We start from the raw sequence: 115,343 nt of genomic DNA, 5'->3' as shown, positions 1-115,343 counted from the left end.
GGCGACGTGGATACGGCAATAGTAACTTTAAAATTTGAAAACGGTGCCCTCGGCGTAATTGACAACAGCAGGAAAGCCGTCTACGGATATGACCAGAGGGTGGAAGTGTTTGGGTCGAAGGGCTGCATAACCGTGGCAAATGACACTCCCAGTTCCGCCGTTTTGAGCACATTCGACGGAGTTATTGGAGAAAAGCCGAAATATTTCTTCCTGGAAAGATATAAAGACGCCTATGTTGAGGAAATGAGGGCATTTATCGACTGCATAGAAAATGATAAAAAGCCTCCTGTCACAGGAAAAGACGGGCTGGAGCCCGTGCTTATAGGGCTTGCGGCCGGGAGGTCCCTTGCAGAGGGCAAGCCGGTAAAAATAGAGCGGTAAACCATATTTTGAATAAAAACCCGTAATTCACGGAGGTAAAATTGATGAAATTGAGTATATCCATAGCAAAGGAAGCGGGGGAAAATGCCCCGATAGTTTTGAGAGGCGGTTACCGGGAAAACATAAAAAAAGCCGCCGGAATCGGCTACGACTCGGTGGAAATACACGTAAAAGACCCAAAAAACCTTGATGTGGAAGACATATTAAAGACATGTGAAGAAAACGGCATCAATGTGTCCACATTGGGGACCGGTATGGGGTACGTACTGGACGGATTGAGCTTTACCGACACAAATAGCGATGTCAGGGAAAAAGCGGTAGAGAGGATTATCGATCATATCTATATAGCCAGAGAATTTAATGCAAAGGTCATTATCGGCTCTATGAGGGGAAAAATTCCGGATATAAAAGAATATAGAAAATATGAAGGTTATGCCCTGGAGTGCTTTAAAAGAGTTTTAGAACACGCCGAAAAAAACAACGTATACCTGGTCGTAGAGGCAATCAACCGTTATGAGACGAATTTTATAAATAACGTGCAGGAAGGGCTGGAGCTGATAAATAAATTAAATTCAAAATTCGTCAGACTTCACGTTGACACCTTTCATATGAACATCGAGGAGCCCGCTATAGAGGAAAGCATTGAATTGGCCGGAGGATTTTTGGGCCATGTGCATTTTGCCGACAGCAACCGGTGGTATCCCGGTAAAGGGCATGTAAATTTTATTAACGTATTAAAAGCCTTAAAGGGGATAGGATACGATGGCGCCATAGCCTTTGAATGTTTGCCGCTTCCCGACCAAGACCAGGCGGCGATCGGTGCGCTGGAATATATAAGAGCTTTGATGAGCGATATAAAATGAATGAACCCAGGATACGACGTCACTGATTACATTGGAAATTTAATATTTATAAACGCATGGAATGAATTTGTCCTGGCACTTACATTTACGTATAATGAAGCGGCGAGAACCGTTCCCGTAGGTATTGCAATGTTTCCGGGCCTGCACTTTGTTCCCTGGGATACTGTAGCCGCTGCGTCTGTGATGGTAACATTGCCCCCTGTAGTGATGGTTTTGATATTTCGGAACAGAGTAATAGCCGGGCTCACTGCGGGGTCCGTGAAAGGATAAAATTAGGATGACAAGCTCACAGCTTGCATCCTAATTTTTAATATGCTGTAAATATAGTTAAAAATGAGAGAAGGGTGACCGAAGTCAATTATTTTAGAATAGTTTCAATGGACTCAAGGCTTTTTTCATTTCATCCTTTATTTTTTCAAGCCCTTCTCTGGTTTTTGCTTCACACCTCACAATAAGCTCCGGGCCCGTATTGGAGCTCCGGACAAGGCCCCATCCATCGGCGAATATCACCCGGGCTCCGTCCACTTCTATCATGGGATAATTTCCCCGGAAATATTTTTTTACGGCTTCCACCTTTTGGAATTTCTCTTCGTCGGGGCAGGGCACCCGGAGTTCGGGAGTCGAATAGTAATGCGGTACATCGGCCAAAAGCTCCGATAATTTTTTACTGGAGCGAGAAAGGATTCTGAGAAGCCTTGAAGCCGCATAAAGGGCGTCGTCAAAACCGTAGTATTCATCCGCAAAGAACATGTGCCCGGACATTTCACCGGTAAATACCGCTCCAATTTCTCTCATCTTGGCCTTAATCAGCGAATGGCCGGTTTTGTAGAACATGGGATTCCCGCCCAGTTTTCGTATTTCCTCCACCAGGGCCTGGGAGCATTTTACTTCCACTATGGCTGTAGCGCCGGGGTGTTTCGGCAGTATTTCCCGCCAGAAGAGAATCATAAGCATATCCCCGAAGATGACGTTTCCTCTGTCATCGACCACGCCTATGCGGTCTCCGTCACCGTCGAAGCCGATTCCCACGTCCAGGTTTTCCTTTAATACAAGGTCTTTCAGGTCACTGAGGTTTTCAGGTTTTACGGGGTCGGGAAAATGGTTGGGAAAATTCGGGTCGGAAGTGCAGTAAATGGGATAAACATCCACTCCCAGCCGTGTAAAAAGTTTTTCCGCAAACAAAGAAGCAGTGCCGTTGCCGCAGTCCACTCCCACCCGGAGTCTTTTGGAGAGGTGGATTCTGTCGCATATCATGGATATGTAATCTTCCGTCGGGTCCTGATATGAGAGTTTTCCCTTTCCCGAAGCGAAAACGCCTTTTTCCATCATGACCCTGAGGTTCTGGATATCGTCGCCGTACAGAGTCCCGGGACCGAACCCCACTTTAAACCCGTTGAATTGCGGCGGGTTGTGGCTGGCGGTCACCATGATTCCGGGATTGATATTATACCGTATGCGTGAGTAATAGAATACGGGCGTTACGACCGTCCCCAGGTCCACCACATCACATCCGGTGGTCAGGAGGCCTTCTATCAGGGCCTGTTTGAGGGCTGGGGAGGATGCACGGTTGTCGCTGCCCACCACAACTTTTTTTTCACCTTTATCAAGCGCAAAGGTACCAAAGGCTCTGCCCAGAGTATTTGCCACCTCTTCGTTCAGGTCCTCGCCCACAACCCCCCTTATGTCGTACTGGCGAAATATATGGGGATTTATGGTTCCCATGATAACACCTCCGGTAATTACTTGAGTTTATTATTTGCGTTTTTTGTATTCATTATCGACGAAATCTAAAAACTTCTGTGTGGAGGATGTCACTTCCAGATGTACATAAAAATGGATAAGAGTATTTCCGTAAATATAAGTATGATTACCATCCATTCAAGACGAGTCCCTCTTTTTGCATGTGCAAGACCTGTAAAGACTTCTGTGATGTCCAGGAGGGTTTCGGTTTTATGGCGGATTTTCTCATACCTGTCTTCCAGTTCGAACAAATCTTCCAGTTCGGTGTAGAGGTTTTGATTTTCTTCGCTGATCCAGGTTATATTGGGTCTGTCGAGCAACATCACGTAAGAAATGGTATTGTATTTGAACCCAAGTATTTTTCCCGACACCTTTGCAAGTTTTTCATCGGAAATGTTCAAATGCCCCTTTTGCAAAAAGTATATTATGTCTTCGATTTCGTCCAAAAGTTCGTTTATACCGAACTCTATCCGGTCGAGGGCGGCGGACTTCGCCAGGATCACAGAGATAATTTCCACGTAAAATTCTTTTAACTCAGGAGCCACCATGCTGTTATAGTTTACGGAAAACTCTTCTTGCGGTCTTATCTCAAGGCTGTAGTCGTCGAAAAAATCGAAAGTGGCATTCACAAGCTCCTTTTCGTTCTTTTTTAGATAATCCACAAGATCGGCCATTTCGTGATGCTCAAAATTCAAAAATACTATGGTACCGAAAGAAAAAATATAGGCATATTTTCCTTCGGGTATCTTAATGATGCCGCTTAATTGCTGAGGTGATAAAATCAAAGGTTCATCCCACTGGAACTTTTTCTCAAAACCGAAGTGCCTGGCCACATGATTTAAATTTATTTCGTTGCAGAGTGATACGGACTTAAATTTGATTGAATTCAAAATAATCATGCCTCCGATAGTAAATTATACCATAAACAGCGCACCGTTCACAAGTCGAGCGTATATGCGACGGTGGTTTGAAGTGGTATAATGATATAATGGTAATAATCACGCGAATGAAGGGATGTCTTATGAAAGCAGTGATCTTTGCAGGTGGTGATATAAAGAATTACGACGCCGTAAAAAGGCATTTGGCCGGGGCAGATATAATTATATGCGCCGACGGCGGCGTCTACCATGCCTTTCAAATGGGATTAAAACCCGGCGCTGTTGTGGGAGACATGGATTCCATATCACGCGACGACCTAAGGACAATAGAGGCCATGAAAATTGAGAGGATAAAATTCCCTCCGGAAAAGGATTTCACCGATACGGAACTGGCACTGGAGATTGCACTGCAAAAGGGGGCTTCGGAAGCAGTAATACTTGCGGGGGTGGGGGACAGGCCCGACCACAGCCTGGCCAACATGTTGCTGTTGGTGAATTTTAAAAAAAGAGGCCTGGAGGTAAAGATGGCTGGGGAAAACTGGGAGATGTTTCTGATCCAGGGCGAAAAAGAAATTTCAGGGCAGAAGGGGGATTTGCTGTCTTTAATTCCTCTGGGTGCCGAAGCGGAGGAGATAGAGACCGTGGGGCTTTACTATCCCCTGAAAAAAGAGACCCTCCCCCTGGGGTCCTCCAGAGGGATCAGCAACGTATTTTTGGGGGAAAAAGCGACTGTAAAAGTGAGGCGCGGTCTTCTTTTAGGGGTTAAGCTGAATATGAATCAGAAGCAAAACATGTAATCCTACTGGTGTACTACCACGCCCGCAACCTTTTGCCCGCGCTGTAAGCGAAGCTCCCGTTTTTATATGCCTCCCACCGCGAGGTGGAAATGAACACTCCGGTTTCCAGCCCCCCGCGGATTTCCGGGTAGGTGCCGCCGGCCGAAGCTATGACTGTCCCTCCCGTAGCGGCGGAAAGCTTTTTAGAAAAATTCCCCGCCAGATTGCAGCCGAACATCAGTATTTGAGAGTCGACGGAAAATATAATTTCTCCCTTCTGTATTCTTGCTGCCAGATTACCGACATAGGCCGCGCGGTTTGTGTCATGAGGTCCCGGTTCGTCGTAAAACCCGCTCCAGTTGGTCATTATGATGCCCCGGGGGTAGGAGTGACTGAATATCTTGACAATGTGTATAAGGCCGCGGCTGCGCGAAAGCTCTGAGAGCAGATTTAAAAATTCCCGCCCGTCACGGGGCTTGATAACAATATGCCCGGTCCTTTCGGCCCTGTAGTCAAAGGCCGCCTCGTTGCCGTAACCCTGGGCCGACACGGCAATGGCGATTCGCGGCGACATATATGGCCCCCCTCTGATGGTGTTATATAATTATATTATTTACGGCAGCATCTGGTTGGTATTAAATTATGGATTAAAAAAATACGTTTTTCCTGCAGGCCCTGCGGCTATTTTTCCCCGGCGGCTATCAGCGCCGCGCCAAGAGCGCCCACTATTTGCGGCTCAAAGGGTATTATGATTTGCTCCCCTATACGGTGCTGGATTTCCGAAACCACACCGCGGTTTTTGGCGACTCCGCCTGTCATCATGTATTTTCCGCACCTTCCTATTCTGTCTAAAAGTGAAACCGCCCTTGACGCCGCCGACCTGTGCAGGCCCCTTATGATATCGTTTTTATCTTTGTTCCGGGCTATCAGGGAAATTACCTCCGATTCCGCAAAAACGGTGCACATGCTGCTTATCACTATATCCTCTTTAAAATCTGTGATTTCCCTTGCCATATCCTCAATGGAAACCTCCAGGGCCCTGGCCATAACCTCCAGAAATCTCCCGGTCCCCGCAGAGCACTTGTCATTCATGACAAAGTCCGTCACGTTCCCGGTATCGTCCAGCCTGATCACCTTGCTGTCCTGCCCGCCGATGTCGATTACGGTTCTCACACCCCTATCTAAATAGAAAGCGCCCCTGCCGTGGCAGGTTATCTCGGTAACGGATTTATCCGAAAAGGGAATACTTATCCTGCCGTAGCCGGTAGAAACCGCATAAGCAATATCTTCTTCTTTTAAATTGGCCTTTTTTAGTGCTATACGGTAAGCTTCCCGGGCGCTCTCCAGCGCCCTTGCACCGGTAGGCACGATTGAATAGGAGATTATATTTTTATTTTCATCTATTATTACCACATTGGTGGAAGTGGACCCGCTGTCAATGCCGGCAAAATAGCCGCTTTTTACAGGATGGGCGGTGGACTTTTTGGCGCCGATGGATTCTAAAAAGGCGTCTACTCTGGTCAGGACCTGCCCGCTGTTTGAATCCGAATAGTCGGTTTCTATTTTCAATATGGGAATATTCGAAGAGTTTTTTAGGGATGCGTACTCAAAGGAATAAAAATCGCAGAATTTAATTGTGTTGTATATTATTCCCTTTAAATTAAAATCATCTAAAAAGTTCAATCTATCCTCCGCCATCCTCATGCATGGACTGGAATTCAAAAGCGCTTTTGCATAGCTGAAAATCAGGTCGTCCTCCTGGTCAACTTTTGAAAGCCTGTTTGTGCCGGTACACGTTAAATTCACCACATCCAGATTGCACCTTTTTTTTATGTTTTCTATAACCTCATGGTTTAATCTGGCTCCCAAAACCGCAACGCATTCGCTCGTGTGAGCATTTTGCATTTTGTACTCCGCCAAAATCTCTTTAAACTTATCAAGATCAAACTTTTTGCCCGTGTAGGCTTCATAAGCCCCTATGAAATGAAGCAGTTCCCTGTGAAAAAGGCTGTAGGCGCTTTCTGTCATCTTTCTGGGCAGGTCGATTATATGTATGAATTTTACCCTCCCTTTTAATATGTCGTATAGTCTTCTTATGCTGTCACAGCAATTTACCAGGATGATTTCGTTTATATTTTTTTCAATTACCTCCTCTAAAGTCGCCTTCATAAAGCTGCACATATTGGGATGGGTTAGACTCATGGCTCTTTCGACGGACTTTACCTCTGGCTCTATCCTGCACACTTCCTCACCGAAAGCTCTGATTATTTCAACGGGAGTATATTTGCATACATATCCTGTCATTCTGTCACCTTCTCTTAATAATCTCAAGAAATGCTTCAAGCCTTGTCTTTAACTGGCCATGCTGATTGTTTCTCTTGTCTATTACATCACCGTCAACCGCCAGGAAAGGAATATTTCTTCTTTTGAAATAATCCTTCAACAACCCCGCCCCTCCGATGGACTGCTTGCAGCCCCAGTGGCAGAACTGAATTATGCCGTCGGGTTCTATCCTGTCAATTATATTTGAAAGGGCTTCAATTTTTCTTTCAATGCTGCCGTTGTACACATTTAAAATCATCTTTTTTGCAATGCCTTCAAAAGGGTCACCGTATTCCACTTCATCCAGAAAATCATAGTTTAAGTCGCATCCGAGGATGTGAAACTCTTTACCGAAATTGAAGCATTCTTTAAAACTCTCTTCAAACAGCGGCGGCAGGTGAATAAAAAATATACCGCCACCGTTTCTCACAGGCGCCCTCTTAATGTCAGCCGTCAGCATTTTATAAAATTTGAGGGTGTCTTCCCTGCCCAAAAAAACATGAGAAGTGAACAGCATGTAAAGCTCAAAGGTCATGGTTGAATTCAGACACCTTTGTCTCAAATTTTCAATATACTCGTTTATCAATGCTTTCGTCTGATTTTCCCGGATCACTATTTCTCTTAATTTGTCTATATCCAGTTTTCTGTCAAAAACTTCTTCGACTAAAACGGCCATTTCTTTAAGCTGTTTTTTCACATACTCCAGGGAGTCCCGGTTATATTCACAGGGGATATCGATTATGTAAAGAGGGATATCGTATTTCTCCGACAGGTACCTGAAAGTGTTTATGTTTGCATCGCAGATCATAGAAGTGGTTATGGCCATCTTCGGCTTTTTCAAAATATTAAGCTCTCCGGAACCCAGAAACGCCTTGTGAAAACTGCAAAGAGTGTTTGATATTCCGGCCGATTCGGCTTTGTCTATAAGGGCGTCTTCTATCAGAAATCCCGACATGAAGGAAGAATAGGCTTCGATGAAGAGGGGCTGTACATCCATGGCGTGCAGGAATTCGGTGGGGGCAAAAATATTGACCCATGCTGAATTTTGCGGCCAGATCAGCGGTTCCCTTATGTTTTTCAAGCAAAGTTTATTCAGGTATTGCAACGACTTGGGCAATTTTCTGTCGGGGAAGAGGGTCACATACCTGTAAGCCGCGTCAAGCCCGAATTTGATAAGCTTTGAAGTCCGGTCGGGTTTATCCAGGTTTTTCTTGATTATATTGCTGTAAGTTTTTATCAAATCCATAATGACACCTCAAGAAAATATTATATTAACGCCATTTTTTGTCAATATATTATTGGATTTAGTGGCCATTAAATTTAAATTAATTTTTGTATTATTATAAACCGTTTTAAGAAAAACAGGCCAAGTTATCTGCAAAAAAATGGAACTGTTAGAAATAATTTCTGACAAATATTTTTTATAACATATTATAACATTTTATAACAAATTAAAAACCAATTTGTCCCATTTTATCCCGATCAAACAAAAAAATATAAGACATGGCATGAAATTTGCTTATCTATATTTATCCAGTGGCATAAAGTCAAAAAATCAAGGGGAGGTAAAACTATGTTAAAAAAAATCCTTGCAATTTTGTTAGTCTCACTCTTATCGCTGTCGCTGCTGGCTGGATGCGGAGGTGGAAAACAGCAGTCTGAATCAACTCAAACAGATCAAAACAGCCAGAGCGGCGGTGAAAGTCAAGATCAGATAAGCATTAGAGTAGGACATGTTCTGGCTCCAACTCATCCATATCAACTCGGTCTGGAGAAATTTGCGGAACTGGTGAGTCAGAAAACCAATGGGAAGGTAAAAGTGGAGGTCTTCCACAGTTCCCAGCTGGGCAACGAAAGGGACATGGTTGAAGGTTTACAACTGGGTACTCTTGAGATGACGCTTGTTTCGACAGCTCCTCTGTCGAGCTTTACGAAGAAGTTTTTTGTATTTGACTTACCATTCATTTTCAAAGATACCGCGTCTGCCAGAGCGGTGGTCGACGGCCCTGTAGGAACACAGCTGCTCGACAGTTTAAAGGATCAGGGCATTATAGGGCTTACATATTTTGAAAACGGGTTCAGACATGTTACCAATAACAAGAAACCCATAGAAAAACCCGAAGATCTTAAAGGAATGAAAATAAGAACAATGGAAAACCCCGTGCACATGGCAACATTTAAAGTGCTGGGTGCGGACCCCACACCGATGGCCTTTGGTGAGCTGTTTACGGCTCTCCAGCAGGGGACAATAGACGGCCAGGAAAATCCTCTGCCGATAATTGAGACATCAAAATTCTATGAAGTGCAAAAGTACTTATCTTTAACCGGTCACTTCTATGCACCGGCGCCTCTTCTCATAAGCAGGAGCTTTTTCGAGAGCTTAAGTCCCGATGTGCAAAATGCCATAAAAGAGGCCGCCGTGGAAGCCGGGGATTATGAGAGAAAATTGCTGGATGATATGAACGCAAAACTCGAGAATGAATTGCAGCAAAAGGGCATGAAAATTAACAAACCTGACAAAGAAGCCTTTGTCAACGCGGTTCAGCCGGTGTACAAGCAATTTGAGGGCGACATAACACCGGAGCTCATAAAGCAGGTCATAGATGCCCAGAAGTAAGCGGAAGGCAGGTGAGCGCCTGCCTTCTCTATTAGAGGTACGGAGGTTTTCAGAGATGGAAAAAGTCAGTAAAATTTTCAATAACATAGAAGAGTTTCTGGTGGTCATACTGCTCTCCATAATGACCGTGGTGGTTTTCTGGCAGGTTATATGCAGGTTTGTGTTGAAGGTTTCCCTTCCCTGGTCGGAAGAGCTATCCCGGTATGTGCTGGTTTGGGCATCGTTTTTGGGCGCCAGCATCGGAGTGAAAAGGGGGGCTCATATAGGGGTGGAAGCGTTCACCATGATTTTACCGGAAAAATTGAAAAGATTTGTCCAGTATCTCGCAATTATCTTAAGTATAATTTTTTGCCTCATAGTTTTTAAAGAAAGTTTGGGCATTATCCAAAAACAGATAGTCAACGATCAGGTTTCGCCGGCCATGCGGATACCAATGTGGTGGGCCTATTCGGCGATTCCGACAGGAATGCTCTTAATGGCAATCAGATTTCTTCAAATAATGGTGAGGATTTCCAGACCTTCAGCAAGGGAGGCTAAATAGGATATGACCGGGATACTTTTTGGGAGTTTTGCGGTTCTTGCAATCATAGGGCTCCCGATAGCAGTGGTACTGGGACTTTCTTCGATTCTGGCGCTGTCGACATACAGCAAGATACCCCTGATGGTTGTCGCCCAGAGAATGTTTACTGCAACGGATTCTTTTCCCCTGATGGCAATACCGTTTTTTATGATGGCCGGGGCCCTTATGGAAACGGGCGGTATTTCAAGGAGGCTGATAAATCTCGCAAATAAAATCGTAGGAGGTTTACCTGGAGGGCTTGCACTCGTCGGTATAGTTACCTGCATGTTTTTTGCAGCAATTTCGGGCTCGGGGCCGGCCACAGTGGCGGCGATTGGCTCGATACTCATTCCGGCAATGGTAGATGCGGGGTATGATATCGGATTTGCGGCTGCGGTTATGGCAGCTGCGGGCGCAATAGGCGTTATCATTCCTCCGAGCATCCCTATGGTAACTTACGGTGTGGTCGGAGGGGTTTCCATTGGTTCAATTTTTCTGGGCGGCTTCGGTTCCGGTATAGTAGTGGGCCTGTCGCTTCTGATTGTGTCATACCTTATATCTAAAAAAAGAGGATACCGGGGCAGTGAAAAACGTTCTTCGTTTATAGATTTGCTCAAAGCCATAAAGGATGCCTTCTGGGCGCTTCTGATGCCGATTATCATTCTCGGCGGAATATACGGCGGCATATTTACCCCGACCGAGGCGGCTGCGGTAGCGGTAGTATATGGATTTCTGGTGGGCTTCCTCATTTACAGGGAGTTAAAAATAAAGGACCTGCCGAAAATATTTGTAAATACGGCTGTAAGCACCTCGGTGGTAATGTTCATAATAGCGACGGCCCAGGTGTTCGGCTGGATAATGACAAGCCAGCGCATTCCGGAAGCAATAGCCCAAGGTTTTATCAATCTTTCCAGCAATCCCTATGTGATACTTCTGCTTGTAAACATCCTTCTCCTGATCGTGGGCTGTTTCATGGAAACAAATGCAGCCATAATAATCCTTGCACCGATATTTATTCCCCTGATGATCAAAATCGGGGTGGACCCCATATTGTTCGGCATCATCATGGTGGTGAACCTCGCCATCGGTATGGTGACTCCCCCTCTGGGCGTGAATTTATTCGTGGCATGCGGAATCGGCAAATTGACTTTAGAGCGCATATCAAAAGCAGTGGTACCATTTATTCTGGCCATGGTTGCGGCGCTGATGCTGATAACATATATTCCCGACATATCAATGTTTCTGCCCCGAATGTTGATGGGCGGTAAGTAGGGAAGGTGATTTTTTTGAACATACCCAGAGTTTGCAGGATAAGACAGAAATTTAATACTGATAAGATAGAAAACATAGAGGAAGAAATACACAGGCAGTTTTCGGCAATTCGAGTTCAGGACATTGTAAAGCCCGGTATGAGGATAGCTGTTACCGCCGGCAGCAGAGGGATTGCCAACATACAAAAAATAATCCGGACTGTCTGCGAATATCTTAAATCATTTGGCGCAGAGCCTTTTATAGTACCTTCGATGGGAAGTCACGGGGGTGCCACGGCAGAGGGTCAGGTAAGAGTTCTTGAAAAGCTGGGGATTACCGAAAAATCTGTGGGCGCGCCTGTTCTATCCAGCATGGAGGTAGTGGAGTTAGGCCAGACATCGAAGGGCGTTAAGGTCTACATGGATAAAATAGCGTATAATTCCGACGGAATAGTCGTGGTCAACAGGGTAAAACCCCATACGGACTTTAGCGGTGAGATAGAAAGCGGTCTTTTAAAAATGATAGCGGTGGGTCTGGGCAAGCACAAGGGATGTTCGGCGATGCACGCAGGCGGCCTTGCCGCTACGATACCCGAAGCGGCAGGCGTGGCGTTAAATAAAGCACCTATTCTTTTCGGCCTGGCCATTCTGGAAAACTCCAGAGATGAGACTTATAAACTGAAAGCCTTACTTCCCTCAGATTTTGAAAGAGAGGAAAAACTTCTTTTAAAGGAAGCAAAGACCCTTGTGCCAAAACTTCCGGTAGAAGAGCTGGATGTTCTCGTAGTGCAGAAGATAGGGAAAATGTACAGCGGCACAGGGATGGATACCAAGGTGATCGGGCGTATCAGGGTTTTTGGAGAAAAAGAGCCTGAATTTCCCAGGATAAATAAAATAATTGCGCTGGATCTGGATGAAAATTCCTATGGAAACGCCCTGGGGATAGGCCTTGCTGATATAACCACCCGGCGACTTTTTGACAGGATAGACTTTGATGTAACTTATGCCAATATCATTCCCACCACATATTTGGAAAGAGGCAAAATTCCTGTTATCATGCCAGACGACCGTGAAGCCATTAAAACCGCATTAAAGACCATAGGAAACCTCCACCCCGAAGAGGTGAAACTCGGCATAATTAAAAACACCCTTCACCTTGAAGAACTCTATTTAACAAGAGCGGCTATCAGTCAGGTGAAAAATAGGTCGGATATTGAAATTTTGGAGGAAGATTTGGAGCTGGAATTTGACGAAAATAACAGACTTAAATTAATATGGGGAGGCGATGATTTTGAAGTTGATGCACACTAGCTTGCCGGAATTCAAATTGAAGATGCAGTCCGCCGTGTTAAAACAGTCGCCCAGCAAAGTCCTGGAAATCAAAGGGATAGAAAACCTGAAATCGGCAAAAATGCAGTCTTTGAGGACCGGCAGGATTGAATTTGCCGTGGAAGAGATTTCGAAAGACAGAGACATAGAAAAGGTTGAGGTTATCGTAATGCCGAGAGTCCCCGAAACCATGCATACGGTGATTGTAAAGGGCATAGATAAGGACGGCAACCCCAGGCGGGCCATTCTAGAGGTGATAAATATCATTCACCCCACGGAAGAAGTGGAACTGGCCGGCATAAAGGATATAGAAGACAGAAGGCCTCCAATAGGAAGGCACTAGAGGGGGGGATAATATGGGAGAGTTAGTGGTTCGATTTATTAAACAGGGGACGGGGCCAAAACAGGGCACCCCCATCAACATAGTCTTCGTGGATAAAAATGATATAGAGGCGGCGGGCACCAACATAGAAGAAGCCATTCACGCCATAGCAAAAGTTGTAGACGGTCCGGTAGGGATTAATGTATTTGACATGAACGCTGTAACCACGACCAGTGACGGTGTAATGGTTGAGGGAGCAATTATAGCTATGGCCGCGGGTGACATTGGAACTGTGCATAAAGAATTCGGGATCCTTTACATGGAGGAAATGCCGGTCACCCCGGAATTAATAAATGAGGAGCCGCACCTTTTACAGTGGGAAAAGTATTATAAAGGCAGGAAGCTTTTCCGGGGCCCGAACCCCGCCAAAAAGTTGATACCCGTTCACAATGCGGTGATGACAGGCAGGGCCATAAACAATAATTCTGCCACCGAAATGATGAATGCGGTTACCATGGAGGAAATACTGCTGCCCATACTCGGCCAGCTGCAGATTATGAAAGACGAGGCCGTTGTTTTTGGCCTGACGGGTGAGGTCATATCCGTCGGCATAGGGATGACTGTGGCGGAAAAGTTTGGCAGGGTTTTCCCCACCCGCCAGTTTAGGGCGGGGGATTCCGCACATGGTTCGGGAGAGTACGCGAAAACACTAAAAGCAAATATTCCGTGCATTGTCGCTCCGAAAAAAGTGCTTGCAAAGTATATCTTGCAGGCTCTGAAAGCGGGTATGATACCAGGCTTACATCTGGGATGTTCCCCTGCGGTCCTGGCTGTAGCAAAGGCGTACGGCTCCCCTGTGGCGGTTGATAATATCACTGAAAAAGCCAGAGTAGAACTGAAAAGTGTTGGAATTGACATCGAACGGTTCAATACCGTCGGTGAGCCGATGAGTGAAGAAAAAATTTTAGAAAAAGCAGACGAAATAATCCCGGGAGTGGTTGAGCCGGTTTTAATTGACTCTAAAAAGATAGTGACTAAATTGAAATTATATGTTTAAATTTAAATTGAGGTGAACGACTTTTGGGCGGCAGCCGTGTGATAGTTTATGTCGATAAGACAATTGTGAAGATAACCGGTATAAAAGTAAAAGGATTAAAACCTTTTGAGCTGGAACTGGCGGTAAAGAATCTAATTAACAGGCCCGTTCGGGTAATAGGCGTAACGGCGGATTCCGTTGAAATGGACATATACGGCCTTGCGCCGGAAGCTATATATAAAGATGAAAAGGGAATAATTAAGGCTGTTTCCACGGTTTCCGGTATCACGGCTGGTGATGTCATGAGAATTGACTCGGCAGAAAAGTCTGTTGAAGTTTCGGTAGAAGAAATTCCCAAAGGCGAATATAACGGCTGCGCAAGGGAAAGGTGGTTGGAACTTGATAGAAAAAGCCGTAATAATCCCAACGGGAGATGAGATATTAAGCGGGACGGTGTTGGATACTAACAGCCCTGCGATAATGAGCATCATACTTGAAAAATTTCCGGAATGTGAAGTAAAGCGGGAAAAACCGGTAATAGATAAGGAAAGCGATATTATACAGAGATTAGAAAAAGTTTTACAGGAAAAGCCTGATTTAATAATTTTAATTGGAGGCACCGGAGGGGGCCGCAGATACATTCCTACATTAGCCGGTGACTTTACCCACACTGCCCTTATGAAGGCTTTGCCCAGGGCCTCTTACAGAGAACTGTTCGGTTCCAACGGGCATTTGTGGTCCAGATTAACTTGCGGAGAAAAATCGGGATGCATTGTAGCCAATGTCCCCGGCCCTTACATAGAAGCGACTGAAGCGACCCGGGCTTTGATAGAATGTATTGGCAATGAGGTTAAGGACGTGGAAATCCTTGTTGAAGAGGTCTCAAAAGCAGTCAGAAAACAATATTCAGCCGGAGGACATGATATATGAATCTTGCAAGTTTTATATTTAAATCTGAAACTCTGGATGGATATCCTGTGATAGTCGCAGGTATCTGTCCATTTTATTTTATTACAGAGGCTAAAGAAGAGTTGAATAATGCAATCAAAAATTTCCGGCTAGACAGAGTAAACGACGGCTTGGAACTTGATTATAGCCTTGCGCAGTATATCTGCCCTAAAGCCCCCGAACATATCTTGGCTCTTGGCGTAACCATTTCTGTTCCGGGGATAAAGGGGCCTGCGGGGGGAATAATAGGGAACCCCAGAAAAATCATTTCGTCGGCTGACGGTTTTAGTGAGTATATAGGAAACAACCTCAGCCTCGCAGCATATCCGGGAGGGCCTGGCGTTGTAATTGAAGGTAATCCGGAAGAGGCGGCACGTATCTTGGATCTTGCCCAGGCCGGCACGGGCGACATAAAAACATTGCTTCAAATGGCAATGAAAATAATTGATCTTTCTATTCCTAATGGTATCATTGTTTCGGATGGCAGCGATGTAAACGGTAAGGGATGCGCTGCCGCCATAAACGGCAATAAAATAGAATTTTATGTTTTAACTTAGAGGTGAAAGCAGTGAGGACCAAATTCAGCAAAGATGAAGAATTAATCATGCTTCATACAATACTCGATAATTTACGTGAAGGTATAAACGTAGTTGACGAAAAAGGGACACTGCTTTTTGTAAACAAAGCCTCGGCCTGCTACGCCCATTCCACCGTGCAAGGCATGGTGGGGGAACATATAAGTAAATTTTATCCGAAAGCTGCTCTTATAGAAGTGCTGAAGACTAAAAAACCTCTTTTGGACGTGAAGATAGAACACGACGACGGCAGGAAATACATAGTCAATGCTGTACCTTTAATAATTAACGACCAGTTTAGAGGCGGTGTGGCTACCTTCAGAGATGTGACGGAAATAGAAGAGCTGAGCCAGAAACTTGAATCACTGGAAATAGAACTTGCTTTAAGTAAAGTAAACGATGCCTTCGAACCAATTATAGGTAAAAATGGAAGCCTGAGGGACGCCGTAATAAAAGCACAGCGTGCCATAGGTTCGCTGGGAGGGCCCAGACATGCGGTAATAGTGGGCGAGTCGGGCACAGGTAAAACGATGTTCGTAAAAGCCATGTATTATTTCGCAAAAAAGATAGGGGTTTTAAGCCCGGATGCACCGTTTATAGAAGTTAATTGCGCTCAATTTACAAATCCGGATATCGCTGCAATAGAAATTTTTGGTTCTGAAAAGGGAGCTTTTACGGGGGCAGTAGAGAAAAGAGGATTACTGGAGCTTGCCAATGGAGGCATGTTTTTTCTGGACGAAGCCCATGCGCTGGAGCATTACCAGACTATGTTGCTCAAGGCGCTGGAGACGGGAAAGATCAGAAGAATAGGCGGGCGAAAAGAAATAGATATTGATGTAATCATAGTGGCTGCTTCTACAAAAAATTTGAAAAATGTGTTGCTTCCGGAACTTTATCAGAGATTGGCCCAGTATGAAATTAAATTGCCGCCTTTACGAGAGAGGCCGTTATCTGAAAAAGAACAATTGCTAAAATGTTTCAAGGAAAATTACGAAAAGAGAGCATATGAAAGATACAAAATAAAATTAAAGGTGAATTTCTCCAACGCCGCAAAGGGAATTTTACTGAACGCCTATTATCCGAGAAACATAAGGCAATTCAGAGATATAGTCAATGCCAGTATCGATGCCGCCGTACCCATCATAAGCGATGTAAACAGCAGATCGGAAGTTTCTGCACTGATCGACGTCGACAATATACCGTTTGATCTTTTAGAATGTGAAGACAGGTGTGAAAACGAGGAACTGGAACCGGGCCATATAATTTCAGAGAATGTTGAAAATGACGAAGAAGTTCTTCAAAAAATCATTTTGTGCTTGCGAAAAAAAGGCCTGGGGCCGAGAAAAATATCCAACATTTTGAAGGAAAAGGGATTTAAAATCGAATATTATCAGGTCGCATACAAATTAAAAAAGCTGCATATTGAATAGATTTGTTTGAAATTTTAATCTTATTTCCGGCGCTTCCCGGTGTGTGCATTGCATTGAGTTTTTTTATTAGAGGAACCCCTGGTTCATCCTTACCTCGGCCGCCAGCCTGTGCGCCATTAAGCCTTCCAGCCTGGCGAGGCGACTGGCAAGCGGGGCCAGAAGTCGCGCCCCTTCTTTTGAGATTTTCTGATAACTTGCCACCTTTACGAAGGTTCCCACCCATACTCCCCCGGTATAGCGGGAGGCCTGCATGGTTGGCAGAATGTGGTTGGTACCCGATACGTAATCCCCAAAAACCTCCGCGGCAAAGCTGCCGATGAAGAGTGAACCATAATTGACCAGTTTGTCAATAATCTCGGCCGGATTCGCCACATGCAATTCCAGATGCTCGGGCGCAATCTCATTGGAGAGGGCCGCCGCTTCCTCCAGGGAATCCGCAAGGATGATTTCCCCGTTGTCTTCCCAGGCCTTCCGGGCGACGGCGGCGGTTTCAAGGGTGGAGAGGAAATCGTCAACCGCCTTCATTACCCTTTCAGCCAGACCTTCGTCGGTGCAGATCAGTATTCCCCGGGCCTGTGGGTCGTGTTCCGACTGTGCCAGCAGGTCGGCGGCAATAAAGCGGGGATTGGCGGAAGAGTCGGCTATTACCAGCACCTCGCTGGGGCCGGCCAGAAAATCAATTCCCACCATGCCGCTCACCTGTCGCTTGGCTTCGGTGACCCACTGATTGCCGGGGCCCACTATGATGTCCACCGGAGCTATGCTTTCGGTGCCGAAAGTCAGGGCTCCAATGGCATGGGCCCCGCCCATGCAGTAAATTTCGTGGGCGCCGGCCATATCCATGGCAACCAGCGTGGCCGGATGTATGCTGCCGGTGTTTTTATCGGGCGGGGAGCAGGCGGCTATCCTTTTTACCCCGGCCACCCTGGCAGGAATAATGGACATAAGAGCAGAAGAAGGCAGGGGGTAGCGCCCTCCGGGCACATAAGCGGCGCAGGAGGACACGGGGATTATGCGGTGCCCGAGAATAACGCCGGGAGAGATTTCTTCTTCCACGGGAGAGATGGAGTTTTTCTGAATCCGAGCGAATTTTTCAATTCTTTCGGCAGCCCGTTTCAGGTCATTTATAACCTCCGGGTCCACAATCTTATAGGCCCTGTTGATTTCATCTTTTGATATTTTTACATCGTTCCCGTTATATCCGTCAAACCGCCCGCAAAATTCAAGCAAGGCCTTATGGCCTTTTTGCCGTATCTCGAGAAGTATCTGTGAAACCCTTTCTTTTACCTCAAAAATGTCTTCCGCCGGCTTTCCGGCCGATTTTTTTATGTACTTTAACACCGTTGAATTACCTCCGATTGCATGAATTTTTTTGGGTTGATAATCCGGCATTAATATTAATAATACTAATAATACTAAAGCTGCCGGATAATTACCGGTATTGTATTCATTTTATCTTTTTTTGACGGAAATTTAAAGGTCCGGGTGTGGGGAATTCAAAAAAATGATGACAAAAAAGGCCGGCATGTACAATGGCGATGTCTTACCATTGATATACCGGCCGAAAAAAGCGTTCACAGTCCGGTCACATCACGGGGTACGTTCAGGTTCGCCTTTAGACTGGGCCTCTTTTAATACAGGCAGCCAGCGGAAAAATTCTTCCACCGCCTTTGTGCCTAATATGGGCACGTGCCTGGGTGCCGCTCCGGGCTCGGGGACGACCTTATAATCCTCCGGCGGGAAGGCGAAGTAGTGACAGTGATTCTCTTCATACACCCAGTATGGATAATATCCTTCGGCGTCGTACCACTTTCCCCATCCCTGGGAATCCGTTTCCTCGGGGTCGTTGGCAACAAAATATTCTTTTTGTTTTAAGATAGCTGTGAGTTTTTTTAAGTCCACATAAAATGGCAGCTTTATTCGGACCTTGTCATCGGCTATCTCATAGGGATATGTTTCCGCACCCCTGATAATTTCGCCTTTTGTGGCATCGATAACGCGCATAAAATCACCCCATCAATCGTGCTTTTTTTGGCAAGCTGTTACCACCCCTGAAAGGAGCTGGGAAGAACAGTTCGTTTTTTCTATTTTTTGTTACTTAAATAAAATTTAATCTGGTATTTTTTCGGCAGGATAAATGTTAAAAAATATAGAATTAGATATATAATTTCGCTAAGACTTAATAATCAGCTCATGAAGGGGAATACTTATGCTTTCAATGGACGATGTTTTATCTATAATAGACGCCATCCGCGACGGGATAATCGCCATTGACAGGGACGAGAAAATAACCATTTTGAACCGGTCGGCGGAGAAATTGCTTAAGCTCGACAGAAAAGCGGCAATGGGGAAAAAAGTCTCCGAAACCGTTCCCAATACCAGGCTGCATATCATCTTAAAATCCGGAAAATCCGAATTAAATCAGTTTCAGCAGATAGATGATGTCACCATAGTAACCAACCGCATGCCGGTATTCGACAGGTCGGGCCGTGTAACGGGGGCGGTGGCGATTTTTAAGGACATGACAGAGGTCAAAAATCTTGCCGAACAGGTTACGAATTTAAAGGAAATTCAGAGCATGCTGGAGGCCATAATAAATTCCACGCAGGACGCCATATCGGTTGTTGACATCCAGGGCCGGGGAATTTTGATAAACACGGCTTACACAAAACTCATCGGGCTTACAAAAGAAGACGTGATAGGGAAGCCGGCTACGGTGGATATAGCCGAGGGGGAGAGCGTGCATTACCGGGTGCTCCAGACGGGAAAGCCTCTCAAGGGGATTCCCATGAAAGCCGGCCCGAACAAAAAGGAGGTCGTGGTGGATGCGGCGCCTATCATAGTCGGGGGACGTCTCAGGGGCAGCGTTGCCGTGGTCCACGATGTCTCTGAAATTAAAAGGCTCACCGAAGAACTGGAACTGGTAAGACGCAGGATTCGCCACCTGGAGGCGAAATATACCTTTGACGACATAATTGGCCAGAGCAGGGCCATAAGAGAGGCGGTGGAGGCGGCAAAAAACGCCGCGGCCACCAGCGCCACGGTGCTTTTGAGAGGGGAAAGCGGCACCGGCAAGGAGCTCTTTGCCCATGCCATTCACAATGAAAGCGAAAGGTGCCACAAGCAGTTTATCAGAGTGAACTGCTCAGCCCTTACCGACAGCCTTCTGGGCAGCGAGCTGTTCGGTTATGCCGACGGGGCATTTACCGGCGCCAGGCGCGGGGGGCGTAAGGGGCTGTTCGAAGAAGCCGACGGAGGAACCATTTTTCTCGATGAAATAGGCGAAATCAGTCTGAATCACCAGGCCATGCTGCTCCGGGTGCTGAATGAAAAGGAAATCATCCGGGTGGGGGAGTCCAAGCCGATCCCGGTGGATGTGAGAATTATAGCAGCCACAAATACCGACCTCGAAAAAGCCGTGGAGGAGGGGAAATTCAGGCGGGACCTTTACTTCCGCCTGAGTGTAATACCCATATACATCCCCGCTCTAAGGGAAAGGAAAGAGGACATACCCCTGTTAATCACCCATTTGATAAAGAAATACAATCAGGAATACGGCAGAGCCGTGGAGGCCATATCCGCGGGGGCTCTTGAAATCCTCACAGCCTATGACTGGCCGGGAAATATCAGGGAGCTGGAAAACGTCATTGGCCGGGCCATGATAAACATGAGATTTGGAGAGGTTTTAATAGAAAAGAAGCACATACCCCGCCTTTATGTTGAAACTCCGGAATTAAGATTCAGGCCGCACCACCAGACCGGGGTTTTTAAGCCGCTGAAAGAACTGCTGGCCGAAGCCGAGCGGGAGGCGTTGAAGAACGCCATGGAAAGGGCGAGCGGCAATAGAACCGAAGCGGCGAAGCTGCTGGGGATTTCAGTGAGAAACCTTTTTTACAAGCTGGAAAAATATAACCTGTGGTAATATTCTGGTTTCTATTTTTGGTATCCGCTGTTCATGGAGGGCATGAAAATTTTTGCATGCAACAATTTGCACATACTGAAAAGACTTGCAGGTGAACACCACAGAAAAGGCCGTTTAAACGGCCTTTTTTATTCTTTTTAAGGAGGCACGAGATTTGCATAATTTTATTAACGGACGCCGTAAGTAAATCTCGGGTTTAAATGAAGTTTTAACATCGAATAGCATCAGGGAGGTGATGCGATGATATGTTTTTTTAACCAAATTGCAGAAAAAGCCCGGGCGCTCAAACCGAAGGTCATAGCCGTGGCCTGTGCAGAAGATCCGGACGTTTTGAAGGCCGTAAAAAAATGCGGGGAGTTTATGCCGGTAAGTGGGATTCTGGTAGGTTCCAGAAAAAAGATGGAGCCGCTCTTAGAATCCATGGATATGAATCTTTCGACCGTCGAGGTTGTCGATGAAGAGGACAGTCGTAAAGCTGTAAGCACGGCCGTGGATCTTGTGTGGCAGGGCCGGGCTCAAATGCTTATGAAGGGCCTTGTCTCCACTAAAGACTTTTTAAAGGGAATAGTTTCCGGCGACAAAGCTTTAACCGGAGGAAACCTTTTAAGCCATGTCGCCGTATTTGAAGTGCCGGGCCGGGAAAAACTCCTGCTGGTGAGCGATGCAGCAATGAATCTCAGTCCTGATGTTTCTATGAAATATGCAATTTTGAAAAACAGCCTGAAGGCGGCCGGCTGCCTTGGCATAAAAAATCCGAAGGTGGCGGTGCTGTCGGCGGTGGAGGCCGTAAACCCGGCCATTCCATCCACCGTTGACGCCGCAGTCCTGAGCAAGATGGCCCAGAGGGACAACCTGGAGGCCGTTGTGGACGGTCCCCTGGCGCTGGATGTGGCCGTGTCGGGAGAAGCTCTGGATCACAAGGGAATAATGTCCCCGGTGAGAGGAGATGCGGACATCCTGCTGGTGCCGGACCTGGTGAGCGGCAATATCTTATACAAATCCCTGGTGTATTTTGCAAGGGCGAAGGCGGCCGGGGTTGTGGTGGGAGCCCGTGTGCCGGTGGTGCTCACATCCAGGGCCGATTCCTATGAAAGCAAAATTTATTCCATAGCCATGGGGATGCTCATGGGTGAAGACAATTAATTGAGGGGGAGATTTTATATGGAACTGTTAAAGGAAATGTACAATAAAGGTCACGAGGAGGTGGTCTTTTGCAGCGATCCTTCGTCAGGATTAAAGGCCGTTATAGCCATACACAGCACCGTTTTAGGCCCGGCCCTCGGGGGCCTCAGGATGTGGAACTATTCCAGCGAAGAAGAGGCCCTTTATGATGTGCTGCGCCTTTCCAGGGGAATGACTTACAAAAACGCCGCCATGGGTTTGAACCTGGGCGGCGGGAAAGCCGTTATCATAGGCGATCCCCATAAAGACAAGTCTCCTGAGCTTTTCATGGCCTTCGGCAGATTCGTGGAAAGCCTGGGGGGTAGGTACATCACCGCGGAAGACGTGGGCACCTGCGAAGAGGATATGAGCTATATTGCCCGGGAGACATCACATGTGGTTGGCCTGGCGGGAAGGAGCGGCAACCCCTCGCCGGTGACGGCTTACGGAGTGTTCCTTGGGATAAAGGCGGCGGCAGAATGGGTTTTTGGCAGCGATGACCTGAAGGGCAGAAAAGTAGCCGTCCAGGGCCTGGGGCACGTGGGAATGGAACTCGCCCGGCTGCTGGTGGAGGCGGGGGCGCATGTGACGGCGACGGACATTTACCCTGACAGGGTAAAGGAAGCCCGGGAGAACTTTAATATAAAAACTGTTGGACCGGATGAAATTTACGAAGTGCCCTGTGATATTTTTTCTCCCTGTGCCCTTGGAGCAGTAATTAATGAAAACACCGTGGACCGCTTGAGATGTAAAATCGTGGCCGGTGCGGCCAACAACCAGTTGAAAGACGAGAGCTTCGCCAGAAGGCTTATGGAACGGGGCATCCTGTATGCGCCGGATTACATCGTCAACGGCGGCGGGGTGATAAACGTAGCCGAAGAGCTGTCTGGTACGCCCTACAGCATTGAAAGGGTGTTTAAAAAACTTACCATAATACCCGCGAGATTAAAAGAGGTGTTTTCCTGCTCCGCCGCAAAAGGCGTAACCACCGCCGAAGCCGCGGATATCGTCACCGAAAAGAGGTTTGAGAAGGTGGCGGTATAAAAATATTTTTCACAATAGAGGAGAGGGGGCATTTATGGAGAATAACTTATATGCCGTTCTGGCCATAAATCCCGGTTCCACCTCTACAAAGGTGGCCGTATATGAAGATGTAAGGCCTGTTTTTGTGGAGAAGATATATCATTCGGTTGAAGAATTAAAGATATACGTAAATGTTATGTCACAGTACAACTTCAGGAAAAAATTGATACTGAAGACCCTTGCGGAAAAAAATTACGACATCAAAAAGCTCCGCGCGGTGGCAGGACGGGGAGGTCTTATGAGGCCGGTGGAAGGCGGGACATATGTCGTTGATGAATGCATGCTGGAAGACCTCAAAAGCTGCCGATTTGGGGAACATGCGTCAAACCTTGGGGCGGTCCTGGCATACGAAATCGGCAATGAACTGGGCATACCGGCTTATGTGGTGGACCCTGTGGTGGTAGACGAAATGGAGCCCATGGCAAAAATAACCGGCATCCCGGAAATCCTGCGCCGAAGCGTATTTCACGCCCTTAACCAGAAGGCCGTGGCCAGGAAAGCGGCGGCTTTGCTGGGCAAAAGATATGAGGAAATTAACATCATAGTGGCTCATCTGGGGGGCGGCATTACGGTGGGGGCCCACAGGAGAGGCAGGGTGGTGGATGTAAACAACGGCCTGGACGGAGAGGGACCCTTTTCTCCCGAAAGGGCCGGAAGGTTACCGGCACTGGAAGTTGCAAAAATGTGCCTCACAAAAAATCTCAATCTGTCCGCAATAAAGAGGATGCTCGCCGGTGGCGGCGGCCTTGTGGCCCATCTGGGTACCAGCGATGCGAAAACCGTGCGGGAGATGATCAACAGCGGCGATACAAAAGCAGGATTGGTGTTTGAAGCCATGGCTTACCATGTGGCCCGGGAAATTGGGGCCTGCGCCGCGGCCCTCTCCGGAAAGGTGGATGCCATCGCCCTGACGGGGGGCCTGGCTTATGATGAGCAATTTGTGGAATGGATTAAAGAGCGAGTGGCCTTTATAGCGGACGTTTACGTATTCCCGGGGGAAGACGAACTGGAGGCTCTGGCTCAAGGAGCGCTGAGGGTACTGAAGGGGTTGGAGGAGGCTAAAATTTACGAAAAGTGCGGTGCGGAAGCGGTATCTTTCTAAAGTTTATTTGGAGGAGGGGGGCTTCATTTGAACAGATTGATGATCGACAAAGACCGGTGTAAAGGGTGCGGGCTTTGCGTGACCGTATGTCCAGCAAAAATACTGTATCTTGATAACTCTGCGGTAAACGCGCTGGGCTATCATCCGGTGGCGGCCAATGACGGCTGCATTGCCTGCGGATTTTGTTCCACCATATGCCCGGACGTGGTTTTTGCCATATACAGGGATGTAAAGGAGGGCGAAGCGGTTGGAAAAGGTGCTGATGAAGGGTAATGAGGCACTGGCGGAGGCGGCCCTGAGGGCCGGGTGCCGCTGTTTTTTCGGCTACCCCATAACCCCTCAGAGCGAGCTGCCGGCATATCTGGCCCGGGAAATGCCTAAAAGGGGAGGCGTTTTCCTGCAGGCCGAAAGCGAGGTGGCGGCCATAAACATGGTCTACGGCGCCGCCGGAGCCGGCGCCCGGGTTATGACTTCCTCTTCAAGCCCCGGCATAAGCCTGAAACAGGAAGGAATTTCCTACCTGTGCGGGGCGGAACTGCCCTGCGTAATAGTAAACATAATGAGAGGCGGGCCGGGGCTGGGGGATATCCAGCCGGCTCAATCCGATTACTTTCAGGCTACGCGCGGAGGGGGACACGGGGACTACAGGACCATAGTGCTGGCACCCGCCTCCGTGCAGGAACTCGTCGACCTGGTGTATGATGCCTTTGACCTGGCGGATATTTACAGGAATCCGGTCATGATATTGGGAGACGGAATTTTAGGCCAGATGATGGAGCCTGTGGTGTTTAAAGAAAGGCCCCAAAGGCAGCTTCCTCCCAAGACCTGGGCTACCACGGGGATGAAAGGGAGAGACCGGAACATAATAAATTCCCTCTACCTGGACCCCGTTAAACTGGAAGAACACAACCTTAAGCTTCAGAAAAAGTACACACAAATAGAGGAGAATGAATGTCGCTTTGAAGTAATAGACGGCGACGATGCGGAGTACTTTGTGGTGGCCTACGGGATATGCGCCCGCATTGCCTTTTCGGCCGTAGAAAGAGCCCGGCAGGAGGGCTTAAAGGTGGGGCTTATAAGGCCCATAACGCTGTGGCCCTACCCGAAAAAGGCCTTTGAAGATGTAATCGAAAGGGCAAAAGGCTTCCTGACCGTGGAACTTTCACTGGGCCAGATGGTAGAAGATGTAAAACTATCGGTAAATGGGCGCTCACCCGTGTACTTTTACGGCAGGACCGGCGGCCTGGTGCCTTCCGCCGAAGAGATATACCGGGAGATTGTGAAAATGATAGGAGGTGCCCGGAGTGAAAGTGGTTTTTGAAAGGCCCAAGTCCCTGCTGCCGGCCGGGACCCATTACTGTCCCGGGTGCGGCCACGGCATAGTGCACCGCATGGTGGCCGAGGTGATGGACGAACTGGGGATCCGGGACAGAACCATAGGCGTCGCCCCGGTGGGGTGCTCGGTCCTGGCTTACAATTACTTAAACTGCGACATGCAGCAGGCCGCCCACGGCAGAGCTCCGGCGGTGGCTACCGGCATCAAGAGGGTATTGCCCGAAAGCATAGTCTTTGCCTACCAGGGGGACGGGGATCTGGCCTCCATAGGCACCGCCGAAATAGTTCACGCGGCGGCCCGGGGAGAGAACATCACGGTGATCTTTATAAACAACGCCGTATACGGCATGACCGGGGGCCAGATGGCGCCGACAACGCTAATAGGCCAGAAGACCGAGACAACCCCCTGGGGCAGGGACCCGGAGCTTGCCGGTTATCCCGTAAAAGTGTGCGAAATGCTGTCGGTTCTTGATGGGCCGGCGTTTATTGCCAGAGCGGCTCTTGCCGATGTAAAGAGCATTTTAAAGGCAAAAGCCTTTATTAAAAAAGCCTTTGAAATGCAAATGGAAAAACGCGGTTTTACCCTGGTGGAAATCCTTTCGCCATGCCCCACCAATTGGGGTATGACGCCCCAGGAGGCCGTGAAGTGGGTAAACGACAGAATGACGGCCCAGTTCCCGCCGGGCGTTTTTAAAAAGCCGGAGGAGGTGTCGGTGTGAAACTGGAAGTAATAATGGCCGGGTTTGGCGGTCAGGGTATAATGCTGATGGGCGAGATCCTGGCTCACGCGGCGATGACGGAGGGAAGGGAGGTTTCCTGGATTCCCTCCTACGGGCCGGAAATGAGGGGAGGTACCGCCAACTGCATGGTGGTGATTTCCGACAGGAGAATTCCGTCGCCGCTCATATCTTCTCCCGATGTCCTGGTGGCCATGAACAAGCCCTCCATGGAAAAGTTCTCTCCCACTGTAAAGCCTGGGGGGCTTGTCATCCTGAACAGATCCATGATTGACGCTGCTTTGGACCGCAGGGACGTGGAGATTCTTGAAGTCGATGCCGGCAAAATAGCCGAAGAAATGGGCAATATTAAAGCGGCCAACATGGTGGCTCTGGGAGCTCTTGTTGGGAAAGCGGGCATGGTCAATCCCAAAACCGTGCTGAACTCTATAGATTATTTCCTGCCCGCTCACCGCAAGTCGCTTTACGAGGTCAATGAAAAAGCCTTTTTAAAAGGCGTGGATATGATGGTAAGGCAAAATAAATAAAATTGATTTTAGTTTGAAAAGTCGCTTCCGGTGGTTGTGACGACCTAAGTGCTAAGCCAGAATGACCCGGCGCATAGCCGGGATTTTTTGCTTCAGTATAAGACTTCCGCCCAGGGGTAACGGGGTGTTATAATTATTCTTAAAGAGGCGCTCATCCGTCTGCAGCTGAAGGACTGAATTGATAAAATTTTTTGAGGGCAGTCTAAATTCCGGTTTCGCCAAAAGGAGGGATTCTTTTGAAAGTATTTTCGGTGTACGGTGAAACAAAATCAGTGGTGGCTGCGGTTGCCGGGAATATTGTCAGAGAGCTGGCGGGTCGGGGCTTCACGGTGGGTTACATAAGAGACGCGGCCGGCGAAAGAGATCGTAATGATGGGACGCGCCGGAAGGTAGAAGCTTTTGAAAAGGCCGCCTGCGCGGAGATCGTGTGCGTGCGGGACGGCGGGCAAACGAAAGTGACTTTTTCCAGAGAACTCCCCCTTGATGAGATTTTAAATTTTTACCATCAGGATTATGTGGTGCTGGAAGGATTTGGTCATGCGGCGGTCCCGGGCATCCTGTGCGCCGCGGCACCCGGCGATATCCCCGAAGCGATGGAAGATACGGTGTTTGCCATCTCCGGCCCTATCGCGGGCACGATAAAAGAATACAGGGGCCTACCGGTGGTGGATGCCTTCGGCGATATCAAATCTCTTGTGGATATCGTTGAGGAGAAGGTGTTTGAAAAACTTCCAGGAACAGGCCGAGAAGATAAGTGCGGCCTGTGCGGGAAGACCTGCCGCCGGATGGCCGCAGACATAGTGAAGGGAAGGGCGAGAAGGCAAGACTGCCGGGCATCGGGGGATTTTATTGAAGTGAAGATAAACGGAAAATCCCTTGAGATGATGCCTTTCGTGAAAAATACAGTTACATCGGTAATTAAAGGGCTTCTGTGCCAGTTAAAGGGATATGAAGAGGGTGATATATCTATCAATATCAGGAAAGAATAAAGCGTTCCGACCCGATGGTCGGGATAGCGGGACGGCGCTAAAAGAACTGGAGGGTGATTATATTAATGCTCGAACAGTGCCGGATTTGTCCCAGAAGTTGCAGGGTTAACAGAATAAAGGGTGAACAGGGGGCCTGCGGTGCTTCCGGCAATGTGGTCGTAGCCAGGGCCTTCGCCCATATGTGGGAGGAACCGTGCATCAGCGGCACCAGGGGCTCGGGGACGGTATTTTTTACAGGTTGCAACATGAAGTGCGTGTTTTGCCAGAATTTTAAAATCAGCCAGGAGGGTTTCGGCAAAGCCGTTACCGTGGATGAACTTGCCGGTATATTCCTGAGGTTGCAGGATAGGGGGGTTCACAACATAAACCTGGTCACTCCCACCATTTACACACTGCAGATAGCCGAAGCCGTTAAAAGAGCAAAAAAACGGGGCCTTGAAATTCCCGTAGTATGGAACTCCAACGCCTATGAAAACGCCGAAGCGTTAAAACATCTTTCGGGGCTGGTAAATGTTTACCTGCCCGATCTGAAATATTTTGACGACACCCTGGCTTTAAAGTATTCCGGGGCTCCAAACTATTTTAAAAACGCCACCCGCGCAATAATGGAGATGTTTGCGCAGGTGGGCGAACCGGAGTTTGACGATGAGGGGATAATCAAAAAGGGCCTGATAATAAGGCACCTGGTGCTGCCCGGGCAAAAGGAAGATTCCAAAAAAATACTCCGGTGGATAAGTGAACACCTGCCAAAAGGTGTCTATATAAGCCTGATGTCCCAGTATTTTCCCTGCTATAAGGCGGAAAGCCGCCCGGAAATAAACCGGATGCTTTCCGAGGAGGAATATGAAGAGGTGATTGAATACTTCTTTAAACTGGGCCTGGAAAATGGGTTTGTCCAGGAAGAAGGAGCCGCTTCCCGGGAGTTCGTGCCCGAGTTCAATTTAGAGGGTGTTTAAATTTTTCTCAGGGATTTATAATAACCTTTAGAGCCCTGCCACTGGAAGCCAGCTCAAAGGCATCTTGATAATCGGTTAAGGGGAAAGATTTTGAAATCAATAGGTTCGTATCAATTCTTCCCTGAGCGATTAGATTCAACACCTTTTTCATGTGGACCACCGTAGAATCGGATGTGCCGTGCACAAAAAGCTCCCTGTAATGAATGATATTGCTGTCAATGGCAATGGTTGAACGGTCTTTTGGGAGCCCGCCGAAGAAATTAACCCTGCCTCTCTTCGCGGCCGCCGAAAGGGCCTGCACCTGGGCTTCTCCCGACGGAGCCGCCACAATTATAACATCCGCGCCCCGACCGCCGGTTTCTTCCATGACAACTTTGACAAAATCTTCCTTCCCCGAGTCCACCACCCTGTCGACGGCTTTTATCTTTCGGGCCATTTCCAGGCGTTCCGGCGAGATTTCGGCCATTACGACCTTTGAGGCGCCCAGGATTTTGGCCATCATGGCATGAGCCGCTCCGACCGGTCCGGCGCCGATCACAGCCACCACGTCCTGTAGCCCAACCCGGGAAAGCTCCTGACCGTTCAGCACGCAGGAGATGGGCTCAACTATACTTGCCTGTTCAAAGCTCACGTTTTCCGGGATAGGGATGACTCCGCCCGTGCGCACCATCTTTTCCGGCACCGCCACGTATTCGGCGAAGCTGCCGTCGTACTGATAGGAAAGGGCAGCCTTGCGGTCGCAGAGGTTGGGCAGCCCCCGGAGGCAGTAATCGCAAGCGCCGCAGGGCACCGTGACGGAAAGCAGAACCCGGTCGCCAATTTGAAAGCCTTCCACACCTTCGCCTATTTCCACTATTTCGCCGGCGGCCTCATGGCCCAGGACTCGAGGCAATGTCATGCCGTGCGAAGACCCTCCCGCCCTGATGTTTCTCAGGTCGCTGCCGCATATGGCACAGGCCCGCACCCTCACCAGGATTCCGCCTTTTGGAGCTGAGGGCTCCGGTATATCTTCCAGCCTTAAATCATTTTTTCCGTAAAGCCTGAGAGCCAGCATGGAATCACTCCCCAAATCATATTATCCAAAAAAATCACTATCATGCTTTATTATTGCTGCCGCAGAGGTAAATCTTGTTTTTCGCCACCTCTTTTACCAGTTCCAGTGACTTTTTCAAAAGTTCGTGGGGGGAAGAGTGTTCGGGGAATTTCGGCAAGGATTCTTTAATACCTCTGTAGAAAGCCATGCGAAGTTCTGTGCAGATGTTTACTTTGGATATCCCGGCGGCAATGGCCGCTCTCATCTGGTCGTCGGGCGTCAAAGACCCGCCGTGGATTACCAGAGGGGTCCCGGTCACTCCGGCTATCTGTTTAAGCCTTGGAATATCCAGGTGAGGCTTGAATTTATAGGGCCCGTGGGCTGTGCCGATGGCCACAGCCAGGGCGTCGACGCCGGTTTTTTCCACGAAAAGCCGGACTTCTTCGGGTACCGTTAAAAAATTCTTGACGTCTTCTTCGGAATCTGACAGCCCGACTCCCACGTGGCCCAGCTCCGCTTCGACGCTGACTCCTGCGGCATGAGCGAATCTAACCACCCGGGATGTCTCTTCAATATTCCTTTCCAGTGGGAGGGTGGAGGCGTCTATCATGACCGAATTAAATCCAAGGTGAATAAATCTCGCCACCGTATCGAGGTCCTTTCCGTGGTCAAGGTGCAGGCAAATCGGGATTCTGGATGACATGGCCGCCTCTTTCATCATGGGCGCCATGTAGCGAAGATATCCACCTTCCATATCGGCGTCGAGGATCATGATTATGACGGGAGATTTTTCTTCCTCGGCGGCTTCCACCACAGCCTTGAAAGTTTCAAGGTTGAATACGTCGAAAGCCGGGACGGCATACCCCTTTTTGCGCGTATCCGAAAGGATTTCTCTTAAAGACGCGAGCATGGCTGTAACCCCTTTCATAAAAGTAAATTTTGCTGAACAATTGCTCGACTCTGTGAAAAAATTTCACATCGTACTATAAATTCGCCGTGACGATTTAAAAATCCTTTTTTTAAGATTGAAATATTTAAACATTGGACTTTTTGACGGGATATTAGTTATAATATAAATAGAAATAATTTACAAAAGAATCGAAAGGAGATATATAAATTGAAAGATCCCAGGCTAGAGAAACTGGCTCATCTGCTGCTCCATTATTCGGTGGAGCTGAAGGAAAGGGACAGGGTCCTCATCGAAGCGGGACCTGGCGAAGCGCCGCTGGTAAAGGAGCTTATCCGCGAGGCCTACAGGATGGGTGCCGTTCCTTTCTTTTCAATCGACATGCAGGAACTCCAGAGGGAGCTCTTGATGGGTATCGATGAAGAAGCTCTGAAAATGATGGCAAAATACGATTCCCGGCGCATGAAGGATATGGACGCTTACATAGGCATAAGGGGCGGCGACAACGTGGCCGAGCTCGCCGATGTGCCGCAGGAAAAGAAAGCGTTATACATGCGGCTGTACACAAAACCGGTTCACGGTGACATACGGGTGCCCCATACCCGGTGGTGTGTGCTGCGCTACCCCAATCCCTCCATGGCTCAACTGGCCGATACCAGCACAGAGGCTTTTGAGGATTTTTATTTTGACGTCTGCTGCATGGATTATGCCAGGATGTCACGGGCTATGGAACCCCTTGTGGACATAATGAATGCCACGAAAAAGGTGCATATAAAGGGGCCTGGTACCGACCTTACCTTTTCCATAGAGGGCATTCCGGCCGTAAAATGCGACGGCAAGAAGAATATCCCCGACGGGGAGGTATTTACCGCGCCGGTAAGGGATTCAGTTAACGGGGTTATTACCTATAACACCCCTGCCGTTTACCAGGGGTTCACCTTTGAAAACATAAGGTTTGAATTCAAAGACGGTAAAATCGTCAAAGCCACCGCCAACGATACCGAACGCATAAACAAAATTCTGGACACCGACGTCGGAGCCCGCTATATAGGAGAGTTTTCCTTCGGATTGAACCCCCGTATCTTAAAGCCCATGAAGGATACGCTGTTTGATGAAAAGATAGCCGGCAGCATTCATTTCACACCGGGCAGGTGTTACGACGAGTGCAGCAATGGAAACAAATCCGCCATCCACTGGGACCTGGTATATATCCAGAGGCCCGAATACGGCGGAGGGGAAATCTGGTTTGACGGCCGCTTGATAAGAAAAGACGGCGTTTTCATACCCGAGGAATTGCAACAATTGAATCCCGAGAATCTGGTGTAAAGGAGGGAAGTCCGGCCCGGTAAAACGGCGTGATTGCAGGCGCCCTTTTTAGGACCGGGAACCGAATAAACCGTGCTGATAAATGATATTTTGCCCGGCGTTAAAAAAATAAAGAGTATGTGGCCTGCAGCTTTCATCCCCATGGGATGGGATTTGATAAAGATAGTATCCGTTTTTACCAGCAGATATCTGGGATACAATCTTTACCTTGATAAGTCTGCGGGCAGCATTTTGGTTGAATTAGGCGGCTTCAACCTTCGAGTTTTAATTCCCGCTTCCCTTCCTTCCATTCAGCAGATGGGGCTGCTTAAAGTTTTGGGAGAAAGCCCCTCGACGTTTAACAGGTCATGGGCCGGGATAACGGCCTACGCGGCCTTTTTGTTTTTGGGGGGGCTGCTTACCGCCGGATACCTGGGCCTGTTGAAAGATGGGATAAGAAACCGATCCGTGCGCCTGAAGACTTTTTTTCAGTTTTCCTGGTATTACGGGCCGAGGATGTTTTTAATACTGGCGCTGGAAAGTCTGGGACTCACCCTGCTGGGGGTTTTCGGCGACGGTGGATGGTTGAAGATGCTGGAGGCCTTTCTGGGGTTATTGTTTATGCTGACCCCTTATATTGTTGTAATGGAGGATTACGGGGTGGTTGAGGCGGTTGTGGCCGCACCGGCGATCCTGCTCAAGCATATAGGGCGTTTTTCTTCGATTCTGGTTGAGGTTGCCGTGATTTCTACGGTGTCTTCAGCGGCTTTTGTCTCGCTTGGAGGCCGGGCATGGATCCCGGCGGTGGCGGTCTGGCCTTTTATCGGTACGGTGCTTGTCTACGATATAATGCTTTTTTTTCACAATGTGGCCATGAAAGATCCTCTTGATGAAAGGCCCAGAGAATATTTAAGGGGATACGGTCAGTCTTTTTTAAAAACCCTTATAATTTTCCTGGCCCTGATCGTGATTGCCGGTCTCCCCACGGCACTATCCAAAAGCCGGTATTTCGGTGCTCTTTTGCCATGGCACAAACCGGTGATTCAAAAACAGGGTTATGTCTATCAAACCGGGGGCGGTCTGGTTTTATCGAGAAACAATAATTTGTCCAGAGCAAAAATAATAATTGACACCTTATCGCCCCGCCCCGATGACATACTTTACACAAAGCCGGGGGTCATCCGGGGGAAGGGGAGACTCATCACAGCCTTCAAGCCCATCTATTTTACGTTTGAACTGACACGGATTCCCACAGAGAAAGAAGTCGTATACGGCCTGCAAAACGGCGGCAAGGTGGAAGCCACCGACGGCATCTGGGGCAATCCCGTGGAAAGGGGCATGATACTGGTCATAGGGGGCGGCCTGGACCGCCTGTCCGGGGTGATATACGACAAGAGGGATTATTCGGAATTCAACACACTCTGGTCGCCGGATAAAGATTCAATTTTCCTGGGGCCCACCGGAAATAAAAAAGACCTGTATGGTTTCTATGCGGCGGGAAAATTGCCCCCAACTCCCGTGGAGTTCCAGTGGATTTACAACAAAGCCGTCCCGGTTCCGGCGGAAGGTGAAAAAGATCCCCTCCACATCATGCAAAAGTTAAATGTGGCTTTTGAGTCGCTGGACCTGGATATGCTTTTGAATATGATGTATTATGTGAACGATTTGAAACCGCAAAATGTGCTTGAAATCCTCGAAAAAAGGTTCTCCAGGATAAGGTGGAACATGAAAGCAAAGGGACTTCAAAATTGGGAGGATAATGTCAGGTCGGATGTAAGCTACTATCAGGCCTCCGCAGAGAAGATAGTGGTGTTGGGGGATTACTATTACTTGAGAGACAAACTTGGATTTCGGGCAGAAATATATAAAATCGGCGGCAGGTGGAAGATTACTAAAATGGTCATCGAATAGCTTTTCTTTAATCATCTTCAAATATATTTTCCGCCAGCTTCCGGATTTCAGTCTTCCGCCTTAGGGTTTCTCTTTCGTCCACGCTCATTTTATTCAGGTCAATCACGTCTCCTTCCCGGGCTTTTTCAGGGAGAAGGCTTTTTTTAATGTTAAGTATTTTGCCGTCATCCCTCTGGACGACGGCGAAATCCCCTTCGAACCTGTCGATTACGGCAAACATAAAATCCCACCTTCATACATTAATGCCTGTAAACACCCACGGCGGAACCGGCGCGGCAAGCCGACCCATATTTATCGTATCGTGGAAATTTTTATCCTCTGGCCGTCGCTGGAAAAAAGCAGATTCCCGTTGTCGGCGGTGGTGTAGACTTTGACCCCGTGGGCGGCCAGGCGCCGCATCGTCTCCCTGTGGGGATGGCCGTAATCGTTGTTCCTGCCCACGCTGATGACGGCGTATTCCGGTGATACGGCCGAAAGAAACTCCTCGGAAGTTCCGGAACTGCTGCCGTGGTGGGCCACTTTCAAAACGTCGGCCCGCAGGTCGTAACGCTTCTTAAGCATTTCTTGTTCAGAAAGCTTTTCGGCATCGCCGGTGAAAAGAAAGGATGTGTCTTTATACGTAATTTTTATCACTATGCTGTAATTGTTTAATTCATCGTAACGGCTGCTGTTGGGCGCCAGGATATCCGCCTTTAAGCCTTCTTCCAACGGTATGGACATCCCGCCCCTGGCGGCGGTAATTTTCAGATTCTTTTTTTCCGCCGCCCGGAGTACGTCTTTGAAGGTCCTGGTAGTGGTGGTTACTTTCGGCATGTAGATTTTTTCGATGTCAAAGGCTTCAATGACGTCGTCCATGCCGCCTATGTGGTCTTCATGAGGATGGGTGCCCACCAGCACGTCCAGATTTTTTACTCCATAACTTTTTAAAAAATTTACGACAGTTTTCCCGTCGTCATTGTTACCCGCATCGATGAGCATGGTTTTTCCGCCGGGCAGCTTTATTAGAATGCTGTCGGCCTGCCCCACATCTAAAAAACTTACCTGCAATACACCGGTGGCATCGGCCGGAGTGGAGTCCTGCGGCGGGGAATTACCCGGATAACCGGGAGCGGGTGCAATCCCTCCGTTTTCCCGGAGGGACTGCGCATGCCGCGGCTCGCCCTGATATGAACAGGCGGCGATGGACAACAGCATGAAAATTATCAAAAAGAGAAAACTCAGGTTCCTGCAATTTGAAAGTCGCTGCATTTGTCAAATTCTCCCGGTATTTTGATTGTTTTTATGCCACTATTTTAACAGAATCGGCGCCGCCGGGCAAGACTTTCTAACTTCACGTATTTTTAATCCCAGCAGGACCTCCCGTCGGTGGTTATGCATTTGCCGCCGTCATCTCTGCGCTCGTAAGCGTCGCAGTAGGTGCCTTCTTTTGACGTGCAGCCGGGCCTTATGGCGTTTACCATAACGCTTTCCGCACGGCATTCGTTGTCTTTATTATTTTTGCATGTTGACACATTGCATTTTATATTTGCCATAAAATCGCCCTCCGTAAAATATAATATTTTTGTACCATCTATATTTAGTATTCCAACATCTTTATCAAATACACCGGTTTCATACGCACGGCTTTAAATTATAATTGAAATTCTGCTATAATTGAAATTCTGCAGCTGCAAGGATTGTTGAAGTTAATTGGCGATTTAAAATGCTATCGGGGAGGAATTCCAGCCTTTTTGTAGAATAAAACATAAAAAGGGTGACAATTTATGGTTGGGAACAATTCATTGACCCAGGCCGGGACCGCAATGCAGTTTTGAAATAAATGGAAAGTAGAAATCCGCGCAAATCCAGATGGGGTGGAGATCTTGAAAAAAATCAATTTGAAAGACATAATAAAAAGCATGAATCTGGAGGTCCTGGTGGATCCGGGTTTGGAGGCGCCGGTCATATCCGTTTCGGACCTGAATCGCCCCGGCCTGGAACTGGCCGGTTTTTTCGACCATTTTGCGTTTGAAAGGATACAGATTCTCGGCATGACCGAAATCCACTTTTTGGAGAGACTTCCGCCGGAAGTGCGCCGGGAGCGGCTGGAAAAACTGCTTTCCTATAACGTGCCCTGCGTCATTGTGACAAGAAAACTCAAGCCTCCGGCAGAACTTATTTCCCTTGGCAGAAAATATGAAAGATGGATTCTCACCACTCCCCAGGCCACCACCAGGTTCATAAGCCAGCTGACCGATTATCTGGAAAGTGAAATGGCGCCAAGGACCACATTACACGGTGTGCTGGTGGATATATATGGGGTGGGGGTACTTCTTCTGGGAGAAAGCGGTATAGGCAAGAGCGAGACCGCAGTGGAACTCATTAAGCGGGGACACCGGCTGGTGGCCGACGACGCCGTAGAAATAAAACAGGTGGCCAAAGATGTGCTCATTGGCACCGCTCCCGAACTCATCAGGTATTATCTGGAGGTTAGGGGACTGGGGGTCATCGATGTGAAAACGATTTTCGGTGCCGGCGCCGTCAGAGATGACATAAAGATAGAAATGGTAATAGAGCTGGTCGAATGGGAAAAATATAAGGAGACGGATAGGCTGGGGCTGGAGGATGAAAAGATAAAAATACTCGATTCATATCTACCCAAAAAGACCATTCCCATACGGCCGGGCCGCAACCTGGCGGCCATACTGGAGGTGGCCGCCATGGACCATCGCCTGAAAGACATGGGCTATAATGCGGCCCTGCAATTCAGCAAGAGACTTTATAGCACAATAAATAAAAAATAAATCCTGGGAGGGGTAAACATGTTGGATGATTTGCCACGCATAAGAGAACTGGATAAGGGCGGGATGCTGGATCTCATTTACCGCCTTCCAGACCACTGCGAGGAGGCCCTGAAAATCGCCGGGGAGTCAGTGAGGGGCCTTCGATTTCACAATATAGTGAATGTGGTCATCACCGGCCTTGGCGGTTCAGCCATAGGCGGCGATCTTGTGAGGATGATAATCCAGGACAAAGCCACGGTCCCCATCATTGTAAACAGGGATTACAATCTCCCGGCCTTTGTGGATGAAAAGACCCTGGTCATTGCTTCAAGCTACTCGGGAAATACCGAGGAGACACTCGCGGCTTACGATGAGGCCGTAAAGAAAAAGGCCAAAGTTGTGGTCATAACCACCGGAGGAGAACTTAAGAAAAAGGCTCTTTCCGGCGAAGTGCCGGTGATAACCATTCCCGGAGGCCTTCCTCCCAGGGCGGCCCTGGGTTATTCCTTTTTTCCGCTGCTGGTGGTCCTTGAAGAGCAGGGCATTGTAAGCAGGAGGTATTTTGATGCGGGAGGGGTTATCAGGCTTTTAAGAGAAACAAGAGAACATCTCCGCCCGGAAATACCCGAAAAGGATAATCCCGCAAAGCAACTGGCGAGAAAACTTTTCGGCAGGCTGCCGATAATATACGGTTCCTCCGGGACCACCGAGGTTGTGGCGGTAAGATGGAAAGGCCAGTTCAATGAAAACGCCAAGCACCCGGCTTATCATAACGTTTTCCCGGAACTCAACCACAACGAGATAATGGGTTTTGAAGGCGACAAGAGTTTGCTGAGAGTGATGGAAATAGTTATACTTAGGTCCCCGGATGAAAACGAACGAATAAACAGGCGAATACAAATTACTCTGGATTTAATCAAGGAGAGGGTGAGCGGCGTCACCGAAATATGGCCCCGGGGTGAGACCCCTCTTGAAAGAATGTGGTACCAGATAATGTTTGGGGATTATGTGAGCGCTTATCTTGCGATCTTAAACCAGAAGGATCCTACCGAAATAGGCTCCATTAACATTTTAAAGGAGAGGTTGAAAAGCTGATATAGGGGTGGTTTGTTTGATTTTTGAAGTGGATACCCACTGCCACACCGTTGCCAGCGGGCATGCCTACAGCACAATCATGGAAAACGCCCGGGAAGCGGCCAGGAAAGGGCTCAGGATGATAGCCATTACGGATCATGGTCCCGCCCTTCCGGGTGGGCCGCATTATTATCATTTCGGGAATATAAAGGTGGTTCCCAGGCAGATAGAGGGAGTATATGTATTAAGGGGCATTGAAGCTAATATAATGGATTTTGACGGCACGCTGGATCTGCAGGAAGCCTATTTAAAAACCCTGGATATAGTCCTGGCGGGTTTTCATACTTACTGCTTCCCCGGCGGAAGTGTGGAAGACAACACCCGCGCGGCCATAGAAGCCATGAAAAACCCGTATGTGGACATACTGGTTCACCCGGGGAACCCCGAATTTCCCATAGACATAGACAGGGTTGTGGAGGCGGCGGTGGAATACAACGTTTACATAGAAATCAACAACAGTTCCTTTACCGTGAGCCGCCGGGGAAGTGAGGAAAACTGCCTGTTAATTGCTAAAAAAGCAGCCGAATTGGGGGCAGGGATTGCGGTGGGGAGCGACGCCCATATATGTTGCGATGTGGGTAATTTTGATAAAGCCGTAGAGATTATAAAACAGGCGGGAGTATCTTATAAGAATATATTAAATACTTCAATGGAGAAGGTGATATCTTTTTTGAAATCTAAAGGAAGGGAGTTTGCTCCCGGCTGCAAATCCGGGGTAAAAATTTAATTTTTCAAGGGGGGTTTTTTTCATGCCAGCGATTGTTTACTTGAACGGACAAAGGATGGAATACGAAAATGCAAAAGTCTCCGTGGAAGATCGGGGATTCCAGTTCGGAGACGGTATTTACGAAGTGGTGAGAGTTTACGGGGGCAGGTTTTTTTACCTTGACAGGCACCTGGCAAGATTAAAAAAAGGTGCCGATGAGATTTATATGCACCTGGACTTCGGCCTGGATAACCTTGAAAGGGTGTGCCGCCAGGCCGTAAAGGAAAGCGGGTACAACAACGCGTCGGTATATATTCAGGTCACCAGGGGGGCTGCTGAGCGCCAGCACGCGTTTCCCGAAGGCACTTCCTGCACCTGGGTAGTAATCGTGAGAGAAGCCAGAGGACAGGCCGAAGAATTTTATGAAAACGGGGTTATGGCCATAACTGTCCCGGACGAACGCTGGACCAGGTGCAACATAAAAACGGTTCAGCTTCTGGCAAACTCCATTGCAAAGGAAAAAGCCAGGAAGGCGGGAGCTTATGAGGCTATATTCCACAGGGGCGGCTGTGTCACCGAAGCCTCCAGCAGCAATGTCTTTATAGTGAGAAATAAAAAGCTGTTGACACATCCCGCCAATAATTTGATACTGCACGGCATAACCCGAAGCGTGGTGCTCGAAATAGCCGGGGACAACCGGATAGATTTTTCTGAAGAGGTTTTTTCACTGCAGGACCTTTTTGATGCCGATGAGGTGTTTGTGTCGGGGACGATGACCGAAGTGATGCCCGTTGTCAAGGTGGACGGCAAGATTATCGGGGACGGTGTGCCCGGAGAGATTACAAGAGTGATCATGAAGAATTTTAAGAGATTGACCGAGACCGTCGACTGTTAAATGCTTAATCTATCATAAAGTTAAATATAAAATAATATAGATAGGGTAAAAGGTCTATTTGGAGGGGATATGTGTGTGCCGGCGGCCTTTTGCCCTATTTTTGTGCATGGCGCTCATGCTGCTGTCAGCAGTTTATTTTACAGCTTGCGGTATAAATAAACAGGATGTAAAAGAGGAAAAAGAAGAAACATGGAAGGGAGTTATAACACTGTGGGATTTTCCGCGATGGCCTGATAAAAACGGCAACCGGTTCGGGTGGATTGAAAAAAAGATTGCGGAATTCGAAAGATCCCATCCGGGCGTTTTTATTCACCTTCGAAAGCTAAAATGGGAATACGGCATGATAGAACTGAGGGCGGCGGCCTCCACGGGAACCTACCCGGATATAGCCCCGGTGGCGTCGGATTTCGATTTCATTGCAGGCGGTTACCTGGAGCCGCTGGATGAGTTTTTCAGTGAATCGGAGCTTTCAAAATATGATCCAAAGGCTCTGGAGGCGGTGACGTATCAGGGTAGAATCTACGGTTATCCCTGGTTTATGACTACCCACGGGCTTTTTTTAAATTTGGACTCCTTTAAGGGCAGAGGTGCGGCCATCCCGCAGGACGGCAGGTGGACTTATGACGAATTCGTTCGGGCCCTTCAAAAACTAACTTATAAAACCAAAAGGGATAAAGAGGTTTATTACGGCTTCAATCTGTATTTATCTCCCGGCAGCTATCAGATATGGGGGTTCTTGACCATGGATGGGGCAAAAATATTTGACGAAGACGGAAATTTTGCCTTAAACAGCCCCGAAGGAGTTTCCGCCCTTTCCAAAATGGTTGACCTGGCCGCAAAATACAGGGTGGTGCCCGAGGAAGAATACGGCGCTATTGACGAAAACGCGGTATGGGGGGACTTTGCCGAAAAGAGGAAAATAGCCGTCTACCCCGCTGGTTCCTGGGCCGTAAAGATACTGGCCGACAGGCAAAAGGCGGAGAAAGGGTTTGAATTTGAGGTGGCCCATTATCCGAAGGGGCAAAGAGAGCCCGTAAACTTTGCACTGGTATCGGGTTATGCTATTTTTAAGCGTGGGGATAATGCCAGAAAAGCCGCCTGCGCGGAGTTTTTGCGCTTTATCACCTCGGAGAAGGAGCAGGAGGCCCTTGCCGATTACGGCGTTTTCCCCGCGCGTATTGAAGCACAGCAAAAGGTTGTTTCTGACCCATACATGAAAAGAATGAAGGAAATTCTTGACGCTTCCCGGGTCCCCCCTAAAATTGAAAATTGGCACGGGGTTGATGAAGCGGTGACCGCCCAGGTGAGGCAGGCCCTGCTTCGAAAAAAAACCCCCTCCCAGGCTCTGGAGGACGCGGCCCGTGAGGTGGAAAAAATACTGGCTGGCAACAAAAAATCTGTGCGGCCAATGGAGCTTAACTAAAAAATATTCAGCGCTTTGTCAAAATCCGCTGTTCCGCTCTGGCGGTAATAGTAAGCGGTAATATTATCATTATCTACATCGGTGATGACGGCTTCTATCTGGAATTTACCGCCTTCTTTTATTACATGGGGGCCCGATGCCTCCAGATGCCCACGGTCTCATATTTTTCCCTCCTCGTCGACCTGAAGCAATTTATACCCGCCGAGGACCAGGTGTTCCACAATTTATATTTTCAACAATTTTTGTTATATTCCTTTAAAATTCGCTCGCATCGCGTAAATTTTATAAGGCTCAGGGCGGAAAAATACACCAGACATTGGGTATTATATAGGTAGTATATATTGCGGATATTGCAAGGTTGGAGAGGGATAATTATGGTCTTTAAAGAAAACGAATTTTTTGACGAGATAATAATGGGCTCTCCCAAAATTATAAACGGCATCACGTTTATACCTCTAATGAATGTAACTTTCGGTTGTTTTGATAGTTTCAGCTTTGGATTCGGCTGTTGCATTTCTCCCAGGGCCTTTATCGTAATAGACCGGGATGAGAAGATAAGCTTTTACAACCTGATATCCGGTGAAAATCCTTTGGACATACTGAAAAATATAAGCTAAAATATTTTTCGGGCATACATATATATATAATTAGATAAAGGAACTTCCGAAGATTGTCTTTAAATTTTAGCAGGAAATGTCGTTAATAATATAGAAATAAACTTATCTGGATGTTTTAAATCTTTTCAGACTGGAAGAAGGGAAGATATTATGGACCTGGTAAGGATATACAATGAATTGAAAAATATGTTGTCCGAAGACCGGATTAAAATAAAAGAACCGCTGAAAAACCATACTTCCTTTCGCATTGGAGGCCCCGCCGATATTCTGATTTTGCCGGTAGATGTTGAAGAGGTAAGAAAAGCAGTAATGCTTTTCAAAAAAGAAAATATCCCCTTTTTTGTGATGGGGAATGGAACAAACCTTCTGGTAAAAGACAGGGGGATTAGAGGGGCGGTGATAAAACTTGCTCAAAACTTTAACGATATAGAAGTGGAGAATAATATTTTACGGTGTAAGGCGGGAGTGCCCCTGTCGGTTGCGGCCAGGGCGGCGCAGGAAAATAGTCTGAGCGGCCTTGAATTTGCGAGCGGCATACCCGGCACCGTGGGAGGGGCCGTGGTTATGAACGCTGGAGCCTACGGCGGAGAAATGGCGGATGTTGTAAGTAAAGTCAAAGTCCTGGACATGGACGGGAACGTATACGAGATGTCAAAAAACGAACTGGAGTACTCATACCGCCGCTGTGTCCTTCAAAGAGGAGATAGAATTCTGCTTGAAATAGAGATGGAGCTGAAACCCGGAAACCCCGATGAGATAAAAATGAAAATGGAGGATTATCTCACCTGGAGAAAGGAGAAGCAGCCCTTAAACTTTCCCAGTGCCGGCAGTGCTTTTAAAAGGCCGCCGGGGAACTTTGCGGGTCGCCTCATCGAAAAGGCCGGCCTTAAAGGTTACAGGATTGGAGGAGCCATGGTATCGGACCTGCATGCCGGTTTTATTGTAAATGTGGATAACGCCACCTGTGAGGATGTACTTAAATTAATAAGCCATATCCAAAAAGTGATAAAAGATAAATTTGATGTGGACCTGGAGCTTGAAATACAAATCAAGGGCGAATAGCAAAAGGAGGCATTTAAATTGATCGTCGGGCTGGATATGGGGGGAACCCATACCGATGCGGTAATCATTGACAGGGGAGAGATAGTAAACACCGCTAAAAATCCTACCGACCGCTCCAATTTGGTGGATACTATCAGTGACACCCTGGATGATCTTCTTCACTCAATAAATCCCTCTGAAATAGAGCGGATAAACCTGAGTACCACCGTCTCCACCAATGCCATTGTGGAAGAAAAAACTGCGCCTGTGGGTATGATAATAGAAAGCGGTCCGGGCATTGACCCCGGCTTTTTGGCGTGCGGCCAGGAAAATGCTTTTATAGGAGGGTATATTGACCACAGGGGGAGGGAAGTAAAAGGATTCAGTCAGGGTGAAATAGAGGATGCCGTAAGGCGTTTCAAACAAAAGGACATACAGGCCGCCGCGGTAGTTGCCAAATATTCGGTGAGGAATCCTTTGCATGAAATAAAAATATACAAGCTCCTTGAAGACAAATTTTTCCCCGTCACCATGGGGCATACCATTTCCGGAAAATTGAATTTCCCGAGGCGGGTTTTCACCTCATACCTCAATTCCGCCGTTTACCGGTCTTTTTCTCAATTTTCCCGGAGCATAAGGGAGGTCCTCGCAAAGAAAAATATTAAGGCGCCCGTCTATGTTTTAAAAGCAGACGGAGGCACCATGAGCCTGGAAACGGGGGAGCAATTTCCGGTTAACACCATATTGTCGGGGCCCGCAGCCAGTTTGATGGGTTCATGCGCTTTATATCCCGTTTCCGGTGACGCCATTTTGCTGGATGTAGGCGGCACCACTACGGATATTTCCTTTTTAGCCGACGGGGTACCACTGTTCGAGCCTCTGGGGATAAAAATAGGGCGTTATCCGACCCTGGTCAGATCCATCTTCAGCGTCTCCATCGGCCTCGGCGGAGACAGCAGCATCAGCGTCACGCAGGGGGACCTCTCCATAGGGCCCCGGCGGGAGGGCTCTCCCATGGCTTTAGGCGGTCCAAAACCCACTCCCAGCGACGCCATGATAGTGCTGGGGCTTTTAGATTTTGGGAACAGAGAAAGGGCCTTTTCGGCCATGGAGGAAGTGGGACGCGGGCTGGGGCTTGACCCGAAAGCTGCTGCCGAAAAAGTATATGACAGGATGGGGGAAATAATAAAAGAAACCGTAGAATGCCTCATCCGTGAGATAAACAGCAAACCGGTCTATACCGTAAGAGAGCTTTTGTACGGCAAAAAGATGAAGCCCCGATCCATAACCGTGATCGGCGGCCCGGCCAGAGCCCTGATCCCGGTCCTCGAAAAGAAATTCGATATTCCGTGTAATGCCCCCCAAAATTATGAGGTGGCCAATGCGGTGGGGGCTGCTTTAGCAAGGACCACCGCGGAGATAACTCTGCTTGTGGACACTGAGCAGGGAATTGTGTCCGTGCCTGAAATGGGCGTGTATAGAAAGATAGATAGGAGTTTCAATCTGGAGAGGGCCCGGCGGTTAGCATTAGAATTACTGCATGAAAGTGCTAAAAGGCAGGGAGCGGATAGTTTGGAAATAGAACCCGATATAACGGAAGAGCAGAGTTACAACATGGTAAGGGGTTTTTATACGGTGGGCAGAAACATGAGGATAAAAGCCCAGATGAAACCCGGGCTATTATACAAAATACGAGGTGTGGAAAATGCTGAGGGCTAAAAATAGATTGGGGCTGGTATTTTTCCCGGCTTTTGACTGGGCCATAAGCCCAACCCATCCTGAGCGGGAGGAAAGGCTTCTTTATACCCGGGACGAGGTTTTTGAAGAAGGGATTGCCGATATAGAAGGCATTAAATTCTACAACCCCCGTTTGGCTGAAGAAAAAGATGTAGAAAGGGTCCATTTTTGCGTGCCCGATGTAAGGGCAAGGGTTACCGAGTCTCACCTTATTTCCGCCGGCGGCGCCATACAGGCGGCGCGGGCGGTAATGAACAAGGAGGTGGACAAAGCTTTTGCCATTGTAAGGCCTCCGGGGCATCATGCCCAGCGGGTTGTGTATGGAGACCGGGGTTTTTGCATCATTAATATCGAAGCCGTAATGCTGGAGAATATAAGAAAAGATTTTGGCGATCTGAGGGTGGCCGTTGTGGACACCGATTGCCACCACGGAGACGGGACCCAGGATATATACTGGAACGACAAAAATACCCTTTACATATCGTTCCACCAGGACGGCCGCACGCTTTACCCCGGCACGGGTTTTTTGGATGAATTCGGAGGTCCCGGCGCTATCGGCTACAACATAAATATACCCCTGCCGCCGGGCACCGGCGAAGAGGGTTTCCTTTACGTCCTGGACAATTTGGTCCTGCCCATCCTGGAAGAATACAAACCGGACCTTGTCGTAAATTCCGCCGGCCAGGACAACCATTACACTGATCCCATAACAAACATGAATTTTACAGCTCAGGGCTATGCCGAATTAAACCACAGACTTTCCCCTGATATAGCCGTGTTAGAAGGCGGTTATTCCATTGAGGGTGCCCTTCCGTACGTGAACCTGGGCATAATCCTCGCCATGGCGGGGCTGGACTATTCCCATGTAAAAGAGCCGGACTTTGATCCGGAAAAGCTTAAGCAGCCCTTGCGGATAACCGAGTACATAAAAGGGCTATGTGAAATAATTTATGAGCGGTGGAAGAAGAGAGAAGAAATAGCCAGGGAGGCCTTGAAGGGCAAGGATTATGTTTTAAGGCCGAGGCGGGTATACTACGATACCGATGGAATTTTAGAAGAACAAACCCAGAAGTTTAAGGTATGCCCCGATTGCTCCGGCCTGAATACCGTCCATTCCAGGGCGGACCTGGGTTACGAGATTTTCGCCATCACCATCCCCAGGGATGCATGCCCTTCATGCGTGGATGAAGGCTATAAGATCTATAAAGATACCGACCCGGGGAAGTATTATAAAGTGTACCTGCAGGACAGGGTTAACGACCGGTTTTTGTCTAAAATAAAATAAATTCCCAAACATTAATATGGTTTGAGATTGTTTGAGGAAAGCGCAGCGCGATGCTGTACCGATCCATGCCTGCTGAATGGTTGCGATAAATTGTTTGCAAGGGGGTTGCTTATGTATCATATGCTTGTCACCGATATCGACGGGACTCTTTTAGACCGCGAGGGAAAAGTCCCGGAAGACACGAAAAAGATTCTCGCCATCCTGAGGGAAAGAGGTTTTCTGACGACGATTGCCACCGGCAGGATGCTTAAAAGGGCCGAACCCATAGCCTGGGAAATAAAAATAAACGCCCCCCTTATATGTTATAACGGAGCACTCATCATAGATATCTACACCCGTCACCGCATACTCGAAAGGCCGATTCCACCGGATAAGATTGCAGGCCTTTTGCGTGAATTGAAGACCTGGGGATTCGAGGCGGTTATCTACGAAGATGAAGCCTTGAGGGTTGAAAGGCTGGATGAAAGAACCGAATGGTACATCAATGAATGTGAAGGAATAGCATATAATATTACAGGAGACCTGATAAAATATGTGGAACAAAAAAATTTAAGTTCTTACAAGGTTTTTGCCATAGGGGATCTGTCCGGGCAAAGCCCCGTCCCGGATGAATTGATATTAAAGTTGCGAGAGGATTATGACGTGAGCCTGGCTGAAAGTAGCCACATGGAAATAAATATGAAAGGCGTCAATAAAGGTAGCGCCGTCAGGTTTCTGACTGAAGCGCTCAAATTAAGCCGGGATGAGGTTATTGCCATTGGCGACGGCTATAATGACGTGTCCATGCTAAAATACGCCGGCCTGGGAATAGCCATGGGGAACGCTGCGGACCACATAAAACAATGTGCGGATTACGTTACTCTCACCAATTGCGAGAACGGTTTGTTGTGTATTGTAAACGAATTTATAGTGCCCCAGGAAAAAATCAGCATGGAAGACCTGAAAATTCGAAAGGAGTGACCCAATGATCTGGAATATTATCTGGCTTATTTTCCTGATATATTCCTTCATTCCCCTGATAAAACACAGGCAAATAGAAATTGCGCGGTTAAAGCTCATCAGAGATATAGAAAGAAAGCGCAACTCCCGTGTCATCACCCTTATTCACCGGCAGGAATCGCTGAGTTTGCTGGGTCTTCCCATCAGCAGGTATATAAACATAGAGGATTCCGAGCAAATACTGAGGGCCATCAGGCTGACCCCCGACGACATGCCGATAGACATAATCCTTCATACGCCCGGCGGCCTGGTCCTGGCTGCGGAGCAGATAGCTCATGCCATAATGAAACATCCTTCAAAAGTAACGGTTTTTGTCCCCCATTATGCCATGTCCGGGGGCACTATGATCGCTCTGGCGGCCGATGAAATAGTAATGGATGAAAATGCGGTTTTGGGTCCCGTCGATCCCCAGCTGGGAAATTACCCTGCGGCGTCCATTTTGAGGGTTCTTGCCCAGAAGCCGGTGGAGAGGATCGACGATGAAACCCTGATCCTGGCGGATGTGGCTGAAAAGGCCATGAACCAGGTGAGGGAAAATGTTTACACCATTTTAAGTCAGAATTATGAAGAGGAGAAAGCCAGGGAGCTTGCCAGGATTTTCACCGAAGGCCGGTGGACCCATGATTATCCCATTTCTGCTGAAGAACTGAAAAACATGGGCCTTACCGTTTCCACAGATTTGCCCAAAGAGATATACACCCTGATGGAACTGTACCCTCAGACCGCCCAAATGCGCCCGTCTGTGCATTATGTGCCGATACCCTATGAAAGAAAAAGCAGTGAGAAAAAATAAGGGAAAATATGGTTGAAGAAAAGGCAGGGGAAGTGGCAAGAATATTAAGAGAAACCCGGGTCAAAAAACAGGAGGTGATTTTTTGAACGGTATTCAAGACATCCCCACTGCCTTTTCCGATCAAAATAAAAACCTGGAGAATTTTTTCAAACAGAGCCAGGCCAACTTTTCCAATATCGCAAATATCGTTAAAAATATCCAGAATGACCTTCAAACCTTTAAAAATGACATGGACAGCACCCTGAAGCAGCTGGAAATGGATATGGAACAAAATCAGAGCATTCTGGAAAGATGGGTGGCGGGAGCCAACACAAAGTTAAAAACCGAGCGAATTTCACAAAAGCGCATTGCTCTTTTGGAGAGCATGAAAAAGTTAAATGACAGCATTAACCAATTTTCCCAGGAACTTTCAAAATATATCGACCATTTTAATACGTCTTCACAGCAATTCACTTTAAATTATAAAAACCTGGAGAATCAGCTGAAATCCGGTACGGCCGAAAGCGGGGCTGCTTCTCAACAATTTGCCGTTTCGACGGCAAACAGCGCCATTGCAAATATACAACAGGCCCTGGACCAGGCGATCAAAGCTCTAAACGCCGCCCAGCAGGGATTAAATCAGCGGCGGGTCTTCAGCGAAATAAACAAATCCTTAGATAAGCTGATACATTGATGAAAAAATTTCATCTATTAAAGACATCTCCTCAGGGAATATTAATATAGGGAAATTAATTTTCTTTTGAGGAGGTGGAACATTGGCCCGCAGGAAAGATTTAAACGAGTATTTGCTTGAGAAAAAAATTGATGCAGAAGTTTCCGATGAATTAAATCATAGACTCGGAAGCACAGGGACTTACTATGCCAGCCAGGTAACCGCCGGCCGGCCGACCCAAGGAGGTATGCAACAGCAAATGGCAAACCAGACTGCGTTTCAATCCCCACAGCAGTTCCAGCAATTGCTAAACCAGCTGAAGACCCAGGCTCAGACCCAGCAACAGCAGACGGATAGCCAGGTAAGCCAGGCCATCCAGCAGGCCATTAACGCCCTGGTGCAGGCCCAGCAAAGCATCCAGGCCAACCAGGTCTTCTACCAGATGAACCAGCTGCTGGACCAATCAACAAAACAGCTGCAGCAACTGAATCAGCAGATTTCCGGGCCGCAGCAAATGCAGCAGATACTTCAGCAGGTTCAGCAGACTCAGCAGCAGGTCCAGAACACCCAGCAGCAGGTCCAGAACACTCAAAAGCAGGCCGAGCAGCAGGCTCAACAGGCCGAAGAGCAGGCCCAGATGGCTCAAAAGGCGCAGCAGACTACCGCTCAACTGCTCCAGTAGCAAGAACAGGGGCTTCAATGAGAGGTTTGTCGAAAGACATCCCTCTCTTTTTATTTTTTAACAACAGTAACTGGTTTAAAAGTCCTGTCATAATATAATATATATAATATAGCAAAAACAGAATATTACCGCCGCAGACTTTTTTACACTTTGGTGAAAATGTTTGTATATATAAAAATAGATAAACCTCCGGCGAAAAACTTTTTCTTGACTTATTTAGTCCAGGGTTTAAAATAGAATTGACAAAATTTTTCATGCCCTTTTGCAACAAAAAGGGCTTTTATTATGAAGGGAGGCGGTAAGATGGACTCCGACCCTGGCCAAAGTCGCTTCACAGGAAAAATCAAAAAAAAATTTTGGAGCGGTTCACCTTACCGCCTTCTTGCGGTAAGATGGCCCTCCTGAAGGAGGGGGAAAATGCTGCCGAAAAAGGACATTTTATTGCTGAAGCACCTTATTGTCAACGAAAAAGCCGATGAGATCAGGAATATACTGGCAAAACTGCACCCGGCGGATATAGCCGGAATCCTGGCGGAAATAAAAAACGGCAATAAGAAACTGTTTTTTCGATTGATGGATACTTCCAAGGCGGCCGAAGTTCTGGAGGAATTCGAGCCTTCGGAGAGGCTCACCCTTATGGAAGAAATGACAGAAGCGGAAACCATAAAAATCCTGGAAAATATGTCGGTAGACGAGATTATAGACCTTTTCCAGGAAATGCCCAATTCCCGGGTAGAAAGACTTTTGTCAAAGCTTCCTGGGGCTTATTATGATGAGATAAAATCCCTGCTAAAGCTGGCTGAAGATACCGCTGGCGGTCTGATGACCACCGATTATGTTTACCTTTTTTCGGATATTACAGTAAATGAAGCCATCGAAGTGGTTAGGAAGTTCGGGCAGGAAGCCGAAACAATTTACTACCTTTACGTGGTGGATGATAAAAAACACCTGGTGGGGGTTCTTTCTTTAAGAGAACTCATCAGTGCCCCGAGGGAGAAAAAAATTCATGAGATTATGCACAAAAAAGTGGTTTCTGTGGATGTAGGCTGTGACCAGGAAGAAGTGGCACGAATAATATCAAAGTATTCCCTTCTGGCGGTGCCGGTGGTAGACAGGGAAAATCGGCTGCTGGGGATTGTCACCGTTGACGACGCCCTGGAAGTCATGGAGAAAGAGAACACTGAAGATATCCATAAGATGGCGGGAATTTCACCCCAGGAGGATGTGGGTTTGACTTCCACCGTTTGGGGAGCGTCCAAAAGAAGAATTTTCTGGCTGGTGGTATGCCTTCTCGGCGACTTGCTTTCCGGCTTTGTCATAGACGGTTATTCCAGCATACTGCAGTCGGTGGTGGCGGTGGCGTTTTTCATACCGGTACTGATGGCTACCGGGGGTAATGTGGGGACCCAATCGCTGGCCCTGGCCGTTAGAGGGCTCGCCACAGGGGAATTGAACAGGAAAAACATTTTAAAGTTTATGGGCGGCGAGACCCTGGCCGGGTTAATAGTCGGAGTAATCTGCGGTTCAATCCTGGCGACGGCGGCCTTCGTATGGCAAAAAAATCTGTTGTTGGGTTTGGCGGTTGGTACCTCCATGGGCATTGCGCTGATGTTTTCCGCCTTTACCGGAATATTTATACCGTTGCTATTTAATATTTTTAAAATAGATCCGGCTGTGGCTTCCGGACCATTTATCACTACGGTGGTGGATGTATGCACTCTCATAATATACTTCACTTTTTCCATGCTTTTCTTAAGCAGCCCGGCATTTAACGGTGCATCATATGTCATGGGGCTTTAGGAGGTGCCGGTGATGAAGGAAAAAACACTTGACGCAGACAAATTGCGCCAACTGCTTCAGAAAAAGGACATCCAACTTCAAGTTCTATTGAAAGAGCACCATCCCGTGGACATAGCGGAGGTTTATGAGGAGCTTCAACCCGCAGAAAGCCTTGAGCTTTTCATGCTGCTGGACTTCGAAACGGCCCTGCAGGTGCTGGAGAAGATAAAGCCGTCCAAAAAATACTTTACGTTAATCAGTATCGACCGCGGGTACGCCGCTCGACTTTTAGAACAGATGCCGCCGGACGACCTGGCGGATTTTTTGGGAGAGCTGGAAGAAGATGAGAAGAACAGGATACTTTCTCTGATTGAAAAGCGGGAGCAGAAAGATTTGAGAAAACTGCTCTCTTATGATAAGAATACCGCCGGCGGTCTTATGACCACCGAATACATCGCCTTTTCCAAAGATTTGACAGCCCGGGCGGCGTTGAACAGGTTAGGGGAGCTGGCGCCCGATGCCGAAACCATTTACTACGTGTATGCGGTGGATTCAGAAAACCGGCTGGTGGGAGTTGTCTCTTTGAGAGACCTGATCCTGGCCGGGGAGGATACACCTATTGAGGAATTCATGTGGACGGATGTAAAAAAGGTGAGGGCTTCCCAGGACCAGGAAGAGGTAGCAAGGCTAATACAAAAATACGGATTTTTGGCATTGCCGGTTGTGGACGATAATGACGTCCTGCTCGGCATTGTAACAGTGGATGATGTCATGGCGGTGGTGGAAGAAGAGGCTACCGAAGATATTTTGAAGCTGGCAGGTTCCGATGAAAAACTGGACCCAGAGAAAAGTTCGTCATGGCTCAGGGCTAAAAGGCGCCTTCCCTGGATTCTGGTTGCGGTGCTGGGGGAAATTATTTCGGGTGCGGTAATAAACAAATTTTCAAATGCTTTACAGACTCTCGTGGCTCTTTCATTTTTTATCCCCGTGCTGATGGATATGGGGGGGAATGTGGGCACACAATCGGCGGCCATTGTTGTAAGGGGGCTGGCCACCGGAGAAATCAACTCCGCTTCATTGAGCAGGAACGTGCTGAGAGAGGCGGCAGTGGGTATTATTCTTGGGACTTTAAACGGTGTGCTGATAGCCCTTATTGCATATGTGTGGCAGGGAGAGGCGCTGCTGGGGCTGGTGGTAGGGATGGCTATGGCTTTCAACCTGATTTTTGCCGCAGTGCTGGGGACTTTCATGCCCCTTTTGTGGCATAAAATGGGCCATGATCCCGCTGTGGCTTCAGGCCCCCTGGTAACGACCGTTCTGGACATTACCGGCCTTTTTATCTATTTCAGTGCGGCCGCGTGGATTATAAAAATTTAATTTCATATTACCTGCAGCATTAGAAACTTTAAATACCTGGTTTCGTCCGATGAAGTCAGGATGGGGTGATCTTTGGCCTGGGTACGGCTTTGCACAAGCCTTAGCCTTACCCCCGCGTCAAAAGCGGCCGATTCCACAATGTCCCAAAATAATGTTTCGCTGACGTGGTGGGAGCAGGAGGATGTTATGAGAAAGCCCCCGGGCCGCAGCAACTTCATTCCCCGCAGGTTTATTTCTTTATATCCCCTGACCGCGTTTTGCAGGGCATGTTTATTTTTGGCGAAGGCCGGGGGATCAAGAATCACCACATCGAATTTTTGTCTTTTGTCATAGAGGCGCCTCAACACGTCAAAGGCATTGCCCTCTTCAAAACCGCATATGTGAGACAGATTGTTAAGTTCGGCGTTCTTTCTGGCGAGTTCCACAGCCTCTTTTGAGGCGTCATAGGCCGTAACCGACCTTGCGCCGAAAAAAGCGGCGCAAAGGGCAAAAGAACCGGTGTAACAAAAGCATTCCAGGACATCGGCATCCCTTACCAGAGGGGCGATGGCCCGGCGGTTTTCCTTTTGATCCAGAAAATAGCCCGTTTTCTGCCCGTTTTCCACGTCCACGTAAAACTTGAGGCCGTTTTCTTCGATTACGGTAACCGGCTCAAAATCGCCGTAAAGTGGGCCCTTTTGCTGGGGCAATCCTTCCAGCTCTCTCACGGGTACATCATTTCTTTCGTAAATCCCCGCTGGATTGAAAACTTCCTTCAGCACTTCCACTATGACGGGTTTGAAACGGTCCATGCCCAGAGCCAGGGTCTGGACGACCAGGATATCTTCAAATTTGTCCACGATAAGGGCCGGGAGAAAATCGGCCTCGCCGTACACGACTCTGAAACTACCGGAAAACCCGAGAGTTTGGCGATATTTCAGGGCATCCATAATCCTTTTTTTAAAAAATTCCTCGTCGATGGGTTCGTCCTTATCATATGTTAAAATCCTTACAGTTATTTGAGACCTGGGATTGATATATCCCCTTCCAAGAAATCTTCCTTTAAAGTTGACCACATCCACCATGTCGCCGGGGGAGAAATGTCCTTCTATCCTGTCGATTTCGGTTTTGAAAACCCACGGGTGCCCGCGTTCAATCCGATTGGAACGGTGTTTTGTAAGAATGACTTTTGCCATATCGCTCCTCCTGTGTTTGCTTTATTTTTCCACTATAATATTACCATAAAAAAATATTTTTATGGATTATTTATAGACAATCTTTCTGCCAGCGGAAGGCATAAAATCGGGTAAAAGGAGGATAATAACATCAGGGATTTTTTTTTACGGAGGTGACAGGCCGCATGAGCTTTTTAATTGCGGTGGACGATTCCCTTCACAACATCAGGGATGTCCTGCAAAAAGAAGGTTATCAGACGGTGGAGTTGTCGACGGCGGATTTTAGGGATGTGGACGCCTTTGTGATCGACCGGAGCAACAAGGACCTGGTTAAAAGGAAAAATACCATTGCCGATGAGAGAGTCATCGCCGCTAGCGACAGCGATACCAGGATGGTTTTAGATATACTCAGGGAAAATCTAAAATATTATGAAAAAGAGTTAAACGAACCATAGATAATTATTTAACAATAAATTAATATTTTCATAACATATACTTAATAAAGCCGTGCTAATATATAACCATCCACTGAATTTCAACCGCTTTCTACCTCCTTAATTAAATAAATACAAATAGAGCAAGCCTGAAGGCTTGCGATTTTTTTTGAAAGGCAGTCAATTGATTATGTTGTAAAATAACTTTCTGCCGGGTCTTATTTTAATTATGAGACGGTTCGATTAAATCAAGATCCACAGCCTTTGCTATTATATTCTGTATATCTGTCATGAGCACGGCAAAGCGCGCTTCAGCTTCCAGGTATTTCTTAATCAGAGAGTTGTAGATCACTATGTTATACAGATTTTCCAGGCTTTTAAGGGTTTCTTCGTCAACCGGTTTACCCGAAAGTTTCAGGGCTTCAACTTGCAACTGCCGGGTTTTCAAATCCCTGAGCATATCCCTTGCCTGCGGGTCCCGGTTTAATTCTTCAACGGCTTTTTTAAATTCCAGGTATTCTGGAGCCTCACTTAAGGCTCGAGCCAGTTGATGGGCAAGGTCGTATACGTTCATAATCGGACCTCCTCGAGATTGTTCACAAAGTCCAAAAGATTTTCCAGTGTGCCGGTGTAATCAGCTTTAAAATCAATATTATTCCTGTTTAACATGTGATCGGTCACAAGATAAGTTTTAATCCCCATCTTTCCCGCCACCATGTCTTCTTCCGCATCGTTGCCTATCATCAGGCACTCACCGGGGTCTTTTCCGATTTTTTCAAGAATCTCGGCGTAGTATTCTATTTGGGGTTTTGCAAAGTGCATGTTCTCGTAAGTGGTAATCAGCTTATAGGGGAACTCCAGGGCGTCGATCCACCGGAGCCTTTCAAGTATGGCGCTCTCGGGAAAGATTGGATTTGTTGCTATAACCAATTCATACCCCTTTTCATGGGCCGCTTTTAGAATGCGATTCGGAATCGGATTTTTGGGTACCAGGCGGGCCAGCCGTGGAAAATCTCGTTCGTAGAATTCATCGAAAATCGGCGCCAGTTCTTCTTTTTTATGAGAAATTTTCAGGCAAAATTCTTCCCAGAAAACATCCTTATTTGTCCTGAGCGGATCCAGGTTGTTTATCATTGCGTATGTAGATTCCATGAGTTTTTTGATGAATTCTCTCGCTTCCATCCATTTTTCCAGTTTTGAAGAAAGAAGCTCTAGGTAGCTGCTTATGAATTCATCGGTATCTACTGGCAGTAGAGTTCCGTCGAGATCGAATAATAAAGCTTTGACCATGCAAGATACCTCCCGGTGAAACATCAAAATTTTAAGGTCGTTGTTTACTTCTCCTGATCCTCCCGGAATTTGCTAATCATATTTATTCTACGAGCTTTTGCCAATTCCTTCTTGCAAGAAAAGGAAGGCAATAAATAGATTTTGTCCATAATATATATTATACTATTAAAGAGGAGGATATAGTATGAAGCTGTGGGCGGATTTTCACACCCATACCAGGTACAGCCACGGAACCGGCACCATAAAAGAAAACGTGGAAGCTGCTTTGAAAAAAGGCCTTTCGGCTGTTGGCATTTCCGAGCACGGGCCGGCCAACATAGGCATCGGCACAAGGCTGGAGGATTTTGCCAGGATGCGGGAAGAAATCGAAAAAATCAAGAGCGAATATACGGATATAAAAATACTTCTCGGCTGCGAGGCCAATGTCATAAGCCAGGACGGGGAACTGGACATACCGGAAAAAATTTTAAACGAGCTGGATTACGTTATGGCCGGATTGCATCCTCTGGTATGGCCTTCAAGCCTGCGGGACGGGTACGGCCTGCTTATTGAAAACATGATGGCGAGACATTCAGAAATAATTAAAGGAAAAGTGCTGGAGCGGAACACCACCGCTCTCATCAAAGCCATACAGAGTTACAAAATTGACGTGATAACCCATCCGGGTCTCCATCTGGCCGTAGATACGGCCCGCCTTGCCGGGGCCGCGGCGAAATTTGGGACAGCCCTGGAGATAAATGCCGGTCACGGGTTTATGACCGAAGAGTACGTGCGGACTGCCAGAGCTTACGGAGTTAAATTTGCCATAGGAAGCGACGCCCACCAGCCCCGAGATGTGGGAAATCTAACGAGAGGGATTGAAATAGCCCGACGGGCGGGCCTTACTGAAAAAGATATCATCAATGCCACACCGGTGGCCGGATTTGCCAGGCCGTACGGCGAGCCGACTAAAAGCACATGAAAAAGTGTGAAGGGAGGGGGTGAAAAGCATTGGAGGATCTGAAATTCATTATAATCACCGGGCTTTCCGGTGCCGGGCGCACTTTGGCGCTCAGGGTTTTTGAAGACCACGGCTACTTTTGTGTCGACAACCTCCCGCCGGCGCTGATTCCCACTTTTGCGGAACTGTGCCGCCAGAGCAGGAAGAGAATAAATAAGATAGCCCTTGTCATAGATATTAGAGGGGGCGGTTTTTTCGATACCCTGTTTGAGAGCCTCAAGACGATGCGGGACTCCGGCTATCCTTATGAAATTTTATTTCTGGAAGCCTCCGATGAGACTTTGATAAAACGGTTTAAAGAGAGCCGGCGTCGCCATCCCCTTGCCCCCGAAGGCAGAATAATTGAAGGCATTTTTTCCGAGAGAAAAAAGATGGCGAAGTTGAAAGATGTGGCAGATTATATAATAGATACTTCCTGCAAGACCCCCGCGCAGCTCAAGGAGGAAATAGTCCGGCGCTTTATCCAAACCGAAAAAGAGGAGCCGCTGTTGATTAATGTGGTTTCCTTCGGTTTTAAACAGGGCATTCCGCTGGATGCGGACCTGGTGTTCGACGTGAGGTTTCTCCCGAACCCCTATTACGTGGACGAACTGAGGCAGCTTTCAGGACAAGACCCCGAGGTAAAAAACTATGTTATGAAATGGCCCGAAAGCCGGCAATTTCTTGAAAAATTATGTGACATGGTAGAGTTTCTGATTCCTTATTATATCAGGGAAGGAAAATCCCAGCTGATCATAGCTATAGGCTGCACCGGCGGGAGGCACAGATCTATTGCTATTGCCGGCGAATTGGCGGCTCATTTAAAAGCGCACAAGCATAAAGTGATAGTAGACCATAGAGACATAGATCAAAGAACGGAGTGAAGAGTGTGGACGCAAACATCGTATGCATAGGCGGAGGTACGGGTCTTCCAAATCTTCTCCGGGGCCTCAAGGAATACACAGGAAATCTAACCGCCATAGTGACCGTGGCCGACGATGGCGGAAGCTCAGGCATTATAAGGGATGAACTAAAGATCCCGCCCCCGGGGGATATCCGTAATTGCCTTCTGGCCCTGGCCGGTACCGAGCCGTTAATGGAAAGACTCTTTCAGCATCGTTTTACGATGGGATCTTTCAGGGGCCACAGCTTCGGCAATCTGTTCCTGGCGGCCATGACGGAAGTGCTTGGAGATTTTGAACTGGCCATAAAAGAATCCAGCAAAGTCCTGGCGGTAAAGGGTCAGGTTCTCCCCTCGACTCTGGCCGATGTTACTCTGGAAGCCGAATATAAAGACGGCAGCAGGGTGTGCGGAGAATCCAGCATCCCAAAAGCAAGGCGCGAAATATCAAAAGTGAGCCTGAGACCGCCCGATGTCAAACCTTTAAAGGAAGCCCTGGAAGCCGTGGAGAAAGCCGACGCCATAATCCTGGGGCCGGGGAGCCTGTACACCAGTATTATTCCAAACCTCTTGATTAAAGACCTGGCGGAGTGCATCGCCGCGTCTCGTGCGAAAAAAATATATGTGGTCAATATAATGACTCAGCCCGGTGAGACAACGGGATATACGGCGCTGGATCATGTCAGGGCGATTATCCAGCACTCGAGCAGAGAAGTGATTGAATATGTGGTGATAAATACCGAAAAGGTGCCCGAAAAACTGCTGGAGAGATATCTGGAAGACGGTGCGACTCCCGTTTTTTGCGACGCTGAAAAAATCGCGGAATTGGGGTATAATGTGGTGGAGGGCGAGATTTTAAATCCTACGGATGTAATACGCCACAGCCCAAAAAAACTGGCCAGGATAATTATGGATATAATTTCAAGGTAAATATTAAAACCCGTTAACATCGGCACTGCCTGAATAGGCGCGCGTTTTTCTTTAAAAATACTTTTGGCGGCAAGAAGGTATTTTAAGATTTATGTAGAATAAAAAATTTAGCTGAAGGCAGGTGGATGGTTTGTCCTTTTCCTATGAAGTGAAAGAGGAGCTTTCGCGAACTACTTCTAATCAATGCTGTCAAAAGGCTGAACTTTCCGCCGTCATACGCATGGCCGGGAATATAAAGATTGCAGGCGGGCAAGGTCAGGCCATCCTCCAGATTCAGACCGAACACGCCTCCACCGCGAGAAGAACTTACAAACTGTTAAAGAAGTTTTTGAAATCCCCGGTGGATATAATGATAAGGAGAAACAGCTTTTTGAAGGACCACAACCTCTATATAATTTCGGTGGATTTGCGGGATTCGAAGGAGTTTTTGAAAGAACTGGGGATATTGAGGGAGGATCAAGAAAAATTTAAATTAAGAGACGGCATAAAACACTCGCTTATAAAAAAAAGATGCTGCATGCGGTCTTACCTGAGAGGCGCCTTTTTGGGAAGCGGGTCTATTAGCGACCCTAAGGGACCTTATCATGTTGAATTTGTGACCCAGGACAAACGCCAGGCTGCCGATCTTTCCAGGCTCATGAACAGTTTTGGCTTAAACTCAAAGGTAATGGAGCGCAAAAACGCCTTTATGGTTTATTTGAAAGACGGAAATCATATAGCGGACCTGCTCGGTATTATGGGGGCGCATAACAGCCTGCTGAAATTTGAGGACATCAGGGTGGTTAAAGAAATGAGGAACAGCGTAAACCGCATTGTAAACTGTGAAACGGCCAATCTGAACAAAACCGTAGACGCCTCCATCCGCCAGATAGAATGCATAAATTTTTTAAAAGAGCGCAGGATTTTTGAGGATTTGCCCGATAATCTAAAGGAGATCGCTGAACTAAGAGTAGAGCACCCGGATTTGAGCCTTAAGGAACTGGGGGAGATGATGGAACCTCCTCTTGGCAAATCCGGTGTAAGCTATAGATTAAAAAAAATAGAAAGTATTGCAGAAAATTTACAATCAATGAAAGGGGAAAAGAACCATGTATGAAAAAATCGTTGTCGTAAAAAACAAAACCGGTCTTCACGCAAGACCCGCAGCGCTTTTTGTCCAGACTGCCAACAAGTTCAAGTCGGACATTTTTATCGAAAAAGAGGGCAAAAAAGTCAATGCCAAGAGCATTATGGGCGTTATGTCTCTGGCGGTGAGTCAGGGAACGCAGATCGCCATTTCAGCCGAAGGCGACGATGAAAAAGAAGCTGTGGAAAAACTCGTAGAACTTATAGAAAGCAAGTTTGGCGAAGAATAATTTTTAAAAGCTACCGTGACGGTAGCTTTTAAATTAGGTATAATTATATTTGGTGAAAAACCATGACAAAGCACGAGCAGATAATAGACTATATAAAAAAGTTAAAAGCGGGGACAAAGATTTCTGTAAGACAACTGGCTCAGGCGCTGGAAGTCAGCGATGGTACCGCCTACAGGGCCATCAAAGACGCACAGCTTGCGGGTCTGGTGTGCCCTTTGCCCAGGGTGGGCACCATCCGCATTGAAAAAAAGGCCGATGAGACCATAGAAAAACTAACCTTTGCCGAAGTAGTAAACATCGTGGACGGTAGCATTCTGGGCGGAAAAGCAGGCCTTCATAAGCCGCTCAACAAGTTTTTGATAGGCGCCATGGAAGTTGATGACATGCAGAAATATATAGAACCTGAGAGCCTGCTCATTGTGGGGAACAGAAAAGACGCTCAGGTGCTGGCCATAAAAAAAGGTGCCGCGGTGCTTGTGACCGGTGGATTCAAGGTTGAAGAGGAAGTAATCAAACTTGCCGACAGCTTTAATATACCGGTTATTTCATCTTCGTACGACACTTTTACAGTGGCGACATTCATAAACCAGGCGCTTTACAGAAGGCTGATAAAAAAAGATGTGATCAGGGTAAGGCACGTCATGGTACGCGACCCGCATTATCTCGACGTGAATTCTACGGTGGGAGACTGGAGGAGGCTCCTCAAGGTAACGCGCCACAGTAAATTCCCGGTGGTGGACGGCGAAAAAAAAGTGGTGGGGATTGCCACCACCAACGACATAGCCGGGTTGAAAGATGATGTTCCCATAAAGGAGGCCATGAGCAAAAACCCCATTGTCGTGAACCAGGATACTCCGGTGGCGCATGCAGCTCACCTCATGGTGTGGGAAGGCATTGAACTGATCCCGGTGGTGGAAGACAAAAAGTTGGTAGGTATTGTAACCCGAAAGGAGGCCATAAAGGCCCTGCAAAATTTGAGTTTTCAGCCTCAGATCGGAGAAACCGTAGACGGACTTGTAATGAGCAGGTTTTCGGTGTCGAAGACGGAAAACGGAGTCAGCCTCAGAGGGAAAACCAGTCCCATCATGTTAAACCCTTACGGTGTCGCAAGCTGCGGGGCTTTGATGACGGTAATGGCCAATGCCGGATTTGAAGCCTTCAGAAGCAAGAAGCGCCTTGATACGGTGCCCGACAGTTTTACTGTATATTTTTCCAGACCCATTCAACTGGAAGAAGAGATTGAAATTCAGGCGGAAATAATAGACATAGGCAGAAAATCGGGCAAGGCGGAGATCAACCTGCTGCATGAAGGGAAACTGGTGGCAAAATCCCTTATCTCGGTGAGGGTTATAGACAGGTAGGTGAATTTTATGAGCGAATTTGTGCACCTGCACCTTCATACCAATTACAGCCTCCTGGACGGAGCCTGCAGAATAGAAAAACTGGCGAAAAGACTTTCCGAACTGGGCGCAAAAAGTGCCGCCATCACCGACCACGGCGTGATGTACGGTGTTGTGGAATTTTATAAAGCCATGAAGGCTTGCGGCATCAAACCTATAATCGGGTGCGAAGTCTACATGGCGAAGAGGACCATGGCAGACTGTGAACCCAGGGTGGATGATGACCAGTACCATCTGGTGCTGCTGGCAAAAGACGACAGGGGTTACAAAAATTTAATGAAGCTGGTTTCACTGGGCTTTACCGAAGGGTTTTACTATAAGCCAAGGGTGGACAAGAAGGCGCTCAGGGAACACAGCGAAGGTCTTGTGGCAATGAGCGCCTGCCTGGCTGGGGAAATACCCACCCTGCTTTTAAACGGGGAATATGAAAGGGCAAAACTTGTTGCTCTTGAGTATGAGGAGATATTCGGAAAAGGCAATTTCTTTCTGGAGATTCAGGATCACGGCATTACGGATCAGAAAAGGGTCAATGAGGAGTTGATAGCCTTAAGCCGCGAGACCCGGATCCCTCTTGTGGCCACCAACGATGTGCATTATATTATGAAAGAAGACGCTCCCGTACACGATGTACTCCTGTGCATACAGACGGGGAAGACCCTTGATGAAGAAAACCGGCTAAAGTTTCCGACTGACGAATTTTATTTGAAATCCCGGGAGGAAATGGAGGCCATTTTTGGTTTCATTCCCGAAGCTCTTGAAAATACGGTCAAAATAGCCGAAATGTGCAATGTGGAACTGGATTTTAACACCCGTCATCTCCCCGCTTTCGAAGTGCCCGAAGGGTATACCCAGGACGATTACCTGCAAAAACTGTGTTACGAAGGCCTTTCTGAACGCTACACCCATATAACACCTGAGATAAGGGAAAGGCTTGATTACGAACTCGAAGTTATTAAAAAAATGGGGTATTCCAGCTATTTCCTGATAGTCTGGGATTTTATCAACTTTGCCAGGAAAAACAACATCATGGTAGGTCCGGGCAGGGGTTCGGCTGCCGGAAGTCTTGTGGCTTACTGTTTACACATAACCAATATAGACCCCTTGAAATACAACCTTCTTTTTGAAAGGTTCTTGAATCCCGAGAGGGTTACCATGCCGGATATCGATGTGGACTTCTGCTATGAGAGACGGCAGGAAGTTATTGACTATGTGGTCAAAAAATACGGCCAGGACCGGGTGGCCCAGATAGTGACCTTTGGCACCATGGCGGCCAGGGCGGCCATAAGAGATGTGGGCAGGGTTCTGGGGTACCCTTACGGGGAAGTGGACACCATAGCCAAAATGGTTCCCATGGAACTGGGGATGACCATTGAAAACGCCCTCGTATTGAATCCCGAGCTTAAAAAATTGTACGAGCAGGAAGAGAGGGTTAAAAGACTCCTTGACATAGCAAGGGCCATTGAAGGATTTCCCAGACACGCCTCAACCCACGCGGCCGGGGTGGTGATATCAAAGGATCCCCTTGTGGAGCACGTGCCGCTTCACAAAATTGGCGATTCCAATGTGGCCACTCAGTATACCATGACAACCCTTGAAGAGCTGGGCCTTCTTAAAATGGATTTTCTCGGCCTGAGGACCCTGACGGTGATACGGGACGCCCTGAATATAATTAAGCATACTAAAAATGTCGAGATAAATCTGGACAGGCTACCGCTGGACGATAAAAAAGTATATGAGATGTTGAGCCAGGGAAATACGGCCGGCGTTTTTCAGCTGGAAAGTTCGGGCATGCAGAACCTTTTGAGGGAGCTTAAGCCAGGGGTGTTTGAGGATGTGGTGGCCATTATCGGTCTGTACAGGCCGGGACCCTTGGGAAGCGGGGCTGCCGACGACTTTATAAAGAGCAAAAATGGTTTAAAACCCATAAAATACCTTCATCCTCTGTTGAAGCCGATTTTATCCGAAACCTATGGTATAATATTGTATCAAGAGCAGGCCATGAAGATAGCCCAGGAACTGGCGGGCTTTACCCTCGCCCAGGCGGACATTCTTCGAAAAGCCATGGGCAAAAAGAAACAGGATGTAATGGCTTCCCAGAGGGCTGCGTTTATCGAGGGGTGCATCAAAAATAACATCGACGGCGACACAGCGGCCAGGATTTTTGATGAAATTTCGTATTTTGCCGGTTACGGTTTTAACAAAGCCCATACAGCAGCCTACGCGGTAATCGCCTACCAGACGGCATATCTCAAGGCCCATTTCCCGGTGGAATTTATGGCGGCGCTTTTGACCAGCGTAATGGACAACAGCGACAAAGTTGCTTACTACATAAACGAATGCCGCCATATGGGTATCGAGGTGTTACCGCCGGATATCAATGAAAGCTTCGAGGCTTTTACGGTGGTAAACGGCAAGATAAGATTCGGCCTCACCGCCGTCAAAAATGTGGGTGAAGGCGTGGCCCGGGCCATAATCGAGGCCCGAAAGAAAAGGGGTAGATTCAATTCTTTGAGGGACTTTTGCGAAAGGGTCCCCGAAGAGCTTAATAAAAAGACTGTAGAAAGCCTCATAAAGAGCGGTGCCATGGATTCGCTGGGAGCCAGGCGCTCGCAGCTCCTGAAGGTGTATGAGGCGGTTTTGGGCGAGGTCCAGAAAGAGCGCCGGCAGAGTGCAAAGGACCAGATATCCCTGTTCGAGATGGTGGATGAGTCTTTAACAAATGACGTCCTGCCCGATGTCCCTGAGTTTCCTCAAAGCGAACTTCTGGCCATGGAAAAGGAGATGCTGGGCCTGTATCTTTCCGGACATCCGCTCCGGGAATATGAAAAGGAACTGGCCGAAACCGTTACCATCCAGAGCAAAGATTTATACGAAGACGGGGGCCTGAAAGACAATCTCCCGGTGGTGGTGGGAGGAATTATAACAGGCATAAAAACCAAAGCCACCAAAGGCGACAAATTGATGGCCTTTGTGACCCTGGAAGATTTGACCGGTTCCATGGAAATAATTGTGTTTCCGTCGATATATGAAAAATATCAAAACCTGTTATTGCCGGATTTTAAAATTATTTTAAAGGGCAAAATTAATTTTAAAGAAGATGAAACTCCGAAAATAATAGCGGAAGAAATAACCCCATTAAGGCAAAGAGAAAAGGGACTGATCATTATATCGTTTTCTGGAAAACAAAAAGCTGATTTCGGCAAGCTCAGGGATTTTATGAGTGCGCACCAGGGGCAGACTCCCGTGGCACTGTATATTGCCGATGAAGACAGGAGCTTTTTGCTCGACGGCGGGATCGATTCGTCGGAAAATACCCTGAAACTTCTGGCCGGACTGGATGGCTTTGCCAACTACCTTTACTGTGAAAATTTTTCAGGGAGGTGATGGATATATTTTAAGGGGGTTATCCCAATATATTATGATGCAAAGGAGGCCTATAAGTTGTGGACGGTAATTTATATGGCCACAGATAAACAAACGGCTGTCAAGGTGGAAGATACTTTAAAAAACGAAGGTATACTCGTTAAGACCAGAGAGGTCATGAAAAGCAAAAAACACGGCTGTTGCATAGAAATACTGGTGCCTGAATCTGAAGCTCAGGAAGCGCAAAAGGTCATACTTGAAAAGAACCTGTAAAAAAGGAGCGAGATTGATGAGAAGAATTGGCGTGCTTACCAGCGGCGGGGACGCACCCGGAATGAACGCGGCCATAAGGGCTGTGGTGAGGAAAGCCGCTTTTTACGACATGGAGGTTTACGGCGTAAAAAAGGGCTATTTCGGCTTGATTAATTCCGATTTTGTGAAACTCGATATAAGCTCAGTTGGGGACATTATCCACCGGGGGGGGACCATTTTGAGGACCGCCCGGTGCGAAGAATTTAAAACCGAAGAAGGGCAGGAAAAGGCCATAAAGAACCTGTCGGCTTTTGGCATTGAAGGTATGATAGTCATAGGGGGCGACGGGTCTTTCCGGGGGGCCGTGGCCCTTTCGAAAAAAGGCATTCCGACCATCGGAATACCTGGGACCATAGATAACGATATTCCTTTTACGGATTATTCCATCGGTTTTGATACAGCGCTAAACACGGTGGTGGAGGCCGTAAATAAAGTAAGGGACACGGCCACTTCCCACGAGCGCACTTTTCTCATTGAAGTCATGGGGAGGGAATCAGGTCACATAGCCCTCCACTCGGGGCTTGCCAGCGGCGCGGAGACAATTCTTGTGCCGGAAATTCCTTTTGATATTGAAGCGATTTGCGAGAAAGTCATTAGCGGATATAAACGGGGCAAGCTGCACAGCATCATTATAGTCGCCGAAGGGGCGGGCCACGTTTTTGACATAGGGAAAAAAATCAAAGAGAGAACCGGTTTTGAAACCAGGGTCATAGTGCTGGGACATATTCAGAGGGGCGGTACCCCCACGGCTTTTGACAGGATACTTGCCAGCCAGTTTGGCGGCAAAGCCGTGGATTTGCTGAAGGAAAACATCGGAGGCAAAATGGTGGGGCTGGTAAATGGCGAGCTGGTGGTAACCGACCTGGAAAAAATTCTTACGACCGATAAACCACTGGACATGACCTTATATCAACTGGCCGAAGCACTTTCGGTTTAAGGAAGTGACCTTCTATGCTGAAAACAAAAATCATCTGCACTCTGGGGCCCGCCAGCGAAAAAAAAGAAATTTTATCCCGGCTGATCCGGGCGGGTATGAATATAGCCCGGCTGAATTTTTCACACGGCTCCCATGAAGAACACAGGGCAAGGATAATGGCCCTCAAAGAAGCAGCGGAGGAACTCAGGGCCAATGTGGCCTTGATGCTGGACACAAAAGGGCCGGAGATAAGGATAGGCACATTTAAGGGAGGGAAGGCGACCTTAATAAAGGGCCAGGAATTTATCCTTACCACGCGGCCCGTCGAAGGTGACAACGGCAAGGTATTTATCAACTACGACAGCATCACGGCGGTGGTGGCCAGGGGAGACAGGATTTTGCTGGATGACGGGCTGATTGAGTTAAAGGTCAGTGATGTAAAACAGGATTATGTCCGCTGCATCGTCGTCAACGGAGGAGAGATAGGGGACAAAAAAGGAGTAAACATACCGGATAAAACCCTGCCGTTGCCCGCGGTTACGAAAAAAGATATAGAAGATATCATTTTTGGCATACAGATGGGCGTGGATTTCGTAGCGGCTTCGTTTGTGAGAAAAGCGGCGGATGTGCTTGAGGTAAGAAAGATTTTGGAGGAATACGGGGGTGAAGACATCCAGATCATCGCAAAAATAGAAAACCGGGAGGGAGTAAACAACATCGATGAAATCATTCGCGCCGCCGACGGCGTCATGGTTGCCCGGGGAGATCTGGGTGTGGAAATACCGGTGGAAGAAGTCCCTCTGGTGCAGAAGCGGATAATAGATTTGTGCAACAGGGCCGGAAAACCGGTGGTAACGGCCACTCAGATGCTGGATTCCATGATAAGAAATCCAAGGCCCACCAGAGCGGAAACCACCGATGTGGCCAATGCCATTTTCGACGGCACCGACGCCATCATGCTTTCCGGGGAAACGGCCGCCGGAAGTTATCCTGTCGAAGCCCTGGAAATGATGGTCAGGATTGCCGAAAGGGCCGAACAGGCTTTGATGAGCTTCGGAAGAGAGAAAGAACCGGTAGTGATCAGGACCGTGACCGATGCCATAAGCCATGCCACCTACACCATAGCCAGGGATCTGGAGGCGAAAGCCATTATCACCTCCACCAAATCGGGCTATACCGCAAGGGCCGTGGCCAAGTTCAGACCGCGGGCGCCGATTATCGCCGTGACTCCGAGGGAAAAGGTTACCAGAGCTCTTCAGATTGTTTGGGGTGTCTGGCCTCTCAGGGTAGAGGATACGGCCTCTACCGATGAGATGTTTAAGGAGGCGGTGGATGGGGCTTTAAATTCCGGGATGATACAGAAGGGTGATCTGGTGGTCATAACCGCCGGAGTCCCCGTAAATGTAACCGGCACCACCAATTTGATAAGGGTGCATATTGTGGGCGACGTGATTTTAAGAGGGACCGGTATCGGACACCGGCCCGTGTTCGGAAAGGCCTTTGTCGCAAAATCGGTGAAAGAAACCGTAATAATGCCTGAAGGCTCCATACTGGTGGTTCATTCCACAGATAGAGATTTCGTGCCGGCGTTGAAGCGCGCTTCGGCCGTTATAGCCGAAGAAGGAGGTCTTACTTCCCATGCGGCCATTGCCGGTTTGGAGATGAATATACCCGTCATAGTCGGAGCTGAAGGAGCTACCGAAAAGCTTTCGACGGGGGACGAGATAACCATCGACACCCAGAGGGGCCTTGTTTACCGCGGAAAGGTTGATGTCAAATGAACAATGCTTCCAGAGTCGTGGATACAACCTTGCGGGTCAGATATGCCGAAACCGACCAAATGGGCGTGGTGTATTACGCAAACTACTACATATGGTTTGAAGTCGGCAGGACGGCATATTTTAACTCCGGAAATTTAACTATAATGGACATGGAAAGAGAGGGCGTCTATTTCCCCGTGATACAAGCCTTTTGCCGCTACAGGCATCCGGCGCGCTACGGGGATGAAATTATCGTAAAGACCACTGTAGAAGAAATGAGGCCCACCAGGGTCAAAATGGTCTACCAAATTTTGAGGGCGAAGGACCGAATGCTCCTGGCGGAGGGGCATACGGTGCACGCCTTTATGTCTAAAGAGGGCAGACCGCTGAATATAAGAAAAACACACCCCGCGTTGTGGAAAAGTTTAAATGAAGGCGGGTCTTAACAAAAAATTTACAAATCATCTCTTGACATCTTTAGAAATTCGATGATAAAATACTTATCAAAATACAATTCCATACCCGTAATATGGTGTGTTGGTTATTTGCAATAGGAAGTGTACCTAGGGTTCCGGCCGGAAGGCGTCTGTGACCGAGCGGTACAATCTGAGGCGGGCCCTCAGAACACCGTGAGCATAAAAAGCTCCAGCGGCAAGTTCCTATGGAATTTGACTGCTGGCTTTTTTATATCTCAACAATGATATATTGTAAAATGTAATGACGGAGAGGAAAGCGGAGGGGCTCTGGTAAAGAGAGCCGGGGAAGGTGAAAGCCGGTCCGGGTCGCCGCTTGTTGCTCGCTCCCGAACAGCCCGGGCGAAGTGGCAGTAGTCCGGTGCCGCAAGCAGGCGTTAAGTTTGAAGTAGATTTCTACTTCATGAGGCCGAAGCCGCAAGGCGAGGCGAAGCAGGGTGGTACCACGGGGTAAACTCCCCCCTCGTCCCTGGGATACGTAAGTATCTCGGGGTGAGGGGGTTAATTTTTTATTACATTTTTTTCAGAGAGGTGGTGCGGTATGAAAATCACCGGTGCGGAGGCCCTGGTAAAATCGCTGGAGATGGAGGGTGTGGAACTGATATTCGGTTATCCCGGGGGGGCCATACTGCCCGTTTACGATTCGCTTTATCATACCAGGAAAATAAGACATGTACTTACGCGCTCAGAACAGGCCGCTGCTCATGCCGCCAGCGGTTACGCCAGGGTTTCTGGCAAGGTCGGCGTGTGTGTGGCCACTTCCGGCCCCGGTGCCACAAACCTTGTAACGGGAATCGCCACGGCATACATGGATTCGGTCCCCATAGTGGCCATCACCGGCCAGGTTCCCACCGCCCTCATCGGGCGGGACGTGTTCCAGGAAGTGGACATAACCGGGGCCACGGCACCTTTTACTAAACATAATTACCTTGTCAAGAAAGCCGAGGATATCCCGCGAATTGTCAGGGAAGCTTTCTATATAGCCTCCACCGGCAGGCCGGGACCGGTGTTAATCGACCTGCCCAAAGACGTGGCCGAAACAAAGATTGATTTCAAATACCCGGAACAGGTAACGCTTCGCGGATATAAGCCCAAAACCGACGGTCATCCCCTCCAGATTTCCCGCGCTGCAGAAGCCATAAACAGAGCCCAGCGCCCCGTGATATGCGCAGGGGGCGGGGTGAACTCCGCGGGGGCGGAGCTGGAGCTTAAGACACTGGCGGAAAAGGCCCGGATTCCGGTGGCTACCACGTTGATGGGGATCGGCTCTTTTCCGGAAGACCATCCGCTATCCCTGGGAATGCTTGGCATGCACGGGATCCCCTGTGCCAACAGAGCCATTACCGAGGCGGACCTGGTTGTTGCTGCAGGCGCCCGATTTGGTGACAGGCTTACGGGAAAGGTGGCGGGATTTGCGCCGAAGGCAAAAATTATTCATATAGATATAGATCCGGCGGAAATAGGGAAAAACGTGCGGGCTGACATCCCCATTGTCGGTGATGTAAAAAAAGTTCTGGCGGAAATCGTAAAAAAGGTAAATCCCAGGAAACCTTCAGAATGGAACACCTATATAGAAGAACTTAAGAAAAAACCTCTCTCATACGAAAGGACGAATAAGCTTTGCCCTCAGGAAATTATAGAAGAACTCTCCAGGGCAACCCGCGGTAACGCCATTGTCACCACTGAAGTGGGCTCGCATCAGATGTGGGTGGCTCAGTATTATAAATTCATTACTCCCAGGAGCTTTATAACTTCCGGAGGCCTCGGCACCATGGGTTACGGCCTGCCGGCCGCAATTGGAGCGAAATTTGCAAAGCCCGATAAGACGGTCATCAACATCTGCGGTGACGGAAGTTTCCAGATGAATCTAGCGGAGATGGCCACGGCCGTCGAAAATAATCTTTCCATAAAAATAATTTTGTTCAATAACAGGGGCCTCGGCCTGGTGCGCCAGCTTCAGCAATTTTACTGCAGGGGCAGATACAATCAGGTGAATTTCGGCTTCGTGCCCGATTTTGTCAGGCTGGCCGAAAGCTACGGCATAAAAGCCATGAAAATAGAAAGCCGGGGGGAACTCGCCTCCGCCGTAAACCGCCTGCTTTCGGAAAAGGGGAGTTTCCTGCTGGAGTGCATTGTCGATATAAACGAGAATGTTTATCCCATGGTCTTAAACGGTTCTCCCATCAGCGAAATGATAGGAGGCTGAAGATATGAAGACTACACTGTCGGTACTCGTCGAAAACCACCCCGGCGTGCTTTCGCGCGTGGCGGGACTTTTCAGCCGCCGTGGTTTCAACATCGACAGCCTGGCGGTGGGGACCACCGAAAACCCAGACATATCCAGAATGACCATAGTGGTTGAAGGAGACGAATACGTCGTCGAACAGGTGAAAAAGCAGTTGAACAAACTGGTGGATGTAATAAAGGTTAGTAAGATAAACTCCGAAGAATCTGTCAGTCGGGAACTGGTATTGATAAAGGTTGACGCCGATCCTCAGGTGAGGTCGGAAATAATTCACATTGCCGAAATCTTCAGGGCGAATATAGTGGATGTCAGCAGGAAGTCTATGATTATCGAGCTTACCGGTGACAAAGACAAAGTGAGCGCCTTTGAAGAGCTGTTAAAACCCTTCGGGATAAAAGAACTGGTCCGCACTGGCATAATTGCCATGAATAGAGGAACAAAAACTATAAAAATTGAGGAGGAAGATAAAAATGGCGAAAATGTTTTATGACAATGACGCAGACCTGAAAGTGCTGGAGGGCAAGACTGTTGCCGTCATAGGTTACGGCAGCCAGGGCCACGGCCACGCGCTTAACCTGAAAGACAGCGGTGTTAATGTGGTGGTGGGCCTTTACGAGGGAAGCAAATCCTGGAAAATTGCCGAAGAAGCCGGCCTTACCGTCAAGACCGTCGGCCAGGCGGCGAAAGAAGCCGATATAATAATGATCCTGGTGCCCGACCACATCCAGGCGAAAATTTATGAAGAGGAAATAAAGCCCGGCTTAAAAGAGGGCAAGGCTCTGGCCTTTGCGCATGGCTTTAACATCAGATTTCACCAGATAGTTCCTCCGGAATACGTCGATGTATTCATGGTGGCGCCCAAAGGCCCCGGTCATCTCGTAAGAAGGATGTATGAGCAGGGTAAAGGGGTTCCGTGTCTCGTGGCGGTGGAGCAGGACTACACCGGTAAGGCCCGGGAAATAGCGCTGGCCTATGCCAAAGGCATCGGAGGCACTCGCGCCGGCGCCATAGAGACCACTTTCGCTGAGGAGACTGAAACGGACCTTTTCGGCGAACAGTGCGTGCTGTGCGGCGGCCTTACCGAACTTATCAAGGCGGGTTTTGAGACACTGGTGGAAGCCGGCTACCAGCCGGAGATAGCCTATTTTGAATGCCTGAATGAGATGAAACTTATAGTAGACATGATTTACGAGGGCGGTATCGGATGGATGCGCTATTCTATCAGCGATACGGCAAAATATGGCGACATAACGGTGGGTAAGAGGATAATCACGGAAGATACCCGCCGGGAAATGAAAAAAATCCTGGATGAAATCGTCAGCGGGGAATTTGCCAGGAGATGGATTCTTGAAAATCAGGCCAACAGGCCGGTATATAAGACTATTCTGGCCCGGGAAGCGGAACATCCCATTGAAAAGGTCGGCCGGGAACTCCGGAGCATGATGCCCTGGTTAAAGAAATAGAGTTCATACAGGGGGGTCGAAAAAATGCCCAGGAGGATTGAGATATTCGATACGACCTTGAGGGACGGGGAACAGTCTCCGGGCGTTTCCCTTAATGCCCATGAAAAACTGGAAATTGCAAAACAGCTGGCAAAGCTCCGGGTGGACGTCATAGAAGCGGGTTTTCCCATTGCCTCCAACGGGGATTTTAACGCCGTAAAGACAATCGCCGAGAACGTTAAGGGGCCCGTCATAGCGGGCCTTGCCCGGGCGAATTTTAAAGACATCGACAGGGCGGCGGAAGCGCTGAAAAACGCTGAAAGGCCACGTATCCACACTTTCATAGCCTCGTCGCCCATACACATGAAATACAAACTGAAAATGAGCCCTGAACAGGTGCTCGAGGCCGCCGTGGAAGCCGTAAAGAGGGCCAAATCTTACGTTGAAGATGTGGAGTTTTCAGCCGAAGATGCGTCAAGGTCGGAGGTGGAATTTCTCTGCCGCTTGTTTTCTGCGGCCATCAGGGCGGGCGCCACGGTCATAAACATACCCGACACGGTGGGCTACGCCACACCCGGAGAATTCGGTAACCTTGTAAGGACGTTAAGGGAACGGGTCCCCGAAATGGATAAGGTCAGGGTTAGCGTTCACTGTCATAACGACCTGGGGATGGCTGTGGCCAATTCCCTGGCGGCGGTGGCAAACGGCGCCACTCAGGTTGAGTGTGCGGTAAACGGGCTGGGGGAGCGGGCAGGAAATGCGGCGCTGGAAGAGGTGGTGATGGCCCTGGTAACACGCAAGGACATCTATAATGCGGAGCTAAACATAGATACGAAACACATATACCGTACCAGCAGACTGGTCAGCACCCTTTCGGGTATTTACGTTCAACCCAACAAAGCCGTAGTGGGCGCCAACGCCTTTGCCCATGAGTCGGGCATACACCAGCACGGGGTACTTTCGGAAAAATCTACTTATGAAATTATGACGCCGGAATCTATCGGCCTTGCTTCGAACAGAATTGTACTCGGGAAGCTTTCGGGACGCCACGCCTTTTCCCAGAGGTTAAAAGAACTGGGCTACGAGCTTCCCGACGAGGAGATCAACAAGGCCTTCGAGAGATTCAAGGATCTTGCAGACAAAAAGAAGGAAATCACAGACAGCGATATAGAGGCCATAGTGGAAGACCAGGTATCAAAGATGCCCCAACTGATAGAGCTGGAATATTTCCAGACCTCCAGCGGCAATCAGACCATTGCTACCGCTACCGTGAGGGTTAAAGTGGCGGGAAGGAGCATCGAAGAGGCTTCCACCGGAGACGGTCCCATAGATGCCACTTACAGGGCGCTGGAGAGGGCATGCAATATAAATTGTCGGCTTGTGGATTATTCCATAAAATCGGTTTCGAGCGGCAAGGATGCCATGGGTGAGGTCGTGGTAAAGATCGAAAAGGACGGCAAGGTATACACCGGACGGGGTTTAAGCACCGATATTATTGAGGCCAGCGCTCTGGCATATACCAATGCGCTGAATAAGACTCTTTTCAATAATGGAAACGGTTTACACACCTAACTTATTGTTTTGAAGCGTGTCATCATCGAATTCTTGAATGCACAAAGCGCATTGCAGGGGAGGTGTAAGCTGTGGGGATGACAATAACGCAAAAAATCCTGGCGAAACACGCAAAAAAGGATTACGTGGAACCGGGAGAGCTCATAATGGCCGACATCGACCTGGCTCTGGCCAATGACATTACCGGTCCTGTGGCAATCGAAGAATTTAAAAAAGCCGGAGGCGGAAAGGTCTTCGACAGAGAAAAGGTGGCGCTCGTTCCCGACCATTTCGCCCCAAATAAAGACATAAAATCCGCCGAGCTGTGCAAAACTTTGAGGGATTTTGCCAGGGAGCAGCAAATTACCCACTACTATGAGGTGGGAAGGATGGGTATAGAACATGCCCTGCTGCCGGAACAGGGGGTGGTTTTACCCGGAGACCTGGTCATAGGCGCCGATTCTCACACCTGCACGTACGGCGCTCTGGGGGCTTTTTCCACCGGAGTGGGCAGCACGGACCTGGCATTTGCCTTGATGACCGGAAGATGCTGGTTTAAGGTGCCCGAGACCATGAAATTTATTTACCGGGGTAAACCCAATCCCTGGGTTACGGGGAAAGACCTGATCTTATACACCATAAGAGACATAGGTGTGGACGGGGCGCTTTATAAAGCCATGGAGTTTACGGGCGACGCCCTTAAATACCTTACCGTAGACGAAAGACTCACCATGAGCAATATGGCCATAGAAGCCGGCGGAAAAAACGGCATAATGGAACCCGATGAAGTTACTCTGGAGTATGTAAAAGCCAGGGCAAAAAGGTCTTATGAAGTTTTCAGAAGCGATGAGGACGCAAAATACTGCGAAGTCCGAGAATACGATGTTACAAAGATTGAACCCCAGGTGGCCCTTCCCCACCTGCCGGAAAATGCGGTGAATATATCCGATGCAGGGGAAATTCCCATCGACCAGGTGGTTATCGGTTCATGCACTAACGGAAGACTGGAAGACATGAGAATGGCGGCCAAAGTCTTGAAAGGTCAAAAGATTCATCCCTACGTTAGGATGATCGTGATTCCCGCCACACAGCAGGTTTACCTTCAGATGATAAGGGAAGGCCTGATGGATATTTTCATAGAAGCCGGGGCGGCCGTCAGCACACCCACCTGCGGGCCCTGCCTGGGAGGGTATATGGGTATACTGGCAAAGGGAGAAAGGACCATTTCTACTACCAACCGGAATTTTGTGGGGCGTATGGGGCATCCTGAAAGCGAGATTTATCTTTCAAATCCTGCGGTGGCAGCCGCTTCTGCCGTTAAGGGCAGAATAGCCCACCCGGAGGAGGTGGTTGGAAATGGTTTTTAGAGGCAGGGCGTGGGTTTTCGGCGACAATATCGATACGGACGGCATCATTCCCGCCAGGTACCTGAACACCACGGATTCTAAAGAACTGGCATCCCACTGCATGGAAGATGTAGACCCGGAGTTTGCCGGAAAGATTAAACCCGGTGACATAATAGTTGCCGGTAAAAACTTCGGCTGCGGCAGCTCCAGAGAACACGCACCGCTGGCCATTAAGGAGGCCGGCATAAGCTGCGTCATCGCCAGGTCTTTTGCCCGAATATTTTACAGGAATTCCATAAATATCGGGCTCCCCATTCTGGAATGCGGCGAGGCGGTAGACGGCATCGGGCGCGGCGATGAACTGGAGGTTGATACTGACAGAGGTATCATAAAAAATATTACTAGCGGCAAAGCTTATTGTGCCAGGCCTTTTCCGGGTTTTATAAAAGGCATAATCCAGGCCGGGGGGCTTATGAAGTTTGCGCAAAAGGGAGGGGCCAACAATGTATAACATAGCCCTTTTTCCCGGCGACGGCATTGGCCCCGAAGTGATAAATGAGGCAAAAAAAATCCTTATCGCCGCCGGGGAAAGGTTTAACATAGAGTTTAATTTTACTGATGGCCTGGTCGGGGGCGCGGCTATAGATAACTACGGTGTTCCGCTTCCCGATGAAACCCTTGCCATTGCCCGGGGCTCCGATGCCGTACTCTTCGGGGCGGTTGGAGGACCGAAGTGGGATGGACTAAAAAGGGAGGTACGCCCGGAACAGGCTATCCTGGGTTTGAGGAAAAATCTCGGGTTATACGCCAATCTCCGCCCGGCCGTGGTATTTCCTGCCCTGATTGATGCTTCTCCGATAAAGAGCTACATAATACACGACAAGCTTGACATTTTGATAGTCCGCGAATTAACCGGCGGGCTGTATTTCGGCAGGCCAAAGGGCCGGGAAGAAACGGAAGGAACGGTAAGGGCTTTCGACACAATGGTTTACAGCCGGGAAGAAATAGAGAGGGTTGCCCATATAGCCTTCAGAGCCGCCCGGGGGAGGAAAAAGCGCGTGACTTCCGTGGATAAGGCCAACGTGCTGGAGACATCCAGGCTCTGGCGTGAGGTCGTAGAAGAAGTGGGGAGACAGTACCCTGATATAGAGCTTTCCCACATGTACGTGGATAATTGCGCCATGCAGTTGATAGTAAATCCAGGGCAATTTGATGTTATACTCACCGAAAACACTTTCGGGGATATTCTGAGCGATGAGGCGGCGGTATTGACCGGTTCCATCGGCATGTTGCCATCGGCGAGCTTAGGGGATGGCAAGCCGTTTCTTTACGAGCCCAGTCACGGTTCCGCGCCGGACATAGCCGGCACCGGCAGGGCAAATCCCATAGCCTGCATTTTGTCGGCGGCGATGATGCTGGAGTATTCATTCGGTGAGAAGGAAGCGGCCGGAGCTATAATAAAGGCGGTAGGAAGGGCTCTTGATGAGGGATACAGAACCTCTGACATAAGGCAGGGAGCAAAAGCTTTAGTCACCGCGCGAGAAATGGGAGATATTATAAGGGAATTCATTTTGGAATTCTAAAAAAATTTTGGTTACCCCGGTTGAGTTTATTATTAATTGTGGTATAATTAATAGCAATACACTTTAAAATTGACCGCAGATAAAGGCTGTGAAGGGAAGAGTAGCGGTTTTCCAGGGCCAAAGAGAGTCGGGTCAGGTGAAAGCCGACGCCCGGGGAACTTTGCGAAAATCATCCCGGAGCTGCCAGGGTGAAATTCAAGTAATCCTGGTCGGGCCCCGCAAGGGGAATCGGCCCCCGTTAAAAAGGCCGGGTATCGGGCTTGTGCCCTGTACCTGCCGAGGTCTATATCGTGAGATATAGATGAATTAGGGTGGTAACGCGAAACCCTTCGCCCCTTGTAGACGGCGAAGGGTTTTTTATTTATAAGACTCCAAGAGGTGAAAAACATGACCGGTGCAGAGCTTCTATTAAAAACCCTGGAAGAAATAGGGGTGGATACCATATTCGGTTTTCCGGGTGGGTCCAGTCTTCCAATCTACGACGCCCTGTATAAAAGAAAAAAAATAAAACATATCAGGACCGTCCACGAGCAGGGGGCGGCCCATGCCGCCGACGGCTATGCCAGGGCTACGGGCAGGGTGGGTGTTGCCTTAAGCACGTCGGGGCCCGGAGCCACCAATCTTGTTACCGGTATTGCCAACGCCTACATGGATTCAGTCCCCATGGTGTTTTTCACAGGGCAGGTGCCCCTGGGGCTTCTTGGAAAGGATTCGTTTCAGGAGGTTGATATCACGGGCATCACCCTGCCCATAACAAAACACAGTTTTATCATCCGGGATAAAAGAGATATTGTAAAAAAAGTAAAAGAGGCCTTTTACATCGCCACTACCGGCAGACCCGGGCCGGTACTGGTGGATTTGCCCAAAGATATAATGGCCGGGGAAGTAAGCGAGGAAACCATAAACAGAGATTTAAACGGATTTATAAGTTCGTATGCTTCCAGGCAGGATTTTATGAAAGGCTTGAGACAAAAGTTGGAAAAAGCTGCCGGGTTAATCGACAGGGCTGAAAGACCGGTTTTATATGCTGGTGGCGGTGTAATAAGTTCCGGTGCAAGCCCTGAGTTGCTCCGGTTTGCCGAAAAAACGGATATTCCTGTAACCACAACTTTAATGGGAATAACCGGATTCCCGTCAGAACACCCCCTTTGCATGGGGATGCTGGGCATGCACGGCACCGCTTGTGCGAATCTGGCTGTGACTGAATGCGATTTGCTCATTGCAGTCGGGGCCCGCTTTGATGACCGGGTCACCGGCAATGCGGAGCACTTTGCTCCTGGAGCAAAAATCATCCATATTGACATAGATCCCGCCGAACTGGGGAAAAACGTAAGGGCAGACATAGCCATAATCGGAGATGTAAGGCTGGTTTTATCCGAACTTATACCGCTGGTTTCTCACAAAAAGCGGGATCAGTGGAAAGAAGTGGTAAATAATTGGAAAAAAACCTACCCGTTAAAATACTGCCGGGAAGGATTAAAGCCCCAGTACGTAATTGAAGAAATCTACCGCCAGACCCGCGGCGACGCAATAATAGCCACCGAGGTGGGGCAGCACCAGATGTGGGCTGCTCAGTATTATAAATTCAAAGAGCCCAGGAGTTTTATTTCATCCGGCGGACTCGGCACCATGGGATTCGGCCTTCCCGCCGCCATAGGTGCCAAATTGGGCAGGCCGGATAAATTGGTGTTTAACATAGCGGGTGACGGCAGTTTCGAGATGAACTGCCATGAACTCATCACGGCTGTTAAATACCGCATACCGGTGATAACTGTAATTTTCAACAACAGAAGTCTTGGAATGGTTCGCCAGTGGCAGGAACTGTTTTATGACGGCAGATTTTCACAGGTGGATCTGGGCGAAGGGCCGGATTATGTAAAACTGGCTGAAGCCTGCGGTGCAAAAGGCTTCAGGGTTACCGAAAAGGAGCGGGTTTCCGAAACCATAAACCTTGCTATCGAATCCGGCGTCCCGGCTGTCATTGACGTTAAAATCGACCCCAATGAAAAGGTCATGCCGATGGTTCCCGCCGGCAAACCCATCAGCGAGATGCTGGGCATAGATTGATATATTGACACGGCGGCCGGGAAATATTATCGTAAAAGATAACAACTTCTGTCTTCCTGCAAGCGCAAGCCGTGATGGTGACATGAATATTCGATTAATCCTTGTCTAAAAGAAAATTCGAAATTTATAAATTATATAGGGAGGTCTTTCAAATGAGCATTCTGGTTTATGTAAACGGTCAGTACTTGCCGAAGGAAGAGGCAAAAATTTCGGTGTTTGACCACGGATTTTTATACGGTGACGGCGTCTTCGAAGGAATAAGGGCGTACAACGGCCGGGTGTTCAGGCTGAAAGAGCACATCGACAGGCTTTACAACGGCGCCAGGGCCATCATGCTGGACATTCCCCTTACAAAACAGGAAATGACAGAAGTGGTTCTAGAGACATTGAGGAAAAACCGGCTGAGAGACGCCTACATAAGGCTTGTGGTATCACGCGGAGAGGGCGACCTGGGTCTTGATCCCAAAAAATGCGGAAAACCCACAGTCATTTGCATTGCCGACAAAATTGTGCTGTACCCCGACAAAATGTACGAAGAAGGTCTTGAAATAATCACGGCGGCGACCAGGAGAAATCCGGCCGAAGGCGTCAACCCGCAGATGAAGTCCCTTAACTACCTTAACAACATCATGGCCAAAATAGAGGCAAACCTTGCGGGCGTTCCGGAGGCCATGATTCTGAATACCGAAGACTACGTGGCCGAATGCACAGGAGACAACATTTTCATTGTAAAAAATGGTGTATTGATTACTCCTCCGCCCTATGCCGGAATTCTCGTTGGAGTTACCCGGAACACCATCATGGAACTGGCCGAAAAGATGGGAATTAAAGTTGAAGAAAAGGTGTTTACCCGTTACGAGGTCTTCACCGCCGACGAATGCTTCCTCTCGGGGACCGCGGCCGAAGCCATCCCCGTAGTGAAGGTGGACGGAAGGATTATTGGCGGCGGCAAGCCGGGACCCATTACCAGAAAACTTATGGAAGCCTTTAAAGAGCTTATAAAAACCGAGGGTGAAAAAATTTATCCCGAAGAATAGCAAAAATTATAAAGGGTATAAAATGAGTGGGCCTGGCTGCAAGTCAAGCCCACTTTTTTGAAAGACTTTGTGTGAAAGGAATGGTCATATGTTTCCCGAAGGGTGGAAAAAATGGCGCCACATGGTAAAGATGGACCCCGATAAAACGGCCGACGAGAAGCTTGTGGAGGAGGTGGTAAAGAGCGGCACCGACGCGGTGATAATCGGCGGAACACAGAATATTACCCGGGAAAAAGTCTCAAAGTTGTGTCGCCTCCTCAGGCCCTATCCTATTCCCAGGATTCTGGAAGTATCCAGTCTGGATTCAATTACTTTGGGTTTTGACGGCTATTTGATTCCCGTCGTACTGAATGCCGGCGATGTCCGGTGGATTGTCGGGGCCCATCAAAGGGCGGTGAGGACGGCGGGGGAATTTATTGAGTGGGGCGAACTTTTACCGGAGGGATACATTATTTTAAATCCATCCTGTGCCGCGGCCAAACTAACCGGCGCCGTAAATCCTCTTACAAAACAGGATGCCCTGGCTTATGCCCGGTGCGGCGAAAACCTGTTTTCACTGCCGGTGATTTATCTCGAATACAGCGGATGTTATGGGGACCCGGAATTAGTGGCTTTTGTAAAAGAGGGCTTAAAAAAATCCCGCCTTTTTTACGGCGGCGGAATAGATGACGCCCAAAAAGCAGCGGAAATGGGCCGGGTGGCCGACACCATCATCGTTGGAAATATGATATACACCGGTGCCGTAAAAAAATTAAAGGAAACAGTCATGGCGGTAAAAAATTGATTTTTTATGTCACTTTTTGTGTTTTGGGCAAAAAACGCTTTTCAGGCTCCAAACATCGTCCAGGAAATCCTCCTGAATTATATAGGGGCCAATTATCCTGCTTTGCGTAACTCTATGGAGAGTTTCCGTCTTTCAATCCTTTATACCGGCGTTGTGCCGGTGATGCTTTACGGCTTTTACAGGAGGCCATTTTGAAGTTGTTTCAGAGCCCAGCAGGTGAATGATGATAAATATAGGAGCTTTATACGATTGCCGTTCTTCATACGGCTGTAAAAAATTTGCGTTTGGCTATTTTAGAAACCTTATTCCAGAGCAAAAAAAGTAAATCGACATGATTCCCAGGAATACTCCCATTACGAGGATTAATCCCCTGTATACGGTATCATTTATAAATTTTTTTCCCGTGACCATCATCAATCCCACCAGCAAGAGCCAGGTAAAATCTGAAAGGACATGGCCGATGTAAAAAGATAAAACGCCGGGAACCCCCTTTTTTAAAGAAAGAGCGGTATAGTTTGACCCGATTGTGGCCCACCACAGAAGCCAGTAAGGATTTGAGACCGTGGCAAAAATGCCCGCGAAACCGGGGCCTAAACTTTTTGACTTGTCCGGAGCGCCAGCCATGTCAAGGCTTATCTTTTTCAGCCATGCCTCTTTTATCATATCGTGCGCCATTTTAAATAAGATAATCGATCCTACCACTGCTGTAATTCCCGCCACGGAGGGGGTATCAAGCGTATCCCCCAGTCCCGCGATGAGCGCCAGAACCACCAGCGCTTCCATAAAAGCATGCCCCGAAGAAACAAACAGATTGGCGGAAAGGCCTTTTTTTAAGGACTCGTTTATCGCTACCGTAACAAGAGGCCCGGGCATCATTGCACCCGAAAGGCCCACTAGGAAGGCCGTTAAAAAAATTGCGTAAATGTTCATGAACAACCCCCCGATGGAATAAATATTTTTTATTGTTCTCCTTACCCCTCAATGGAAGGGGTTACTCGAAACCGCCGTTCGACTGTCACAGGCAAAGTCGAGAATGTATAGAGCAGCTGTCATATAGAGCTATTATATTACATATCAAAATATATTTAAATATTAAATATTAGAAAAGGCTAACACCGGTTTTAAGAATTAGACATAATCCCCAAAGCTCGGGAATAAGTTTTTAAATGTAAATCACCTGGGTGGAGGGGAAAAGATATGGAGCACTACGGCACCGATCCCGGAAGGGGCTTATCCAGCCGGGAAATACCGCTTAAGAAAAGGCTGTTTGGAGACAACCAGGTACAGGATGTCAGGAGAATTTCGCCGCTCAAAATATTCATAGGCCAGTTCAATGATTTTATCACCCTTGTACTTCTAAGCGCCACTCTGATTTCCGCATATCTCGGCGAGGTGGCGGACGCCGTTGCCATTACCGCCATAGTGATAATCAACGGCATATTGGGATTTTTCCAGGAATACAGGACCGAAAAGTCCCTGGAGGCGTTGAAAGAACTGGCGGCACCCACCGCAAAGGTCCTGCGGGACGGTGATATTAAGGTGATCCCCGCCAGGGATGTGGTCCCCGGCGACATAGTCATTTTCGAAGGCGGAGACCGGGTGCCTGCCGACGGAGAGCTGGTGGAGGCGGAAGGATTGACTATAGATGAATCGATTCTCACGGGGGAATCGCTACCCGTGGAAAAATCCACCCAACCCGGCGACGGCGGGGACATGAAGATTCACCGGAGGAATCTGGCATTTATGGGCACCCTGGTGGTTTCGGGGCGGGGCAAGATGCTGGTCACGGGTATCGGGATGGATACCGAAATGGGCAGGATAGCGGGTATGATGGGAAAGATAGAAGAAGAACAGACGCCGCTGCAAAGACGTCTGGACATTCTGGGTAAGCAGCTGGTACTGGTATGCATTGCAATCTGCGTCATGGTGGCCTTGCTGGGGGTGCTGCGGGGGGAAAAAATCTACGACATGTTTTTATTTGGAGTAAGTCTGGCGGTGGCGGCAATACCCGAGGGTTTACCGGCAATAGTTACGGTGGTCCTTACCCTGGGAGTACAGCGGATGGTGAGGAAAAATGTGATTGTAAGGAAATTGCCCGCCGTGGAGACCCTCGGCTGCGCCACCGTTATTTGCAGTGACAAGACCGGCACCCTTACGGAAAACAAAATGAGTGTAAGAAAAATATACGTCGGCGGCGAAACTTTGATGGTGACCGGCACAGGTTACAGGCCCGACGGCGATTTTATTACAGCCGACGGCAGGCTTTTTAAAACCCCTCCGCCGGCGGTAAGGCGGCTGATGGAAATAGGAGTTTCCTGCAATAATGCGCGGGTGAGCAGGGAAAAAGGGGGGCTGTTTGGAGCGTTCACAGGCCAGAAAGAAATCATACCTCAGGGAGATCCAACCGAACTGGCAATTTTAATTGCGGGCTTGAAGGGCGGTGTGGAAAAAGAAATTGTAGACAGAAATTTCCAGAGAATAAAGGAATTGCCATTCGACTCCGACCGGAAGCGAATGTCGGTCGTGGTAAAATCAGGGAAGGGTGAACTGCTGCTTTTTACCAAGGGCGCCCCCGACATAATTCTTTCCCTTTGCACCCGCATAGAGGAGTCAGGGCAGATACGGGAGCTCACAAAAAAAGATCAAGCCAGAATTCTGGCCGTAAATGAGGAGATGGGCCGCGAAGCTCTCCGGGTGCTGGCTTTTGCTTACAGGAAAATTTCCGTATCCGAAATGGAGGAAAAAGACCCTGAGAAAGACCTGATTTTCCTTGGGATGATGGGGATGATCGACCCACCCAGGCCCGAGGCTAAAGAAGCCATCCAGAAATGTTTTTCTTCCGGCATAAAACCGGTAATGATTACCGGCGACCACAGGGCTACGGCCTGGGCCGTCGCCAGGGAATTAAAGATGATCAGCCGGAACAGCAAAATCCTCACGGGCCGGGAACTGGACAATATGAGCGAAACGGAATTTTTAAAATGCGTGGAAGATGTGGCCGTGTATGCCAGGGTTACGCCCAGGCATAAGCTAAAAATCGTAAGAGCCCTGAAAAAGAAAGGACATGTGGTGGCCATGACGGGAGACGGAGTAAATGACGCGCCCGCCGTAAAAGAGGCCGATATAGGCGTATCCATGGGCATAAGCGGCACGGACGTAACCAAGGAAGCCTCGGCCATGATCCTGATGGACGATAATTTTGCCAGCATTGTGGCGGCGGTGGAAGAAGGAAGAATTATTTACGACAACATACGCAAATTTATTCGTTACCTGCTGTCCTGCAACGTGGGGGAGGTGCTCACCATGATATGGACCTGTGCCCTCGGATTGCCGCTTCCTCTGCTCCCCATCCAGATATTGTGGATGAACCTGGTGACCGACGGTCTTCCGGCCATGGCCCTGGGGGTAGACCCTCCGGAAAAGGACGTGATGAACCGGAAGCCGCGCGGTAAAAGTGAAAATGTGTTTTCCGGTGGCCTTGGCGGAAAGATAATTTCCAGGGGGTTTTTCATAAGCATAGCCACCGTGGCGGCCTTCATACTGGCAAACATGTACAGTAAGGGCAACCTCATGGTATCAAGGACGGCGGCTTTCTGCACACTGGTCCTGGCGCAGCTCATTTTTGTATTCGAGTGCCGCACCGAAAGAAAAGGCGCGTGGGAACAGAATCCCTTTTCCAACATATACCTTACCCTGGCCGTTTTATGCTCGACGGGTCTTCTCGTCATGGTGGTGCATGTGCCTTTTTTTCAGCCCGTATTTCAGACCACCCCTCTTGACAGGAATATGTGGATGATGGTGCTGGCGCTGGCGGGTCTGAGCGCGGTCATTTAATTTAAAAAAGCATTTTTATCTTTTGTATAACTTTCCCGGAAGGAATTTTCAATAGTTTGTGGAATTAATAAATTACATAACGGGCCGGGGAGGGGCGTTTATAAATGATTAAAAATCTGGAATTTGGCATCAACCTTTATACCGATGGGGAAAAGTTTTTTGACATGCTCAAAGCCTTTATCAGGGACTCAAGGCAAGCCCAGTGGCCCCACGAAAGGGAAAGGGCGGCCTTCGCCGAGGAACTGTTTAAAAAAGCTCTGGATATCTTTGAAGAAGGTGTTAAATCTGCGGAAACCCGGGTTGAAGAAGGCTTTCATACCGAACAGGATTTGCGGCTCGTAAATGAAATGCGGGCAAAATGCGAGTACTGGAAAAACAAATTTAAAGAAGTGTCGGGCGATAAAGCTGATTGCTGCTGCGGACATTAAATTCGCGCTTGGAGTGGGGTGTGTTAATATGAAAGCGGTGGTTGGAGACATAACCAAAGCCGAGGCCGACGTGATAGTAAATGCGGCCAACGGCATTGGACCCATGGGCGACGGGGTGGCGTACGCCATAAAAAAAGCAGGCGGGAAAATCATAGAAGATGAGGCAATTAAAGTGTGCAGGGAGACGGACCCACAACCGGGGGACGTATATGTCACGACGGCGGGCAAGCTCAAAGCAAAGTATGTATTTCATGCCGTCACCATGAAATACCCGGCGGAGCCCTCCAGCGTAGAAGTAGTGAAGAAATGCCTCGTATCCCTGCTGAATAAAGCCCGGCAGATGAGCGTCAAATCCATGGTCATTCCGGCGCTGGCGACAGGAGTGGGCGGGGTCCCCAAAAAGGATGTGGCCGCGGCATTTAAGGAGATCATGGGGGAAGTTAAGGATATCGACATTACCGTCATGGATATTAACGAGGATTTCATTGAATTGTGCAAAGGGTAGAAATCATAAAAAAACAGGTGTTTTAATAAGCCCAAAACCATGAGGCCACCGTCGGGTGGCCGTATTTTTGTCCGTGCGTTTCCTGAAAAATAGTTTACTTGATTTTGGGAGGCCAATTTATTTATAATATAGTGGTGAAATTTGATACCAGAAATATCGGAGGACTTTACAGTGGAACTTATTAAATTGAGAGGTCATACTTACTATATACACAGTGCCACCAATGTAGGCGTGTACAGATACAGGAACGGTTTTTGCACACTTATAGACAGCGGTATCGACAACACGGCCGGAAAGCATCTCCTGGAAGTGCTGGAAGCTGAGAAGTTAAAGGTGAAATACATCGTAAACACCCACGCGCACCCGGACCATTTCGGGGCGGATGATTATATAAGACAAAACCATACCGGTACCCGCATAGCCGCATCGAAGAGAGAAAAACTTTTTATGGAAAACAATTCCTTTGAGGGAATGGTTTTTTATGGGGCAAGCCCTATCCCCGGTCTCTCGGCCAAATTCGTAAAAGCCCGGGAGACCTTCGTGGACATAGAGCTTGCAGAGGGCCCTGTGGAACTGGGAGATAAAAAGTTTGAAATAGTGCCTTTGAAAGGGCATACCCTCGACCAGATAGGGGTTGCTACCGAAGACAATGTGCTCTTTTGCGGAGACGCTTTTTTCAGCGAAGAAAAGATGGCAAAATATCCCCTGCCTTTTATATTCGATGTAAGCGAACACCTCAAAACCCTGGAATACCTGCTCACGACGGATTACGATTATTACGTTATATCTCACAGCGAAAAGCCGTTGCAAGACCCGGCGGCACTCATCCGGAAAAACATCGATAACATCCAGGACAACATAAATTTGATGCTGGAGTATTTATCCCAGCCGCTGACCCGGGAGGATCTGGCCGAACTTATAATTAAAAAATACATGATACCCATGAATGTGCCCCAGTATTTTATAACTCTGACCTCGGTCAGCGCTTTTTTGACCTATCTTTTGGAGAAAAACTCCATAACCATGGATATCATAGACGGGAAAATGTACTTTTACGTTTGAGTTTTTGGGAGAGATAGAACATGATCACAAAAAGAGAAGACATAAGAAACATTGCGATTATAGCCCACGTGGATCACGGCAAGACCACGCTGGTGGACGGAATGCTGAAACAAAGCGGCATTTTCCGGCAAAATCAAAGGGTGGAAGAACGAATACTGGACTTTAACGACCTGGAAAGGGAACGGGGAATCACCATTCTCGCCAAAAATACCGCTGTGACCTACAACGGCATTAAAATAAACATCGTGGATACCCCGGGACACGCGGATTTCGGCGGCGAAGTGGAGCGCGTGTTGAAAATGGTGGATGGGGTGCTTTTGCTTGTGGACGCCTTTGAAGGCCCCATGCCCCAGACCCGTTTTGTCCTTAAAAAGGCCCTGGCCCTGGGGCTGCCGGCCATAGTCGTTATAAACAAGATAGACCGGCCTGACGCCCGCGTAAATCAGGTGCTGGACGAGGTACTGGAACTGTTTATCGAACTCGGAGCCGACGATTCCCAGATAGATTTTCCTGTGGTTTACGCCTCGGCTAAAGAGGGTATTGCAAAGCTGTCAATGGAAGAGGCCGGAGAAAATTTGAAACCGTTATTTGACACCATTGTGAACCATATTCCGGCGCCTGCAGGGGATCGGGAGGCCCCGGTGCAGGTGCTTGTCACCACCCTGGATTACGACGATTATGTAGGGAGGATCGCCATAGGCCGGGTGTTCAGGGGAACCATTGTGGCGGGCAGGGAGTACGCCATATGCAGGAAAGACGGTGGCATCAGCAGGACGAAAATCAGCAATCTTTTTCAGTTTTTGGGTCTGAAAAGAGAGAGTGTGCAGGCGGCTACGGTAGGAGATATTGTGGCGGTGACGGGCATCGACGACATAGAGATAGGGGAAACCATAGTGGACCCGGATAGCCCCGAGCCCGTGCCATATGTGGATATAGACGAGCCCACCCTTTCCATGATTTTCAGCGTAAACAACAGCCCCTTTGCGGGGCAGGAAGGGGAATATGTAACTTCAAGGCATTTAAGAGAGAGGCTTTTTAAAGAGGCGAAGACCAATATAAGCCTGCGGGTAGAGGAGACAGACAGCCCGGATAGCTTCAAGGTTTCCGGCCGGGGTGAGTTGCACCTTTCTGTGCTGATCGAGACCATGCGGCGGGAAGGGTATGAATTTCAGGTATCAAAACCCATGGTCATAATAAAAGAGATAGACGGCAGGAAAATGGAACCCGTGGAGTCGGTGGTGATAGATATCCCCGAGGAGTATCTGGGCGTAGTTATGGAGAAAGTGGGAGTTCGCAGAGGACAGTTAATAAATATGGAGAATCTGGGAAACGGGTCTATGAGATTAGAGTTTCAAATCCCCACCAGGGGGCTTCTTGGTTATCGCTCGGAATTCATGACAGATACTAAAGGAGAAGGTATTATTTATTCTGTTTTTGCAGGTTATACACCCTATAAAGGTGAAATCCCCGCCCGCAGCCGGGGAGCCCTGGTGGCCTTCGAGAGCGGTGAAGCCACGACTTATGGTTTATATAATGCCCAGGAAAGGGGCACGATATTTATAGGACCGGGCGTCAGGGTATATGAGGGCATGATAGTGGGCGAAAATTCTCGGTCCGGCGACCTGGATATCAATGTTTGCAAAAAAAAGCATGTTACCAACATGCGTTCTTCAACCGCTGAAGAAGCCCTAAGGCTTACTCCGCCTAAAGAAATGACACTGGAAAAATGCCTGGAATTTATCGAAGAAGACGAACTGGTAGAGGTGACTCCAAAGAGCATACGCATGCGCAAAGCCATGCTTTCCCGCCAGGAGAGGCAGAAGGCGAGGGCCAGAGGCTAACGTTTAATGCATTTACGCAGTGGTGCCCCAATTTTTGATAAATTAAAAAATCGGTGGATTCATAAAAGAATGGTTTTCAGGCAGGCCTTCACTTAAGTGAGGGCCCTTTTTTAGACCCGTGTATTAGATTTTTTTTAAGAAAGCCGGTTTAGATTTTTAAAGATCACAATCCGTAAATACAGAACCGAAAGCGAGTTATTTTTAACTAAAAGGAAATAATAAACTTAAATAAATGAGCTTTCGGGAGGAATTTTAATGGGCAAAAAAAGGCTGCCGAAGAAAAAAGTCGATATAAACGAACTGATACCTCAGATGCAAAAAATGAGGTTTAAAGGCGACCTGGTGGACGACGAAAGACCCGAAAACTATGAATTGTCCGGAGAATTTACCAGAAAAAACCCTTTAAAGACCCCTCCCAATAATTTAACCGCAAAGAATAAAGAGACCCGGGAGAAAGACTAATTGGCGGAGGTATATTATGCTTGATTCTATCCGTGAGACCAGGGCCGTCAGAGACGGTTTGCACAATATCATGCTGGAGATACCCGAAGAGATATATAAGACGTTTTATGACAATATCAGCGAAGCCAATGCCCTCGATATATTGAAGCAGTATCTCAATTACCACCAGGATGACGCGGTGCCCAAAGACGTAAAAATACGGCACAACAGCAATGCCCATACCGTAAACATATACGCAAATTTGCACTATCTCGGCAACGACAAAACCCGGCCCAGATATTATGCCGACGATGTCATCGACGGTGGTTAAGATGTATATAATAACGGTCAGTGTTTAAAAATTTATACATTCCTTTGGAGATACCGGCACCCCAGTCCCGCTTTTTAAAGCCATTTTCAAAAGTGAAGATTGGCACAAGAATTGCAATATTTATTTAGGCAAACAAATAAAAATCAAGAAGAGGTTTTAAAAAGGGGGAAGTTCAATGGCTAAAGTAACTTTCAGCGCCAGAGTAGACTGGAAAGGCGGTCTTGTGGCGGAGGGCGATGCCAGAGGATTCAGGGTCAGAGTAGACGAACCCAAAAGCCTGGGTGGTACCGATACGGCTATGAATCCGGTGGAAATGCTTTTGTGTTCGCTGGGCGGCTGCATGAGCATAGTGGCCAGCTCTTTTGCTCCCATGTGCGGCGTAGAGTTAAAAGGTTTTTCGGTGGAACTGGAGGGAGACCTTGACCCCGACGGTTTCATGGGCAAGAACCCCAATGTCCGGAAGGGTTTTTCGGACATCAGGTATAAGATGCACATCGTTTCCGACTCGCCCGAAGATAAAATTAAAAAACTGTATGAGATCATAGAAAATCGCTGCCCCGTCAGGGACACTTTGCAAGGGGTGCCGGTTTTGGGCACGTATGTGATCGAAAAATAAAATTGCAAATTGAACAAAAAGAAGCCGTCCTGGAGGACGGCTTTCTTCGCTATTTTGCTTCGGGGCCCGCCATGATGTAATGGATCTTAAGTTGAAATCATATTCTTTGCAGATAAAAATAACCAGACATAGGCTGATTCCGGCGTGTGGCCGGGAATTAATAATATTGAACTATAGCCTTGGGGGTTATATAATTGTTGTAGCAAAATGTTTAGAAGTGAGGAAATTATGGGTAACAGGGAAAAACTTTCACTGGTTGCGGATATGTCAAATCCCGATAAGCTTCTCATGCTGCTCCTCTCAAAAAAGGGAGAGTATATATCGGGAGAGGAAATAAGCGAAAGATTCGGCGTCACGCGTACGGCCATCTGGAAGCACATTAACCTCTTGAGGCAAATGGGGTATAAAATTGAGTCATCTACCCGCCTCGGTTACCGGCTGGTTCGGTCCCCAGACCTGCTCCTGCCGGAAGAAGTGTGGGCCAGAGTGAAGCTTTCTTTTTTGGGCAGGAGGATTTATTATTTTACAACTGTCGGCTCCACCAATGATGAAGCCAGGAAACTGGCCCTGGAGGGCGCCGTTCACGGGACTCTGTTGCTTGCCGAGGAACAGGTGGGCGGGAAGGGGCGCATGGGCAGGGCGTGGGTTTCCCCCAGAGGTGCCGGCATATGGCTTTCGATGATATTGAGACCTGATCTCGTGCCCTATGAAGCTCCAAAACTCACGATGCTGACGGCGGTGGCTGTGGCGGAAACCATAAAAGGCGGGACCGGCCTTGATGCGGCCATAAAGTGGCCCAACGATGTCATGATAAACGGTAAAAAGGTATGCGGAATTCTCACGGAAATTAGCGCAGAAATGGATGCAGTAAATTATGTGGTCATAGGGATAGGCATAAATGTGAATAACGACGATTTCCCCGGGGAGCTTAAAGACAGGGCCACTTCTCTGAAGCTGGAAAAGAAAGAAGCAGCCAGTCGCATAGAGGTGTTGACCGGTTTTCTCGAAAGCTTTGAAAATTACTACTTTACAGCCATGAACCAGGGTTTTAAAAATATTTTTGAGAAGTGGAGGAGCCTGTGCTGCAATCTGGCGAGGCCTGTAAAAATAATACGGAAAAACGATAGTTTTGACGGCATAGCCCTGGATATAGACGATGAAGGGGCTTTGATGGTTAAAAGAAACGATGGTGAAATTGTAAGGGTTTTAAGCGGCGACGTGTCGCTCCGGTGAATAAAAGACCTCCTGTCGGTCAAAAATAAAGCAGGAGGTGGTTGTTTTGGAAGAAAGGGAAAAGCGGATTGAAGAGATAATTGACTTTGTGAGCCGCCACAAGAATTCCCACGCAAGCCGCGTGGTTTGCGCCCGAATTTTAGGTGACAAGTTCATGGGAATAGATGATGAAGCCCTGGATGAATTGAGGTCGAGGCTACCGAGAGCCGACAATGACGAATTGGAGGCGTGCTACTACATTATAAAATGACGGGGAAATTTTTAAAAGTTTTCCTTATAAAAAAGCTTTCCTTAAAATAATAGAAATTAAGGAAGGCTTTAATTTTATTTTCAATGCGCCAGACGGAAGGGAATATCACTAAATTATGATAAAAAACACCCGGAGGCAGTATGAATATTAAGCTTGTTGTATACGGGTTAAAACTTATTAAAAATTTCTTGAAGAACGTATTCCCGCTGGTAGACGTGGAACTCAAAATTTATCTCGAAATGGCGAAGAAGATACCCGACGACATGCTGGCCCGGCAGGCCGAGGCCAGCATAAAGACAAAGAAGTTTCACTGCCAGGGCGGCGGTATTTATGCGCTATATCCCGGTGTTAGTGTGAAGGAAATGGTTCACTTTATAGCATCATATCAGACCATCAGCGATTATCTTGATAATCTGTGCGACAGGGCGGAAGTTGTGGATGAAAGAGCATTCAGGCAGCTTCACACGGCTATGACCGATGCGTTGGTGCCCAACGACATTTTTAATAACTATTACCGGTATTATCCCTACAAAGATGACGGCGGATACTTAAATTTCCTTGTAACGGAATGCAAAAAATATACAGCCAAACTGCCTTCGTATGAAGCGGTAAGAGAAAAGGTATTGTTTCTTGCAGGACTCTACTCCGATTTGCAGGTCTACAAGCATCTTTCTCCTGACATCAGAGAAAGTAAAATGCAGCGGTGGTTTAACAGTTATCTGAAGCATTTCCCCGGGATAAGCGGGTGGGAGTTTTCCGCAGCCGCAGGCTCCACGCTGGGAATTTTTTTGCTTGTGGCGGCGGCCGGGAGTGAATATCTGAGTGATAAAGAAGTGGAACGGATTTTCAGTTCATACTTTCCGTGGGTGTGCGGCCTTCATATCCTCCTGGATTATTACATCGATTTATATGAGGATAACAGGGAAGGGGACTTAAATTTCGTGAACTACTATAAAGACTCCGGTGAATGCGAAGAAAGGCTGCGATTTTTTTTGGAAAAGGCACTGGAAAGTTCGCGGGCGCTGAAATATCCTCTCTTTCACCGCACCGTCGTGGAGGGACTCATGGCTCTGTACCTTTCCGACCAGAAAGCAGGGCTCTATGAGCACAAAGAAATTACAGCACGGCTTTTAGATAAATCCGGGTCTTTTACGAGGTTATTGCACATGATCTGCCGGGGGCTGAGAAAAAAAGCGCGACTGTAAATAATTAATGTGTTCTTTTTATAACCTCATCCGAAAGGGCCAGCAGGATATCCTTATATACCGAATCGGGTATTGGCTCTATAACTTCTTTTGCTTTATTGACAAAAAATACGGCCATATTATAGGCCTTTGTCAAAGAGCCCGATTTATGCAGCTCTTGGATTATTTCATCTTTTGCGCCGGCGATTAAATTTTTGTCGCACAGAACGTCAAGGTATTTTATGCTGTATCGTTCTTCTTGCAAAAGGTAGATGAAAGGAAGGGTAATGTTGCCTTCTTCAATGTCGTGAGCCACCGGCTTGCCCATTTCTTTTTTGTCGCCCGTAACATCCAGTATGTCGTCCATTATCTGAAAAGCATAGCCCACATACCTGCCGAATAAGCCCAACAGCTCTACGTCCGTTTCCGGCGCTCCGCCGCTTTCCGCGCCGGCCTTGCAGCAGGCGGATATCAAGGAAGCGGTTTTTCTGTTAATTTTGTCAAAATATTCCTTTTCCGAGACATTTGTATTAAAAAGGTCATTGGCCTGGATTATTTCTCCCGTGCACATATCCTGAATGGCCTTAACCAGGTACTCCATGCTTTTGATAAGATTTTTTTTGGAGAGTATTTCAAAAGCCCTGGCGAATAAAAAATCCCCGGCCAGGACTGCGGTATGATTCCCGCATATGAAATTAATTGTGTACTTGTTTCTCCGGTAGTGGGCCCTGTCGATTATGTCATCGTGGATAAGAGAAGCGGTGTGGATTAATTCCGCTGCAACCGCGGAGTATAACATATTTTCATTTGCGTGAGAAAAACACAGACCTGAAAGGAGCACCAGTTTCGGACGCAGTCTTTTGCCGGAACAAAATAAATCCGTCAGCAGCTGGCGTATGAGATCCTCGCTTTCCCCAATGATGCGAATTAGCTCATATTCTACACTTTTCATTTCTGCGGCTATTTGGGGAATTTCTTCAAACGCTGGATTGATGACCAAGTTCTTAGTGCTAAGGGCCTGGTGCATTAAATCATCTCCTGTAAAGAACTCTGTAAAGATATTTTGTGTCTTGAAGAACTTTTTATGCTATAAGAATAAAAAAACGCCATCTTTCCAATGGCGGTGAAGAAAGGAGGGTGAAAATCATCTAGGATAATTTTGCTCCGCAATATGGACAATAATTAAACCCGGGATTTACGTAATTGCCGCACCCTGGACAGGTATTGCCGGATGCGCCTATTTTTTCTAATCTGCTGGTATCCAGAGTAGCTCCCTTTTTAAGTTCTTCCACATAATTACCTTCAACGGCATAGACACTGCCGCAGCACCTGAAACGTATGAAATACCTCCTGTTCCACTTAAAAAGCGGGATGAAAAAGAAATGAAAATAAGTGTACAACTCCACAAGCTCCGCCCTGGACAGCCTGCCGCATCCTGGACATATGATGCTTTCGTATTCCCTGATTAATTTGTCTTTATCCTGTACCCCGAAAATGCCTATGAAAAACATGGTTCTCCTCCCGTATAAAATTTCACAGCTCCACTTAATTTTAATTATAGTAAATTATCGCGGCTGATTAAAGATTGTTTTAGCATCGGTTAAATTATGAATTTTTTAAAAAAATTAAGAACCAAATTGCGCTCGCGTTATTGCTTACAATGAGAAGGAAAGATAATAAAAATATAGAATTTAATTAATGAAATTATAAAAAAAGATAAAAATAACTGAAGGTTATATCATAGACCTGCACTTTGACCGTCTCCAATGAATTTCCCGAGAAATATAAAACTGGTAGAGGAGTTTGTATTTGACTCATGAAAGGTGTAAGAACACAGGCCTTACCGTTGCGCCTCAAAAACCGGCACAGGGAGGAAATTTATCAAAATGGATTACAAATTCCTTTTTGAATCAATGCTAACACATTTAAAGCAGGGCATTTTGGTTGTGGATACAAAAGCAAATGTTATATTTTTCAATGAACCCGTAACTCAAATTGCGGGAATAAACCCCGAAGAAGCCATAGGCAAAAACATCCTGGAGATATTTCCCGATTTGACGCCGGAGACGAGCACCTTTTATTACGTCCTGCGGCACGGGAAACCTTTAGTTGATTACGTTCAGACTTATATAAATTTCCGCGGCGAGCAGGTTACCATTTTAACTTCTACCATGCCGCTTATAAAGGGAGGAAAAATAATCGGGGCCTTTGAATTATACAGGGATTTATCCACCGTGAAAGAACTGTCGGAAAAAATTGTTTCGCTGCAGAAAGAATTGTATAAAAAGGCATCCTGTGAGAAAGCCCATAATGATAATAAAGCCGTATACACTTTTGATGACATAATCGGAAAGAGCCCGGTCATAAAAGAATTAATTTCCAGGGCAAGAAAGATCGCCGATAGTTCATCTCCGGTTCTGATTTACGGGGAGACGGGAACCGGCAAGGAACTGTTCGTCCACGCCATCCACAACGCGAGTACTTCAAGAAGGGATAAACCGTTTATCGCCCAGAACTGTGCCGCTCTTCCAAAGACGCTGCTGGAGGGAATTCTTTTCGGGACTACCGCCGGAAGCTTTACCGGGGCTAAAGACAGGCCGGGCCTTTTCGAACTGGCAAACGGAGGTACACTCTTTCTGGATGAAATAAATTCGATGGATATAGAACTCCAGGCGAAACTCCTGAGGGTTCTTCAGGACGGCGTCATAAGGAGGATAGGAGGGGTAAAGACGACTGTTGTCGACGTGAGAGTGATTGCCTCCACCAACGAACACCCCCTGAAAGCCGTCGAAAGAAAACTTCTGAGAGAAGATTTATACTACAGGTTAAACGTGATATCTTTGACAATTCCTCCCCTCAGGGAAAGAAAAGAAGATATACCCGTATTGACGGAACATTTTATAAACCTTTACAACAGGCAATTAAACAAAAATGTAAGGGGCGTCTCTCCGGAAGTGATGAACTTATTTATGAACTACTGCTGGCCCGGGAATGTAAGGGAATTAAAATCAACTATTGAAAGCGTTATGAATTTTATAGAAGGCGACATCATAGAAGTAAAAGATTTGCCGAAAACAATAAACTATTTTCTGCCTCAAGAAGAGGTTAATCCTCTTCAGTTTGATGCCAACTCAAATTTCCCGCCGCTGAACGAGGCGGTTGACAATTTTGAAAAAAACTTAATCCAGAAAGCCATAAACAAAGCAAATGGAAATTATGCCGAGGCTGCCAGGTTATTAAAAGTGCCGAGACAGACGCTGCACAATAAAATAAGAAAATACGGCATAAACAAAAAATTTATAATAGAGTAGAGTAATAGCGCCCTCTTCTGGGTGCTTTTAATGTATAAAAAACATTATGCAAGTATGGCATAAACTTGGCTATCTGATTCTCGGTGAAATTCCAAGCAAAAATTCAATAATTGGCGTGCTGGTTATGTTCGCCGGGCTATTTATGGTTTTAATAGAAAAGAGAAGAGATAAAGTAGTGGAAGCAGAATAAAGGCTTCCGTTTTTATAGTTAAGGGGAATTATTTTGATTATTTAAATATGAACATACAAATTTTAACAATTAACGATTTATAATGATTTTTTAATTTATTAAATGGAGCTTGTATTTATAAAAAGACAATGTCTTTAATTTAATCGCTAGATGTCTTGATAATAGGACAAATATTCTCGAAATTATTAAATCGTGAGAAAAAATAGCGCTAAATAATGCTCTTTTTTTGGCATACTCTTTGCTTAAATTTGCTTAAACAATAGAAGTATTATTAGCCCCACCTATCTGGTTATCCACAAGGTCTACAGTTGCTTGGATACTTTTTAAAAAGATTTAAGCTCTTCCTGAATTACAAAAATGACGCGAATACTTGATGGTATAGCCAGATTAACGGAATCAGCCATAGATATAAGCGATATGAAGAACTTGTAGCTTTTTGCAGCGATCTCAACAAGGACTCAACAAGAACCTTTTAGCTTGTTCTTAGCTTTGGGTTCTCTGATAACTTCCAAACTTAAAGTATATGGGAGGTTTTGTGATGTTAAGGTTTGAAAGAATGATTACTGCTGTGGATACTCACACAGGAGGAGAACCAACGCGCACCATAATAGGCGGTTTGCCTCGCATACCAGGGAAAACAGTTAGCGAGAAGATGGTGTACATGCGAGATCATATGGATTGGATGCGTACCATGCTCATGTATGAACCGAGGGGTCATAGTGTTATGTCGGGGGCTATTATAACAGAGCCTAGCGATCCCAATGCGGATGTAGGTGTTATTTATATTGAGACAGGCGGATATCTACCAATGTGCGGGCATGATACGATAGGCTGTTGTACTGCACTTATTGAGATGGGAGTGATTTCAGCATCAGAACCTATAACTACAATCACCTTAGAAACACCAGCGGGCCTTGTTACGGCAAAAGCAACTGTTGAAAACGGGATTGTGAGGTCAGTCACGTTTAGGAATATTCCTTCGTTCCTGTATATGGCAGATGTGAAAATTCAAGTGCCAGAGTTGGGCAATGTTACCTTAGACATTGCATATGGGGGTAATTTTTATGCAATAGTAGATGCTGAAAAAATCGAAGTAAATATCACGCCTGAAAATGCAAGGGAGATCATACGAGTGGGTAGATTGATTAAGGACGCAGTAAATAGTCAGTACACTATTCAGCATCCAGAAAGGCCTTATATACAGGGTTTAACACATGTTGAATTTTCTGGACCTCCTACTCATAAGGAAGCACACGCAAAAAATACGGTATTAATTACACATGATGCTTTGGATCGTTCACCTTGTGGAACTGGTACATCTGCAAAACTTGCTGTTCTATATGCGAAGGGAAAGATTTTACTTAACCAGGAATTTGTACATGAAAGCATTATAGGGAGTCTGTTTAGGGCAAAAGTTGTTGAAGAATGCGAAGTAGCTGGTTACAAGGCGGTAGTACCGGAAATTACTGGAAGTGCTTATATAACAGGTATCCACCAGTTTGTAGTTGACCCTGACGATCCATTGAAGATGGGATTCCTAATTTCAAGCTAATGGGAACATTAATTCGAGACCTTATTTGCTGGTGAATCATATGGGAAGAGGGTAATATAGATTGTATGGCCAATAAGGTGAAGGGGGTGAGGATGGAGGTAAATGATCTGTATTCATTAAGGCAAAAGGGTGAAAAACCAATAAGGGAGGTGAAAATTATACTCTTGGTTCTTTTAGGTAAAAACAATTGAAAAAGGTAAAGTTAATAAAAGGGAGGGTTAAATAGAAGATGACATCACTTCAAACATTGGTAATTATTATGACTACAATTTATCTTGGAATCTGTATATGGGTGGGGTATAAAACTCGTACTGAAATTAAAGATGCTTATGATTATTTCTTAGCAGGTAAAACAGTAACTTTTTGGTTCCTGTTTTTTACAACTTGGGCCTCCTTTAGTGGTGCTGGTAATTTTGTCGGTTACGCTGGTAGGGCTGCGATGCATGGAATTTCCGCTTATTGGGTGTATCTTGGTGAGGTGGTATTAGGTTATAACACGGTCGCGTTCCTTCTTGCACCTCATCTTGCTAAATTTAATTATGTAACTATGGCTCACTATCTTTCAGACTACCTTGCCGGCGGGGACTTATTTGTAAGAAGGATAGCAGGGGCTGCCACTCTTTTGCCAAATGTATGCTGGGTGGGCGGCCAAATAATGGCATTATCGTACCTCTATAGCGTGGTGTTTGATATTAATCCAAAAATAATTATGGTGATAGTTGGCGCTGTTGTTATCTATTATACTATTAGCGGCGGGTTTAAAGCAGTTGTGCAGACGGACTTTTTCCAGGGAATTATGCAACTTGCACTTGCTGTCTTCATAATCACTTATATTGTGAAGGTAACCGGCCTGAATGTTTCATGGATCAGTAAGCAACTTGTAGCACAGGATCCAAAACTGTGGCAGTGGACGCCGGAAGGTATTTTACCTCATTTATCCGGATTTCTAGTTGGATTTTTTGGGGGACTTTCAAATCCTCCCATGTGGAATAGAGCTTTTGCTTCCAAGGATATTCAGACTGTAAAAGCATATAAAATCGCTATGGTTATAACCGCTATGGCTGTATTCTTCACGTTATTTATGGGATTATATGTACGAGCCGTAAATCCCCAAGTCGGAGATAAAGCTACCTTCTGGTTTGTATTTAACCATACACCGATGTTTGTGCAGGCTTTAGCAATGGTTTGTGTCATGGCTGCTTGTATGTCTACTGCAGATACACACCTCAATAATGGAGGAGCTAATATAATGTGCGATATCGTTGATCCCTATGGTAGAATAGAGACAAAGAAGCAGGTAAAATATTCTAGAATAGTAACTACAATAGCTGGTCTCTTTTCAATAGGTGCTGCTCTTACTTTCCCATCCATTCTTGATCTTGGCATGTTTGGATACGCGATATGTGGCGGTGTATTAATTCCTTACTTCATTATTGCCTATCTTTATAAGGATAAGAATTCTAAAGAGTTCAGGTCAGGCTTGTCTGTAACTGCAAGTCGTGCGGGTCTTGCTGCAGGAGCGGTAGTAGCAGTACTATTCGAGGGGGTACCTTCACTCAATAAATTGTTAGGAGGCGGAATTATCCCGGCAATTGTGGTAACAACGCTTGTCCTGCTGCTCGTCAACTTGTTTACCACTTCAACAGCATCAACGATACCTAATTTGGACCATAGTAGTTGATAGTTTCCATCTATTGAGAGGTTTGCTCTGACGCAAGATAAGGAATTAAAAACGGGTTGAAGGGGTATGGGAAAATAATTTGTCCCGGCACGGCATGAATTTAGCTGCGGTTGAGTGGTATTAGGATGAAGGAATGCAAAATTACTCAAAGAAAAGGTGGCCCTCTTCCCTCTACATTTAATCAATTAAGTAAATCCGGAAAGAGGAGGGTCACCCACGGCTATTGCACTGAAACGTTTAGCGGTAGTCTCCATTAACGGTAGTTTTGATCTCAAAACTTCATAAATATATATTTACCACCTTTTACGTTTGAATAATACAAATATGTTAAAAGGTGGTATTTTTTATCTCAACATTAGTCACTATTGCTTAACACATTAGGACAACATTTACGGTTTCATCCCATTCCATTCATCTCTGGATGTATCAGAAAAATCTAATTTAGATATACTAAAAAAAATAAAAAAATTATAGTAAAAAAGAAGGAAAAATTATTTTTATGTCGAAATATACTAATCACAGTAAAAATTAGAAAAACAAAATCAATCATACATTTACAGCTATACTAAGTATTTATGGTATTTTAGTAGAACTAAAATGAAATATGACTAAAAAGTACATTTTTAAGATAATGGAAAATAGTATAGCATGTCTTCAAAGGTTCCATAACACTAACTTGGTAAGGGAGGGAAACTTATAAAAAAAGATATAGGCCAAAAGATTAAAGAATTACGCATTTCACATGGTTTAACTTTAAAAGAATTAAGCGAGAAATCAGACCTTTCAATCAGTTTTTTATCTCAGGTAGAAAGAGGAATAGCGTCGATAGCTGTAACATCCCTTGAAAAAATTGCGAAAGTTTTTGAAGTAGATTTATCATATTTTTTCACTCCACCAAAAAAACATGAGTCACTTATTATAAGAAGTTATGAACAAGAAGTTTTTTCTGTAGAAGAATCAAGAATTTACCATAGATTAGCAAGCGATCTAAATGGCAAAGTTCTGGAGCCGATGTTAATAAGCATTTTGCCGACTCAAAGTCGAGAGGCAGTAACACCGTATTCTCATAAAGGTGAAGAATTTGTCTATGTGTTGGAAGGCATTTTAACAGTTTTTGTTGGAAATGAGGAATATCAATTAAATCCGGGAGATAGTATACATATGTCATCTGCGATACCTCATGAATGGGCTAATTTCACAAATAAGTTGGTCAAAGTACTATGTGTAAGCAGTCCGCCAATTTTTAAGCAAAAATAAACCGTTTTTTAATTATAAGAAAAAACATATATTCGAAAAATAGTAACAATGTTGCAAGAGGTTTATTAGCTTGAAAAATAACACAAAACGAAAGTAAAACAGGGCGTACTAAACTAAGACCTACTCAAGACCTAAAAAAAAGTAAAATTTAAGATTTAGTTTAAGCCACAGAAATATCAGCAGCTTTTATTACACCATTAGAAACGAGAAGTTTTATTGCCTGCTTAATAGCCTTCTCCTTCTGCTTTTCTAGCATTTCTTATGGCATATTAATTTTATTGTGACCCAATACTTTCCGGTGGATTCACTGCACATATCATAGCAGTTGTTATCAATTAGCCACTGTTTAAATTTGAGGATGGAATTGTTGAAGGTTGAAAATCTCTTTTTAGAGTAATGGGGGTAATCCCTTCTGAAGTAATGAGTGTGGCAACGAGAAAAGTCTAAAGGACATAGACACCGCAATAGATAGGAAAAACAACTTTCATTGCACGACCTCCTTTGCTACGTTGGTAGCTGAGGAGATATCTTCTCATGAAAGTAATTTATAGTAAAAAGAGTGAAAGCTGCACACCATTTTTTTTCATTACCATACTATTTGTGCCGCCAGCGGTAGCGGCGGAATGGAGGGTTAAAATGATAAAACGCATAGAAAGCTTACTGGATATCTTGGAAAAGGAGAAACTGGATGGTTTGCTGTTGATAAAAGAACCAAATATACGATATATAAGCGGTTTTACTGGCTCTGAATCTTATACAGTAGTTTCTTCAAAGGGCAGGGCTTTTATAACTGATTCCAGGTACACCGAACAGGCGGAACAGGAATGCCATGATTTTGAAGTAGTCAGGTGGCGCTCACCGTTTCCAGAGCTTCAAGATGTGATTAAAGAAGTTTGTGAAAAATACGGAATTAAGAGACTGGGCTTTGAAAAAGATGCGGTTACAATTGACCTTTACGAAAAATTTAAAAAAGCCCTTAGCAATATTGAGTTTGTGCCGACCCTAGGTCTAGTAGAAGGCCTAAGGTATGTAAAAGACTCTGGTGAAATAGAATGCATAAAAAAGGCAGCTCAAATCGCAGATGCGGCATTTGAGGAACTGCTAAAATCCGTTAAACCTGGGATAACGGAAAAGGACATCGAATTGGAACTGCAATACCTCATTAAGAAAAAGGGAGCATCGGACATAGGCTTTCCAATAATTGTAGCATCTGGAGCAAGGGGATCTCTGCCCCATGCTATACCTTCTGAGAAAAAAATTGAATTTGGTGATTTTGTGACAGTGGATTTCGGCGCACTGTATAACGGCTACCGTTCAGATTGTACCAGAACCTTTGGTGTCGGCAGATTAGATGAAAAGCAAAAAGAAATTTACAATATTGTTAAAAATGCCCAGCATGTGGGTGTTGAAAGTCTTAAACCCGGTATCAGTGGGAAAGACCCTGACAAAAATGCAAGAAGTATTATTGAAAAAGCAGGTTATGGAGAAAATTTTGGCCATGGTTTGGGCCATGGAGTAGGCCTTGAAATACACGAGCAACCTTTCATGTCGTCTAATTGTGATAAAACCATATTAGCTGGCAATGTAATTACGGTAGAACCAGGGATTTACATACCAGGATGGGGAGGTGTTAGGATCGAGGATTCGGTACTTGTAACTGAAAATGGGCCTGAAATCCTTACAAAGACCTCAAAAGAATTGATAATAATTTGAAAGAGGGGGCTGGCGTTTTATGAAAAGAAAATTATTCTCATTTATTGCACTGCTTGTGGTGGTCTTCATGACCGTTTCAGTTGTGGCTGGTTGCGGGCAGAAACAAAGTTCTAGTGGCCAGCAGAGCTCCGGCGCGAATAACGCTTCAGAAAACAAGAAAGTGTTGACTTTTTCGCTGACTGCAGAAGTTCCAAGTCTTGACCAGCAGCTGGCAAACTCTCAGCCGTCTTTCGATGTGGGTAAACACATCTTTGAAGGTTTGATAAGAGTGCATGATGGCAAGATTAAACCCGGCATGGCTGAGTCTTGGGAAATATCACCAGATGGACTGACATATACATTCCACTTGAGAGATGCCAAATGGAGTGATGGCTCACCGGTAACAGCTCAGGATTTTGAGTATGGAATAAAAAGATTATTAGACCCGAATTTGGCTTCCGCTTACGCATTTGCAGGGTATAACATATTAAATGGTAAAGAATACAATTTAAAGCAAATTACTGACCCCGGTAAAATAGGCGTTAAGGCCATTGATGAGAAAACTCTGGAAATAAAACTAAATGCTCCTACAAAATACTTCCTCAGTTATTTAGATCTGATGTGCTTCTATCCCGTTAAAAAAGAAGTCGTAGAAAAATACGGCAGTGCTTATGCCACTGAAGCTGATAAGATGCTTTATAATGGTCCGTTCATTTTGAAAGAATGGAAGCATGAGCAAGAAATGGTATTGGAAAAAAACCCTAATTATTGGGATAAAGATTCCATAAAGCTCGACGAGATAAGAATCTTGCAGGTAGGGGACCCCAATACTGCCCTGAGCATGTATGAAAACGGGGAACTAGATTTTGTGGATATTCCCATGGCTATGGTTGAAAAATACAAACAGGAAGGCACAGCAAAGGTTTATCTAAGCGGTGCTGATGATTGGATTAAGATCAATTTGAATCTGCCTGACAAACCTTGGCTGGCTAACAAAAATTTCAGAAAAGCTTTAAACTATGCTATAGACCGTGAGGATTATCTGAAAACGGCAACAAAAGGCCTGTATCTCCCTGCTACAAGACTTGTACTTCCTGTAATTGCGGGGGTAAATGGATATTATGCTGATGAGTATCCCCTGGAGGCTTATCCTAAAAAAGCAGATCTGGCAAAAGCGAAAGAATATTTGCAAAAAGCTATGAAAGAGCTAAATATAAGCGATCCTTCACAAATTTCGGTGGAATACAAGATTCAGGATGATGAAACCAGCAAACTGATGGCAGAAGCTTTGCAGGATCAAATTACCAGAAATCTAGGTATAAAGTTCAATATTAAATTGGTGACTTACAAACAGAGATTAGCAGATGAACAAAAAGGAGATTTTGAACTGGTGTATGCAGGTTGGGCTCCGGACTATGACGATCCCATGACATATATGGAACTATGGGAGACCAACAACCCCCAGAATAGTGGCAAGTACAGTAATCCTAAATACGATGAATTGATTGAAAAAGCCAGAGTTGAAGTAGATCCTAAGAAGCGAGCTGAAATGTTCTACGAAGCTGAAAAGATATTACTGGATGACGCTCCGCTGGTACCACTGCAGTTCAGGCAACGAGCTTGGCTATGCAAGGACAACGTAAAGGGTATTGTTAGGAGTTTTGTAGGTGCCGATATTGATGCAGTCTATGCTACAAAAGATTAGAGAAATTGTTAGTAAACTTGAAGGTATATACCCTGAAGGTATATACCTTCAAGTTTAAAATAGGGGGAAGTGATAATGGTTAAATATGTTATAAATCGATTGATTATTTCATTTTTTACTGTCTTGGTCCTGGTCACTGTGGTGTTCGTTTTAGTCAGGTTGCTGCCTGGCGACCCTTTCACAAGCGAAAAGGTAATACCTGAGATAAGGCAAAATATGATGAGATATTACGGCTTTGACAAGCCTCTTCCGGTGCAGTATTTAATTTATATAAAAAATCTTTTGAAGGGCGATCTGGGGACATCTTTGAAATACAACAACAGGACCGTGAGGAGCATTATTGCAGAGACTTTTCCATATTCGGCGGATTTAGGCATTAGAGCAATTTTATTTGCAACTGTAATGGGAATATTTTTGGGTATAACTTCATCCTTGCACAGGGGCAGGTTTTTAGATTATTTTTGCATTATCATTGCGATAATAGGCGTTTCCGTTCCAGATTTTATTATGGGGTCACTCCTGCAGTACATCTTTGGGGTTAAATTTAAATTGCTGCCCGTTGCTCAGTGGAAGGGTTTCAGGTACACTATACTGCCGGTCTTTGCATTGAGTTTATATACTTTAGCATTGATAACTAGGATCATGCGCGCCAGCATGTTAGACGTTATGCATCAGGATTATATAATGACTGCGGAAGCAAAGGGGCTTTCAACGTTTCAGATAGTGTGGAGGCATCAAATACGAAATGCAATATTGCCGGTTGTAACTATTTTAGGCCCGATTACTGCTGCGGTTTTGACGGGTACTTTTGTGATTGAGTGGATATATGCCATACCTGGAATGGGAAAATTTTATGTGCTTGGAATTCAAAATCTTGATTATTCTATGATTTTGGGCATGACAGTTTTCTATGGTGTTTTTTTAATAGCAGCAAATTTCATTGTCGATATACTCTATGGCTTGATAGACCCGAGAATCAGGATTATAGGAAAGTAGGGGTGATATTAATGGAGCAGAATTTAGATTTTTTGGACGAGGAATTATTTACCCCTATCGATAAAGATGCAAAACAGATAAACAAAATAGTGCGGCCGAGCCTTACTTATTGGCAGGACGCCTGGATGAGGTTGAAAAAGAATAAAATAGCAACCCTAGGGCTGTTGTTAATATGTATTTATATTATGATGGCCATTATAGGTCCTTATATGTCTAAATATGATTTCAAGACCAACTATGCTGATTTTACTGACCAGGGTCCCAGTAGAGATCACTGGTTTGGAACTGATACATTAGGCCGAGACCTGTGGGCCAGAACGTGGATGGGAGCGAGGGTATCACTTTCTATAGGATTTTTAGCGACCTTTATAAATTCTGTGGTGGGGGTTATTATTGGAGGAGTATCAGGGTATTTCGGCGGTACGGTAGATATGATTATCATGAGAATCATCGATGTACTGTATGGAATACCCACCCTTATAGTAGCCATACTTGTCATGGTGGTCATGGGCTCGGGTATTCACAGTCTGATTTTGGCCATGGTCATTATTGGGTGGATAGGCAGTGCGCGGTTTGTTCGGGGTCAGGTCCTGCAACTAAAAAACCAGGAATTCGTCCTGGCAGCAAAGGCCCTGGGAGCCAGTGATTTTAAGATAATTATTAGACACCTTATCCCAAATATGTTGGGGCTCATTATTACAAATCTAACAATGGCAGTCCCCGGGGCAATTTTTACTGAAGCTTTTTTAAGTTATATTGGACTTGGAATTCAACCACCTTACTCCAGTTGGGGGTTACTGGCTAGGGAAGGAGCCCAGAATTTCAGGGCATATCCATATCAATTGATAATACCTTCGTTTTTTATAAGCACTACTATGCTTTCCCTCAACTTGCTCGGCGACGGCCTGCGCGACGCGTTGGACCCAAGACTTCGCGGAACTTTTAAGTAAAAATTAATTTAATTACCGGAGGTACTCGGAATGGGAAAGTTACTGGAAGTAAATAATCTAGAAGTCTCTTTTAATACCTATGGAGGCCAGGTGAGCGCAGTAAGGGGTGTATCCTTTCACGTAAATGAGGGCGAATGCATTGCCATCGTGGGTGAGTCCGGATGCGGCAAAAGCGTTACTGCTAAGGCCATTATGCGCCTGATCCCCTCTCCTCCGGGATATATAAAAGGTGGCAGTATAAAATTTAACAACATAGACCTGCTTGCTATCAGTAGAAAAAAGATGCAGATGATAAGAGGGGCGGAAATTGGTATGATATTTCAGGATCCCATGACATCACTGAATCCAACGATGACCATAGGAAAACAAATAGAGGAGAACATACTCATACACCAGCGTATAAGTAGACGAAAGGCTACAGAAAGGACTATAGAAATTCTAAAACGGGTGGGGATACCTAACCCAGAAAAAAGAATAAACCAGTATCCCCATGAATTCAGTGGTGGCATGAGGCAGCGCGTGATGATTGCCATGGCGATTGTATGCAATCCAAAGCTGCTAATTGCCGATGAACCCACCACTGCCCTGGATGTAACTATACAGGCTCAGATATTGGACCTGATGAAAGATTTACAAAAAAGCATGAAAACTGCCGTAATTATAATTACCCACAATCTAGGGATTGTTGCTAATATGGCTAAAAGGGTTATGGTGTTTTATGCTGGCAAGATCATAGAGTCCGCCAGTGTCGAAGATATATTTTATAATCCAAAGCATCCTTATACGTGGGGCCTTTTAAAATCTGTCCCGAAGTTACATTCCCAATCGAAGGAAAGGCTGGTGTCCATTGAAGGCACTCCGCCGGATTTATTTTCGCCGCCTACAGGCTGTGCTTTTGCTGCTCGCTGTGAATATGCTATGAAGATATGTGCGAAAAAATACCCTCCTATGATGAGGGTAAAAGAAAACCATGAAGTCACTTGCTGGCTGCTGCATGAAAGAGCTCCCAAGATCCAGCGGCCTTCCTGAATTGGAGGTAAAGAATATGCCACAAATAGGTGAAAATCTCATCGAAGTGAAAAATCTTAAAAAGTACTTTAATGTAGGCAAAGGCCAGTTATTAAAAGCAGTGGATAATATAAGTTTTTCTATCAGAGAAGGTGAAACACTGGGCCTTGTGGGGGAAAGTGGCTGTGGCAAATCTACAGTTGGAAGGACTATGATAAGGCTGTATGAGCCCACTGGTGGAGAGGTTATTTTTGAAGGCCGCAATGTTTATGAGTTTAATAGCAGTGAAATAAAAGAATTCAGAAAAAACGCTCAGATAATATTCCAGGATCCGTACGCTTCGCTCGATCCAAGGATGACTGTAGGAGATATTATCGGTGAGGGAATGGATACTAATAATCTTTATAGCGGCAAAGACAGAATAAATCGAATATACGAGTTATTGAATATAGTTGGCCTTGACAGGGAACATGCTAGTAGATTTCCGCATGAATTTTCCGGGGGGCAGAGGCAGAGAATAGGCATAGCCAGGGCTCTTGCTGTTGAACCGAAGTTTATCATTTGCGATGAACCCATATCGGCACTAGATGTTTCCATACAGGCGCAGATAGTAAACCTGCTTATAGATTTGCAAAGCAAGTTCAAGCTTACCTACCTGTTCATATCTCATGATTTGAGCATAGTAAAACATATTTCAAATAGAGTTGCCGTAATGTACCTAGGTGTTATAGTGGAGCTGGCGGAAAGCTTTGAACTGTATAGCAATCCTCTGCACCCATATACAAAGGCGCTGCTTTCTGCCATACCTATACCCGATCCTATTATGGAGCGAAACAGACAAAGAATTCTCCTGCAGGGTGATGTGCCAAGCCCTATAAATCCGCCGAATTACTGCAGATTCCGGGGTCGTTGCGCTTATGCCAGACCAGTATGTGCTGAAGTTCAGCCCGAATTGAAGGAGTTGAATTCGGGTCATTTTGTGGCGTGTCATCTCTATGAGACATAGTCTCAAAATTGGTCATAATAATATACAATTTCTGATACGTTCACTTTAGAATGTAGGATGGAATCAGGAAAAAATAGAAACTGATTCGATAATTATAAATAATGCTGGCATGAAATTTGCTAAAAAAATTAAGAAAGACATTTTTCTAAAATGATAAAGGAGGAGAATAGTATGTCCGTTTCTTCTGAGTATGTAACTGTTGAAAAAGAAATGCAGAAGAGGAGGGCTGCCGTCAGGCCGATAAATGAAAGGATTGCAAAACTCAGAGAGGAAAGCGTGAAAGCTGAGGTTAAAATATCTGATGAAAGAGCTAGGCTCATAACCCGGTTCTATAAAAACGGCCTTGCTGAAGGAAAATCCATCCCCGTGCAGCGTGCCCTGGCATTTAAGTATTTAATGGAACGTGTAAGCCTTCCGGTGGAAGACGGCCAGCTGATTGTTGGATTAAGAGGGACTGGACCCCAGGAAGTTCCCACATATCCGGAAATTTGTACTCACAGTATGGAAGACTTAGAAATCTTAAACTCCAGAGAAAATATGCCATACAAGGTTGATGAAAAAACCAGGGAATTATATGAAAAAGAAGTAATTCCATTCTGGAAGGGCAAAACAATGAGGGATATTATTTTTGAAAACCTGCCTCAGGAATGGATAGAGGCTTATGAAGCGGGAATATGGACAGAGTTTATGGAGCAGAGGGCACCCGGTCACACCGCTGGCGGTGAAAGGATATTCAAAACAGGGCTTTTAGACATAAAAGAAGAAATTAGAAAGAAAATGCAGGAATTGACGCCGAGTGATCCAGAATACTACGATAAGATGGAAGAACTTAAAGCCATGGATATAGCAGCGGATGCGATTATGGTCTACGCAAAACGCTATGCGGAAAAACTCGAAAAAATGGCAGAGGAAGAAAAAGACTTCGAGAGAAAAAAAGAGCTCGAGCAAATGGCTGAAATATGCCGCTTCGTCCCGGCGCACGCTCCAAGAACATTCTGGGAAGCCCTCCAGCACTACTGGTTCGTTCATGTGGGTGTGGTCTATGAAACAAATCCATGGGATTCTTTTAACCCCGGACGTTTGGACCAGCATTTATATCCATTTTACAAAAAAGACGTTGAAGAAGGTAGGTTAACGAGAGAAAAGGCAAAAGAGCTTTTGGAGGCATTCTGGATAAAGTTTAACAACCAGCCGGCAGTTCCAAAAGTCGGGGTGACGGCGGAAGAGAGCTTCACATATAACGACTTTACAAAAATCAATCTCGGGGGGCTGAAAAAGGATGGCTCGGATGGTGTTAATGAAGTCTCTTACCTGCTACTGGAAGTTCTTGACGAAGTAAGGACTTTGCAGCCCAATACGGCTGTGCTGGTGAGTGACAAAAATCCCGAACGCTTCATTACAAGGGCTTTAAAAGTAGTGGGTCCCGGATTTGGTGAACCGCCCTTCTTCAATTTCGATGGGGTTATAGTCAAGATGTTAAGGCAGGGTAAAAGCCTGGAAGATGCCCGCACTGCAGGGGTCAGCGGCTGTGTGGAAACCGGGGCTTTTGGGAAAGAAACTTATATCCTGACAGGATATTTCAACCTACCCAAAATTCTTGAGATTACCCTGAATAATGGTATAGATCCGCAAAGCGGTAAAAAGATAGGCATGGAAACTGGAGAACCGAGGAGCTTCAAGACCTTTGATGAACTGTGGGAAGCCTTTGTTAAGCAAGTAAAACATTTTATAGACATAAAGATGAAAGGAAATGACATTATAGAGGCGCTTTATGCAAAATACCTGCCGGTTCCTTTCTTATCGCTGTGGATTTGTGACTGCATCGAAAATGCCAGAGATTACAATGCCGGCGGGGCAAGGTACAACACCCAGTATATTCAAATAGTAGGTTTAGGTACGCTGACCTATAGTTTAACTTCTATTAAGTACCATGTGTTTGATGAAAAGACAGTATCAATTGATGAACTTCTTGAAGCCCTCAAGCATAACTTCGAAGGGAAATACGAAATGCTGAGACAGATTATCATGAACAAAACGCCCAGGTATGGAGAAGACGATGATTATACCGACAAGATTGCAAAGAAGATAGTCGATAATGTGGTGGATATAATCGAAAAATATCCGCCGTCTCCGGTCAGGAAAGCATCTAAGAGGGTTTACTTCCTGCCCACAACAGCTCATGTATATTTCGGAAAAGTTACGGGGGCAACGCCTGATGGGAGAAAAGCAGGTTTTCCGGTTTCTGAAGGTGTTTCACCGGTTCAAGGGAGTGACAAAAAGGGAGTAGCGGCGGTATTCAGGTCAGTTTCTAAATGTGATTGGGATAAGACTGGAGGAGCTTTGCTTAACCAGAAACTTACTCCGGATCTGCTGGAGGGTGAGGAAAATATCCGGAAACTTTCGCAGCTTATAAGAACATTTTTCAAAATGGGAGGGCACCACGTCCAGTTCAATGTGGTGAGCGTCGAGTTACTCCGTGAGGCACAAAAACGGCCTAAAGACTTCCAGGACTTAATGGTTAGAGTCGCCGGGTACAGTGACTACTTTGTGAACTTACCGAAGGGTTTACAGGAAGAAATAATTGCAAGAACCGAATATAAAGAAGTATAGGATTGGGGCAAAACAGGACGGAGGCTTCTAAATGGTCAATGATGGATTTATATTCGATATAAAAAGGTATGCTATCCACGATGGTCCCGGAATAAGGACAACGGTATTTCTTAAAGGGTGTCCTCTAAGATGCTGGTGGTGTCACAATCCCGAGGGTATTTCTGGCGCAAATGAGCTTATGTTTTTCGAATATAAATGCATGCGGTGTGAAACATGTAATCGTGTTTGTGAGATTGGTGCAATTACATTTGAAAGCAATATTCAGCATATTGACCGTCAAATCTGCAGTTATTGTGGAAATTGTGCCGGAGCTTGCCCGACTGGAGCTTTACTACTTGTTGGCAGAGGGATCACAGTTGACGAGCTTATGAAGGAGATTGAAAAAGATATTCTGTTTTATGATAATTCAGGAGGAGGCGTGACTTTTTCGGGAGGAGAACCGCTATTCCAGCATCAATTTTTAAGAGAGGCGCTGAAAGAATGCAAGAAAAGAGATCTTCATACCGTTTTGGATACATCAGGTTATGCGCCCAAAGACGTATTTTCATCGGTATTGGATTACGTTGATGTGTTCCTCTACGACCTGAAACTGGCTGATGAGGAAGAGCATAAGAAATATACTGGAGTTTCAAATAATCTGATTAAGGATAATTTGCGGATGCTGGTGGATGCAGGCAGAGGAAAAGATGTTATTCTGCGATTTCCCGTAATTCCGGGGATTACAGATACGGAAAAAAATATTGACGGCCTTGTGGAGTTTGTTTCCTCACTAAAAGGTATAAATGAAATTGACTTATTACCTTTCCACGATGTGAGCGAAAAATATAACAGGCTTGGTAAGGAGTATAAAATGTCCATCCGCCAAGCTCCGCCACGAGAAAAATTAAAGTATATAAAGGAAAGGTTTGAGGAAATCGGGCTTTATACGAAGATTTGAACAAATAATGAAATCACACTTATACAAAATAGAGAATTTCAGCACCCGGCATTGCTTCGCTGATTTTTTTTTGAAAAAATGCCTTCAACTCTTCCATTTTTTCTGTGGGATAAACGTATTTGCCATACCCGAACTGGCCGAATTTAAAAGTCCGCTCTCTTTTATTAAGGGGAACCTGGGTCTTGGGAAATACTTCCAAAATATTTCTTCTGGCCCGTTCGGTAAACCTGTGAGTTATCAGTTCAAATGCCGGGGGCTTTTTTATTTTGCCTGCGAGCTTGAAGCTTAATTTTTCCAGCATTTCACCATAACATTTCTCCCAGCCCGGATAATAAAAAATGGGGCCGATGATAAAACCGAGGGGATAGCCGGCGCAGGCCGCTTTTGAAGCCGCCTCTAATCGCTCATCAAGGGAGGGGGTCCTGTGTTCGAACTTTTTGATAACATTTTCCGAGTTTATGCTGAATCTGAAAGTCGTCCTGCCTTGATGTTCAGCGGATAACAGTGAATCGACATTCGTAAACTTGGTGACAAATCTAAAAAGTCCGTTTGGCTGGGTCCCGAAAAACTCAATGGCCTTTTTCAGCGAACCTGTATACGGCTCCACAGGCAGGGGATCGGAAGTGGCCGAACCTTCGAATACTGTGGTAGCGGGTTTTCTCGCCTCTATATAGTCCCTGGCCTTTTCCAGAATTTGCTCCACATTTACATAAACTCTTATATACGGCTTTCTGCCGAGGGTGGTGTTGAGGTAACAGTATTCGCACTCTCCTGTGCAACTGGTTACCAGTGGAAGCTGGTAATGGGCCGACGGCCTGCACCTCTGAAAATCACGGCTCCTCCTGACCCCCACCACCAGAGTCCTTTTGGCCTCTAAGTATGCCTCCTGGGCGGTCTTGCCCGGTATTCCCGTCACCCTGTTGTGCGACCCAACAAAGGACGTTTCCACTCCCATTTCCCTCATCTTATAATATATCTGCCTGCCGGTGGGGTAGTCCAGTGCTTCTCTCTCAAAAAAGGCCCTTTTTGGTATGAAAAGTTCCATACACATCACCAGATATATTTTGCCCTTTATTCTGAAACTTACAATTGAAGTTATTTATGAAAATTATAAATTGTGATCATGCAAGTTGCAATTTATAAGGAGTGGCAAAATCCCACTGTTTTGTTTTATAATGTAATGTAGGTGATAAAAAGGGACAAACGGGGGTTTTCGAAATTGAATAAGGGTAAAAGCAAGACCTATTCCACTTTAACGCGCTGGATGGATTTCAGGCAAAAGATTATAGTGGAAGGAATTGCCGTGGGTTTTTTTGCAGGTGTGATGGCCATCTTATACAGGTATTTGCTTAGCGAGGCGGAATCTTTGCGCAGAGAGATATACTCTGTTTTGAAAATGGGGGGATTTTATGCAACCCTTTTATGGTTTGTATTCTTATTCGCCCTGGCGTATGTGCTCGGACTGATAGTAAAGAAGGAGCCTATGGTAAGCGGCAGCGGTATTCCTCAGGTGAAAGGAGTTCTTTCCGGACAGTTAAAAATGAACTGGATAAAGGTAATCATCTTTAAATTTCTCGGCGGGGTTCTTGCCCTGGGAGTCGGTCTTTCCCTCGGGAGAGAGGGCCCGTCGGTTCAGCTGGGAGCGGCTGCGGGCCAGGGTTTCAGCAGGGCTATGGGGAGGCTCAGGGTCGAGGAAAAATACTTGATCACCTGCGGGGCCAGTGCGGGTCTTTCAGCGGCCTTTAACGCTCCCCTGGCCGGTACGATTTTTGCGCTGGAGGAACTTCACAAAAACTTTTCCCCTATGGTAATGGTGCCCGCTATGGTTGCCTCTTTAACGGCCGGCTTCGTATCTCAACAATTTTTCGGCCAGATGCCGGTTTTTAATTTCGGCCGCATCAAACCTCTGCCGTTAAATCATTATTTTTATGTGCTGCTTCTGGGCATTGTAACAGGCCTGTTTGGCATCGTATTTAATACTGCTCTGATAAAAACCCAGGATTTTTTTAAAAACATAAAAATTTTAAGGCCGGAATTAAAACCTGCCATCCCTTTTGTTATCGCCGGAGTGCTGGGATTTGTCATGCCGGAGGTCCTGGGCGGTGGCGGCGAAATGATTGATTCTCTAAATAAAATAAGCTTTACTCTGTATTATGTGGTTATTCTATTAGTAGTGAAGTTTTTTTTCACAATGACAAGTTACGGTTCGGGAGTACCGGGAGGGATTTTCCTGCCGCTGCTGGTAATTGGGGCTTTAACGGGGGATGTTTACGGGACCGTAGTAGTTAAGCTGATGGACCTTAATCCCGAATATATTAAAAATTTCCTCATTCTGGCGATGGCCGGCTATTTTTCAGCCATTGTAAAAGCTCCGATTACAGGGAGCATACTCATTACCGAAATGACCGGTTCTTTCAGCCACCTTCTGGCTCTGAGCATTGTATCTGTTACTTCATACCTGGTAACCGACCTTTTTAAATCCAAACCAATTTATGACACTCTCCTCGATAGATTGACGGCACGCCGGGGTTCGAAATACCGCGGCCCGGAAGTCGAGAGCCAAAAGATACTGATGGAAGTGCCGGTATGCCTCGGTTCAGCTTTTGACGGCAGGAAAGTAAAAGACGTTAGATGGCCGGAGAATTGTCTGCTGGTGGGCATAAACAGAGGGGATCTGGAAATTATTCCAAAAGGCGATACCATCATGCTCCCCGGAGATTACCTTGTGGTGCTTACCGATGAAACCAAAGCGGCGGAGATAAATAAAAAACTTTTAAAATTGGGTGTGGAGCCGGAAGAACATTCCGCTGTCTCACTGAATGAGACGTTATCATAAAATAACCACAAAACTATTAAAATATTTCTTGAATAATGTCAAGAGTTGTGCTATAATTAAAATACAACGTATTGTATATTGTATAGGTGAAGTGGTATGATAGACAGACAACTTCTAACCAAAAATGGATTAGCCGTTCTCAGACTTGCAAGGGAATTCATATCCCTTAAAAAGGGCGATAGAATTGAAACGGTGGGAGATTTCGCCCAAAAATTGGACCTCGGCCGGGGAACAATTCAATCAGCCATGAGATACCTGGAAGAAGCCGGAGCCATAAAGTTAGAAGCAAAAGGGCATCTCGGCACATATATAGAAAATATCGATTACCAGAAATTATGGGAGATTGCAGGTCTGAGAGTTATTACGGGCATTATGCCCCTGCCCTATTCACGAAGGTATGAGGGACTGGCCACGGGCCTTTATAAGGCTTTCGAAAAAGCGAATATACCCTTTAATATGGCTTACATGAGGGGTGGTTACAAAAGGCTTGAAGTTTTGGAGCAGGGAAAGTATGATTTTGCCATAATGTCCAAACTTGCCGCGAGTATCAATATATCGTCCGGGAAAGATATGGAGATCGTCCTTGATTTGGGCAAATATTCCTATGTAAAAGGTCATAAGGTGTTATTTGCAAATCCGGAAGACACACAAATAAAAGATGGAATGAAGGTGGCTCTTGACAAAAGTTCCATAGACCATTTCATACTAACCTGCTATGAGTGTGAGGGAAAGGACGTAGAATATGTGGAACTTTCCTATAACCAGATTTTAAAGAGCCTGCTGGAAAAAAGGATAGATGCCGCCGTATGGAATATAGATGAGACCGAGGATAGAAATTTAAACCTGCCATATTTTGATTTAAAAAATCCCAAGGTTTTGAAACTGAATGAGGATGATACGGTAGCTGTTTTAGTGGTTAAAAAATCCAACTGGGGTATAGGGGGGGTATTAAAACATATTGTCGACAAAGAGTATGTTTTAGATATTCAAAGGCAGGTTTTGGAGGGGAAGATTTTGCCCAGTTATTAATTTTGATTCCAGTGTAAAAACTCCCCCTTTTCCCCAATCCATATTTAACCAAATACGGCTTGAAAAATAAAAACTAACGAAAAAGCAACAAAAACTACCATATTATCATGATTTATGGTATAATATGCAGGGACAAGGGCTAAAACGAAACATATAAGCCTCAAATCACGATAAATGAGGTGCAAGAAATGTTCAGAGAAAATGTTAACCATCTTCAAGAATCACTATTTGAAAGTACCAACTGGATGAATCCCAGGATAAAGACTAAATTAGAAAAATCTTGGGCTCCCATATTCTATAAATACGTATTCTGCAAAATAGATGAAAAGCCATTTTCAGTACTTTACAGCGATACCGGAAGACCCAACTTCCCAGTAAACATAGCCTTATCCCTGGAATACATAAAGCATTTAAAAAACTACTCCGATGATGAGCTAATCGACAACTTCTACTTCAACTACCTAGTAAACTATGCAGTAGGAATCAGAGTACTGGGAGAACTAAACCTGGCAGAAAAAACCCTTTATGATTTCAGAGCAAGAATATATCGCTATCTGGTGCAACACCCTGAACAGGAAAATTTAATCTTTGCCTCATTTTTAAACCTTACCAAAAACTTTATCAAACAAGCCGGTATATCCACACAAGAACAGCGCATGGACTCTACCATGTTTATGTCAAACATCAAGAAAGCCGGGAGAATAGCATTGGCATTTGATGTTCTAGAAAGAGCAGTAAAATCAGTACCTGAAAACCTTCTTACACCAAACCTCAAAGAAGTCCTAAAACCCGAATTCAAAACAAATGTAATCTATAAAGCAAAACCATCGGAAAGTGAAAGCAAACTCGACATGCTCCTGAATCTGTGCCTTGAAATCAAGAACATCATAGAAAAAGCAGATGAAATAAAAGATCCTGATATCCTGAGGATACTTGAAAGATTCATATCAGAACAATCCGTATTTGATGAACAAAAAAACAAACTCAAAGCCAAAGATAATAAAGATATTCCTACCAACTCCCTGCAGTCTGCCTATGACGAAGATGCCACATACAGGAAAAAGGGTGACAAAGCCCAAAGCGGATACACACTAAACATTGCGGAAACCTGCTCCAAAGAAAACCCAGTCCAGTTTATTACAGACTACAAGGTGGATCAAAACATCAAAAGCGATGTAGATCTGGGTAAAGATAGAATACCAATTATCAAGGAAAATACTGACTGCAAACACCTTTATATGGATGGAGGATACTACTCCCCCGAAGTAATAGAAAAAGGCAAAGAAAATGGAATTGAACTTCACTTCACCAACCTTAATGGAAAAAAACCTCAAAAGAAATTATCTGCAAGCCAGTTTGAAATAAATGAATCCACAGGCATAATAACAAAATGCCCTGAAGGTATAGCACCAACCCATGCAGGTATAACCAAAAGCCAAACCGTAGCTCACTTTCCTTTAAATGCATGTGATACATGTAAACACAGAAAAGATTGCTACTGCAAGAGACAGAAAAAAGACTATGTGGTCCGTATAAATCTAAAAGCCATAGAATCGTCAAAACAACGTCAGAAAGTAGAACAAGATCAAAGAGAAAATACCAGCATGAGGGCAGCCATTGAAGGAACCAACTCAGCATTAAAGCGTGGGCATGAGCTTGA

107 protein-coding genes, 2 pseudogenes and 1 other annotated feature (1 of these 110 running past the window's edge) are annotated in these 115,343 nt (G+C 46.6%); of the genes and pseudogenes, 89 read left to right on the top strand and 20 right to left on the bottom strand.

What is annotated here, in order from left to right:
- The 3 genes and pseudogenes from iolG to ACKX14_RS00535 all read left to right on the top strand — a co-directional run.
- Positions 1-381, top strand: the 3' end of a protein-coding gene (iolG, locus tag ACKX14_RS00545; RefSeq protein WP_422443638.1) for an inositol 2-dehydrogenase. The gene continues 630 nt to the left of window position 1, outside the view; 381 of the gene's 1,011 nt are visible here — the last part of the coding sequence; its start codon lies off the left edge, out of view; the stop codon is at positions 379-381.
- A gap of 44 nt (positions 382-425) precedes the next feature.
- The gene (gene iolO, locus ACKX14_RS00540) at positions 426-1,244 is read left to right on the top strand and encodes a 5-keto-L-gluconate epimerase (protein ID WP_422443637.1); all 819 of its coding nucleotides are present in this window, start codon (positions 426-428) and stop codon (positions 1,242-1,244) included.
- A gap of 39 nt (positions 1,245-1,283) precedes the next feature.
- A pseudogene (locus ACKX14_RS00535) lies at positions 1,284-1,514 on the top strand (carbohydrate ABC transporter permease); the annotation flags it as partial.
- A gap of 93 nt (positions 1,515-1,607) precedes the next feature.
- Here ACKX14_RS00535 and ACKX14_RS00530 read toward each other — a convergent pair.
- Both ACKX14_RS00530 and ACKX14_RS00525 read right to left on the bottom strand, forming a co-directional pair.
- Positions 1,608-2,966, bottom strand: coding sequence for a phosphomannomutase/phosphoglucomutase (locus tag ACKX14_RS00530; RefSeq protein ID WP_422443636.1), 1,359 nt, complete (start codon positions 2,964-2,966; stop codon positions 1,608-1,610).
- A gap of 89 nt (positions 2,967-3,055) precedes the next feature.
- Positions 3,056-3,883 (bottom strand): RMD1 family protein, encoded by an 828-nt coding sequence (locus ACKX14_RS00525; RefSeq protein WP_422443635.1) that lies wholly within the window; start codon positions 3,881-3,883, stop codon positions 3,056-3,058.
- A 122-nt stretch (positions 3,884-4,005) separates the two neighbouring features.
- Between ACKX14_RS00525 and ACKX14_RS00520 the strand changes: the two genes are divergently transcribed.
- Complete coding sequence (locus tag ACKX14_RS00520; RefSeq protein ID WP_422443634.1) at positions 4,006-4,659, top strand: thiamine diphosphokinase; 654 nt, start codon at positions 4,006-4,008, stop codon at positions 4,657-4,659.
- Positions 4,660-4,672: 13 nt separating this feature from the next.
- On the opposite strand, the gene ACKX14_RS00515 is transcribed toward ACKX14_RS00520, so the two are convergent.
- From ACKX14_RS00515 to ACKX14_RS00505, 3 genes are all read right to left on the bottom strand, one after another.
- Complete coding sequence (locus ACKX14_RS00515) at positions 4,673-5,212, bottom strand: hypothetical protein (protein ID WP_422443633.1); 540 nt, start codon at positions 5,210-5,212, stop codon at positions 4,673-4,675.
- Between the two features lie 107 nt (positions 5,213-5,319).
- Entirely contained in the window at positions 5,320-6,942 is a 1,623-nt protein-coding gene (locus tag ACKX14_RS00510) for an acyl-CoA dehydratase activase (protein WP_422443632.1), read from the bottom strand.
- Positions 6,943-6,946: 4 nt separating this feature from the next.
- Entirely contained in the window at positions 6,947-8,206 is a 1,260-nt protein-coding gene (locus tag ACKX14_RS00505) for a 2-hydroxyacyl-CoA dehydratase subunit D (protein WP_422443631.1), read from the bottom strand.
- Positions 8,207-8,533: 327 nt separating this feature from the next.
- Here ACKX14_RS00505 and ACKX14_RS00500 point away from each other — a divergent pair, with 327 nt between their 5' ends.
- The 10 genes from ACKX14_RS00500 to ACKX14_RS00455 are packed head-to-tail and all read left to right on the top strand — an operon-like array spanning position 8,534 to position 17,026.
- Positions 8,534-9,577, top strand: coding sequence for a TRAP transporter substrate-binding protein (locus ACKX14_RS00500; RefSeq protein WP_422443630.1), 1,044 nt, complete (start codon positions 8,534-8,536; stop codon positions 9,575-9,577).
- A gap of 55 nt (positions 9,578-9,632) precedes the next feature.
- Positions 9,633-10,118: a TRAP transporter small permease gene (locus ACKX14_RS00495; RefSeq protein ID WP_422443629.1), complete on the top strand. Its 486-nt coding sequence runs from the start codon at positions 9,633-9,635 to the stop codon at positions 10,116-10,118.
- A gap of 3 nt (positions 10,119-10,121) precedes the next feature.
- Positions 10,122-11,408, top strand: a complete 1,287-nt coding sequence (locus ACKX14_RS00490) for a TRAP transporter large permease (protein WP_422443628.1) — start codon at positions 10,122-10,124, stop codon at positions 11,406-11,408.
- 14 nt (positions 11,409-11,422) lie between these two features.
- Positions 11,423-12,697, top strand: a complete 1,275-nt coding sequence (locus ACKX14_RS00485; protein ID WP_422443627.1) for a nickel pincer cofactor-dependent isomerase, group 22 — start codon at positions 11,423-11,425, stop codon at positions 12,695-12,697.
- The gene (locus ACKX14_RS00480; RefSeq protein ID WP_422443626.1) at positions 12,672-13,058 is read left to right on the top strand and encodes a hypothetical protein; all 387 of its coding nucleotides are present in this window, start codon (positions 12,672-12,674) and stop codon (positions 13,056-13,058) included. Before ACKX14_RS00485 ends, ACKX14_RS00480 begins: the two co-directional genes overlap by 26 nt.
- Positions 13,059-13,071: 13 nt before the next feature.
- A complete protein-coding gene (locus ACKX14_RS00475; protein WP_422443625.1) occupies positions 13,072-14,094 on the top strand; it encodes a hypothetical protein in 1,023 nt (340 codons plus the stop codon).
- A gap of 38 nt (positions 14,095-14,132) precedes the next feature.
- The gene (locus tag ACKX14_RS00470; protein WP_422443624.1) at positions 14,133-14,510 is read left to right on the top strand and encodes a hypothetical protein; all 378 of its coding nucleotides are present in this window, start codon (positions 14,133-14,135) and stop codon (positions 14,508-14,510) included.
- Positions 14,473-15,003: a molybdopterin-binding protein gene (locus ACKX14_RS00465; RefSeq protein ID WP_422443623.1), complete on the top strand. Its 531-nt coding sequence runs from the start codon at positions 14,473-14,475 to the stop codon at positions 15,001-15,003. Before ACKX14_RS00470 ends, ACKX14_RS00465 begins: the two co-directional genes overlap by 38 nt.
- Positions 15,000-15,578, top strand: coding sequence for a hypothetical protein (locus ACKX14_RS00460; RefSeq protein WP_422443622.1), 579 nt, complete (start codon positions 15,000-15,002; stop codon positions 15,576-15,578). The genes ACKX14_RS00465 and ACKX14_RS00460 overlap by 4 nt, the downstream gene beginning before the upstream one ends.
- An 11-nt stretch (positions 15,579-15,589) precedes the next feature.
- Positions 15,590-17,026 carry a sigma 54-interacting transcriptional regulator gene (locus tag ACKX14_RS00455; protein WP_422443621.1) on the top strand — a complete coding sequence of 479 codons (1,437 nt, stop codon included), beginning with the start codon at positions 15,590-15,592 and terminating at the stop codon, positions 17,024-17,026.
- 66 nt (positions 17,027-17,092) lie between these two features.
- Here the strand turns inward: ACKX14_RS00455 and hisD are convergent, their stop codons facing one another.
- Both hisD and ACKX14_RS00445 read right to left on the bottom strand, forming a co-directional pair.
- Positions 17,093-18,418, bottom strand: coding sequence for a histidinol dehydrogenase (gene hisD / locus ACKX14_RS00450; protein ID WP_422443620.1), 1,326 nt, complete (start codon positions 18,416-18,418; stop codon positions 17,093-17,095).
- A gap of 198 nt (positions 18,419-18,616) precedes the next feature.
- Positions 18,617-19,030, bottom strand: a complete 414-nt coding sequence (locus tag ACKX14_RS00445) for a hypothetical protein (protein WP_422443619.1) — start codon at positions 19,028-19,030, stop codon at positions 18,617-18,619.
- Positions 19,031-19,235: 205 nt separating this feature from the next.
- Between ACKX14_RS00445 and ACKX14_RS00440 the strand changes: the two genes are divergently transcribed.
- From ACKX14_RS00440 to ACKX14_RS00395, 10 genes are all read left to right on the top strand, one after another.
- Complete coding sequence (locus ACKX14_RS00440; RefSeq protein WP_422443618.1) at positions 19,236-20,948, top strand: sigma-54 interaction domain-containing protein; 1,713 nt, start codon at positions 19,236-19,238, stop codon at positions 20,946-20,948.
- A gap of 240 nt (positions 20,949-21,188) precedes the next feature.
- The gene (locus tag ACKX14_RS00435) at positions 21,189-22,091 is read left to right on the top strand and encodes a bifunctional enoyl-CoA hydratase/phosphate acetyltransferase (protein ID WP_422443617.1); all 903 of its coding nucleotides are present in this window, start codon (positions 21,189-21,191) and stop codon (positions 22,089-22,091) included.
- 18 nt (positions 22,092-22,109) lie between these two features.
- The gene (locus ACKX14_RS00430) at positions 22,110-23,153 is read left to right on the top strand and encodes a Glu/Leu/Phe/Val family dehydrogenase (RefSeq protein ID WP_422443616.1); all 1,044 of its coding nucleotides are present in this window, start codon (positions 22,110-22,112) and stop codon (positions 23,151-23,153) included.
- Between the two features lie 34 nt (positions 23,154-23,187).
- Positions 23,188-24,294 (top strand): butyrate kinase, encoded by a 1,107-nt coding sequence (gene buk / locus ACKX14_RS00425; protein ID WP_422443615.1) that lies wholly within the window; start codon positions 23,188-23,190, stop codon positions 24,292-24,294.
- Between the two features lie 39 nt (positions 24,295-24,333).
- Entirely contained in the window at positions 24,334-24,567 is a 234-nt protein-coding gene (locus ACKX14_RS00420) for a 4Fe-4S dicluster domain-containing protein (protein ID WP_422443724.1), read from the top strand.
- The gene (locus tag ACKX14_RS00415) at positions 24,542-25,615 is read left to right on the top strand and encodes a 3-methyl-2-oxobutanoate dehydrogenase subunit VorB (protein WP_422443614.1); all 1,074 of its coding nucleotides are present in this window, start codon (positions 24,542-24,544) and stop codon (positions 25,613-25,615) included. Before ACKX14_RS00420 ends, ACKX14_RS00415 begins: the two co-directional genes overlap by 26 nt.
- Positions 25,599-26,348: a thiamine pyrophosphate-dependent enzyme gene (locus tag ACKX14_RS00410; protein WP_422443613.1), complete on the top strand. Its 750-nt coding sequence runs from the start codon at positions 25,599-25,601 to the stop codon at positions 26,346-26,348. The genes ACKX14_RS00415 and ACKX14_RS00410 overlap by 17 nt, the downstream gene beginning before the upstream one ends.
- The gene (locus ACKX14_RS00405; RefSeq protein WP_422443612.1) at positions 26,345-26,893 is read left to right on the top strand and encodes a 2-oxoacid:acceptor oxidoreductase family protein; all 549 of its coding nucleotides are present in this window, start codon (positions 26,345-26,347) and stop codon (positions 26,891-26,893) included. The genes ACKX14_RS00410 and ACKX14_RS00405 overlap by 4 nt, the downstream gene beginning before the upstream one ends.
- Before the next feature lie 236 nt (positions 26,894-27,129).
- Positions 27,130-27,882, top strand: a complete 753-nt coding sequence (locus ACKX14_RS00400) for a hypothetical protein (protein WP_422443611.1) — start codon at positions 27,130-27,132, stop codon at positions 27,880-27,882.
- Positions 27,883-27,947: 65 nt separating this feature from the next.
- Positions 27,948-28,838 carry a radical SAM protein gene (locus tag ACKX14_RS00395; RefSeq protein ID WP_422443722.1) on the top strand — a complete coding sequence of 297 codons (891 nt, stop codon included), beginning with the start codon at positions 27,948-27,950 and terminating at the stop codon, positions 28,836-28,838.
- 7 nt (positions 28,839-28,845) lie between these two features.
- On the opposite strand, the gene ACKX14_RS00390 is transcribed toward ACKX14_RS00395, so the two are convergent.
- Together ACKX14_RS00390 and ACKX14_RS00385 are read right to left on the bottom strand one after the other, a co-directional pair.
- On the bottom strand, positions 28,846-29,892 hold the full coding sequence (locus tag ACKX14_RS00390) for a zinc-dependent dehydrogenase (protein WP_422443610.1): 1,047 nt from the start codon (positions 29,890-29,892) through the stop codon (positions 28,846-28,848).
- Positions 29,893-29,932: 40 nt separating this feature from the next.
- The gene (locus ACKX14_RS00385) at positions 29,933-30,781 is read right to left on the bottom strand and encodes a class II fructose-bisphosphate aldolase (RefSeq protein ID WP_422443609.1); all 849 of its coding nucleotides are present in this window, start codon (positions 30,779-30,781) and stop codon (positions 29,933-29,935) included.
- 207 nt (positions 30,782-30,988) lie between these two features.
- On the opposite strand from ACKX14_RS00385, the gene ACKX14_RS00380 reads away from it, so the two are divergent.
- Both ACKX14_RS00380 and ACKX14_RS00375 read left to right on the top strand, forming a co-directional pair.
- The gene (locus ACKX14_RS00380) at positions 30,989-32,104 is read left to right on the top strand and encodes an aminopeptidase (RefSeq protein ID WP_422443608.1); all 1,116 of its coding nucleotides are present in this window, start codon (positions 30,989-30,991) and stop codon (positions 32,102-32,104) included.
- 72 nt (positions 32,105-32,176) lie between these two features.
- The gene (locus tag ACKX14_RS00375; protein WP_422443607.1) at positions 32,177-33,994 is read left to right on the top strand and encodes a hypothetical protein; all 1,818 of its coding nucleotides are present in this window, start codon (positions 32,177-32,179) and stop codon (positions 33,992-33,994) included.
- A gap of 7 nt (positions 33,995-34,001) precedes the next feature.
- Here ACKX14_RS00375 and ACKX14_RS00370 read toward each other — a convergent pair whose 3' ends face one another.
- The 3 genes from ACKX14_RS00370 to ACKX14_RS00360 all read right to left on the bottom strand — a co-directional run bounded on the left by ACKX14_RS00370 (position 34,002) and on the right by ACKX14_RS00360 (position 35,526).
- Positions 34,002-34,214, bottom strand: coding sequence for a DUF3006 domain-containing protein (locus ACKX14_RS00370; protein WP_422443606.1), 213 nt, complete (start codon positions 34,212-34,214; stop codon positions 34,002-34,004).
- Between the two features lie 71 nt (positions 34,215-34,285).
- On the bottom strand, positions 34,286-35,242 hold the full coding sequence (locus ACKX14_RS00365) for a ComEC/Rec2 family competence protein (protein ID WP_422443605.1): 957 nt from the start codon (positions 35,240-35,242) through the stop codon (positions 34,286-34,288).
- A gap of 92 nt (positions 35,243-35,334) precedes the next feature.
- On the bottom strand, positions 35,335-35,526 hold the full coding sequence (locus ACKX14_RS00360) for a DUF1540 domain-containing protein (protein WP_422443604.1): 192 nt from the start codon (positions 35,524-35,526) through the stop codon (positions 35,335-35,337).
- A gap of 330 nt (positions 35,527-35,856) precedes the next feature.
- Here ACKX14_RS00360 and hprK point away from each other — a divergent pair, with 330 nt between their 5' ends.
- The 15 genes from hprK (at position 35,857) to mgtE (ACKX14_RS00285) (ending at position 51,876) form a co-directional block, all read left to right on the top strand.
- Positions 35,857-36,777, top strand: coding sequence for an HPr(Ser) kinase/phosphatase (hprK, locus tag ACKX14_RS00355; protein WP_422443603.1), 921 nt, complete (start codon positions 35,857-35,859; stop codon positions 36,775-36,777).
- A gap of 18 nt (positions 36,778-36,795) precedes the next feature.
- Positions 36,796-37,851, top strand: a complete 1,056-nt coding sequence (locus ACKX14_RS00350) for a bifunctional phosphoglucose/phosphomannose isomerase (protein ID WP_422443602.1) — start codon at positions 36,796-36,798, stop codon at positions 37,849-37,851.
- A gap of 16 nt (positions 37,852-37,867) precedes the next feature.
- The gene (locus ACKX14_RS00345; RefSeq protein ID WP_422443601.1) at positions 37,868-38,617 is read left to right on the top strand and encodes a phosphatase; all 750 of its coding nucleotides are present in this window, start codon (positions 37,868-37,870) and stop codon (positions 38,615-38,617) included.
- Positions 38,618-38,639: 22 nt separating this feature from the next.
- Positions 38,640-39,491, top strand: coding sequence for a D-amino-acid transaminase (gene dat, locus ACKX14_RS00340; RefSeq protein WP_422443600.1), 852 nt, complete (start codon positions 38,640-38,642; stop codon positions 39,489-39,491).
- A 73-nt stretch (positions 39,492-39,564) separates the two neighbouring features.
- Positions 39,565-40,914, top strand: a complete 1,350-nt coding sequence (locus tag ACKX14_RS00335; protein WP_422443599.1) for a sugar ABC transporter substrate-binding protein — start codon at positions 39,565-39,567, stop codon at positions 40,912-40,914.
- 374 nt (positions 40,915-41,288) lie between these two features.
- A complete protein-coding gene (locus ACKX14_RS00330) occupies positions 41,289-41,531 on the top strand; it encodes a GerW family sporulation protein (RefSeq protein WP_422443598.1) in 243 nt (80 codons plus the stop codon).
- 150 nt (positions 41,532-41,681) lie between these two features.
- Positions 41,682-42,593, top strand: a complete 912-nt coding sequence (gene murB, locus ACKX14_RS00325; RefSeq protein WP_422443597.1) for a UDP-N-acetylmuramate dehydrogenase — start codon at positions 41,682-41,684, stop codon at positions 42,591-42,593.
- An 18-nt stretch (positions 42,594-42,611) separates the two neighbouring features.
- Positions 42,612-44,291: a hydantoinase/oxoprolinase family protein gene (locus ACKX14_RS00320; RefSeq protein ID WP_422443596.1), complete on the top strand. Its 1,680-nt coding sequence runs from the start codon at positions 42,612-42,614 to the stop codon at positions 44,289-44,291.
- On the top strand, positions 44,278-45,594 hold the full coding sequence (locus ACKX14_RS00315) for a histone deacetylase family protein (RefSeq protein ID WP_422443595.1): 1,317 nt from the start codon (positions 44,278-44,280) through the stop codon (positions 45,592-45,594). The genes ACKX14_RS00320 and ACKX14_RS00315 overlap by 14 nt, the downstream gene beginning before the upstream one ends.
- A gap of 111 nt (positions 45,595-45,705) precedes the next feature.
- The gene (locus tag ACKX14_RS00310) at positions 45,706-46,554 is read left to right on the top strand and encodes a Cof-type HAD-IIB family hydrolase (RefSeq protein ID WP_422443594.1); all 849 of its coding nucleotides are present in this window, start codon (positions 45,706-45,708) and stop codon (positions 46,552-46,554) included.
- Between the two features lie 4 nt (positions 46,555-46,558).
- Positions 46,559-47,386, top strand: a complete 828-nt coding sequence (locus tag ACKX14_RS00305; protein ID WP_422443593.1) for an SDH family Clp fold serine proteinase — start codon at positions 46,559-46,561, stop codon at positions 47,384-47,386.
- 82 nt (positions 47,387-47,468) lie between these two features.
- Positions 47,469-48,059 carry a hypothetical protein gene (locus tag ACKX14_RS00300; protein WP_422443592.1) on the top strand — a complete coding sequence of 197 codons (591 nt, stop codon included), beginning with the start codon at positions 47,469-47,471 and terminating at the stop codon, positions 48,057-48,059.
- A gap of 82 nt (positions 48,060-48,141) precedes the next feature.
- Complete coding sequence (locus ACKX14_RS00295; protein WP_422443591.1) at positions 48,142-48,720, top strand: hypothetical protein; 579 nt, start codon at positions 48,142-48,144, stop codon at positions 48,718-48,720.
- A gap of 417 nt (positions 48,721-49,137) precedes the next feature.
- Entirely contained in the window at positions 49,138-50,520 is a 1,383-nt protein-coding gene (mgtE, locus tag ACKX14_RS00290; protein WP_422443590.1) for a magnesium transporter, read from the top strand.
- A gap of 12 nt (positions 50,521-50,532) precedes the next feature.
- Positions 50,533-51,876, top strand: coding sequence for a magnesium transporter (mgtE, locus tag ACKX14_RS00285; RefSeq protein WP_422443589.1), 1,344 nt, complete (start codon positions 50,533-50,535; stop codon positions 51,874-51,876).
- A 2-nt stretch (positions 51,877-51,878) separates the two neighbouring features.
- Here mgtE (ACKX14_RS00285) and ACKX14_RS00280 read toward each other — a convergent pair whose 3' ends face one another.
- Complete coding sequence (locus tag ACKX14_RS00280; protein WP_422443588.1) at positions 51,879-53,051, bottom strand: class I SAM-dependent rRNA methyltransferase; 1,173 nt, start codon at positions 53,049-53,051, stop codon at positions 51,879-51,881.
- A gap of 164 nt (positions 53,052-53,215) precedes the next feature.
- Here ACKX14_RS00280 and ACKX14_RS00275 point away from each other — a divergent pair, with 164 nt between their 5' ends.
- Positions 53,216-53,485: a YkuS family protein gene (locus tag ACKX14_RS00275; RefSeq protein ID WP_422443587.1), complete on the top strand. Its 270-nt coding sequence runs from the start codon at positions 53,216-53,218 to the stop codon at positions 53,483-53,485.
- 202 nt (positions 53,486-53,687) lie between these two features.
- On the opposite strand, the gene ACKX14_RS00270 is transcribed toward ACKX14_RS00275, so the two are convergent.
- Positions 53,688-54,038: a YlbF/YmcA family competence regulator gene (locus ACKX14_RS00270; RefSeq protein WP_422443586.1), complete on the bottom strand. Its 351-nt coding sequence runs from the start codon at positions 54,036-54,038 to the stop codon at positions 53,688-53,690.
- On the bottom strand, positions 54,035-54,754 hold the full coding sequence (locus ACKX14_RS00265; RefSeq protein WP_422443585.1) for an HAD family hydrolase: 720 nt from the start codon (positions 54,752-54,754) through the stop codon (positions 54,035-54,037). The genes ACKX14_RS00270 and ACKX14_RS00265 overlap by 4 nt, the downstream gene beginning before the upstream one ends.
- 184 nt (positions 54,755-54,938) lie before the next feature.
- On the opposite strand from ACKX14_RS00265, the gene ACKX14_RS00260 reads away from it, so the two are divergent.
- From ACKX14_RS00260 to pcrB, 21 genes are all read left to right on the top strand, one after another.
- Positions 54,939-55,715: a PHP domain-containing protein gene (locus ACKX14_RS00260; RefSeq protein ID WP_422443584.1), complete on the top strand. Its 777-nt coding sequence runs from the start codon at positions 54,939-54,941 to the stop codon at positions 55,713-55,715.
- A 38-nt stretch (positions 55,716-55,753) separates the two neighbouring features.
- Positions 55,754-56,617: an RNase adapter RapZ gene (gene rapZ, locus ACKX14_RS00255; RefSeq protein ID WP_422443720.1), complete on the top strand. Its 864-nt coding sequence runs from the start codon at positions 55,754-55,756 to the stop codon at positions 56,615-56,617.
- A 5-nt stretch (positions 56,618-56,622) separates the two neighbouring features.
- Entirely contained in the window at positions 56,623-57,564 is a 942-nt protein-coding gene (locus tag ACKX14_RS00250; protein ID WP_422443583.1) for a gluconeogenesis factor YvcK family protein, read from the top strand.
- A gap of 121 nt (positions 57,565-57,685) precedes the next feature.
- Positions 57,686-58,660: a DNA-binding protein WhiA gene (whiA, locus tag ACKX14_RS00245; RefSeq protein ID WP_422443582.1), complete on the top strand. Its 975-nt coding sequence runs from the start codon at positions 57,686-57,688 to the stop codon at positions 58,658-58,660.
- Positions 58,653-58,919, top strand: coding sequence for an HPr family phosphocarrier protein (locus ACKX14_RS00240; RefSeq protein WP_422443581.1), 267 nt, complete (start codon positions 58,653-58,655; stop codon positions 58,917-58,919). Before whiA ends, ACKX14_RS00240 begins: the two co-directional genes overlap by 8 nt.
- A 62-nt stretch (positions 58,920-58,981) precedes the next feature.
- Complete coding sequence (locus ACKX14_RS00235) at positions 58,982-60,280, top strand: DRTGG domain-containing protein (protein WP_422443580.1); 1,299 nt, start codon at positions 58,982-58,984, stop codon at positions 60,278-60,280.
- Positions 60,281-60,289: 9 nt separating this feature from the next.
- Positions 60,290-63,703 carry a DNA polymerase III subunit alpha gene (locus ACKX14_RS00230; RefSeq protein WP_422443579.1) on the top strand — a complete coding sequence of 1,138 codons (3,414 nt, stop codon included), beginning with the start codon at positions 60,290-60,292 and terminating at the stop codon, positions 63,701-63,703.
- 57 nt (positions 63,704-63,760) lie between these two features.
- Positions 63,761-63,955: a hypothetical protein gene (locus ACKX14_RS00225; protein WP_422443578.1), complete on the top strand. Its 195-nt coding sequence runs from the start codon at positions 63,761-63,763 to the stop codon at positions 63,953-63,955.
- A 16-nt stretch (positions 63,956-63,971) separates the two neighbouring features.
- The gene (gene pfkA / locus ACKX14_RS00220; RefSeq protein WP_422443577.1) at positions 63,972-64,931 is read left to right on the top strand and encodes a 6-phosphofructokinase; all 960 of its coding nucleotides are present in this window, start codon (positions 63,972-63,974) and stop codon (positions 64,929-64,931) included.
- Between the two features lie 14 nt (positions 64,932-64,945).
- The gene (pyk, locus tag ACKX14_RS00215; protein ID WP_422443576.1) at positions 64,946-66,691 is read left to right on the top strand and encodes a pyruvate kinase; all 1,746 of its coding nucleotides are present in this window, start codon (positions 64,946-64,948) and stop codon (positions 66,689-66,691) included.
- Positions 66,688-67,116, top strand: a complete 429-nt coding sequence (locus ACKX14_RS00210; RefSeq protein WP_422443575.1) for an acyl-CoA thioesterase — start codon at positions 66,688-66,690, stop codon at positions 67,114-67,116. The genes pyk and ACKX14_RS00210 overlap by 4 nt, the downstream gene beginning before the upstream one ends.
- Positions 67,117-67,684: 568 nt before the next feature.
- Complete coding sequence (gene ilvB, locus ACKX14_RS00205) at positions 67,685-69,349, top strand: biosynthetic-type acetolactate synthase large subunit (RefSeq protein ID WP_422443574.1); 1,665 nt, start codon at positions 67,685-67,687, stop codon at positions 69,347-69,349.
- Between the two features lie 4 nt (positions 69,350-69,353).
- Positions 69,354-69,878: an acetolactate synthase small subunit gene (gene ilvN / locus ACKX14_RS00200; protein WP_422443573.1), complete on the top strand. Its 525-nt coding sequence runs from the start codon at positions 69,354-69,356 to the stop codon at positions 69,876-69,878.
- The gene (gene ilvC / locus ACKX14_RS00195; protein ID WP_422443572.1) at positions 69,859-70,851 is read left to right on the top strand and encodes a ketol-acid reductoisomerase; all 993 of its coding nucleotides are present in this window, start codon (positions 69,859-69,861) and stop codon (positions 70,849-70,851) included. Before ilvN ends, ilvC begins: the two co-directional genes overlap by 20 nt.
- A 24-nt stretch (positions 70,852-70,875) precedes the next feature.
- The gene (locus tag ACKX14_RS00190; protein WP_422443571.1) at positions 70,876-72,402 is read left to right on the top strand and encodes a 2-isopropylmalate synthase; all 1,527 of its coding nucleotides are present in this window, start codon (positions 70,876-70,878) and stop codon (positions 72,400-72,402) included.
- A 71-nt stretch (positions 72,403-72,473) separates the two neighbouring features.
- Positions 72,474-73,748, top strand: a complete 1,275-nt coding sequence (gene leuC, locus ACKX14_RS00185) for a 3-isopropylmalate dehydratase large subunit (RefSeq protein WP_422443570.1) — start codon at positions 72,474-72,476, stop codon at positions 73,746-73,748.
- Positions 73,738-74,238: a 3-isopropylmalate dehydratase small subunit gene (gene leuD, locus ACKX14_RS00180; protein WP_422443569.1), complete on the top strand. Its 501-nt coding sequence runs from the start codon at positions 73,738-73,740 to the stop codon at positions 74,236-74,238. The genes leuC and leuD overlap by 11 nt, the downstream gene beginning before the upstream one ends.
- Positions 74,231-75,310, top strand: coding sequence for a 3-isopropylmalate dehydrogenase (leuB, locus tag ACKX14_RS00175; RefSeq protein ID WP_422443568.1), 1,080 nt, complete (start codon positions 74,231-74,233; stop codon positions 75,308-75,310). Before leuD ends, leuB begins: the two co-directional genes overlap by 8 nt.
- Before the next feature lie 79 nt (positions 75,311-75,389).
- Positions 75,390-75,650: a binding site (T-box leader), on the top strand.
- 47 nt (positions 75,651-75,697) lie between these two features.
- On the top strand, positions 75,698-77,377 hold the full coding sequence (gene ilvB / locus ACKX14_RS00170; RefSeq protein WP_422443567.1) for a biosynthetic-type acetolactate synthase large subunit: 1,680 nt from the start codon (positions 75,698-75,700) through the stop codon (positions 77,375-77,377).
- Positions 77,378-77,529: 152 nt separating this feature from the next.
- Positions 77,530-78,414: a branched-chain-amino-acid transaminase gene (gene ilvE / locus ACKX14_RS00165; RefSeq protein ID WP_422443566.1), complete on the top strand. Its 885-nt coding sequence runs from the start codon at positions 77,530-77,532 to the stop codon at positions 78,412-78,414.
- Between the two features lie 88 nt (positions 78,415-78,502).
- Positions 78,503-79,198, top strand: a complete 696-nt coding sequence (gene pcrB, locus ACKX14_RS00160; protein WP_422443565.1) for a heptaprenylglyceryl phosphate synthase — start codon at positions 78,503-78,505, stop codon at positions 79,196-79,198.
- Between the two features lie 288 nt (positions 79,199-79,486).
- Here pcrB and ACKX14_RS00155 read toward each other — a convergent pair whose 3' ends face one another.
- Positions 79,487-80,128: a LysE family transporter gene (locus ACKX14_RS00155; protein WP_422443564.1), complete on the bottom strand. Its 642-nt coding sequence runs from the start codon at positions 80,126-80,128 to the stop codon at positions 79,487-79,489.
- 267 nt (positions 80,129-80,395) lie between these two features.
- Between ACKX14_RS00155 and ACKX14_RS00150 the strand changes: the two genes are divergently transcribed.
- The 11 genes from ACKX14_RS00150 (at position 80,396) to ACKX14_RS00100 (ending at position 90,944) form a co-directional block, all read left to right on the top strand.
- Positions 80,396-83,032: a cation-translocating P-type ATPase gene (locus ACKX14_RS00150; protein ID WP_422443563.1), complete on the top strand. Its 2,637-nt coding sequence runs from the start codon at positions 80,396-80,398 to the stop codon at positions 83,030-83,032.
- Between the two features lie 104 nt (positions 83,033-83,136).
- Positions 83,137-83,460 (top strand): hypothetical protein, encoded by a 324-nt coding sequence (locus ACKX14_RS00145; protein WP_422443562.1) that lies wholly within the window; start codon positions 83,137-83,139, stop codon positions 83,458-83,460.
- A gap of 28 nt (positions 83,461-83,488) precedes the next feature.
- Entirely contained in the window at positions 83,489-83,965 is a 477-nt protein-coding gene (locus tag ACKX14_RS00140; protein WP_422443561.1) for a macro domain-containing protein, read from the top strand.
- A gap of 171 nt (positions 83,966-84,136) precedes the next feature.
- On the top strand, positions 84,137-85,027 hold the full coding sequence (locus tag ACKX14_RS00135) for an MBL fold metallo-hydrolase (RefSeq protein WP_422443560.1): 891 nt from the start codon (positions 84,137-84,139) through the stop codon (positions 85,025-85,027).
- Between the two features lie 20 nt (positions 85,028-85,047).
- Positions 85,048-86,868, top strand: coding sequence for a translational GTPase TypA (gene typA / locus ACKX14_RS00130; protein WP_422443559.1), 1,821 nt, complete (start codon positions 85,048-85,050; stop codon positions 86,866-86,868).
- Between the two features lie 255 nt (positions 86,869-87,123).
- Positions 87,124-87,330 carry a hypothetical protein gene (locus ACKX14_RS00125; protein ID WP_422443558.1) on the top strand — a complete coding sequence of 69 codons (207 nt, stop codon included), beginning with the start codon at positions 87,124-87,126 and terminating at the stop codon, positions 87,328-87,330.
- A 16-nt stretch (positions 87,331-87,346) separates the two neighbouring features.
- Positions 87,347-87,640, top strand: coding sequence for a hypothetical protein (locus ACKX14_RS00120; RefSeq protein ID WP_422443557.1), 294 nt, complete (start codon positions 87,347-87,349; stop codon positions 87,638-87,640).
- Between the two features lie 175 nt (positions 87,641-87,815).
- Positions 87,816-88,256 (top strand): OsmC family protein, encoded by a 441-nt coding sequence (locus ACKX14_RS00115; RefSeq protein WP_422443556.1) that lies wholly within the window; start codon positions 87,816-87,818, stop codon positions 88,254-88,256.
- Between the two features lie 228 nt (positions 88,257-88,484).
- Positions 88,485-89,489: a biotin--[acetyl-CoA-carboxylase] ligase gene (locus ACKX14_RS00110; protein WP_422443555.1), complete on the top strand. Its 1,005-nt coding sequence runs from the start codon at positions 88,485-88,487 to the stop codon at positions 89,487-89,489.
- 46 nt (positions 89,490-89,535) lie between these two features.
- Positions 89,536-89,739: a hypothetical protein gene (locus ACKX14_RS00105; RefSeq protein WP_422443554.1), complete on the top strand. Its 204-nt coding sequence runs from the start codon at positions 89,536-89,538 to the stop codon at positions 89,737-89,739.
- A gap of 140 nt (positions 89,740-89,879) precedes the next feature.
- Positions 89,880-90,944 carry a tetraprenyl-beta-curcumene synthase family protein gene (locus ACKX14_RS00100; protein ID WP_422443553.1) on the top strand — a complete coding sequence of 355 codons (1,065 nt, stop codon included), beginning with the start codon at positions 89,880-89,882 and terminating at the stop codon, positions 90,942-90,944.
- A 4-nt stretch (positions 90,945-90,948) separates the two neighbouring features.
- On the opposite strand, the gene ACKX14_RS00095 is transcribed toward ACKX14_RS00100, so the two are convergent.
- Together ACKX14_RS00095 and ACKX14_RS00090 are read right to left on the bottom strand one after the other, a co-directional pair.
- Positions 90,949-91,950 (bottom strand): polyprenyl synthetase family protein, encoded by a 1,002-nt coding sequence (locus ACKX14_RS00095; RefSeq protein ID WP_422443552.1) that lies wholly within the window; start codon positions 91,948-91,950, stop codon positions 90,949-90,951.
- 121 nt (positions 91,951-92,071) lie between these two features.
- A complete protein-coding gene (locus tag ACKX14_RS00090) occupies positions 92,072-92,434 on the bottom strand; it encodes a zinc ribbon domain-containing protein (protein WP_422443551.1) in 363 nt (120 codons plus the stop codon).
- 375 nt (positions 92,435-92,809) lie between these two features.
- Between ACKX14_RS00090 and ACKX14_RS00085 the strand changes: the two genes are divergently transcribed.
- From ACKX14_RS00085 to ACKX14_RS00070, 4 genes are all read left to right on the top strand, one after another.
- Positions 92,810-94,234, top strand: coding sequence for a sigma-54 interaction domain-containing protein (locus tag ACKX14_RS00085; RefSeq protein ID WP_422443550.1), 1,425 nt, complete (start codon positions 92,810-92,812; stop codon positions 94,232-94,234).
- Positions 94,235-94,962: 728 nt separating this feature from the next.
- The gene (locus ACKX14_RS00080; RefSeq protein ID WP_422443549.1) at positions 94,963-95,976 is read left to right on the top strand and encodes a 4-hydroxyproline epimerase; all 1,014 of its coding nucleotides are present in this window, start codon (positions 94,963-94,965) and stop codon (positions 95,974-95,976) included.
- Positions 95,977-96,205: 229 nt separating this feature from the next.
- On the top strand, positions 96,206-97,657 hold the full coding sequence (locus ACKX14_RS00075; protein ID WP_422443548.1) for a sodium:solute symporter family protein: 1,452 nt from the start codon (positions 96,206-96,208) through the stop codon (positions 97,655-97,657).
- Between the two features lie 696 nt (positions 97,658-98,353).
- Entirely contained in the window at positions 98,354-98,914 is a 561-nt protein-coding gene (locus tag ACKX14_RS00070) for a helix-turn-helix domain-containing protein (RefSeq protein WP_422443718.1), read from the top strand.
- 276 nt (positions 98,915-99,190) lie between these two features.
- On the opposite strand, the pseudogene ACKX14_RS00065 reads toward ACKX14_RS00070, so the two are convergent.
- Positions 99,191-99,402 (bottom strand): annotated as a pseudogene (locus tag ACKX14_RS00065) (IS110 family RNA-guided transposase); the annotation flags it as partial.
- Positions 99,403-99,550: 148 nt separating this feature from the next.
- Here ACKX14_RS00065 and ACKX14_RS00060 point away from each other — a divergent pair.
- From ACKX14_RS00060 to ACKX14_RS00025, 8 genes are all read left to right on the top strand, one after another.
- Positions 99,551-100,627: a M24 family metallopeptidase gene (locus ACKX14_RS00060; RefSeq protein WP_422443716.1), complete on the top strand. Its 1,077-nt coding sequence runs from the start codon at positions 99,551-99,553 to the stop codon at positions 100,625-100,627.
- A gap of 19 nt (positions 100,628-100,646) precedes the next feature.
- Positions 100,647-102,311: a peptide ABC transporter substrate-binding protein gene (locus ACKX14_RS00055; RefSeq protein ID WP_422443547.1), complete on the top strand. Its 1,665-nt coding sequence runs from the start codon at positions 100,647-100,649 to the stop codon at positions 102,309-102,311.
- 75 nt (positions 102,312-102,386) lie between these two features.
- Positions 102,387-103,307 (top strand): ABC transporter permease, encoded by a 921-nt coding sequence (locus ACKX14_RS00050; protein ID WP_422443546.1) that lies wholly within the window; start codon positions 102,387-102,389, stop codon positions 103,305-103,307.
- Positions 103,308-103,318: 11 nt separating this feature from the next.
- Positions 103,319-104,257: an ABC transporter permease gene (locus tag ACKX14_RS00045; RefSeq protein WP_422443545.1), complete on the top strand. Its 939-nt coding sequence runs from the start codon at positions 103,319-103,321 to the stop codon at positions 104,255-104,257.
- Positions 104,258-104,287: 30 nt separating this feature from the next.
- Positions 104,288-105,286, top strand: coding sequence for an ABC transporter ATP-binding protein (locus tag ACKX14_RS00040; RefSeq protein WP_422443544.1), 999 nt, complete (start codon positions 104,288-104,290; stop codon positions 105,284-105,286).
- 16 nt (positions 105,287-105,302) lie between these two features.
- Positions 105,303-106,271, top strand: a complete 969-nt coding sequence (locus tag ACKX14_RS00035; protein WP_422443543.1) for an ABC transporter ATP-binding protein — start codon at positions 105,303-105,305, stop codon at positions 106,269-106,271.
- Positions 106,272-106,421: 150 nt separating this feature from the next.
- On the top strand, positions 106,422-108,881 hold the full coding sequence (hypD, locus tag ACKX14_RS00030) for a trans-4-hydroxy-L-proline dehydratase (protein ID WP_422443542.1): 2,460 nt from the start codon (positions 106,422-106,424) through the stop codon (positions 108,879-108,881).
- Positions 108,882-108,912: 31 nt separating this feature from the next.
- Positions 108,913-109,818 carry a glycyl-radical enzyme activating protein gene (locus tag ACKX14_RS00025; protein WP_422443541.1) on the top strand — a complete coding sequence of 302 codons (906 nt, stop codon included), beginning with the start codon at positions 108,913-108,915 and terminating at the stop codon, positions 109,816-109,818.
- A gap of 19 nt (positions 109,819-109,837) precedes the next feature.
- Here the strand turns inward: ACKX14_RS00025 and splB are convergent, their stop codons facing one another.
- On the bottom strand, positions 109,838-110,863 hold the full coding sequence (gene splB / locus ACKX14_RS00020; RefSeq protein ID WP_422443540.1) for a spore photoproduct lyase: 1,026 nt from the start codon (positions 110,861-110,863) through the stop codon (positions 109,838-109,840).
- A 174-nt stretch (positions 110,864-111,037) separates the two neighbouring features.
- Between splB and ACKX14_RS00015 the strand changes: the two genes are divergently transcribed.
- The 3 genes from ACKX14_RS00015 to ACKX14_RS00005 all read left to right on the top strand — a co-directional run.
- Positions 111,038-112,654: a ClC family H(+)/Cl(-) exchange transporter gene (locus ACKX14_RS00015; protein ID WP_422443539.1), complete on the top strand. Its 1,617-nt coding sequence runs from the start codon at positions 111,038-111,040 to the stop codon at positions 112,652-112,654.
- Between the two features lie 96 nt (positions 112,655-112,750).
- Positions 112,751-113,683 (top strand): GntR family transcriptional regulator YhfZ, encoded by a 933-nt coding sequence (gene yhfZ, locus ACKX14_RS00010; RefSeq protein WP_422443538.1) that lies wholly within the window; start codon positions 112,751-112,753, stop codon positions 113,681-113,683.
- A 188-nt stretch (positions 113,684-113,871) separates the two neighbouring features.
- On the top strand, positions 113,872-115,343 hold a 1,472-nt coding region (locus tag ACKX14_RS00005), incomplete at its 3' end, for a transposase (protein ID WP_422443537.1).

Origin of the sequence: Thermorhabdus hydrogeniformans, assembly GCF_049310025.1 — a bacterium.
Taxonomy (GTDB): Bacteria; Bacillota; Thermosediminibacteria; order Thermosediminibacterales; family Tepidanaerobacteraceae; genus JBJYKD01.
Note: the sequence above shows the minus strand (reverse complement) of the source record. Positions and strands in the feature narration are given on the sequence as shown.

Excerpts from the sequence above, each read along its gene's own strand:
- iolO (WP_422443637.1), top strand. The coding sequence starts at position 426 with ATGAAATTGAGTATATCCATAGCAAAGGAAGCGGGGGAAAATGCCCCG.
- ACKX14_RS00530 (WP_422443636.1), bottom strand. The coding sequence starts at position 2,966 with ATGGGAACCATAAATCCCCATATATTTCGCCAGTACGACATAAGGGGG.
- ACKX14_RS00525 (WP_422443635.1), bottom strand. The coding sequence starts at position 3,883 with ATGATTATTTTGAATTCAATCAAATTTAAGTCCGTATCACTCTGCAAC.
- ACKX14_RS00520 (WP_422443634.1), top strand. The coding sequence starts at position 4,006 with ATGAAAGCAGTGATCTTTGCAGGTGGTGATATAAAGAATTACGACGCC.
- ACKX14_RS00515 (WP_422443633.1), bottom strand. The coding sequence starts at position 5,212 with ATGTCGCCGCGAATCGCCATTGCCGTGTCGGCCCAGGGTTACGGCAAC.
- ACKX14_RS00510 (WP_422443632.1), bottom strand. The coding sequence starts at position 6,942 with ATGACAGGATATGTATGCAAATATACTCCCGTTGAAATAATCAGAGCT.
- ACKX14_RS00505 (WP_422443631.1), bottom strand. The coding sequence starts at position 8,206 with ATGGATTTGATAAAAACTTACAGCAATATAATCAAGAAAAACCTGGAT.
- ACKX14_RS00500 (WP_422443630.1), top strand. The coding sequence starts at position 8,534 with ATGTTAAAAAAAATCCTTGCAATTTTGTTAGTCTCACTCTTATCGCTG.
- ACKX14_RS00495 (WP_422443629.1), top strand. The coding sequence starts at position 9,633 with ATGGAAAAAGTCAGTAAAATTTTCAATAACATAGAAGAGTTTCTGGTG.
- ACKX14_RS00490 (WP_422443628.1), top strand. The coding sequence starts at position 10,122 with ATGACCGGGATACTTTTTGGGAGTTTTGCGGTTCTTGCAATCATAGGG.
- ACKX14_RS00480 (WP_422443626.1), top strand. The coding sequence starts at position 12,672 with ATGATTTTGAAGTTGATGCACACTAGCTTGCCGGAATTCAAATTGAAG.
- ACKX14_RS00475 (WP_422443625.1), top strand. The coding sequence starts at position 13,072 with ATGGGAGAGTTAGTGGTTCGATTTATTAAACAGGGGACGGGGCCAAAA.
- ACKX14_RS00460 (WP_422443622.1), top strand. The coding sequence starts at position 15,000 with ATGAATCTTGCAAGTTTTATATTTAAATCTGAAACTCTGGATGGATAT.
- hisD (WP_422443620.1), bottom strand. The coding sequence starts at position 18,418 with ATGCCGGATTATCAACCCAAAAAAATTCATGCAATCGGAGGTAATTCA.
- ACKX14_RS00445 (WP_422443619.1), bottom strand. The coding sequence starts at position 19,030 with ATGCGCGTTATCGATGCCACAAAAGGCGAAATTATCAGGGGTGCGGAA.
- ACKX14_RS00440 (WP_422443618.1), top strand. The coding sequence starts at position 19,236 with ATGCTTTCAATGGACGATGTTTTATCTATAATAGACGCCATCCGCGAC.
- ACKX14_RS00435 (WP_422443617.1), top strand. The coding sequence starts at position 21,189 with ATGATATGTTTTTTTAACCAAATTGCAGAAAAAGCCCGGGCGCTCAAA.
- ACKX14_RS00430 (WP_422443616.1), top strand. The coding sequence starts at position 22,110 with ATGGAACTGTTAAAGGAAATGTACAATAAAGGTCACGAGGAGGTGGTC.
- buk (WP_422443615.1), top strand. The coding sequence starts at position 23,188 with ATGGAGAATAACTTATATGCCGTTCTGGCCATAAATCCCGGTTCCACC.
- ACKX14_RS00420 (WP_422443724.1), top strand. The coding sequence starts at position 24,334 with ATGATCGACAAAGACCGGTGTAAAGGGTGCGGGCTTTGCGTGACCGTA.
- ACKX14_RS00395 (WP_422443722.1), top strand. The coding sequence starts at position 27,948 with ATGCTCGAACAGTGCCGGATTTGTCCCAGAAGTTGCAGGGTTAACAGA.
- ACKX14_RS00390 (WP_422443610.1), bottom strand. The coding sequence starts at position 29,892 with ATGCTGGCTCTCAGGCTTTACGGAAAAAATGATTTAAGGCTGGAAGAT.
- ACKX14_RS00385 (WP_422443609.1), bottom strand. The coding sequence starts at position 30,781 with ATGCTCGCGTCTTTAAGAGAAATCCTTTCGGATACGCGCAAAAAGGGG.
- ACKX14_RS00370 (WP_422443606.1), bottom strand. The coding sequence starts at position 34,214 with ATGTTTGCCGTAATCGACAGGTTCGAAGGGGATTTCGCCGTCGTCCAG.
- ACKX14_RS00365 (WP_422443605.1), bottom strand. The coding sequence starts at position 35,242 with ATGCAGCGACTTTCAAATTGCAGGAACCTGAGTTTTCTCTTTTTGATA.
- ACKX14_RS00360 (WP_422443604.1), bottom strand. The coding sequence starts at position 35,526 with ATGGCAAATATAAAATGCAATGTGTCAACATGCAAAAATAATAAAGAC.
- ACKX14_RS00350 (WP_422443602.1), top strand. The coding sequence starts at position 36,796 with ATGTTGGATGATTTGCCACGCATAAGAGAACTGGATAAGGGCGGGATG.
- dat (WP_422443600.1), top strand. The coding sequence starts at position 38,640 with ATGCCAGCGATTGTTTACTTGAACGGACAAAGGATGGAATACGAAAAT.
- ACKX14_RS00330 (WP_422443598.1), top strand. The coding sequence starts at position 41,289 with ATGGTCTTTAAAGAAAACGAATTTTTTGACGAGATAATAATGGGCTCT.
- murB (WP_422443597.1), top strand. The coding sequence starts at position 41,682 with ATGGACCTGGTAAGGATATACAATGAATTGAAAAATATGTTGTCCGAA.
- ACKX14_RS00315 (WP_422443595.1), top strand. The coding sequence starts at position 44,278 with ATGCTGAGGGCTAAAAATAGATTGGGGCTGGTATTTTTCCCGGCTTTT.
- ACKX14_RS00310 (WP_422443594.1), top strand. The coding sequence starts at position 45,706 with ATGTATCATATGCTTGTCACCGATATCGACGGGACTCTTTTAGACCGC.
- ACKX14_RS00305 (WP_422443593.1), top strand. The coding sequence starts at position 46,559 with ATGATCTGGAATATTATCTGGCTTATTTTCCTGATATATTCCTTCATT.
- mgtE (WP_422443590.1), top strand. The coding sequence starts at position 49,138 with ATGCTGCCGAAAAAGGACATTTTATTGCTGAAGCACCTTATTGTCAAC.
- mgtE (WP_422443589.1), top strand. The coding sequence starts at position 50,533 with ATGAAGGAAAAAACACTTGACGCAGACAAATTGCGCCAACTGCTTCAG.
- ACKX14_RS00280 (WP_422443588.1), bottom strand. The coding sequence starts at position 53,051 with ATGGCAAAAGTCATTCTTACAAAACACCGTTCCAATCGGATTGAACGC.
- ACKX14_RS00275 (WP_422443587.1), top strand. The coding sequence starts at position 53,216 with ATGAGCTTTTTAATTGCGGTGGACGATTCCCTTCACAACATCAGGGAT.
- ACKX14_RS00270 (WP_422443586.1), bottom strand. The coding sequence starts at position 54,038 with ATGAACGTATACGACCTTGCCCATCAACTGGCTCGAGCCTTAAGTGAG.
- ACKX14_RS00265 (WP_422443585.1), bottom strand. The coding sequence starts at position 54,754 with ATGGTCAAAGCTTTATTATTCGATCTCGACGGAACTCTACTGCCAGTA.
- ACKX14_RS00260 (WP_422443584.1), top strand. The coding sequence starts at position 54,939 with ATGAAGCTGTGGGCGGATTTTCACACCCATACCAGGTACAGCCACGGA.
- ACKX14_RS00240 (WP_422443581.1), top strand. The coding sequence starts at position 58,653 with ATGTATGAAAAAATCGTTGTCGTAAAAAACAAAACCGGTCTTCACGCA.
- ACKX14_RS00235 (WP_422443580.1), top strand. The coding sequence starts at position 58,982 with ATGACAAAGCACGAGCAGATAATAGACTATATAAAAAAGTTAAAAGCG.
- ACKX14_RS00230 (WP_422443579.1), top strand. The coding sequence starts at position 60,290 with ATGAGCGAATTTGTGCACCTGCACCTTCATACCAATTACAGCCTCCTG.
- pfkA (WP_422443577.1), top strand. The coding sequence starts at position 63,972 with ATGAGAAGAATTGGCGTGCTTACCAGCGGCGGGGACGCACCCGGAATG.
- pyk (WP_422443576.1), top strand. The coding sequence starts at position 64,946 with ATGCTGAAAACAAAAATCATCTGCACTCTGGGGCCCGCCAGCGAAAAA.
- ACKX14_RS00210 (WP_422443575.1), top strand. The coding sequence starts at position 66,688 with ATGAACAATGCTTCCAGAGTCGTGGATACAACCTTGCGGGTCAGATAT.
- ilvB (WP_422443574.1), top strand. The coding sequence starts at position 67,685 with ATGAAAATCACCGGTGCGGAGGCCCTGGTAAAATCGCTGGAGATGGAG.
- ilvN (WP_422443573.1), top strand. The coding sequence starts at position 69,354 with ATGAAGACTACACTGTCGGTACTCGTCGAAAACCACCCCGGCGTGCTT.
- ilvC (WP_422443572.1), top strand. The coding sequence starts at position 69,859 with ATGGCGAAAATGTTTTATGACAATGACGCAGACCTGAAAGTGCTGGAG.
- ACKX14_RS00190 (WP_422443571.1), top strand. The coding sequence starts at position 70,876 with ATGCCCAGGAGGATTGAGATATTCGATACGACCTTGAGGGACGGGGAA.
- leuD (WP_422443569.1), top strand. The coding sequence starts at position 73,738 with ATGGTTTTTAGAGGCAGGGCGTGGGTTTTCGGCGACAATATCGATACG.
- leuB (WP_422443568.1), top strand. The coding sequence starts at position 74,231 with ATGTATAACATAGCCCTTTTTCCCGGCGACGGCATTGGCCCCGAAGTG.
- ilvB (WP_422443567.1), top strand. The coding sequence starts at position 75,698 with ATGACCGGTGCAGAGCTTCTATTAAAAACCCTGGAAGAAATAGGGGTG.
- ilvE (WP_422443566.1), top strand. The coding sequence starts at position 77,530 with ATGAGCATTCTGGTTTATGTAAACGGTCAGTACTTGCCGAAGGAAGAG.
- pcrB (WP_422443565.1), top strand. The coding sequence starts at position 78,503 with ATGTTTCCCGAAGGGTGGAAAAAATGGCGCCACATGGTAAAGATGGAC.
- ACKX14_RS00155 (WP_422443564.1), bottom strand. The coding sequence starts at position 80,128 with ATGAACATTTACGCAATTTTTTTAACGGCCTTCCTAGTGGGCCTTTCG.
- ACKX14_RS00150 (WP_422443563.1), top strand. The coding sequence starts at position 80,396 with ATGGAGCACTACGGCACCGATCCCGGAAGGGGCTTATCCAGCCGGGAA.
- ACKX14_RS00145 (WP_422443562.1), top strand. The coding sequence starts at position 83,137 with ATGATTAAAAATCTGGAATTTGGCATCAACCTTTATACCGATGGGGAA.
- ACKX14_RS00140 (WP_422443561.1), top strand. The coding sequence starts at position 83,489 with ATGAAAGCGGTGGTTGGAGACATAACCAAAGCCGAGGCCGACGTGATA.
- typA (WP_422443559.1), top strand. The coding sequence starts at position 85,048 with ATGATCACAAAAAGAGAAGACATAAGAAACATTGCGATTATAGCCCAC.
- ACKX14_RS00125 (WP_422443558.1), top strand. The coding sequence starts at position 87,124 with ATGGGCAAAAAAAGGCTGCCGAAGAAAAAAGTCGATATAAACGAACTG.
- ACKX14_RS00120 (WP_422443557.1), top strand. The coding sequence starts at position 87,347 with ATGCTTGATTCTATCCGTGAGACCAGGGCCGTCAGAGACGGTTTGCAC.
- ACKX14_RS00115 (WP_422443556.1), top strand. The coding sequence starts at position 87,816 with ATGGCTAAAGTAACTTTCAGCGCCAGAGTAGACTGGAAAGGCGGTCTT.
- ACKX14_RS00110 (WP_422443555.1), top strand. The coding sequence starts at position 88,485 with ATGGGTAACAGGGAAAAACTTTCACTGGTTGCGGATATGTCAAATCCC.
- ACKX14_RS00100 (WP_422443553.1), top strand. The coding sequence starts at position 89,880 with ATGAATATTAAGCTTGTTGTATACGGGTTAAAACTTATTAAAAATTTC.
- ACKX14_RS00095 (WP_422443552.1), bottom strand. The coding sequence starts at position 91,950 with ATGCACCAGGCCCTTAGCACTAAGAACTTGGTCATCAATCCAGCGTTT.
- ACKX14_RS00090 (WP_422443551.1), bottom strand. The coding sequence starts at position 92,434 with ATGTTTTTCATAGGCATTTTCGGGGTACAGGATAAAGACAAATTAATC.
- ACKX14_RS00085 (WP_422443550.1), top strand. The coding sequence starts at position 92,810 with ATGGATTACAAATTCCTTTTTGAATCAATGCTAACACATTTAAAGCAG.
- ACKX14_RS00080 (WP_422443549.1), top strand. The coding sequence starts at position 94,963 with ATGTTAAGGTTTGAAAGAATGATTACTGCTGTGGATACTCACACAGGA.
- ACKX14_RS00075 (WP_422443548.1), top strand. The coding sequence starts at position 96,206 with ATGACATCACTTCAAACATTGGTAATTATTATGACTACAATTTATCTT.
- ACKX14_RS00060 (WP_422443716.1), top strand. The coding sequence starts at position 99,551 with ATGATAAAACGCATAGAAAGCTTACTGGATATCTTGGAAAAGGAGAAA.
- ACKX14_RS00055 (WP_422443547.1), top strand. The coding sequence starts at position 100,647 with ATGAAAAGAAAATTATTCTCATTTATTGCACTGCTTGTGGTGGTCTTC.
- ACKX14_RS00050 (WP_422443546.1), top strand. The coding sequence starts at position 102,387 with ATGGTTAAATATGTTATAAATCGATTGATTATTTCATTTTTTACTGTC.
- ACKX14_RS00045 (WP_422443545.1), top strand. The coding sequence starts at position 103,319 with ATGGAGCAGAATTTAGATTTTTTGGACGAGGAATTATTTACCCCTATC.
- ACKX14_RS00040 (WP_422443544.1), top strand. The coding sequence starts at position 104,288 with ATGGGAAAGTTACTGGAAGTAAATAATCTAGAAGTCTCTTTTAATACC.
- ACKX14_RS00035 (WP_422443543.1), top strand. The coding sequence starts at position 105,303 with ATGCCACAAATAGGTGAAAATCTCATCGAAGTGAAAAATCTTAAAAAG.
- hypD (WP_422443542.1), top strand. The coding sequence starts at position 106,422 with ATGATAAAGGAGGAGAATAGTATGTCCGTTTCTTCTGAGTATGTAACT.
- ACKX14_RS00025 (WP_422443541.1), top strand. The coding sequence starts at position 108,913 with ATGGTCAATGATGGATTTATATTCGATATAAAAAGGTATGCTATCCAC.
- splB (WP_422443540.1), bottom strand. The coding sequence starts at position 110,863 with ATGGAACTTTTCATACCAAAAAGGGCCTTTTTTGAGAGAGAAGCACTG.
- yhfZ (WP_422443538.1), top strand. The coding sequence starts at position 112,751 with ATGATAGACAGACAACTTCTAACCAAAAATGGATTAGCCGTTCTCAGA.